Source organism: Microbacterium shaanxiense, from assembly GCF_054779995.1.
The window spans coordinates 837,912-949,745 of sequence record NZ_BAAGXE010000002.1; the positions used below are offsets into that span (position 1 = coordinate 837,912).

At 67.8% G+C, this 111,834-nt stretch carries 111 protein-coding genes (2 of these 111 running past the window's edge); 66 read left to right on the top strand and 45 right to left on the bottom strand.

Features of this window, described 5'->3' with window-relative positions:
- On the bottom strand, positions 1–552 hold the 5' portion of the coding sequence (locus ACYVG2_RS08990) for a CE1 family esterase (RefSeq protein WP_460780645.1). 249 nt of this gene lie to the left of the window's left edge; only the first 552 of its 801 coding nucleotides appear in the window; its start codon is at positions 550–552; its stop codon lies off the left edge, out of view.
- Between the two features lie 67 nt (positions 553–619).
- Here ACYVG2_RS08990 and ACYVG2_RS08995 point away from each other — a divergent pair, with 67 nt between their 5' ends.
- The 3 genes from ACYVG2_RS08995 (at position 620) to ACYVG2_RS09005 (ending at position 3,070) form a co-directional block, all read left to right on the top strand.
- On the top strand, positions 620–1,156 hold the full coding sequence (locus ACYVG2_RS08995; RefSeq protein ID WP_460780646.1) for a TetR/AcrR family transcriptional regulator: 537 nt from the start codon (positions 620–622) through the stop codon (positions 1,154–1,156).
- Positions 1,157–1,260: 104 nt separating this feature from the next.
- Positions 1,261–1,743: a DUF4383 domain-containing protein gene (locus ACYVG2_RS09000; RefSeq protein WP_460780647.1), complete on the top strand. Its 483-nt coding sequence runs from the start codon at positions 1,261–1,263 to the stop codon at positions 1,741–1,743.
- 169 nt (positions 1,744–1,912) lie between these two features.
- The gene (locus ACYVG2_RS09005; RefSeq protein ID WP_460780648.1) at positions 1,913–3,070 is read left to right on the top strand and encodes a Cmx/CmrA family chloramphenicol efflux MFS transporter; all 1,158 of its coding nucleotides are present in this window, start codon (positions 1,913–1,915) and stop codon (positions 3,068–3,070) included.
- On the opposite strand, the gene ACYVG2_RS09010 is transcribed toward ACYVG2_RS09005, so the two are convergent.
- The 3 genes from ACYVG2_RS09010 to ACYVG2_RS09020 are packed head-to-tail and all read right to left on the bottom strand — an operon-like array spanning position 2,987 to position 5,207.
- Positions 2,987–4,054 (bottom strand): glycosyltransferase family 2 protein, encoded by a 1,068-nt coding sequence (locus tag ACYVG2_RS09010; protein WP_460780649.1) that lies wholly within the window; start codon positions 4,052–4,054, stop codon positions 2,987–2,989. The two genes, ACYVG2_RS09005 and ACYVG2_RS09010, sit on opposite strands and share 84 nt — an antisense overlap.
- On the bottom strand, positions 4,054–4,323 hold the full coding sequence (locus ACYVG2_RS09015; protein ID WP_460780650.1) for a CDGSH iron-sulfur domain-containing protein: 270 nt from the start codon (positions 4,321–4,323) through the stop codon (positions 4,054–4,056). Before ACYVG2_RS09015 ends, ACYVG2_RS09010 begins: the two co-directional genes overlap by 1 nt.
- Complete coding sequence (locus tag ACYVG2_RS09020; protein WP_460780771.1) at positions 4,251–5,207, bottom strand: iron-containing redox enzyme family protein; 957 nt, start codon at positions 5,205–5,207, stop codon at positions 4,251–4,253. Before ACYVG2_RS09020 ends, ACYVG2_RS09015 begins: the two co-directional genes overlap by 73 nt.
- A gap of 287 nt (positions 5,208–5,494) precedes the next feature.
- Here ACYVG2_RS09020 and ACYVG2_RS09025 point away from each other — a divergent pair, with 287 nt between their 5' ends.
- The gene (locus ACYVG2_RS09025; protein ID WP_460780651.1) at positions 5,495–6,571 is read left to right on the top strand and encodes a DNA polymerase IV; all 1,077 of its coding nucleotides are present in this window, start codon (positions 5,495–5,497) and stop codon (positions 6,569–6,571) included.
- A 7-nt stretch (positions 6,572–6,578) separates the two neighbouring features.
- Here the strand turns inward: ACYVG2_RS09025 and ACYVG2_RS09030 are convergent, their stop codons facing one another.
- Positions 6,579–7,517, bottom strand: coding sequence for an SDR family oxidoreductase (locus ACYVG2_RS09030; RefSeq protein ID WP_460780652.1), 939 nt, complete (start codon positions 7,515–7,517; stop codon positions 6,579–6,581).
- A 126-nt stretch (positions 7,518–7,643) separates the two neighbouring features.
- On the opposite strand from ACYVG2_RS09030, the gene ACYVG2_RS09035 reads away from it, so the two are divergent.
- Positions 7,644–8,483, top strand: coding sequence for a helix-turn-helix transcriptional regulator (locus ACYVG2_RS09035; RefSeq protein ID WP_460780654.1), 840 nt, complete (start codon positions 7,644–7,646; stop codon positions 8,481–8,483).
- 103 nt (positions 8,484–8,586) lie between these two features.
- Positions 8,587–9,459 (top strand): hypothetical protein, encoded by an 873-nt coding sequence (locus ACYVG2_RS09040; RefSeq protein WP_460780655.1) that lies wholly within the window; start codon positions 8,587–8,589, stop codon positions 9,457–9,459.
- Positions 9,460–9,499: 40 nt separating this feature from the next.
- Here ACYVG2_RS09040 and ACYVG2_RS09045 read toward each other — a convergent pair whose 3' ends face one another.
- Together ACYVG2_RS09045 and ACYVG2_RS09050 are read right to left on the bottom strand one after the other, a co-directional pair.
- Positions 9,500–10,312, bottom strand: coding sequence for an aggregation-promoting factor C-terminal-like domain-containing protein (locus tag ACYVG2_RS09045; RefSeq protein WP_460780772.1), 813 nt, complete (start codon positions 10,310–10,312; stop codon positions 9,500–9,502).
- Positions 10,313–10,460: 148 nt separating this feature from the next.
- Positions 10,461–11,360, bottom strand: coding sequence for a TrmH family RNA methyltransferase (locus tag ACYVG2_RS09050; protein WP_460780656.1), 900 nt, complete (start codon positions 11,358–11,360; stop codon positions 10,461–10,463).
- A 122-nt stretch (positions 11,361–11,482) separates the two neighbouring features.
- On the opposite strand from ACYVG2_RS09050, the gene ACYVG2_RS09055 reads away from it, so the two are divergent.
- The 5 genes from ACYVG2_RS09055 to ACYVG2_RS09075 all read left to right on the top strand — a co-directional run bounded on the left by ACYVG2_RS09055 (position 11,483) and on the right by ACYVG2_RS09075 (position 14,310).
- On the top strand, positions 11,483–11,842 hold the full coding sequence (locus ACYVG2_RS09055; RefSeq protein ID WP_448966372.1) for a PadR family transcriptional regulator: 360 nt from the start codon (positions 11,483–11,485) through the stop codon (positions 11,840–11,842).
- A 2-nt stretch (positions 11,843–11,844) separates the two neighbouring features.
- On the top strand, positions 11,845–12,216 hold the full coding sequence (locus ACYVG2_RS09060) for a DUF1048 domain-containing protein (RefSeq protein ID WP_460780657.1): 372 nt from the start codon (positions 11,845–11,847) through the stop codon (positions 12,214–12,216).
- Positions 12,213–13,004: an ABC transporter ATP-binding protein gene (locus tag ACYVG2_RS09065; protein WP_460780658.1), complete on the top strand. Its 792-nt coding sequence runs from the start codon at positions 12,213–12,215 to the stop codon at positions 13,002–13,004. The genes ACYVG2_RS09060 and ACYVG2_RS09065 overlap by 4 nt, the downstream gene beginning before the upstream one ends.
- Before the next feature lies 1 nt (position 13,005).
- Positions 13,006–13,770 carry an ABC transporter permease gene (locus tag ACYVG2_RS09070; protein ID WP_460780659.1) on the top strand — a complete coding sequence of 255 codons (765 nt, stop codon included), beginning with the start codon at positions 13,006–13,008 and terminating at the stop codon, positions 13,768–13,770.
- Between the two features lie 153 nt (positions 13,771–13,923).
- On the top strand, positions 13,924–14,310 hold the full coding sequence (locus ACYVG2_RS09075; RefSeq protein WP_460780661.1) for a VOC family protein: 387 nt from the start codon (positions 13,924–13,926) through the stop codon (positions 14,308–14,310).
- 21 nt (positions 14,311–14,331) lie between these two features.
- Here the strand turns inward: ACYVG2_RS09075 and ACYVG2_RS09080 are convergent, their stop codons facing one another.
- Both ACYVG2_RS09080 and ACYVG2_RS09085 read right to left on the bottom strand, forming a co-directional pair.
- Positions 14,332–14,766, bottom strand: a complete 435-nt coding sequence (locus ACYVG2_RS09080; RefSeq protein ID WP_460780662.1) for a VOC family protein — start codon at positions 14,764–14,766, stop codon at positions 14,332–14,334.
- A gap of 79 nt (positions 14,767–14,845) precedes the next feature.
- Positions 14,846–16,576: an L-aspartate oxidase gene (locus ACYVG2_RS09085; protein WP_460780664.1), complete on the bottom strand. Its 1,731-nt coding sequence runs from the start codon at positions 16,574–16,576 to the stop codon at positions 14,846–14,848.
- 70 nt (positions 16,577–16,646) lie between these two features.
- Here ACYVG2_RS09085 and ACYVG2_RS09090 point away from each other — a divergent pair, with 70 nt between their 5' ends.
- Both ACYVG2_RS09090 and ACYVG2_RS09095 read left to right on the top strand, forming a co-directional pair.
- On the top strand, positions 16,647–17,612 hold the full coding sequence (locus tag ACYVG2_RS09090; RefSeq protein WP_460780665.1) for a LysR family transcriptional regulator: 966 nt from the start codon (positions 16,647–16,649) through the stop codon (positions 17,610–17,612).
- Positions 17,612–17,746 carry a hypothetical protein gene (locus tag ACYVG2_RS09095; RefSeq protein ID WP_460780666.1) on the top strand — a complete coding sequence of 45 codons (135 nt, stop codon included), beginning with the start codon at positions 17,612–17,614 and terminating at the stop codon, positions 17,744–17,746. The genes ACYVG2_RS09090 and ACYVG2_RS09095 overlap by 1 nt, the downstream gene beginning before the upstream one ends.
- Before the next feature lie 48 nt (positions 17,747–17,794).
- Here ACYVG2_RS09095 and ACYVG2_RS09100 read toward each other — a convergent pair whose 3' ends face one another.
- The 4 genes from ACYVG2_RS09100 to ACYVG2_RS09115 all read right to left on the bottom strand — a co-directional run bounded on the left by ACYVG2_RS09100 (position 17,795) and on the right by ACYVG2_RS09115 (position 20,994).
- Positions 17,795–18,802: an FUSC family protein gene (locus tag ACYVG2_RS09100; protein ID WP_460780667.1), complete on the bottom strand. Its 1,008-nt coding sequence runs from the start codon at positions 18,800–18,802 to the stop codon at positions 17,795–17,797.
- A gap of 4 nt (positions 18,803–18,806) precedes the next feature.
- Complete coding sequence (erm, locus tag ACYVG2_RS09105) at positions 18,807–19,592, bottom strand: 23S ribosomal RNA methyltransferase Erm (protein WP_460780668.1); 786 nt, start codon at positions 19,590–19,592, stop codon at positions 18,807–18,809.
- A 218-nt stretch (positions 19,593–19,810) separates the two neighbouring features.
- Positions 19,811–20,551, bottom strand: a complete 741-nt coding sequence (locus ACYVG2_RS09110) for an SDR family oxidoreductase (protein ID WP_460780669.1) — start codon at positions 20,549–20,551, stop codon at positions 19,811–19,813.
- Positions 20,548–20,994: a hypothetical protein gene (locus ACYVG2_RS09115; protein ID WP_460780670.1), complete on the bottom strand. Its 447-nt coding sequence runs from the start codon at positions 20,992–20,994 to the stop codon at positions 20,548–20,550. Before ACYVG2_RS09115 ends, ACYVG2_RS09110 begins: the two co-directional genes overlap by 4 nt.
- Before the next feature lie 95 nt (positions 20,995–21,089).
- Here ACYVG2_RS09115 and sigJ point away from each other — a divergent pair, with 95 nt between their 5' ends.
- The gene (gene sigJ / locus ACYVG2_RS09120; protein ID WP_460780671.1) at positions 21,090–21,971 is read left to right on the top strand and encodes an RNA polymerase sigma factor SigJ; all 882 of its coding nucleotides are present in this window, start codon (positions 21,090–21,092) and stop codon (positions 21,969–21,971) included.
- A 30-nt stretch (positions 21,972–22,001) separates the two neighbouring features.
- Here the strand turns inward: sigJ and ACYVG2_RS09125 are convergent, their stop codons facing one another.
- From ACYVG2_RS09125 to ACYVG2_RS09145, 5 genes are all read right to left on the bottom strand, one after another.
- The gene (locus tag ACYVG2_RS09125; RefSeq protein WP_460780773.1) at positions 22,002–22,430 is read right to left on the bottom strand and encodes a VOC family protein; all 429 of its coding nucleotides are present in this window, start codon (positions 22,428–22,430) and stop codon (positions 22,002–22,004) included.
- A gap of 40 nt (positions 22,431–22,470) precedes the next feature.
- Positions 22,471–22,962: a methylated-DNA--[protein]-cysteine S-methyltransferase gene (locus ACYVG2_RS09130; RefSeq protein ID WP_460780673.1), complete on the bottom strand. Its 492-nt coding sequence runs from the start codon at positions 22,960–22,962 to the stop codon at positions 22,471–22,473.
- A gap of 46 nt (positions 22,963–23,008) precedes the next feature.
- A complete protein-coding gene (locus tag ACYVG2_RS09135) occupies positions 23,009–23,218 on the bottom strand; it encodes a hypothetical protein (protein WP_460780674.1) in 210 nt (69 codons plus the stop codon).
- Positions 23,219–23,312: 94 nt separating this feature from the next.
- The gene (locus tag ACYVG2_RS09140) at positions 23,313–24,287 is read right to left on the bottom strand and encodes a DNA-3-methyladenine glycosylase family protein (protein WP_460780675.1); all 975 of its coding nucleotides are present in this window, start codon (positions 24,285–24,287) and stop codon (positions 23,313–23,315) included.
- 153 nt (positions 24,288–24,440) lie between these two features.
- Positions 24,441–25,160 (bottom strand): winged helix-turn-helix domain-containing protein, encoded by a 720-nt coding sequence (locus tag ACYVG2_RS09145; RefSeq protein WP_460780676.1) that lies wholly within the window; start codon positions 25,158–25,160, stop codon positions 24,441–24,443.
- A gap of 327 nt (positions 25,161–25,487) precedes the next feature.
- Between ACYVG2_RS09145 and ACYVG2_RS09150 the strand changes: the two genes are divergently transcribed.
- From ACYVG2_RS09150 to ACYVG2_RS09170, 5 genes are all read left to right on the top strand, one after another.
- Entirely contained in the window at positions 25,488–25,796 is a 309-nt protein-coding gene (locus ACYVG2_RS09150) for a GNAT family N-acetyltransferase (RefSeq protein ID WP_460780677.1), read from the top strand.
- A gap of 55 nt (positions 25,797–25,851) precedes the next feature.
- Positions 25,852–26,316 (top strand): DIP1984 family protein, encoded by a 465-nt coding sequence (locus ACYVG2_RS09155; protein WP_460780678.1) that lies wholly within the window; start codon positions 25,852–25,854, stop codon positions 26,314–26,316.
- A 327-nt stretch (positions 26,317–26,643) separates the two neighbouring features.
- Positions 26,644–28,101 (top strand): MFS transporter, encoded by a 1,458-nt coding sequence (locus tag ACYVG2_RS09160; protein ID WP_460780679.1) that lies wholly within the window; start codon positions 26,644–26,646, stop codon positions 28,099–28,101.
- A 99-nt stretch (positions 28,102–28,200) separates the two neighbouring features.
- Positions 28,201–29,355, top strand: a complete 1,155-nt coding sequence (locus tag ACYVG2_RS09165) for an exonuclease SbcCD subunit D (protein WP_460780680.1) — start codon at positions 28,201–28,203, stop codon at positions 29,353–29,355.
- On the top strand, positions 29,355–32,369 hold the full coding sequence (locus ACYVG2_RS09170; RefSeq protein WP_460780681.1) for an AAA family ATPase: 3,015 nt from the start codon (positions 29,355–29,357) through the stop codon (positions 32,367–32,369). Before ACYVG2_RS09165 ends, ACYVG2_RS09170 begins: the two co-directional genes overlap by 1 nt.
- Positions 32,370–32,376: 7 nt before the next feature.
- Here ACYVG2_RS09170 and ACYVG2_RS09175 read toward each other — a convergent pair whose 3' ends face one another.
- Positions 32,377–33,330 carry an aldo/keto reductase gene (locus tag ACYVG2_RS09175; RefSeq protein ID WP_460780682.1) on the bottom strand — a complete coding sequence of 318 codons (954 nt, stop codon included), beginning with the start codon at positions 33,328–33,330 and terminating at the stop codon, positions 32,377–32,379.
- Between the two features lie 101 nt (positions 33,331–33,431).
- On the opposite strand from ACYVG2_RS09175, the gene nadE reads away from it, so the two are divergent.
- The 4 genes from nadE to ACYVG2_RS09195 all read left to right on the top strand — a co-directional run bounded on the left by nadE (position 33,432) and on the right by ACYVG2_RS09195 (position 39,031).
- Positions 33,432–34,250: an ammonia-dependent NAD(+) synthetase gene (gene nadE / locus ACYVG2_RS09180; RefSeq protein ID WP_460780683.1), complete on the top strand. Its 819-nt coding sequence runs from the start codon at positions 33,432–33,434 to the stop codon at positions 34,248–34,250.
- A gap of 53 nt (positions 34,251–34,303) precedes the next feature.
- Complete coding sequence (locus ACYVG2_RS09185) at positions 34,304–37,786, top strand: TM0106 family RecB-like putative nuclease (RefSeq protein ID WP_460780684.1); 3,483 nt, start codon at positions 34,304–34,306, stop codon at positions 37,784–37,786.
- 47 nt (positions 37,787–37,833) lie between these two features.
- Complete coding sequence (locus tag ACYVG2_RS09190) at positions 37,834–38,604, top strand: GNAT family N-acetyltransferase (protein WP_460780685.1); 771 nt, start codon at positions 37,834–37,836, stop codon at positions 38,602–38,604.
- A 64-nt stretch (positions 38,605–38,668) separates the two neighbouring features.
- Positions 38,669–39,031: a VOC family protein gene (locus tag ACYVG2_RS09195; protein WP_460780686.1), complete on the top strand. Its 363-nt coding sequence runs from the start codon at positions 38,669–38,671 to the stop codon at positions 39,029–39,031.
- Positions 39,032–39,049: 18 nt separating this feature from the next.
- Here the strand turns inward: ACYVG2_RS09195 and upp are convergent, their stop codons facing one another.
- On the bottom strand, positions 39,050–39,682 hold the full coding sequence (gene upp / locus ACYVG2_RS09200) for a uracil phosphoribosyltransferase (protein ID WP_426185074.1): 633 nt from the start codon (positions 39,680–39,682) through the stop codon (positions 39,050–39,052).
- Between the two features lie 101 nt (positions 39,683–39,783).
- Here upp and tadA point away from each other — a divergent pair, with 101 nt between their 5' ends.
- Complete coding sequence (gene tadA / locus ACYVG2_RS09205; RefSeq protein ID WP_460780687.1) at positions 39,784–40,239, top strand: tRNA adenosine(34) deaminase TadA; 456 nt, start codon at positions 39,784–39,786, stop codon at positions 40,237–40,239.
- A 35-nt stretch (positions 40,240–40,274) separates the two neighbouring features.
- On the opposite strand, the gene ACYVG2_RS09210 is transcribed toward tadA, so the two are convergent.
- Entirely contained in the window at positions 40,275–41,246 is a 972-nt protein-coding gene (locus ACYVG2_RS09210) for a cation diffusion facilitator family transporter (protein WP_460780688.1), read from the bottom strand.
- 79 nt (positions 41,247–41,325) lie between these two features.
- Here ACYVG2_RS09210 and proC point away from each other — a divergent pair, with 79 nt between their 5' ends.
- Positions 41,326–42,165, top strand: a complete 840-nt coding sequence (gene proC, locus ACYVG2_RS09215) for a pyrroline-5-carboxylate reductase (protein ID WP_460780689.1) — start codon at positions 41,326–41,328, stop codon at positions 42,163–42,165.
- Between the two features lie 16 nt (positions 42,166–42,181).
- On the opposite strand, the gene ACYVG2_RS09220 is transcribed toward proC, so the two are convergent.
- The 7 genes from ACYVG2_RS09220 to ACYVG2_RS09250 all read right to left on the bottom strand — a co-directional run bounded on the left by ACYVG2_RS09220 (position 42,182) and on the right by ACYVG2_RS09250 (position 49,942).
- Entirely contained in the window at positions 42,182–43,216 is a 1,035-nt protein-coding gene (locus ACYVG2_RS09220) for a DUF2804 domain-containing protein (RefSeq protein WP_460780690.1), read from the bottom strand.
- 5 nt (positions 43,217–43,221) lie between these two features.
- Positions 43,222–44,085, bottom strand: a complete 864-nt coding sequence (locus ACYVG2_RS09225; protein ID WP_448966330.1) for a carbohydrate ABC transporter permease — start codon at positions 44,083–44,085, stop codon at positions 43,222–43,224.
- The gene (locus tag ACYVG2_RS09230; RefSeq protein ID WP_460780691.1) at positions 44,082–45,005 is read right to left on the bottom strand and encodes a carbohydrate ABC transporter permease; all 924 of its coding nucleotides are present in this window, start codon (positions 45,003–45,005) and stop codon (positions 44,082–44,084) included. The genes ACYVG2_RS09225 and ACYVG2_RS09230 overlap by 4 nt, the downstream gene beginning before the upstream one ends.
- A 3-nt stretch (positions 45,006–45,008) precedes the next feature.
- Complete coding sequence (locus ACYVG2_RS09235) at positions 45,009–46,382, bottom strand: ABC transporter substrate-binding protein (protein WP_460780692.1); 1,374 nt, start codon at positions 46,380–46,382, stop codon at positions 45,009–45,011.
- Positions 46,383–46,672: 290 nt separating this feature from the next.
- Positions 46,673–47,770, bottom strand: a complete 1,098-nt coding sequence (locus ACYVG2_RS09240) for a LacI family DNA-binding transcriptional regulator (RefSeq protein WP_460780693.1) — start codon at positions 47,768–47,770, stop codon at positions 46,673–46,675.
- 77 nt (positions 47,771–47,847) lie between these two features.
- Complete coding sequence (locus ACYVG2_RS09245; RefSeq protein WP_188437730.1) at positions 47,848–48,519, bottom strand: potassium channel family protein; 672 nt, start codon at positions 48,517–48,519, stop codon at positions 47,848–47,850.
- The gene (locus ACYVG2_RS09250; protein WP_460780694.1) at positions 48,512–49,942 is read right to left on the bottom strand and encodes a TrkH family potassium uptake protein; all 1,431 of its coding nucleotides are present in this window, start codon (positions 49,940–49,942) and stop codon (positions 48,512–48,514) included. Before ACYVG2_RS09250 ends, ACYVG2_RS09245 begins: the two co-directional genes overlap by 8 nt.
- Positions 49,943–50,040: 98 nt before the next feature.
- On the opposite strand from ACYVG2_RS09250, the gene ACYVG2_RS09255 reads away from it, so the two are divergent.
- Positions 50,041–50,457 carry an ArsR/SmtB family transcription factor gene (locus ACYVG2_RS09255; protein WP_448966324.1) on the top strand — a complete coding sequence of 139 codons (417 nt, stop codon included), beginning with the start codon at positions 50,041–50,043 and terminating at the stop codon, positions 50,455–50,457.
- Between the two features lie 33 nt (positions 50,458–50,490).
- On the opposite strand, the gene ACYVG2_RS09260 is transcribed toward ACYVG2_RS09255, so the two are convergent.
- Positions 50,491–51,306, bottom strand: coding sequence for an ABC transporter permease (locus ACYVG2_RS09260; protein ID WP_448966323.1), 816 nt, complete (start codon positions 51,304–51,306; stop codon positions 50,491–50,493).
- Entirely contained in the window at positions 51,303–52,196 is an 894-nt protein-coding gene (locus tag ACYVG2_RS09265; protein WP_460780695.1) for an ATP-binding cassette domain-containing protein, read from the bottom strand. The genes ACYVG2_RS09260 and ACYVG2_RS09265 overlap by 4 nt, the downstream gene beginning before the upstream one ends.
- Positions 52,197–52,297: 101 nt before the next feature.
- On the opposite strand from ACYVG2_RS09265, the gene ACYVG2_RS09270 reads away from it, so the two are divergent.
- From ACYVG2_RS09270 to ACYVG2_RS09310, 9 genes are all read left to right on the top strand, one after another.
- Positions 52,298–53,230: a TetR/AcrR family transcriptional regulator gene (locus tag ACYVG2_RS09270; protein WP_460780696.1), complete on the top strand. Its 933-nt coding sequence runs from the start codon at positions 52,298–52,300 to the stop codon at positions 53,228–53,230.
- A 117-nt stretch (positions 53,231–53,347) separates the two neighbouring features.
- Entirely contained in the window at positions 53,348–53,539 is a 192-nt protein-coding gene (locus tag ACYVG2_RS09275) for a helix-turn-helix domain-containing protein (RefSeq protein WP_448966320.1), read from the top strand.
- A gap of 127 nt (positions 53,540–53,666) precedes the next feature.
- Complete coding sequence (locus ACYVG2_RS09280) at positions 53,667–53,765, top strand: 30S ribosomal protein bS22 (RefSeq protein ID WP_003792170.1); 99 nt, start codon at positions 53,667–53,669, stop codon at positions 53,763–53,765.
- 93 nt (positions 53,766–53,858) lie between these two features.
- The gene (locus ACYVG2_RS09285; RefSeq protein ID WP_366232656.1) at positions 53,859–54,161 is read left to right on the top strand and encodes a rhodanese-like domain-containing protein; all 303 of its coding nucleotides are present in this window, start codon (positions 53,859–53,861) and stop codon (positions 54,159–54,161) included.
- Positions 54,158–54,415: a glutaredoxin family protein gene (locus ACYVG2_RS09290; protein ID WP_366232657.1), complete on the top strand. Its 258-nt coding sequence runs from the start codon at positions 54,158–54,160 to the stop codon at positions 54,413–54,415. The genes ACYVG2_RS09285 and ACYVG2_RS09290 overlap by 4 nt, the downstream gene beginning before the upstream one ends.
- Positions 54,415–54,714, top strand: a complete 300-nt coding sequence (locus ACYVG2_RS09295; RefSeq protein ID WP_460780697.1) for a Dabb family protein — start codon at positions 54,415–54,417, stop codon at positions 54,712–54,714. The genes ACYVG2_RS09290 and ACYVG2_RS09295 overlap by 1 nt, the downstream gene beginning before the upstream one ends.
- Positions 54,715–54,853: 139 nt before the next feature.
- Positions 54,854–55,672 carry a basic amino acid ABC transporter substrate-binding protein gene (locus tag ACYVG2_RS09300; protein WP_460780698.1) on the top strand — a complete coding sequence of 273 codons (819 nt, stop codon included), beginning with the start codon at positions 54,854–54,856 and terminating at the stop codon, positions 55,670–55,672.
- Positions 55,673–55,705: 33 nt separating this feature from the next.
- The gene (locus ACYVG2_RS09305; protein WP_448967247.1) at positions 55,706–56,503 is read left to right on the top strand and encodes an amino acid ABC transporter permease; all 798 of its coding nucleotides are present in this window, start codon (positions 55,706–55,708) and stop codon (positions 56,501–56,503) included.
- Positions 56,500–57,255 carry an amino acid ABC transporter ATP-binding protein gene (locus ACYVG2_RS09310; RefSeq protein WP_460780699.1) on the top strand — a complete coding sequence of 252 codons (756 nt, stop codon included), beginning with the start codon at positions 56,500–56,502 and terminating at the stop codon, positions 57,253–57,255. The genes ACYVG2_RS09305 and ACYVG2_RS09310 overlap by 4 nt, the downstream gene beginning before the upstream one ends.
- Positions 57,256–57,365: 110 nt before the next feature.
- Here the strand turns inward: ACYVG2_RS09310 and ACYVG2_RS09315 are convergent, their stop codons facing one another.
- The 5 genes from ACYVG2_RS09315 to ACYVG2_RS09335 all read right to left on the bottom strand — a co-directional run bounded on the left by ACYVG2_RS09315 (position 57,366) and on the right by ACYVG2_RS09335 (position 61,944).
- Positions 57,366–58,451 (bottom strand): ABC transporter ATP-binding protein, encoded by a 1,086-nt coding sequence (locus tag ACYVG2_RS09315; RefSeq protein WP_460780700.1) that lies wholly within the window; start codon positions 58,449–58,451, stop codon positions 57,366–57,368.
- A complete protein-coding gene (locus ACYVG2_RS09320; protein ID WP_460780702.1) occupies positions 58,448–59,242 on the bottom strand; it encodes an ABC transporter permease in 795 nt (264 codons plus the stop codon). The genes ACYVG2_RS09315 and ACYVG2_RS09320 overlap by 4 nt, the downstream gene beginning before the upstream one ends.
- Positions 59,239–60,183, bottom strand: coding sequence for an ABC transporter permease (locus ACYVG2_RS09325; protein WP_460780703.1), 945 nt, complete (start codon positions 60,181–60,183; stop codon positions 59,239–59,241). Before ACYVG2_RS09325 ends, ACYVG2_RS09320 begins: the two co-directional genes overlap by 4 nt.
- Positions 60,162–61,310, bottom strand: a complete 1,149-nt coding sequence (locus ACYVG2_RS09330; protein ID WP_460780704.1) for an ABC transporter substrate-binding protein — start codon at positions 61,308–61,310, stop codon at positions 60,162–60,164. Before ACYVG2_RS09330 ends, ACYVG2_RS09325 begins: the two co-directional genes overlap by 22 nt.
- 127 nt (positions 61,311–61,437) lie before the next feature.
- The gene (locus ACYVG2_RS09335) at positions 61,438–61,944 is read right to left on the bottom strand and encodes a GNAT family N-acetyltransferase (protein WP_460780705.1); all 507 of its coding nucleotides are present in this window, start codon (positions 61,942–61,944) and stop codon (positions 61,438–61,440) included.
- A gap of 72 nt (positions 61,945–62,016) precedes the next feature.
- Here ACYVG2_RS09335 and ACYVG2_RS09340 point away from each other — a divergent pair, with 72 nt between their 5' ends.
- On the top strand, positions 62,017–62,382 hold the full coding sequence (locus ACYVG2_RS09340; protein ID WP_460780706.1) for a DUF5684 domain-containing protein: 366 nt from the start codon (positions 62,017–62,019) through the stop codon (positions 62,380–62,382).
- A gap of 120 nt (positions 62,383–62,502) precedes the next feature.
- Here the strand turns inward: ACYVG2_RS09340 and aspS are convergent, their stop codons facing one another.
- Positions 62,503–64,284, bottom strand: coding sequence for an aspartate--tRNA ligase (gene aspS / locus ACYVG2_RS09345; protein ID WP_460780708.1), 1,782 nt, complete (start codon positions 64,282–64,284; stop codon positions 62,503–62,505).
- Positions 64,285–64,342: 58 nt separating this feature from the next.
- Here aspS and ACYVG2_RS09350 point away from each other — a divergent pair, with 58 nt between their 5' ends.
- From ACYVG2_RS09350 to ccsB, 7 genes are all read left to right on the top strand, one after another.
- Positions 64,343–64,972: a histidine phosphatase family protein gene (locus ACYVG2_RS09350; RefSeq protein ID WP_448966310.1), complete on the top strand. Its 630-nt coding sequence runs from the start codon at positions 64,343–64,345 to the stop codon at positions 64,970–64,972.
- A gap of 143 nt (positions 64,973–65,115) precedes the next feature.
- Complete coding sequence (locus tag ACYVG2_RS09355) at positions 65,116–66,216, top strand: fatty acid desaturase family protein (protein WP_460780709.1); 1,101 nt, start codon at positions 65,116–65,118, stop codon at positions 66,214–66,216.
- 121 nt (positions 66,217–66,337) lie between these two features.
- A complete protein-coding gene (locus ACYVG2_RS09360) occupies positions 66,338–67,597 on the top strand; it encodes a glycosyltransferase (RefSeq protein ID WP_460780710.1) in 1,260 nt (419 codons plus the stop codon).
- A 9-nt stretch (positions 67,598–67,606) separates the two neighbouring features.
- A complete protein-coding gene (locus tag ACYVG2_RS09365; RefSeq protein WP_460780711.1) occupies positions 67,607–68,257 on the top strand; it encodes a TlpA family protein disulfide reductase in 651 nt (216 codons plus the stop codon).
- The gene (locus ACYVG2_RS09370; RefSeq protein ID WP_460780712.1) at positions 68,254–69,009 is read left to right on the top strand and encodes a cytochrome c biogenesis CcdA family protein; all 756 of its coding nucleotides are present in this window, start codon (positions 68,254–68,256) and stop codon (positions 69,007–69,009) included. The genes ACYVG2_RS09365 and ACYVG2_RS09370 overlap by 4 nt, the downstream gene beginning before the upstream one ends.
- Positions 69,010–69,034: 25 nt before the next feature.
- Positions 69,035–70,714, top strand: coding sequence for a cytochrome c biogenesis protein ResB (gene resB / locus ACYVG2_RS09375; protein WP_460780713.1), 1,680 nt, complete (start codon positions 69,035–69,037; stop codon positions 70,712–70,714).
- A gap of 9 nt (positions 70,715–70,723) precedes the next feature.
- The gene (ccsB, locus tag ACYVG2_RS09380; RefSeq protein WP_460780714.1) at positions 70,724–71,701 is read left to right on the top strand and encodes a c-type cytochrome biogenesis protein CcsB; all 978 of its coding nucleotides are present in this window, start codon (positions 70,724–70,726) and stop codon (positions 71,699–71,701) included.
- Positions 71,702–71,708: 7 nt separating this feature from the next.
- On the opposite strand, the gene ACYVG2_RS09385 is transcribed toward ccsB, so the two are convergent.
- The 3 genes from ACYVG2_RS09385 to ACYVG2_RS09395 all read right to left on the bottom strand — a co-directional run bounded on the left by ACYVG2_RS09385 (position 71,709) and on the right by ACYVG2_RS09395 (position 77,262).
- The gene (locus ACYVG2_RS09385; RefSeq protein ID WP_460780715.1) at positions 71,709–72,296 is read right to left on the bottom strand and encodes a 2'-5' RNA ligase family protein; all 588 of its coding nucleotides are present in this window, start codon (positions 72,294–72,296) and stop codon (positions 71,709–71,711) included.
- Positions 72,297–72,427: 131 nt separating this feature from the next.
- Positions 72,428–74,392: a YhgE/Pip domain-containing protein gene (locus ACYVG2_RS09390; RefSeq protein ID WP_460780716.1), complete on the bottom strand. Its 1,965-nt coding sequence runs from the start codon at positions 74,390–74,392 to the stop codon at positions 72,428–72,430.
- Complete coding sequence (locus tag ACYVG2_RS09395; protein WP_460780717.1) at positions 74,389–77,262, bottom strand: MMPL family transporter; 2,874 nt, start codon at positions 77,260–77,262, stop codon at positions 74,389–74,391. Before ACYVG2_RS09395 ends, ACYVG2_RS09390 begins: the two co-directional genes overlap by 4 nt.
- A gap of 115 nt (positions 77,263–77,377) precedes the next feature.
- Between ACYVG2_RS09395 and ACYVG2_RS09400 the strand changes: the two genes are divergently transcribed.
- Positions 77,378–78,010, top strand: coding sequence for a TetR/AcrR family transcriptional regulator (locus ACYVG2_RS09400; RefSeq protein ID WP_460780718.1), 633 nt, complete (start codon positions 77,378–77,380; stop codon positions 78,008–78,010).
- Positions 78,011–78,017: 7 nt separating this feature from the next.
- On the opposite strand, the gene ACYVG2_RS09405 is transcribed toward ACYVG2_RS09400, so the two are convergent.
- Together ACYVG2_RS09405 and ACYVG2_RS09410 are read right to left on the bottom strand one after the other, a co-directional pair.
- On the bottom strand, positions 78,018–78,995 hold the full coding sequence (locus tag ACYVG2_RS09405) for an o-succinylbenzoate synthase (RefSeq protein WP_460780719.1): 978 nt from the start codon (positions 78,993–78,995) through the stop codon (positions 78,018–78,020).
- 104 nt (positions 78,996–79,099) lie between these two features.
- Positions 79,100–80,116 carry a GNAT family N-acetyltransferase gene (locus tag ACYVG2_RS09410; RefSeq protein WP_460780720.1) on the bottom strand — a complete coding sequence of 339 codons (1,017 nt, stop codon included), beginning with the start codon at positions 80,114–80,116 and terminating at the stop codon, positions 79,100–79,102.
- Between the two features lie 77 nt (positions 80,117–80,193).
- On the opposite strand from ACYVG2_RS09410, the gene ACYVG2_RS09415 reads away from it, so the two are divergent.
- The 10 genes from ACYVG2_RS09415 to ACYVG2_RS09460 all read left to right on the top strand — a co-directional run bounded on the left by ACYVG2_RS09415 (position 80,194) and on the right by ACYVG2_RS09460 (position 89,427).
- On the top strand, positions 80,194–80,526 hold the full coding sequence (locus ACYVG2_RS09415) for a PadR family transcriptional regulator (protein WP_460780721.1): 333 nt from the start codon (positions 80,194–80,196) through the stop codon (positions 80,524–80,526).
- A 1-nt stretch (position 80,527) separates the two neighbouring features.
- Positions 80,528–81,520, top strand: a complete 993-nt coding sequence (locus ACYVG2_RS09420) for a permease prefix domain 1-containing protein (RefSeq protein WP_460780722.1) — start codon at positions 80,528–80,530, stop codon at positions 81,518–81,520.
- Positions 81,521–81,529: 9 nt separating this feature from the next.
- Positions 81,530–82,429, top strand: a complete 900-nt coding sequence (locus tag ACYVG2_RS09425) for a 1,4-dihydroxy-2-naphthoyl-CoA synthase (protein WP_460780723.1) — start codon at positions 81,530–81,532, stop codon at positions 82,427–82,429.
- Positions 82,430–82,444: 15 nt separating this feature from the next.
- A complete protein-coding gene (locus tag ACYVG2_RS09430; RefSeq protein ID WP_460780724.1) occupies positions 82,445–83,602 on the top strand; it encodes an AMP-binding protein in 1,158 nt (385 codons plus the stop codon).
- A 20-nt stretch (positions 83,603–83,622) separates the two neighbouring features.
- Positions 83,623–84,414 carry a class I SAM-dependent methyltransferase gene (locus ACYVG2_RS09435; protein WP_460780725.1) on the top strand — a complete coding sequence of 264 codons (792 nt, stop codon included), beginning with the start codon at positions 83,623–83,625 and terminating at the stop codon, positions 84,412–84,414.
- Between the two features lie 170 nt (positions 84,415–84,584).
- A complete protein-coding gene (locus ACYVG2_RS09440; protein WP_460780726.1) occupies positions 84,585–85,790 on the top strand; it encodes a sensor histidine kinase in 1,206 nt (401 codons plus the stop codon).
- On the top strand, positions 85,787–86,422 hold the full coding sequence (locus ACYVG2_RS09445) for a response regulator (protein WP_448966291.1): 636 nt from the start codon (positions 85,787–85,789) through the stop codon (positions 86,420–86,422). Before ACYVG2_RS09440 ends, ACYVG2_RS09445 begins: the two co-directional genes overlap by 4 nt.
- A gap of 91 nt (positions 86,423–86,513) precedes the next feature.
- Positions 86,514–87,275: an ABC transporter ATP-binding protein gene (locus ACYVG2_RS09450; protein ID WP_460780727.1), complete on the top strand. Its 762-nt coding sequence runs from the start codon at positions 86,514–86,516 to the stop codon at positions 87,273–87,275.
- Positions 87,272–88,729, top strand: a complete 1,458-nt coding sequence (locus ACYVG2_RS09455; protein ID WP_460780728.1) for an ABC transporter permease — start codon at positions 87,272–87,274, stop codon at positions 88,727–88,729. The genes ACYVG2_RS09450 and ACYVG2_RS09455 overlap by 4 nt, the downstream gene beginning before the upstream one ends.
- Positions 88,730–88,764: 35 nt before the next feature.
- Entirely contained in the window at positions 88,765–89,427 is a 663-nt protein-coding gene (locus ACYVG2_RS09460) for a 2-phosphosulfolactate phosphatase (protein ID WP_460780729.1), read from the top strand.
- Between the two features lie 33 nt (positions 89,428–89,460).
- On the opposite strand, the gene ACYVG2_RS09465 is transcribed toward ACYVG2_RS09460, so the two are convergent.
- From ACYVG2_RS09465 to ACYVG2_RS09475, 3 genes are all read right to left on the bottom strand, one after another.
- Positions 89,461–89,955: a SprT-like domain-containing protein gene (locus ACYVG2_RS09465; RefSeq protein ID WP_460780730.1), complete on the bottom strand. Its 495-nt coding sequence runs from the start codon at positions 89,953–89,955 to the stop codon at positions 89,461–89,463.
- Positions 89,956–90,003: 48 nt separating this feature from the next.
- Positions 90,004–90,531 (bottom strand): hypothetical protein, encoded by a 528-nt coding sequence (locus ACYVG2_RS09470; protein ID WP_448966286.1) that lies wholly within the window; start codon positions 90,529–90,531, stop codon positions 90,004–90,006.
- 81 nt (positions 90,532–90,612) lie between these two features.
- Positions 90,613–91,479: a spermidine synthase gene (locus ACYVG2_RS09475; protein WP_460780731.1), complete on the bottom strand. Its 867-nt coding sequence runs from the start codon at positions 91,477–91,479 to the stop codon at positions 90,613–90,615.
- 148 nt (positions 91,480–91,627) lie between these two features.
- On the opposite strand from ACYVG2_RS09475, the gene ACYVG2_RS09480 reads away from it, so the two are divergent.
- The 4 genes from ACYVG2_RS09480 to ACYVG2_RS09495 are packed head-to-tail and all read left to right on the top strand — an operon-like array spanning position 91,628 to position 96,236.
- A complete protein-coding gene (locus tag ACYVG2_RS09480; protein ID WP_448966284.1) occupies positions 91,628–92,914 on the top strand; it encodes a sugar ABC transporter substrate-binding protein in 1,287 nt (428 codons plus the stop codon).
- A gap of 24 nt (positions 92,915–92,938) precedes the next feature.
- Positions 92,939–93,919 carry a carbohydrate ABC transporter permease gene (locus tag ACYVG2_RS09485; RefSeq protein WP_460780732.1) on the top strand — a complete coding sequence of 327 codons (981 nt, stop codon included), beginning with the start codon at positions 92,939–92,941 and terminating at the stop codon, positions 93,917–93,919.
- A complete protein-coding gene (locus ACYVG2_RS09490) occupies positions 93,916–94,752 on the top strand; it encodes a carbohydrate ABC transporter permease (RefSeq protein ID WP_448966282.1) in 837 nt (278 codons plus the stop codon). Before ACYVG2_RS09485 ends, ACYVG2_RS09490 begins: the two co-directional genes overlap by 4 nt.
- Entirely contained in the window at positions 94,749–96,236 is a 1,488-nt protein-coding gene (locus ACYVG2_RS09495; RefSeq protein WP_460780733.1) for a glycoside hydrolase family 3 protein, read from the top strand. Before ACYVG2_RS09490 ends, ACYVG2_RS09495 begins: the two co-directional genes overlap by 4 nt.
- Positions 96,237–96,254: 18 nt before the next feature.
- Here the strand turns inward: ACYVG2_RS09495 and ACYVG2_RS09500 are convergent, their stop codons facing one another.
- Positions 96,255–97,508 (bottom strand): LCP family protein, encoded by a 1,254-nt coding sequence (locus ACYVG2_RS09500; protein WP_460780734.1) that lies wholly within the window; start codon positions 97,506–97,508, stop codon positions 96,255–96,257.
- Positions 97,509–97,689: 181 nt separating this feature from the next.
- Between ACYVG2_RS09500 and ACYVG2_RS09505 the strand changes: the two genes are divergently transcribed.
- The 8 genes from ACYVG2_RS09505 to ACYVG2_RS09540 all read left to right on the top strand — a co-directional run.
- Positions 97,690–99,363: an ABC transporter substrate-binding protein gene (locus ACYVG2_RS09505; protein WP_460780735.1), complete on the top strand. Its 1,674-nt coding sequence runs from the start codon at positions 97,690–97,692 to the stop codon at positions 99,361–99,363.
- Positions 99,364–99,436: 73 nt separating this feature from the next.
- Complete coding sequence (locus tag ACYVG2_RS09510) at positions 99,437–100,441, top strand: ABC transporter permease (protein ID WP_448967245.1); 1,005 nt, start codon at positions 99,437–99,439, stop codon at positions 100,439–100,441.
- A complete protein-coding gene (locus ACYVG2_RS09515; protein WP_460780736.1) occupies positions 100,438–101,388 on the top strand; it encodes an ABC transporter permease in 951 nt (316 codons plus the stop codon). The genes ACYVG2_RS09510 and ACYVG2_RS09515 overlap by 4 nt, the downstream gene beginning before the upstream one ends.
- 1 nt (position 101,389) lies before the next feature.
- Positions 101,390–103,102, top strand: coding sequence for an ABC transporter ATP-binding protein (locus ACYVG2_RS09520; protein WP_460780737.1), 1,713 nt, complete (start codon positions 101,390–101,392; stop codon positions 103,100–103,102).
- A gap of 152 nt (positions 103,103–103,254) precedes the next feature.
- Complete coding sequence (locus ACYVG2_RS09525) at positions 103,255–103,548, top strand: hypothetical protein (RefSeq protein ID WP_460780738.1); 294 nt, start codon at positions 103,255–103,257, stop codon at positions 103,546–103,548.
- Positions 103,549–103,803: 255 nt separating this feature from the next.
- Positions 103,804–107,298, top strand: coding sequence for a DNA-directed RNA polymerase subunit beta (gene rpoB, locus ACYVG2_RS09530; protein WP_448966276.1), 3,495 nt, complete (start codon positions 103,804–103,806; stop codon positions 107,296–107,298).
- 41 nt (positions 107,299–107,339) lie between these two features.
- Positions 107,340–111,215: a DNA-directed RNA polymerase subunit beta' gene (rpoC, locus tag ACYVG2_RS09535; RefSeq protein WP_460780739.1), complete on the top strand. Its 3,876-nt coding sequence runs from the start codon at positions 107,340–107,342 to the stop codon at positions 111,213–111,215.
- 197 nt (positions 111,216–111,412) lie between these two features.
- Positions 111,413–111,834, top strand: partial view of a carbohydrate kinase family protein gene (locus ACYVG2_RS09540; RefSeq protein ID WP_460780740.1) — the beginning only. The gene runs 499 nt beyond the window's last position; the window shows 422 of its 921 coding nt (coding positions 1–422); it begins with the start codon at positions 111,413–111,415; the stop codon falls past the right edge of the window.

Sequence of the window (111,834 nt, forward strand, 5' to 3'; positions counted from 1 at the left end):
CGTGGCGCGCCCGAGCATCCTGGGCATGCCTCCCGCGTAGGGCACGATCGGGTCGGCGGTGCCGTGCACGATGAGCACCGGCACCCGGCCCGGGTCGACATCGGCGAGCAGATAGTCATCGTCGACCGGCAGGCCCGCGGCGATGATCGTCGCCCCGGCGAGCAGTGCCGGGCGTTCACGCAGGATGCGGTGCGTGAGCTGCCCGCCGTTCGAGTATCCGACGGCGATCGTAGGGCGGGCCAAGCGGTCGATGACGGCGCTCACGAAGCCGACGTCATCGATGTCGGCCTTCTGTGCCTTCGACAGCTTCTGCCTGCGCGCATCGTTCCATGCGCGGCCGTAGCCGTTCAGGTAGACGAGGTCGGCCCCGATGCGCTGCGCCAGGGCATCGAGGGTGCGACCGCTGAACCGCTGCATCGTCCGCCCCTGTTGCGATGAGCCGTGCAGCGCGAGCAGTAGAGGAGCGTCCGGCCGAGGTGATGCCGGCGCGACGTGGATGTAACTGCGTCGGGTGCCGTCTACGTCGATGAACTGTCTGCTCTGGTCGGTCATGGTCTCAGACTACCTGCAAAAACGGATAATGTATCCGTTCGGATGAGTCATCCGTTACAGTGGATTCATGCCCGTCCTCCGCCGCGATGCGCATCGAAATCGGGAGCGCATCCTCGACGTCGCGAGAGCGCTCCGCTCCGACAGCGCCACGCTTCACCTCAACGCCGTGGCGCATCACGCAGGCGTCGGGGTGGGAACGGTCTACCGGCACTTCCCCTCGACCGAGGCGTTGAGGGAGGCGCTCGTCGAACAGCGTTTCGTCGAGATGGCGGATGCGGCGAGATCGGCGGCAAGCCGATCCGGGGAACTCGACACCGTGCGCGGGTTCATCGCGGAGTCGTTGCAGGTCTTCAGCGATGACCCGGATTTCGCGGATGCCGTCGTGTCGTCCACTGCCGCTCGGGAAGAGACGCGTGCGCTGCGGACCGACCTCTTCGAAGCGTTCTCGAGCCTGATCACCCGCAACGCCGAGCACTTCAGGACCACGCTGGAGCCGGCGGACGTCATGGTCCTGCTCTGCGGCATCGGGTACGCCGCACGCCTGCGACCAGAGCGCTCTTCGCAATACCTCGATGCGCTGTTCGACGGGATACTCGCCGCATAGGCACCCACTACTCCCGCCGCCCGCACGCGTCAATCCCCTCGTCGACAGTCGCCTCAGCGCGTTAGCTTCACCATCTCCACTCGTGAAGGTGAAGGAGGACGACCATGGACACTCCGAACACAACGCGCGCTGGCGATCCGGTGTCGTACGCAGGTACGGCGACTCAGAAGATCGCTCTCATCGCCGGAATCGTGTTCCTGCTGGTGGGAATCGCCGGGTTCATCCCGGGGCTCACGCACTCGACCGAGCATCTCGCGGGTGCCGGGGCGCACTCGGACGCGCACCTGCTGGGCGTGTTCCAAGTCTCGGTGCTGCACAACATCGTCCATCTCGCCTTCGGGATCGCCGGTGTGATCGTCGCGGCCCGTGCGATGGCATCCCGCATGTACCTGATCTGGGGCGGCATCATCTACTTCGTCGTCTGGCTGTACGGGCTGTTCGCCGTGGGTAACGATCAGCTCAACATCCTGCCGGTCAACGACGCGGACAACTGGCTCCACCTCGGACTCGCGCTCGCCATGGTCCTGCTCGGGATCTTCGTCACGCGCGCTCCGCGACTGCCGACCACCACGGACGGCCGCCGCTGACCGTCGAGGTCGCGCACGGCCGGTCTATAGTGGTCGTCGTGAGTCCTGAAGCATCCAGATGACGCCGCGGGTCGAGCCTTCGCTCCCCGCGTCTCTCGGCGACCACATTTTCACTCTGCGGTGATCGTCGCGCTCTGCGCCGTCGCCGCGCCTTCGTCTGGATGCACCCATGCCTCTGCTCATCTATGTCCTCACCGTCGCGATATTCGCCCAAGGCACCAGCGAGTTCATGCTCGCGGGCCTGCTCATCGAGATCGCTGACGATCTCTCCGTCTCACCCGAGTCCGTCGGCCTGCTGACCTCCGCCTTCGCTGCGGGGATGGTCATCGGTGCGCCGACGATGGCGATGCTCGTATCGCGGCTGCCCGCGCGCACCTCGCTGATCGGCTTCCTCGTCGTCTTCATCGCGTCGCACGTCGCGGGTGGGGCGACGGACTCGTTCTCCGTGCTGCTCGTGACGCGCGTGATCGCGGCGTTCGCCTATGCCGGGTTCCTGGCAGTGGCGCTGTCCACGGCGAGGAACCTCGTCACGGAAGACCGCCTCACGCGCGCGATCGCGGTGATGCTGGCCGGAATCACGCTCGCCACCATCATCGGCGTGCCGGCGGGGGCTGCGCTCGCGCAGCTCGGCGGCTGGCGACTGACCTTCTGGGCGATCTGCCTGCTCTGCGTGCCCGCACTTCTCATCCTCCTCTTCACTCGCGCTTCCATGACGCGTGCGAGCGGGATGCGTCCCCGCATCCGATCGGAGCTGCGTGAACTGCGACGGTGGCCGGTGCTCGGCCCGATACTGCTCGCCGCACTGTTCAATGCGGCGACGTTCGGCGTGTTCACCTTCCTCGGCCTCATCGGCGTCGACGCGGGCATCCCGGCTGCGCTCGTTCCGCTGCTGCTCGCGGCGTTCGGCATCGGCTCCTTCCTCGGAGTGACGGCGACCGGGCGATGGGCCGCCGGCCGAGAGCAGAGATGGATCGGTGTCGGCGGAGCGCTGGTCAGCGTGGGATGGATGCTGATGGCGATCCTCGCCGGTTCTGCCGTGTGGCTGTTCGCACTCTCGCTCATCGTCGGCGCGCTCTCGTTCGCCGTCGGCTCCGCTCTCATCTCGCGCATCGTGAGGGAAGCCGAACACGCACCGCTCCTCGGCGGCTCCTATGCCACTGCAGCGCTCAACGCGGGCGCGTTCATCGGGCCGATCGGGGCCGGCGCAGCGTATGCGATGTGGGGAGGCGCTGGGGTCGCATGGCTAGCGACTGCCGCGGCGTTGTGCGCAGCCGTGCTCGTTCTGCTGTTGCGGGCTCCGGGTCGTGGCACTCGAGTAGTGCGGTGAAGCGGTCGTCTTCCGCTCGACGGCAACAGCCGCCGCCCGACGCCGCAGCACTCGCGCCGAGTTCGCCGCGCGAGTGATCCGACCGTCGGCGTATCGCACGCCGCCGCGGAGCCGGAGCGCGAGGGCGATCCAAGTGGCGACGCCTCGCTCGGCCACCCAGACCGGGACCCACAGGACACTCGACGCAGGGAAGACCGGCCGACCGCCATCGCGCCCGCGGCCGAACTCTGCGAGACAGATCAATGCGAGCGCGAGCGTCACGAGAGCTCCGGGCCGACGCCGCAGAGTGATGACGGCAGGGACTATGGATGCTTCGAGAAGCAGCCGGCCCGGCTGAGCCCAGCTGTCGTAGGCCTGGCGTACGCGTTGTGAGAGGAAGTGCCGGGTGGTCGGCGGCCGCCTGGTGACGAACACGTCGCGCCGATTGCTCACTCTGCCGCCGAACGCCAGCACGGTCCGCTCCAACTCGAGGTTCTCGAAAAGGACGTCGGCATCGTATCCGCCGGTCGCCGTGATCGTCGAGCGCCGCACGCCGAGCGTGCCCGGGTAGTCCGAGCCCACCGCCCGGTTGAGCAGGGAGCGAGCGGTGTCCCACCTGGCGTGCCACGGGAGAGGATCGAAGTGGTTCTGCGGCTTCACCAGATCGGCGTTCGCCAGATCCTCGACCACAGCTACGAGGGCGTCGTAGTCGTAGCGGACGTCGTCATCGGCGATCACGATTGCCTCGTGCCTGGCGATCGCGACCCCCGCGAGTACGCCTCGCACCTTTCCGTTCACCCCCTCGGCCATCGTCACAGGGCGGTGACGCACGAACCTGCGCCATGCGCGTTGATGAACCGCGAACAGTACATCGTCGGATCCGTCTACGACGGTGATGTCGACCCACGCGCTCAAGCGCTCGAGGTACGCGGTCAGGTCCGGGAGCGCGTCATCCGCCGTCCAGCGCAAAGGCAGGATGTATTCGGCTTCCAGGCGCGAACGCATCACTCCTCCGTGCGAAACCCGGCAGCTTTGTGTGTGCCGTCGCAGTACGGCTTGATCGTGGAAAGCCCGCATCGGCAAAGCGCGACGGTGCGACGGTTGCGTACGATCGGCCGGCCATCCGCCGTGACGAGGTCGACATCTCCTCGCAGTAACAGCGGCCCGTCCGGATACGGGGTGATCGTCGCGCGTTCCCGACTCATCGGAACGCACCCGCGCGCAACGATGACGCTCCATCGGCCCACGAATCCAGAAGGTGCATGCCGGCCCATCCGTCGACGGCCAGGCAGGCGGCGGCGCCGAACATGATGTCGGGGAGCAGTTCTGGGCGGTCTTCCGCAAGAGCGCCGGCCAGGTCGTGCCCGGCGATCTGCTCGTGGACCGCGTCCGCTTCGACATGCTCGTCGAAATAATCGGTGACGTCCGGCCCGAGGCCGAGGCGGCGCATGCCGTCCCCGTACAGCCGATTCGGGATCGACGACGTCATCTCGAACGCTGCGAGGTGTCCGACGATCGCGCCGAGAAGTCGCCGGTTGATGCCGAACATCGACATCATGTTGTGCGAGGCGAGGGTGATTGCCGGCACCGCGTCCACGTAGGCGCCATAAGAGTCGTCGAGGTCCGCTCCCCGCATCGCCGCAGCGAAGATCGCGGCGTGCACGCGATCGGCACGTCCGCCACCGTACTCGTCAGCCTGGATCTCGACGAGGGCCGCCTTGGCCCGTCCGTGGAGGCGAGGAATCGCCCAGGAATGCGGATCGGCCTCGTGCAGCGTGTATATCGAGCGCTGGATGAGGAACTCGCGCACCTGTTCGAGAGTCGCCTTCTTCGCGACGTGACGCGAGAGGCTCGGGCCGGTGTCGGCAGCGGTGAGCGAGAACAGCGCACGAGCCACGGCATCGGCGTCGGCCGCCGGCAGATCCGTGGGAGGCACTGCCATGCGGAGGCCGCGTTCGAACGCGCCCTCGAGAATGCGTCGCGTTTCGATCAACTGCGGATCCCATTCGAGATCCGGTGAGAAGGCGGGGACCGATCCGTATGACGACGCATAGAGCGCGAAGAGGCTGAGTTGAATGTCGTCGTCCCGGATGACGTCATCGGTCTCCGCTCCGACTCGACGGGCCAGGTCGCGGTGGTCGGCGTGCTCCGAACCCATGAGGTGATGCAGCACTGCGCTGCTGAGAGGGCCGCGTGCCGTGAAACCGGCGCCGGGGACGATGTTCGATCGTGGTTCGGCGGGGGAGGGAATGGTGAGTGACACTGGCGACTCCGATCCTGAGGATGCGAGTCAGCATCTCGGCAACGAGCCTGATGCGCGAGGGGCTTGACGCCGACGGGACGCGATGTCTATGTGCGCGAGCACGTACGCCGAGCCGATGACGGTCGGGCCGCTGGCACCGCGAGACGGGTGACATCCGGGCCTTCGCGCGCCAGACTCGTGTCATGGCTGCATGGGTGCTGCACGTCGACATGGATCAGTTCATCGCCGCGGTGGAGGTGCTGAGGCGACCCGAACTCGCCGGGCTGCCGGTGGTCGTCGGCGGACGCGGCGACCCGACCGAACGTGCGGTGGTGTCGACGGCATCCTATGAGGCACGTGCGTTCGGCATCGGATCGGGGATGCCGTTGAAGATCGCCGCTCGCAAGGCGCCGCCCGACGCCGTCTTCCTCCCCGTCGACCACGCGGCGTACGAGCAGGCATCGGACGAGGTCATGACGGCCCTGCGCGCGTTGCCGGGCGTCGTGCTCGAGGTCATCGGCTGGGACGAGTGCTTCCTCGGCGTGGAGACGGATGACCCGGAAGCTGTCGCCCGCGACGCCCAGGCGGCCGTGCTGGCGGCCACGGACCTGCACTGCTCCGTGGGCGTCGGCGAAAACAAGATCCGTGCCAAGATCGCGACCGAGTTCGGCAAGCCCGGAGGTGTCTTCCGCCTCACCGAGGCGAACTGGTTCGAGGTGATGGGTGAGAAGCCCACGCGCGATCTGTGGGGCATCGGCCCGAAGGTGCAGAAGCGCCTCGCCGCCCACGGTATCGGCACGGTGCGCGAGCTGGCCGACTCCGATCCCGAGGAGCTCATCCGCGAGTTCGGCCCGAAGATGGGCGTCTGGTATCACGGACTCGGCTCAGGGAACGGCCCCAGCGTCGTCGACGACACCCCGTGGGTGGCCCGCAGCCACAGCCGAGAGACGACGTATCAGCAGAACCTCACGACGTCGGGCGAGATCCTCGCGGCTGTGCGCGAACTCGCCGGCCACGCGTTCGACGACTGCGCGGCCGAGGGCCGTCCGGTGATCCGCGTGCATCTGAAGGTGCGATACGCCCCGTTCGAGACGAAGACGTTCGGCCGCAAGCTTCCGGATGCGACGACCGACCGCGAGACCGTGATGTCGGCTGCGGCGGCGCTCGCTGCGACACTCGACGCCGATCGCGAGGTGCGACTGCTGGGCGTCAGAGCCGAGATGGCCATGCCCGCGAACGGCGACGACGTCGAGCGCACACCGGTGCGCGGAAGGATCTGACGCGCGGCTACGAGAACGTGACGCCGGTCAGCTTCTCGGACACCTGCCAGATGCGTCGTGCATCCTCCTCGCTGCGCAGCCGCGAGAACACCTTCTGCTCGGCGGGACCTCCTCCGAGATGGCCGATCCCTCGAGGCGCGTAGAGGCGGCCGGCGACGGCATCCGGAGATGTCGCCGCGTAGAGCGCGGGGAGGGCCGCGGTCTCCGGCGTACCGGCGACGATTCCTCGTTTCGAGGCCCAGCGGATCACACGCACACCGACAGTGTCCTCGCTGCGTCCGATCTCGTCGCGGGCGGAGAGCAGGCTCGTCGGGGCGATTCCCGGATGCGACAGGTTGCTCGTGATACCCCAGTCCTGGGCGCGGCTGCGGCGATCGAGTTCGAGTCCGAAGAGTCCGAAAGCGATCTTCGAATGACTGTACGCGCGCATGCCGTCGTAGGAGCTCTCCCAGTTGACGTCTGCCCAGTTGATCGAGCCCTGGTTCGCGGCGACGCTGAGCTGCGAGGTGACGCGCGCGCGGCCGGCCCGCAGGAGCGGCAGCAGATGGGACACGAGTGCGAAGTGCCCGAGATGGTTCGTCCCGAACTGCAGCTCGAAGCCGTCCCGCGTCGTCTGCCGCATGGGCGGCGTCATGACACCGGCGTTGTTGATGAGCAGATGGACCGGGCGGCCGTCGCGCACCATGTCGTCGCCGAACTGCGCGATGGATTCGAGCGATGAAAGATCCAGCGGCAGGATCGATATCCGTGTATCGGGAGCCTTCTCGAGGATGCGGTCGACCGCCGCCTCCGCCTTGCGCATGTTTCGCACGGGGAGGACGAGTTCGGCGCCGGCCAGCGCGAGGCGCGTGACGATGCGCAGTCCGATGCCGTCGCTCCCGCCGGTGACGACCGCGCGGCGCCCGTCGAGCGGTGGGAGGGTGATGTCGATGTTCCTGCGTGCCATGTGGAGTGCTCCTTCGTTGTGCTTCCACTCTCCGGGGCGCGCCGATTCGCATCCAGGACTCGTCGATCAGTGGATGCGGAGTCGCACGGATGCCAGGATCGACGAAGACGAGGGGAGGACATGCACGTGATCGACAGAGCCGGTCTGGCCGAGTTCCTCCGTCGGCGTCGTGACGTGCTGCAGCCGGAGGACGTGGGTCTTCCGCGCGGGCAGCGCAGACGCACGGACGGGCTCCGAAGGGAGGAAGTGGCGGCGCTGTGCCACATGTCCTCCGATTATTACGCGCGGCTCGAGCGGGGCAGCGGCCCGTTGCCGTCCGAGCAGATGATCGCCTCGATCGCGCAGGGGCTGCATCTCTCGATCGATGAACGCGACCACCTCTTCCGCCTCGCCGGCCATCGGCCGCCACCGCGAGGTGCGTCGACCGATCACATCAGCCCCGGCATGCTGCGGATCTTCGACCGGCTGCACGACACTCCTGCCGAGATCGTGACCGAGCTGGGTGAGACGCTGCGCCAGACGCCCCTCGGTGTCGCGCTCACGGGAGACCTGACCCGCCTGTCGGGGCCGGAGCGCAGCATCGGGTTCCGCTGGTTCTCCGATCCTCGTTCGCGCGAGCTCTACGATCCGACCGAGCACGAGTTCCTCGCGCGACTGTGGGCGTCCGGCCTGCGACAGGTCGCGTCGGTGCGCGGGCCGGGATCGCGTGCAGCGCATCTCGCAGAGCTCCTTCTCGAGAGCAGCGAAGAGTTCCGAGCGGTCTGGGACCTTCAGGAGATCGGCGTGCGTCCCAGGGATACGAAGCGCTTCATCCATCCGGAAGTGGGCGCGCTCGACCTCGCCTGTCAGAACCTGGTCGATCCCGCGAGCTCGCACGTGCTGCTGGTCTACACGGCCTCGCCGGGCACCCCCAGTCACGAGAAGCTGAGACTGCTCAGCGTGCTGGCGCCGAGCGCGGTGCGCTGACGGGTAGATGTGCCCATTCGCTCGCCGCGCGGGTCTGTGTAGCATCGACAGGAAATCCGCGCCGCCGTGCACGAGTGCGGAGGTGCCGTGGAAGAGGAGGACGATGACGCTGCCGCCACCCTCCGACGACGCCTGGGTCGATCCGCGCATTCCCGCGCCGCCGGTCGCCGAGGCACCGCCGATTCCCGTGACCGCACGCGAGCCGCGCAATGGCCCGGTCCTGGGGCTCGCGATCGCGTGCGCGGCATTGCTGATCACGACGATCGGGTTCGGCGGCGCGGCGGCATGGCTGTGGCTCGATCGGTCGGCGGTCGCGGCACCGGAGCCGACGCCCACACCCACTGCCACCGCGGCGGCTGACGGTGAGACCCAGACCGTGCAGGGCATCGAGGTGTCCGCGGTCTCCGATCTCGAGTTCGGGTCGTTCGCGATGACGCAGATCCTGCCCGACGACTACGTCGGCATCTACGCGGCCGTGACCAACCACGATTCCGATCAGGCCGCCGAGCTCTACTTCGATGTCACCGCGTATGCAGAGGACGGCAGCATCCTCGATCGCGGCCCGACGAGCGTGTACATCCTGCCCGGTCAGGTGTCGATGTTCCAGGGCGTGTTCTCGTCCGACATCAGCGATGCGGCCTCGATCCGGATCGAGCAGACCATGGGCGAGTTCGTCGACCCGATCATGACGGGCGAGGTGACGACCGACACGATGCTCGGCGGGGAGGGCTTCGTGGAGGCCACGCTCACCTCGACTCTCAGCCAGGTTCCCGAGTATCCCGAGGTGTACATCGCCGGATACGTCGACGGAGAGTTGTTCGGAGTCTGCTCCGACATGCCGGACATCCCCTCGAACGCGAGCTTCACCGCCGGGTGCTACCTGGAGGCCGCGTCGGCCGAATCTCCGGAGGAGTTCAGGGACTTCCCGAAGGATGCCGAGTTCGAGGCGTACCTGGCGCTCGACATCCCGTGGTGACCACCATCGGGGAGGCCACCACGAGGATGCCGCTCGGGGATCAGTACCAGTTCACCGACTGCGAGTGACCCCACGCCGCGCACGGGCTGCCGTACGCGCGCTGGATGTAGTCCAGGCCCCAGCGGATCTGCGTGGTCGCGTTGGTCGCCCAGTCGGCGCCGAAGCTGGCCATCTTGTCGCCGGGCAGCGACTGCGGGATGCCGGTGGCGCCGCCGTCCTGGTTGTAGGCCTGGTAGTTCCAGCCCGATTCCTTCTCCCACAGGAGGTTGAGGCATTCGAACTCACCGCCGCCCCAGCCGTACTGCTCCGAGGCGATGGCCGCTGCGGTCGCCCTGGCTCCGTCAGGGGTGTTGGCGCTGGCGAGGGCGGCGGCCGCGGCCTCGGCGGCAGCGGCCTGCTTGGCGGCTTCGGCCGCAGCCGCGGCTGCAGACTGCCGTTCGCGCAGTGCGGCCGCCTGCGCGCTCACCGACGCGATCTCGGTGCCGGCCTTCACGCGCACGACGGGCAGCTCCAGCGAGGTGAGGGAGTCGACGTCGTCGAGATCGTCCATGGCCTGCAGCAGGCCGGACGTGTCGACCGCGGTGGTCGCCTCACCGAGGTCGAGGCCACTCGCCTCGGCCGCGGAGACCGCGGATGCCGCGTCGGTCAGAGCCGCGCGTCCGGCGACGACGGCCTCGGCTGCGGCGGCCTTCTCGATTCCTGAGGCCTTGGCGTCGACGACTGAGGACTGCGCGGTCATGGCGGCGACGGCAGGGGCGGCGACGGCGATCCCGGTGGCGGCGAGCACGCCGATGGCGAGCGAGATGCCGAATCGACGGCGGCGGGCAGGGGAGTGCGAGGTGGTCTTGAGCATCACGAACGTAACGATCCTTAGGGTATCCGGGCCGCTTCGGGGCGGCATGCGCGCCCATCGGGTCGGACACGCAAAGTAACGATTCTGCATCAGTGGTTCTGTGCAGAACCTCCGCGTCCCCTGGATGCGAGGTGTGAGCCCGCCCTCGTCAGTCGGCCGGACGACCGGCGGTCCGCCGCTGCCTCGTGGCCTCGTAGAGGATGGCGGCGGTCGCGTTCGCGGCGTTCAATGACGACGCGTGGCCCGTCATCGGGATGCGCGTCAGCACGTCGCACGCGTCCTTCCAGGCCGCCGACATGCCGGAGTGCTCGTTCCCCGTCACCAGCAGCGTGGGCCTCGTGAGGTCGACGTCCCACACGTCGAGCGTGCCGTCCTCATCCGTCCCGACGATCTGGATGTCGACGCCGTCGGCGCGCAGGCACTCGATCCATTCGAGTGCGGGATGGATGCTGGGGAGCCGGACCGTCGGCGTCATGATCGCCGATCCGGTCGACGCCCGCAGCGCGCGCGGGTCGTAGGGGTCGGCTGCGTGTCCGGTCACGATCACTCCATGGCCGCCCAGCGCATCGACCGATCGCACGATCGAGCCGATGTTGCCGGGTGAGGCCGGGCGATCCAGGGCGACATAGAGCGCGTCGTCCGCGACCGGCAGACGGGAGAGATCGTCGGAGGGAATGGCGACGATCAGCAGCAGCTCCGGAGGCTCCTCGTCCTTCTCGCCGAGTTCGACCATCAACTCGGGTGCGACCAGCCATGACGCGGCGCCGGAGGCCTGCACGGCGGCGATCGTCTCGGACGCCCATGCGGAACGCCCGTTCGCGTGAGTGATGAGTATCGCTCGTACTTCGAGATCGGACTCCAGCGCGAGCCTGATCGGACGCACGCCCTGCACGATCATCTCTCCTGCGCGGTTGCGCTTGGTGCGGTTGCCGAGAAGCGTCTCCCAGTACTGGAACGTGGCGTTGCGAGTAGAGACCGCCTTGGTGCTCGACGCCTGCGCGGTTCTCGAGACCGGCTTTCTGCGGTGCTGGCGGGGTTGCTGCGGCATGGATTCGAGCGTACCCGGACGCTTCCGAGAAATTTCAGTACTCACTGTTGCTAACTACCGGTACTTAGTGTTACCGTCTACTGGTAGTCAACATCACTGAGTAGAGGAAGGGAAGTGATCCGATGGGCAATCAGATGACCGAGATGCTCAAGGGCACGCTCGAGGGCATCGTTCTCGCGATCCTGTCCGTCCAGCCGGCGTACGGGTACGAGATCACGGCGAGGCTTCGCGACGAGGGTTTCGCAGAGATCGCCGAGGGCACCGTGTACGCGCTGCTCGTCAGGATCGAGCAGCGAGGTCTCGTGGACGTGGAGAAGGTCCCGTCCGAGAAGGGCCCGCCCCGCAAGGTCTACTCCATCAACGCGCAGGGACGAGAGCAGCTCGTCGAGTTCTGGGGGACGTGGAGTTTCCTCGCAGAACGCATCGAACATCTCCGCAGCACAGACACCGTCACCGACAGCACGACCATCGAAGGGAACTGATCATGGCAAGCAAGTGGATCGAAGTGGTCACCGGATCGCTCGAGCAGAAGAAGCAGTACAAGCAGGACAAGGCCCGCATGGACGCTCTTCCGGAGCCGTACCGCACCGCCGCCACGGCGATGAACCGGTACTTCATGTACTACGGCGGCATCACCAGCGGCGACACTCTCGCGCAGATGTTCACGGATCTCGTCGACCTCTGGGAGCGAGCGGCCGTCGACGGCACTCCCGTCAAGGACATCGTCGGAGACGACCCGGTGGACTTCACCGAGACCTTCGCCAAGTCCTACCAGGGCAAGGAATGGATCGACAAGGAGCGCGCCCGCCTCAACAAGGCGTTCGACCAGGCGATCGGAAAGGAGACCCGCTCATGACCACCGCAGCCATTCAGGTGCGCGGCATCCGCAAATCCTTCAAGGACCTCGAGGTGCTGCACGGCGTCGACTTCGACGTCGCATCGGGCAGCATCTTCGCCCTCCTCGGTTCGAACGGCGCGGGCAAGACCACGCTGGTGAAGATCCTCTCCACCCTGCTGAAGGCGGATGCCGGCACGGCGGTCGTCCACGGATTCGATGTCGCCGCGTCGCCGAACGACATCCGTGAGTCGATCAGTCTGACCGGTCAGTTCGCCGCCGTGGACGAGGTGCTCACCGGACGGGAGAACCTCATCCTCGTCGCGAAACTGCGGCACATGAAGGACCCGGGCGGGATCGCCGACGACATGCTGGCTCGTTTCTCGTTGACGGATGCCGGCGGACGCAAGGCCGCCACGTACTCCGGCGGCATGCGTCGGCGGCTCGACATCGCGATGAGCCTGATCGGCAACCCGCCGATCATCTTCCTCGACGAGCCGACGACCGGTCTCGACCCGCAGGCGCGGATCGAGGTCTGGGACACCGTACGGGGCCTGGCGAAGAGCGGCACCACCGTGCTCCTGACGACGCAGTACCTCGATGAGGCGGAGCAGCTGGCCGACCGCATCGCGATCCTGCACAAGGGCACCATCATCCAGAACGGCACACTCGCCGAACTCAAGCAGCTTCTCCCGTCGGCGAAGGTCGAATACGTCGAGAAGCAGCCTTCGCTCGAGGATGTCTTCCTCGCGCTCGTCGGTGAGACGGGCGAAGCAGAGGCCTCAGCATCCACAGGAAAGGAGCTCTGACATGACCTCTCACGTTCTCAGCGACACCCGGGTCCTCACCGGCCGGTCGCTCACGCACATCCTCCGCAGCCCAGACACGATCATCACCACGGCGGTCACCCCGATCGCCCTGATGCTGCTGTTCGTCTACGTGCTCGGCGGGGCGATCAACACCGGCACCGACGAGTCGTATGTCAACTACATGCTCCCCGGCATCCTGCTGATCACGATCGCATCCGGCATCGCGTACACCGCGTACCGGCTGTTCCTCGACATGCAGGGCGGCATCTTCGAGCGATTCCAGTCGATGCCCATCGCTCGTTCGAGCGTGCTGTGGGCGCATGTGCTCACATCGCTGGTGTCCAACATGATCTCCGTCGTGATCGTCATCGGCGTCGCATTGCTCATGGGGTTCCGCACCGGAGCATCCTTCGGCGCCTGGCTCGCGGTTGCCGGCATCCTCATCCTGTTCACGCTCGCCCTGACCTGGCTCGCAGTGATCGCGGGGTTGTCGGCGAAGACGGTCGACGGGGCGAGCGCGTTCAGCTACCCGCTGATCTTCCTCCCGTTCATCAGCTCGGCGTTCGTGCCGACCACCTCGATGCCAGGGCCTGTCGCCTGGTTCGCGGAGCACCAGCCGGTCACCTCGATCGTGAACAGCATCCGCTCGCTGTTCGCGGAGGAGCCGGTGGGCTCCGGCATCTGGGTCGCTCTCGCGTGGCTCGTCGGCATCCTCGTGGTCGCCTACGGCTTCTCCATCGCGATCTACCGCAAGAAGATCAGCTGATCGCCCGCCCGGGCCCGTTCAGGTCGCAGTTCCTGTCGCTTTCGCACGCTGAGAGCGACACGAACTGCGACCTGAACTGCGTGCAGCCCGTGGACAGCGGGCCGGTGCAGTGCAAGTGTTGACGTTACTGACGGTGATCCAGAAGGAGCAGAGATGTTCGAGAACTCCGATGCATTCAGCGGCATGTCCTCCGATGACATCGAGGCATCCCGGCGCTTCTACGAAAGCGTTCTCGGCCTCGAAGTCAGGGACGAGGGCATGGGCGGGCTGATCTCCGTGCAACTGCCGAAGGGCGGTGCGGTGCTGATCTATCCGAAGGACGACCACGAGCCCGCGACCTTCACCATCCTCAACTTCCCCGTCGCCGACATCGACGCGGTCGTCGACGAGCTCGTCTCCAAGGGCGTGAGCCTGGAGCGGTACGAGGGGATGGGCCAGGACGATAAGGGCATCGTGCGCGGCAAGGCCGCCGGGCGCGGACCGGACATCGCCTGGTTCAAGGACCCGGCGGGCAACATCCTCTCGGTCCTGTCCGACTGACGTGACCCGCCGCTGATCGGCTCACTCGGACGACGACGCGAACGAGTCTTCGATCGCGACCATCCACGAGATGCCGAAGCGGTCGACGAGCATGCCGAACTCGCCGCCCCACGGGGCTTCACCCAGCGGTATCGTGGCTGTCCCGCCGGCGACGAGACCGTCCCATGCGCGGTGCAGGTAGTCGGTGTCCACTGAGCCGCCGCTGAGCGAAACCGAGATTCCCTGCGGCGTCTCGTACTCCATGCCGGTGGGGGTGTCCGACGCCATGAGCACGAGCCCGCCCGGAGCGTTCAGTTGCGCGTGCATCACGAGGTTCTCCTCGCCTGCGGCGGTCCCGCTGTCGGGCATGTCACCGAACGTGCTGACGGCGAGATCTCCGCCGAGGACGCCTTGGTAGAACTCCATCGCCTCACGGGCGGAGTCGCGGAAGGACAGGTAAGGGTTGAGGTTCGGCACGATCGCTCCTTCATATGAATGCGTGGATGCAACCAGTGTGCGTCGCGTGCCGCCGATACTCAATGCTTCTCGGCGCCGGTCACTCCACGAGCTTGCCCTCGGACGACACGTCGCGCATCAGGTCCTGGATCTCGGCGGGTACCGGGGGGATCTCCTCGCGCGTCACGCCGGTCGCCGGCGACCAGACCAGGTTCACCTGCAACGTCGGATCCTCGTCCGGGAAGTCGCTGCGGTTGTGGGCTCCTCGGGTCTCGCGGCGCTCCAGTGCTGCTTCGAGCGTGGCGCGCGCAGCGACAGCCGAGCCCTTGAGGTCGAAGGCGTGCGCGAGGTCCTGGAACCCCGCGATGTCGGGATGGATGCCGACGTCCTCCATCCGGCCCTCGATCAGATCGATGTCGGCGAGGCCGGCGCGCAACCCTTCCGCGGAGCGCACCACACCGGCGTGCTCGGTCATGGTGTTGCGGATCGCGCGCTGCAGCGCGCGCACGTTCTCCCGTCCGTCCGACGCCAGCAGGTCATCGATCTCGGCCCGCGCCTGGGCGATGGCCTCGGGCGATCTCCGCTGTGCATCCAGAGATGAGGCGTGCGCGATCGCCGCCTGACCGACGATGCGCCCGTACACGAGCAGCTCGATCAGGGAGTTGCCGCCGAGGCGGTTCGCGCCGTGCAATCCGCTCGACGCCTCGCCGATCGCGTAGAGCCCGTCGACGTCGGTGCCGTGATCTTCAGGGCGCACCCACACGCCGCCCATCGAGTAGTGCGCGGTCGGGGCGATCTCGATCGGGTCGGTCGTGATGTCGAGCATCTGCAGCTCCATCATCGTCTGGTACACGCGGGGCAGCCGGGTCATGATCGTCTCGCGGGGGAGGTGCGAGACGTCGAGCCACACGCCGCCGTTCTCGGTGCCGCGACCCTCCTTGATCTCGGTGTACGCGGCCAGTGCGACGCGGTCGCGGGTGGAGAGCTCCATCCGTTCGGGGTCGTACTTCGCCATGAAGCGCTCGCCGAGGGCGTTGCGCAGGATGCCGCCCTCGCCGCGGGCGGCCTCCGAGATGAGGGTGCCCGCCGCGCTCTCGGGCTCGATGATCCCGGACGGATGGAACTGCACGAGTTCCGGATCGCGCAGGCGCGCGCCGGCGTCGACGGCCAGCCGGAACGCGTCGCCGGTGTTCTCGTCGCGTCGTGACGAGGTGCGGCGCCAGATGCGCGTGTGCCCTCCCGCGGCGAGGATCACGGCATCCGCGTGGATGAGGTAGCGCGTGCCGTCGCTCTGATCGAAGCCGTATGCACCGAACACGACGTTGTCCTTCACGAGGATGCGCGTGATGTAGATGCCGTCGAGGATGGGCACGTCGAGCTGCTCGGCCCGCCGCACGAGGGTGCGCTGGATCTCGAGCCCGGTGTAGTCGCCCGCGAAGGCCGTGCGACGGAAGGTGTGCGCGCCGAAGAAGCGCTGAGAGATGCGCCCGTCGTCCTCGCGCGCGAAATCCATGCCCCATCGTTCGAGGTCTCCGATGCCGCGCTCCGCGCCCCGCGTCACGACCTCGACGGTGTGCGGGTTCGCGAGCAGGTAGCTCTCCTTGATCGTGTCGGCGGCGTGCTGCTGCCAGGTGTCGTCGGCGTCCATCGTCGCGAGGGCGGCGTTGATGCCGCCGGCTGCGAGCGCGGTGTGCGCGTCGCCGCGAGGGCGTTTACCGACAGCCAGCACGTCCACGCCGCGTTCTGCCACCTCGATCGCGGCCCTCAGGCCGGATCCGCCGGTACCGATGACGAGGACGGTGGTGGAGATCTGTCGTTCGCGAGTGCTCATGCGTCCACGCTAAGAACTTCTGGTCGATAACTCCAATGCATAGTTTCACTTGTCCTGATAGCGTGAAAGCATGAACCTGGAGCAGTTGCGCGGCTTCGTCGAAGTCGCCGATCTCGGACACTTCACACAGGCCGCGGCGAAGCTGCACCTCGCGCAGCCGTCACTGAGCCGCCAGATCTCGTCGCTCGAGGTCGAGCTGGGCGCCGAGCTCTTCCATCGTGCTCGTGGCAATATCACGCTCACCGATGCGGGTGAGACGCTGCTCCCTCGTGCGCGGCGGATGCTGGCGGATGCTGACACCATCCGCGCGGAGATGGGGGAGCTCGCGGGGCTCCAGCGGGGGCGCGTGCGCCTGGGCGCGACGCCGACCCTCTGCATCAGCCTCGTCGCCGAGGCGATGGCCGCATTCCATTCCGCGCATCCAGGTGTCGAGCTGCTGCTCACGGAGGCGGGGTCGAACGTCCTGATCGAGCAGCTCGCCGCTGGCACCGTCGACATGGCGCTCATCACGCTGTCGGACGCGCTCCCGGTGTCGGGCTCGGCGCTGGTGCGCACTCCGCTGCTCACGGAGGAACTGGTGGTGGTGTCGTCCGCCGAGCATGCGCCGGTCGCGGAGGAGGGGATCGATCTCGAGGCTCTCTCACGCCTGCCGCTCGTGTTCTTCGCCGAGAGTTACGATCTGCGTGCGGTGACGGATTCCGCGTTCCGCGCGGCCGGCCTCGCACCTCTCCCAGTGGTCGAGGGGGCGGAGATGGATGCCGTACTGCGCTTCGTGGAGCGGGGCCTCGGCGTGGCCGTGGTGCCGGCGATGGTGCTGCTCGACAGGCCCACTCTGCGCTCTGTGCGGCTGATCGAGCCGAGGCTGATCCGCACGATCGGCCTCGCGCACCGCTCGGACGTCAATCCCACTCGTGCCGCCTCCGCGATGCGCCGCGTCATCGCCGCCACGGCACGCGAGCTCGTCGAGCGCGATCCCGCGACGATGGCGCTGGTCGCCGGGACGCCGGGCGGTGGCTCCGGAGCAACAGGCCGATGATGACGCGATCATCGGCCGGGCCGTCGCGCATACTGCTGCCCGCTGTACTGGTGATGCTCTTCGTGCTGTCGCCGCTGCGATTCGCGCCGCCGCCGCCCGCGGCCGGTATCGAGTCGGCGGTGTCCAGCAGATGACCGAGGAGGCGTTGCTGATCGAGTTCGCCGTCGGGTGACGGCATCCGCTCAAGCGGGCTTGTCCGCCCGAGGGTGCAGAACACCGGATGCTGCGCCCAGCGCCGCACCGACGAGGGTGTCGATGACCCGTTCCACTGCGACGTCCATGGATCCGATCTCGCCGGTCGCCGCGCCGGTGAGGAGCAGTACGAGCGGCGTGATGAACACCAGCGCGAGGGCGTAGTTGCGGATCACCACCAGCTCGATCGTGAACTGCAGTGCGCCGAGCAGCAGCGCCAGCCACAGCCCCGACGGGTGCAGCAGCGCCAGCAGCGCATACGCGCCGACGCCGATGACGGTGCCCAGCATCCGGTGCAGCCCGCGTTGGAACGCCGCCCTGCGGGCTGCTGCCACGCCGATCACGGCGACCGCCGCGCCGACGATCCAGTAGCTGCGGCCGGGATCCACGATCGTGGCGAGCAGCACCCCGAGCACCGAGACGATGACGACGCGCAGCAGCAGCATCCGCGCGTCGGCATCCAGCGCCGGCCCGGGGAGCAGCTCGCGCAGCGGCCGCGCTCGTCTCGCTCGCACCCGCGGCAGCAGCAGAGGTGTGAGCGCGACCAGGTAGGAGAAGGCGACGCCTGCGGCGAAGGCCGCGACGTACACGAGCGGGGCGACAGGGGCCGTGGCGATCACATGCGCGGACAATCCGAACACCAGCACGAAGAACAACGGACCGGGCGGGCCCAGTCGGAACCCGAACGCCAGTGCCGCGCTGATGACGGCGACGACGATGACGCCGACGCTGACCAGCCACGCGTCGTGGGCGACGAGCACGCCGAGCGCGGCACTGACGATCAGCCCGGCGCCGACGAACGGCAGTACTCTGGCGCGTTCGACCACGGGCGAGAATCCTGCGAACAGCACGGTGAAGGCGCCGGAGGCGGCGATGAACCCGAGGACGGGTTGTCCGAGCATCGTCATGAGGGTGATGGGCACGGCGAATGCGAGCGCGGCCTGAAGCCCCAGCTGCCATCGAGGTCCTGGTGACGGGCCGAAGGCGAAGAGACTCACATCTCTATTGTCCTCCCGACGCTCGGCTGCCCCCATCGAGGAGCCGCCACAGTCGCGCCCATTGCTCGGAAGTGAGGTCCCGTGGCAGTGCTGTGCGCGTGATCCCCGCCGAGCTCAGCGCCCGATCGACGTTTGTCGGGGGATGCCGGTCACCACGGAGAATCTGCCGGATGCCGTTGCCGCGGCTTCGGAACACCGCGCCGACGAAGCGTTCGAACCGCCGTCGATCACGATAAGGCAGAAGCGGCGCCGCACGGCGTTCGATCGAGAGGATGCCGCCGTCGACCGCCGGCATGGGGCGGAAGTGCCGGGCGGGAACACGCTCGTGCAGCCGGAACTCGTACCAGGGCCCGGCCTGTGCGGTCATCATGGTCGCGCCTCCCACACCGGCGCGCTTGCGCGCGACCTCCCACTGCGTGAGCAGGATCGCGTGCTGCCATTGCGTGGCCGACAGCAGGCGGCGCAGCAGGGGCGTCGTCAGATGGAAGGGGAGGTTTCCGACGATCACCGGTCGATCCAACGGCTCGAGCATGGCATCGGCGTGATGGATGCTCGCGCCGTCGATGCCGGCGCGCAGCCGATCGACGCGCCGCGCGTCGATGTCGATCGCGCGCAGATCCCGCCCCAACCGAGACAGGTGCCGGGTCAAGGCGCCGTCACCGGCGCCGATCTCGAGGATCGCACCCTCGGTGGCGGCGGTGAGAGCAGTGAGTCGTTGGAGAGTCGGACGGTGGGTGAGGAAGTTCTGGCCGAGTTCGTGTCGGCCACCGGTATGGGATCGAGGTCGCAAGGTGCGCTCCAGTCGTGAGGAAGGAGCACCCGGCGGCGGGCGTGCGAGGGCACAGCGAACGCGCCTCCGGGTGCAGGACATCCGGAACGACGACGCGCAGTGGCGTTATCCGACCATCAGCGCGCCGTCAGGCGCGGCGGTCGCGGAACGTGAAGCAGCGCGCGTCGAACGACGCGCAAGCGTTTATCAAACCCATGACCGACAGTCTATGGGGCGCTTCAGCGCGCCGCCAGCCACTGCTGGAAGGTCGGCCCGACGAGCAGCGCATCGGTTGCGGGCAGCGCGAAACCCGCGCGCATCCCCTTCATCTGCGCGGTGGGGAGGTTGACGGACGGGATCCACCCGCGGTGTCCTGTCTTGCGTGCGAAGTCCTTGATCATCGCGTCGAGCGCCTCTTCGCGCGGACCGGCGATGTCCTGCGCGCGACCCTGCGGATCTCCGGACGCGAGGGCGGCGAGACGTACACCGACGTCGCGTGCGGCGATCGGCTGCGTGCGCGCCCGCGGCGCGATGTGCAGCGGGCCGACCTTCGCGCGCTCGAAGATCTGGCCGGCGAACTCGTGGAACTGCGTGGCGCGCTGGATCGTCCAGGGCACCCGTGACGTCTCGAGCACTTTCTCCTGAGCGACCTTGCCCGCGTAGTAGTCGTGAGGCATCCGATCTATCCCGACGATCGACAGCAGGATGATGTGTCCGACGCGGGCGTCCTCCGCGGCATTGATGAGGTTGCCGCTCGCGGTGGTGAAGAACTCGATCGAATCCTCTGCGCTCATGGTCGTCACGTTCGACGTGTCGATCACGGCGTCGACACCAGTGAGCGCCGCTGCCAGCCCCTTTCCGCTGAGGAGGTCGACTCCCCGCGAGCGAGCGAGCACCACGGCCTCATGCCCGCCGTTTCGCACCGCCTCGACCGTCGGTCCTCCGACGACACCTGTTCCTCCTGCGACGGCGATCCTCATCGTGCGTCCTCCTTCATGTTCTCGATCCTCTCCGCACGCGAACGCGCCCCCGTGGGGCCGGGAAGCATCAGCACGATCCCCAGCAGAAGGCTCCCCCCGAGCCCGATGATGTTGCCGATCACGTCGATGAGCGGCATCCCGCCGAACTGCATCGCGTGGTAGATCAGGTGCGGCAGCCCGAACACCGTCCATGCGACGCCGACGACGCGGCCGGGTTCAGGCCGTCGTGCGAACGCGGCAGCGATGCTCGCAGCGGCGAGTGCAAGGTACAGCGCACCGACGTCTCGGATCAGATGCTCGTTGTACGGTCCGTCGACGGCGATCCACACCCGACCGAGTCCGGGGAATGCGGAATAGAAGGTCGCGGGCCATAGCGCCGCCCACAGCCCCACGAAGATGCCGACGGCTGCGGTCGTGCCCAGCAGGATGCGTCTGAGGGTCATGCTCATACCCTTTCGACGACACGGCAGATCGAAATGTGAGGCGCACGTCACATTTCTGCTCGTCACATCGTCGACTCTGAGGAAGGATGTGACGGATGGACGAGGTCGACGAACTGGAGCAGGAGCGGCGCAGGCTGCTCGCTCTCGCGTACCGCATGCTCGGCACGGTCGCCGATGCGGAGGACGCCGTGCAGGAGACGTACGTCCGTTGGTACCGGCAGTCGGATGCCGATCGCGCGCTGATCGAGAATCCCGCCGCCTGGCTCACCCGTGTCGCGAGCCGCATCTGCCTCGACATGCTGGGATCCGCCCGCGCCCGCCGAGAGCGCTACGTCGGGGAGTGGTTGCCAGAGCCTCTTCCTGGCGGGTCCGCCATCGCAGCCGCCGTACCCGTCGATCCGCTGGAGTATGTGACCCTGGACGAGTCCGTCAGCGTCGCTCTGATGGTCGTGCTCGAATCGCTCACGCCTGCCGAGCGCGTCGCGTTCGTGCTGCACGACGTGTTCGCCATGCCGTTCACCGAGATCGCCGAGACGGTGGGAAGGACTCCGGATGCCACCCGCCAGCTCGCTTCCCAGGCGCGTCGGCGCATCAGGGAGCGCCGTGCCGGTGCCGCGTCCAGAGAACAGCACGACGCGGTCGCCCGTGCCTTCGCCGCAGCGACGACGACAGGGGAGCTCTCCGCGCTGATCGCCGTTCTGGATCCGAACGTGGTGCTGCGCTCAGACGGCGGCGGGAAGGTCTCTGCCGCCATCCGCCCCGTCATCGGCGCGGATCGCGTCGCGCGGTTCCTGCTCGGCCTCCCGCGCCTGAAGCCCACAGCGATCACCGAGCCGACGCTCACCCCCGAGGGGCTGGCGTTCCTCGTCACGATCGACGGGCGCGCCGATTCGGTCATCTCCGTAGACGTGACGGGTGACCGGATCACAGACGTCTACATCGTCCGCAATCCTGACAAGCTCACCCTCTGGCGCTGAGCCCGCTCGACCGCGCCCGCCTACCGCGGATCAGTCGGCGGCCGGCTCCCGCGGCGGATTGTGCATGAACTCGATCCGGATGCCGCTGTCGTCCTCCACGAACGATGCGTAGTACCGCTCGCTGAATCGCGGATAGAGCTTCGGATCGCGAACGGCCGTCCACCCTGCTGCCAGCGCTGTCGCGTGCAGCTGATCGACCTCGTCCCGAGTGCCGACGGCGAACGCGAGGTGCTGCCATCCGACGCGGCCATGCCGGTGCGGCCCCGCCTCGGACTCGCGGGCGGGGAACAGGATCAGTTCGGGTTCGTCATCTCGCTGCCACGACACGGAGCCGTCCGCATCGACCCTGGTGAATCCCAGACCGACCATCACCGGATCGAACTGCGAGATGGCGCGGGGGAGGTCGTCGATAGTGATTCCGAGATGATCGAGCACGAGCATCTGCCCAGTCTCATCCATCACCGCGAGAACACGCGAGAGGATGGCGGCCGAGTCTCGCTCAGAACAGTGCCGTAGGTAGCGCGCCCTCGAACTCGAGCAGCCAGCGCTTGGTCACAAGGCCCTGGCCGCTGTCGCCGCCGGAGTAACCGCCCAGCCCGTCGCTGGCGACGACGCGGTGGCAGGGAACGATGATCGGCACGGGGTTCGCACCCATGACTGCTCCGACACCGCGGGCGGGGATGCTGGTGCCGCTCCTCGCCGCGAGCTCGCCGTACGTGACCGACTCGCCGTGATCGACCGTCTCCGCCAACGCGGTCAGCACCGCATGCGTGACGTCGGTCTGGCGCCCGAGGTCGAAGGGGACATCGAAACGGGTCAGCCGGCCATCGAAGTAGGCGTGCAATTGCCGCAGTGCCTCGACCAGAACCGGATCGTCCGCGGATCCGCTCTCCGGTGGCGGTGCAGACAGCCACGCCACCCGTGTGATGGAGTCGCCGTCGCTGAAGACGGTGAGCCGCCCGACGGGCGTGTCCAGTGTTCCTGCTGACATGCGCTCGACTGTAGCCCGGGAGGCCGACATCCCGTGCGCGCTCGGTTCAGAGCTCGATGCCGTGGGATTCGTCGTTCACGCCGGCGTTGCCGCCCTTGCGCGATTCGACCGCGATGAGCCACACGAGTGAGACCACAGCGGCGAGCAGCAGGCCGAGCCACACGTTCTGCAGGATCAGGCCGATCACGATTCCCAGCACGACGAGGACGACCGTGCCGCCGAGCCAACTCCACCGCTGCTTCTTCGTCGCCGCCATGCCCTCAGCATAGGGTCGCGCCGGTTCAGGTCGCAGTTCTCGTCGCTTCGCCGGGTTCACGGCGACAGGAATTGCGACCTGAACGTGTTGCGTGTCAGCGGCGGCGGTGATCCTCGGGCGCCAGCCGCGGGCCACGGCGGGGTTCGAGCAGCCCGCTGGCGAGGATGAGACGGATGACCCGATGGCGGTTGCCCGCCCATGGGGCGAGGAGTTCCAGCATCCCGTCATCGTCCACGCGTGAGCCGGTGAGCGCGTAGCCGACCTGGTGTGCGAGATGGTAGTCGCCGACGCTCACGGCATCCGGGTCTCCGAGGGCGCGGATGCGCGTCTCCGACGACGTCCATGCGCCGATACCCGGAAGGCTGGTGAGGATGCGGTCGCGCTCCGCGCCGCTCCGGGCCGAGAGCACGACGTCGCTGATGCGCTGTCCGCGCTCGGCGGCACGAACGATGGCGCGCGACTGCGGAGGCTCGACGCCGGCACGGTGCCAGGCCCAGGAGGGGATCAGGCGCCAGCCCTCGATCGTCGGCGGCGCGAACATCGGACGCGGAGTCGGGCCCGGTGCGCGTTCACCGAAGCGCGTGATCAGGGTGCGCCAGGCGCCGAAGGCCTGGAACGACGTCACCTTCTGCTCGATCACTGAGCTCGCGAGCGCATCGAAGACGAGATCGGTGCGGGTCAGACGTGTGCCGGCGGTGCGGCGAGCGACATCGGCGAGATGCGGATGGCCCGCCGCGACGAGACTCGAGACGTCGAAGCCGCTCGCGTCGTCGTCGGCGCCGCAGAGTGAGGGCAACTGCGCGAGCGCCCATTCGGCACCTGCGCCCCACGCCGTCGCGTGAATCCCTTCGGTGCTCTGCCGCAGTGCCAGGGTCGCGACGCCCTCGGGCGTGCGGCTCGCGCGCCACAGCGTCATGCCGTCGACGAGCATGGTCGGATCCTTCGGCCCGCGCATGAGCACGCCGACCGTGCGGAACAGATTCAGCGGGTGCGCAGGGCGGTACGCGGCGGTGTGAGGCGGGTCGATCGGGGCGTGTGCTGCGGCTGCGGCATCAGCGATCGACGTCATGCGAACACCCTACGTCCGGCGCCTGACACCGCGGTGTTCACAACTCCTCACAGATCGCCGTCTCCACGACGGAACGGCGTCATCCGTGCGGATCCTCTCTGTTTCTTGAGGAGTCATGAACCGGCGAGGCAGCGAAGAGGTGCCGGCGCTGCCTCAGAAGCGGTCGGGCGAAGGCGTGCCGTGGCCGTAGCGGATCACGACGTCAGCGTGGCGGTCGAAGCGGTAGCCGACGCCGCGGACGGTGCGCACGATGTCCTCGTAGCGGCCGAGCTTGGCGCGCAGACGACGCACGTGCACGTCGATCGTGCGCTCGCCGGGGGTCTCGTCGTCGGGCGACTGCCACAGCGCTCCGACCAGTTCGGTGCGCTCGATCGTGCGTCCCTCGCGGAGCACGAGGTACTGCAGCAGCTCGAACTCCTTGTACGTGAACGCGGCCGAGTCGCCGTCGATCAGCACACGCTTGCGGGAGATGTCGACGGTGACGCCGTAGTCCTCGTCCTGCTCTTCCTCCTCGGCGGCCTTGGTGCGCGCGATCGCACCGGGCTCCTGCAGGGCGAGACGAACGACGTCGAGGTCGCGGCCGCCCGAGCCGTGCGGGGCGAGGGCGACGGTGGCGTGGGTCTCCGCGCCTGGGGCGAGCTCGGCGAGGGTGCGGCGCAGGGCGTCGACGAGCAGCGGCAGGCTCACACCGGCTTCGGCGGCCTTGATCTCGTCGAGTCCGACGTAGAGGGCGAAGCCGCGCGGCGAGCGCGTCGCGGGAAGATCGGCGGGAGCGGGCGATGCGGCGGCGGGTGCCGGCTCGACGAGCGGCGGAACAGCACGCAGATGAGGGGCACGAGCGGCAGAACGCTCAAGGGTGGCGATGTTCGACATGATGATGGGTTCCTTGCGAAGGGTGAGCCGATACGGCTCGGATGTGTTGCGTGAATGACCTGGAGGGCCGGGAGCGAGCACGCAGGTGGGTGCTCGGGGCTCCTTCTTCGCAGATCGCGAATACGGGGAGCGTGGCGGGGTGGCTGGGGTCAGCTACACATTCGGCAACACATGCCAACGCAGCCGGGCATCATCATCCCGGCAGTCCTGTTCGCCTCCTGGGCGGACGAGGGACGCGCGTTGGTGGTCATGGGTGGATTATTACTGAGAATGTCGGGTCGTGTCAAAACGTAACCTTGTGTCCGCGGGCGGGCTTACCGTGGAATGATGACTGGTTCGCACATCGTCGACGGCTTCATCCTCACCGATGAGAAGGATGCTTCGCGATACACACTCACCCGCGACGGGGTCCTCGTGAGCGCCCTCGACTACCGCGACGACGGCACGACGATCGCCCTGACCAGAGCCTTCACGATCCCGACTTTCCGCGGTAACGGGCATGCTGCGCGAGTCGTCGAGGGTGCCGTGGCCGACATCGAGGATCGCGGCGACCGCAAGGTCGATCCCGTGTGCTGGTATGTGGCGGAATGGTTCGAGCAGAATCCCGAGCACGCGGGACTTCTGCGTCGTCGCTGATCCGCGGAGTGTGACGCACTGTTACACACGCGTCATGTCCTGCAAGTATGGGGACATGAAACTCGCTGAGGCCCTGACGGCCCGAGCAGACCTGCAACGCCGCATCGAACAGATGCGTGCACGCATCACAGCCAATGCCCGGTATCAGGAGGGCGAGGAGCCGGCCGAGGACGCCGCGGCGCTGCTGGGCGAAGCGGAGTCCGCGCTCGCACAGCTGCGCGATCTCATCCGCCGGATCAACGCGACCAACGCCCGCCTCGCGCTGGGGGCAGAGGGCACGATGACCGACGCGCTCGCAGCGCGCGACGTGCTGCGCCTGCAGCACTCCCTGCTGGCGGATGCTGCAGCCGCAGCATCCGGAACCAACACGGGGATGCGGCAGATGCGATCCGAGCTGCGGCAGATCGCCGCCCTGCCCGTCGCAGAACTGCGTGGCGCGGCCGACGGTGTCGCGCAGGAGCTGCGCGAACTCGACAATCGGATCCAGCAGGCGAACTGGACGCACGACCTGGAGGAGTAGAGCGGAAGTCGGTAGCCACGACGAGGCGGGCACAAGCCCTGCCGGAGGGTCAAATCCGGCTCTGCAGGGCGGAGGGCAGCCCAGATCTCGCATCGCGCAGCCCCGTACGCCGTACAGGTGAAAGTGCATCTCGCACACTGCATGACCGCGTGCCGATCGTCATGGTGAGGGTGGGTCAGGGGACCTTCCGGCTCTTACACACGGGTTCGCATCCGATAAGATGGAGCTCTGCTCAGCACCGTTCGCTGAGGCGGTCAGCGCTCAGAACGGGAGCTGGTCCGAGGCTTGAAACCTCCGGCATCCTCACCAGACACCGGAGGTTTTTCCATGTCTTCATCCCTGCGCGCCCATCCGAAAGTGAAGTGGTGGGCGCTCGCGGTCATCTCCCTGACGCAACTGGTCGTCGTGCTCGACGGCACGATCGTGAACATCGCGCTTCCGCAGGCGCAGGCCGCTCTCGATCTGACCGACGGTCAGCGACAGTGGGTCGTCACGGCCTATGCCCTGGCGTTCGGTGCGCTGCTCCTGCTGGGCGGCCGCGTCTCGGACTACTGGGGCCGCAAACGCACCTTCGTCGTCGGCATGGTCGGGTTCGGCCTCGCATCGCTGTTCGGCGGACTCGCCCAGACGGGGGCGGAGCTGATCCTCGCTCGCGGGCTGCAGGGCGTCTTCGCCGCGTTGCTCGCGCCTGCGGCTCTCGCGCTGCTCACGGTCACGTTCCCGTCCGGGCGTGAGCGCAACACCGCGTTCGCCGTCTTCGGTGTGGTCGCAGGCACGGGCGCAGCCGTCGGACTCCTGCTCGGCGGTGTGCTCACCGAGTTCGCCGACTGGCGCTGGTGCCTGCTCGTCAACCTGTTCTTCGTGGCTGTCGGGCTCGTCGGGGGTGCGCTGACGCTCACCGAGAGCAGGGCCGCCGGAGACGGTGGACGCTTCGACGTCTGGGGAGCGATCACGGTCACTCTCGGACTCGGCTCGCTGGTCTACGGCTTCAGCCTGGCCGAGTACGGCTGGGGCGATCCGCTCACCATCGCATTCCTCGCCATCGGCGTTGTGCTGCTCGCGCTCTTCGTGTGGGTCGAATCGAAGGCGGCAGCACCTCTTCTACCTCTTCTGCCGCTGCGCGTCGTCGCGGACAGGGTGCGCGGCGGAGCCTTCCTCATCCAGGCCGTCGCCGGAGCCACCATGATCGGCGCCACGGTGTATCTGACCTTCCACCTGCAGTTCGTGCTCGGAATGGGCGCGTTCATGGCGGGCATCGCCACGCTGCCGCTGCCGATCGCCACCATGCTGGTCGCACCGATCGCGACCAGGCTGCTCGCGATCATCGGTCCGCGCCCGATGCTCATCGGAGGGCCGTTGATCAGCGCGGTCGGACTCTTCTACCTGTCAGGCATCACGCCGAACGGCGACTACTTCGTCCAGATCGCCCCGGCGCTGCTCGTGCTCGGTGTGGGGATGGGCTTCGTCTTCATCCCGCTGCAGAACGTCGCTCTCACCGGCGTCGTCCCGCATGACGCGGGTGTCGCGTCGGCGGTCGCGAATTCGGCGATGCAGATCGGCGGTTCCATCGGGCTCTCGGTGTTCACCGCCGTCTACGCCGCGTCCGTCGGCGGTCACGCGCAGGCGGACGTCTCGATGGGTGCGCTGACGGACGCGTACGGCTGGACGTTCATCGCGGCGTCGATCTTCCTGCTCGCGGCCGCACTCGTCGGACTGCTCATGGTGCGCGGCACCAAGGACGAGCTGCTGCCGCAGCAGGGCGAGGCCGTCCCGGCAGCGCACTGACGGACATGCCGTGGCATCGCCGGCCGGTTCCCGAGCCTGTCGACGGATGCCACGGCACGCCTCGGCGCGAATGTCCGAGGCCGTCCGTACGGTGTGAATATGCGAATCCTGCACACCTCCGACTGGCACATCGGCCGCACATTCCATGGCAACTCGACCATGGATGCGCTGGCCGAGGTTCTGGGCGCGCTGGTCGAGCAGGTTCGTGACAATGCGGTGGATGTCGTGCTCGTCGCCGGCGACGTGTTCGATTCCTCGACTCCGGCAGGTCCCGCGTACACGCTGCTGGGAGACGCCCTCGTCGGCCTCCACGACGCAGGCGCCAAGGTCATCGTCACGAGTGGCAACCACGATTCCGCAGCACGACTGGGTTTCCAGGCGCGTCTGCTGCGCGACGGCATCCACGTCGTCACCGATCCTCTGGCGGTCGGCACGCCGATCACGATCTCCGATTCGGACGGCCCGGTGCATTTCTACGGCATCCCGTATCTCGAGCCTGCGATCGTGCGTCAGCACTGGCCAGATGCCCTGCTGCGCACCCAGGCGCAGACCATGGCGCACGCCATGGGTCTCGTCCGCGCCGGTACCGACGCTCACGACGGGCGCTCCGTGGCGATCGCGCACTGCTTCGCGGCCGGGGTGGATGCCACGGCGGGGCTCGAGCGCGAAGTGCGTCAAGGCGGGCTCGACGTGGTGCCGCTCGATGTCTTCGACGGCCCCGACTACATCGCGCTCGGTCATATCCACGGGCGGCAGCAGCTCAGCGAACGCGTCCGCTACGCAGGGGCGCCGTTGCACTACAGCTTCGGTGAGCAGCACAAGGAGCGCGGCTCCTGGCTGGTCGACCTCGACGCGTCCGGTCTCGCCGCCGTCCAGTGGCTCGCACTGCCGGTGCCGCGGCGACTCGTGACGCTCACGGGCACCCTCGATGAGATCCTCTCCGCGGCGAACGTCGAGGCGCACGCCGACGCCTGGGTGTGCGCGATCTACACCGACGCACTGCCCCAGGCCGAGCCGATGCGCCGGCTCAAGGAGAGCTTCCCGCATTGCGCGATGGTGCAGCACACGCCGACCGGCGGTGCCGAGCGCGCGCAGCGCTCCTACGCCGAACGCCTCAAGTCGGCGGTCACCGACACCGAGCGCATCGAGGCCTTCCTCGAGCACGTGCGCGCCGGTCAGGGCCCTGGCGAACGAGAGAGCGAGCTCATCCGAGAAGTCCTCGACGACCGCGTGGCCGCCGAGGCCCTCGTCTAGTGCGTCTCCACCGTCTCGAGATCGAGGGGTTCGGTCCGTTCCTCGATCGCCAGGTCGTCGACTTCGACGGCTTCGCCGACGACGGCATCTTCCTCATCGCGGGTCGAACGGGGGCGGGCAAGTCGAGCATTCTGGATGCGGTCTGCTTCGGCCTGTACGGGGGAGTGCCGAGGTACGAGAGCGGCGACAAACGCCTGCGCAGCGATTACTGCGCTCCCGAAGACCTCAGCGAGGTGGTCGTCGAGTTCAGCACCACAGCCGGCCGGTTCCGGGTGACGCGATCACCGGAGTATCAGCGGCCGGCCAAGCGCGGCGGCGGGCTCACTAAGCAGCCGTCCGCCGTGGCGCTCGACGAATGGATCGACGACGCCTGGGTCGGCAGGGCCGCGCGCGCGGTCGACGTCGGGAACGAGCTCGATGAGATCCTGCAGCTGAGCAGAGAGCAGTTCCTGCAGGTGATCCTGCTCGCGCAGAACAGGTTCGCCCGGTTCCTGCTCGCCGACAGCAAAGAGCGTCAAGCGCTGCTGCGTCGACTGTTCGGCACCGAGCGCTTCGAAGACGTGCAATCGCGGTTCGACGAGCGACGCCGCGCCGCCGAGAACGCGCTCGCAGGGCGGCTCGCCACTGTCACGGCGCGCGTCGAAGAGGCGGAGCGCGTGGTCACGGCCGCGTCGCTGTGGGGCGATCGCGCGGGCGGCGAGGACGCTGCGTCTACCGCGTCCGGCCCAACGAGCACCGAAGCCAGACTCGAGGCTCTGCGGCTCGCGCTCACTCGCGCCGAGTACCAGGCCGAGCGACGTGTCGCCGAGCAGGAAGATGCGGAGAAGACCCTCACCGCGGCGGATGCTGCGCTCGTCGCCGCTCGCGACGAGCAGAAGGCGCAACGGGAGCGCGATCGCGCACGCGCGGCGCTCGAGGCGCTCGATGACGATGAACCGCAGGTCGCCGAGGCCCGCCGCGCACTCGAGCGCGCACGCGCTGCCGAGGCGCTGCGAGCAACCATCACGGCCACGACCCGTGCGGAGACCGCGCGCTCGGTCGCGGCTGCGGCCGAGGAGACGGCGCGATCGGCATGGGAGGCGTCCGGCACCGGTCGTGCGGAGATCATGGCGGAAGCCGATGCCGTCGCCGCGCTCGAGGCCTGGGCCGCGGACCGCACCCGTGAGAGCGGAGGCTGGGCACGAGCCGCCGAGCTGGAAGCCGCGGCGCCGGCGTTGGCGGCAGAGCTGGATTCTGCCGAGAAGCAGGTCGCCGCAGCCACCGAGCGCATAGACGCGGGAGAGGCCGAGCGCTCAGCCCTGCCGACCGTGCTCGCCGAGCTGACGGCTGAGCGCGATGAGATCCGTCGGCGCGCAGATCGCGTCGACGATCTGGCCCGGTCACACGATGCCGCGAAGGCGAGGCGAGATGCCGCAGTCGAGGGCGAACGGCTCAGCCACGAACTCGATGCCGCAGAACGACGCCTCTCCGACGCCACCACGTTGCTCGCTGCCGCTCAGAGCGAACTCGCCGAGTTGCGCAGGCGACGCCTTGACGGCTTCGCCGGAGAGCTCGCGACAGCACTCGTCGACGGCGAGCCCTGCGCGGTGTGCGGCTCGACGTCGCATCCGGCCCCGGCCGTGCACACCGATCCCGTCTCGTCCGACGACATCGAGTCGGCGGAGACGGCGCGGGATGCTGCGGCCCGAGCCGAACGCGATGCAGCGGAACGCGTGGCCTCCGTGCGGACATCGCTCGCGGCCGCGGGTGCACGGGCGGAGGAGCGCACCGTCGAGTCCGCAGGGGCGGAGGTCGATGCGGCGTCGGCGGCTCACGCAGCGGCCGTCTCAGCCGTCGATATGCTGGCAGCAGTCGAATCGCGGCTTTCGGAGGCGAACGCCCGTGCCGCGCAGCTCGATGAGGAACGCACGGGCTCCGTCGCGGCGCTGGCCACGGCTCGCGAGTCCTATGCCCTGGTCGCTCAACGCAACCGCGAGGCGCAGTCGCTGATCGCCGATGCCAGGGGCGCGTTCGAGACCGTCGCGCAGCGGGTGGCCGACACGGCGGCGCAGATCAGCGCGGCCCGAACGCTCGCGGCGGCGATCGCCGAGCACGCCCGACGCACAGCGGCGCTGTCGGAGGCGACGGCAGAACAGGAAGCGGCTCTCGCAGCCTCAGACTTCGACGATGCCGGTGGCGTCGAGCAGGCGCTGCTCTCCTCGGCAGAGCAGGCAGCACTGGATTCGCGCATCACCGCCCACTCGGTGCAACGCGCCAAGGAGAAGGCGACGCTGCTCGAACTCGAGCTGCGCACCCTCCCGGAAGAGCCCATCGATCTGACTCCGGTAGAACAGTCGGCGGCCGATGCTCGGGCGGTGTGGAAAGCGGCCGTCGATGCGCGCGGCCGTGCGCAGAGCACGGCCACGCAACTGGCGGAGCTCATCGAGTCCGCGGCATCCGCGCACGCGCGCAGCGCCGACGAGCAGTCCGAGTACGAGATCGTTCGCGGCCTCGCAGACACGATCGCCGGTCGTGCAGGCAACACTCACAAGATGACTCTCGAGACGTTCGTGCTCGCGGCTGAGCTCGAGGAGATCGTCCAGGCCGCCAATCGTCGGCTCAGTGACATGTCGACCGGTCGGTATCAACTGCAGCACTCCGACGCTCTCGCGGCACGGGGCGCGGCATCCGGTCTCGGCATCGTGGTCTTCGACGCCTTCACAGGCCAGACGCGACCTGCGCAGTCGCTCTCGGGAGGCGAGACGTTCCTCAGCTCCCTCGCGCTCGCTCTGGGCCTCGCCGAGGTGGTGACCGCGCGGGCGGGCGGTATCCAGCTCGACACCCTGTTCATCGACGAGGGGTTCGGATCACTCGACGCGGACACCCTCGACGTGGCGATGCGCACGCTCGACGAGTTGCGCTCCGGCGGGCGCACGGTCGGCATCATCAGCCACGTCGAGTCGATGCAGGAACAGATCCCCGCTCAGCTCGTGGTCGAGCAGACCGAGAGCGGACCCAGCCGCATCCGTACCTGAGCGGAGCTCAGGCGTTCGCGGGGCTCCATGCCGAGACATCGTCGAGCGCACGCAGATCCTCGGCCGACAGCTCCAACCGCGTGCTGGCGAGCAGATCGGCGACCTGCTCGACCCGTGACGCGCTCGCGATCGGTGCCGCGACGGTCGGCTGCGACCGTAGCCACGCCAGCGAAACCGACGTGATGGATGCATCGTGCGCCGCGCCGATGCGCTCGAGCTCGTCGATGATGCGCAGTCCATGAGGGGTGGCGTACTTCGCGGCGCCGCCGGCGCGTGCCGAATCGACGGCGGACGCGTCCGTCGAGCGGTACTTCCCGGTGAGGAATCCGCTCGCGAGCGCGTAGTACGGCACGAGGCTCAGCCCGAACTCCTCGGCGAGCGGGATGATGCTCTCTTCGACGTCGTTGCGGTGCACGAGGTTGTAGTGCGGTTGCACTGCCACGGGGACGGCGGTTCCGGCATCCTGCGCGAGCGAGATCCACGACCGGATGCGATCGGCGGAGTAGTTCGAGACGGCGGTGTGGCGCACCAGCCCGTCGGTGACGAGCTGGCCGAACGCCGCGACGGTCTCCTCGAGGGGAGTCTCGGCGTCGTCGAAGTGCGCGTAGTACAGGTCGATCGTGTCCACGCCGAGCCGCGTCAGAGAGGCCTCCGCCGCGGCGCGGATGTTCTTGGCGGAGAGGCCCTTGAACTGCGGGTGGGAGCTGACCTTCGTCGCGATGGTGATGTCGCGGGGCCGGCGTGAGGCGAGCCACTCCCCGATGATCGTCTCGCTCTCGCCACCGCTGTTACCCGGGACCCAGGCGCTGTATCCGTCGGCGGTGTCGATGAAGTTCCCGCCGCCTGCGGTGAATGCGTCGAGGATCTCGAACGAGGCGTCGCGGTCGGCGGTCCAGCCGAACACGTTGCCGCCGAGGGCGAGGGGGAGCACGTCGAGGTCGCTTCTGCCGAGGAGAGTCATGAGGTCTGCTTTCTGTCGTCTGACCGAGTCAAGCGCCTCGGTGCCGGACATATTCCCGACATGTCACGACGGCGTAACAGTCAAGGGGGATACTGGGACGCATGACGCTTCAGCAGGAGATCGCTCAGACACTCGGGGTGCAGGCCGAGATCGACCCGGCCGTCGAGATCGAACGGCGCGTGCAGTTCCTCATCGACTACCTCACCAAGGCCGGCGCGAAGGGCTTCGTGCTCGGAATCTCCGGAGGGCAGGACTCGACTCTCGCGGGTCGGCTGGCGCAACTCGCCGTCGAACGCGTGCGATCCGGCGGCGGTGACGCGACGTTCATCGCCGTGCGCCTGCCCTACAAGGTGCAGGGCGACGCCGATGACGCGACTGCGGCGCTCGGCTTCATCGCACCCGATCGCACCGTCGAGGTGAACATCCAGAACGGTGTCGACGGCGTGGAGAAGGACATCGAGCAGGCGGCCGGCGCCGACATCTCCGACTTCAACCGCGGCAACATCAAGGCACGCATCCGCATGGTGACGCAGTACGCGCTGGCCGGGCACGACGGGCGTCTGGTGATCGGAACCGACCATGCCGCCGAGGCCGTCACCGGCTTCTTCACGAAGTTCGGCGACGGCGGTGCCGACATCCTGCCGCTCGCCGGCCTCACCAAGCGGCAGGGCAAGGCGCTGCTGCGCGCGCTCGAAGCCCCGGAACGGCTCTGGACGAAGGTGCCGACCGCCGACCTTCTCGACGACCAGCCCGGTCGCGCCGATGAGGACGAGCTGGGTCTCACCTACGAGCAGATCGACGACTATCTCGAGGGCAAGCCGGTGGATGCCGACGCCGCGGCCCGGCTGGAGGGGAAGTACCTCGCCAGTCAGCACAAGCGCCACCTCCCCGTCGGCCCCTCCGACGACTGGTGGCGCTGAGCCGACCGCCTCGCCGGGACCGCGCTGTCTGATGCCCCGGCTACTCTCGAAGCATGCGGATCGACACCCAGGCGCAGCGCGTCATCTTCAGCGCGAGCGACCTGAAGGCGGCCGCCGAGTGCGAGTTCGCCTGGTCCCGCGCGATCGATGCGAAGCTCGGCAGAGTGCCGGCTGTCGTCGAGCCGGAAGACGCCACGCTCGCCCGCGCGGCGAAGCTCGGTGATCTGCACGAGGTGAAGGTGCTCGAGGCGTACCGCGAGCGTTTCGGTGCGGATGCCGTGCATGAGGTCGCCAAGGTGTCGTCCGCCGATGCGTCTTCGCTCGCGGAGGCGGTCGCGGAGACCGGCGCCGCACTGCGCTCCGACGCGAAGGTGCTGTTCCAGGCGGCGTTCTCGACCGAGGAGTTCGTCGGTTTCGCCGACTTCCTGCTCCGCGAAGACGACGGGTCGTGGCGGGTGCAGGACTCCAAGCTCGCTCGCACCGCGCGCGTCACGGCTCTCATGCAGCTGGCAGCATATGTCGATCAGCTCGATGCGCTGGGTATCCCGCGGTCGGATCGCGTCGACCTCATCCTCGGCGACGGAAGCATCAGCACGCATGCCGTCGACGACCTGCTGCCGCTGTTCCACGTGCGCAGGGCCCGCCTGCGCGCATTGATCGCCGACCGTGACGTCGGGGCAGGGGCGGCCGGCGCTGCGCTCGCCTGGGGTGATGACCGCGGAGACCTGGAGATCGTCGCGTGCGGGCGCTGCGCCACGTGCACCGAGCAGGTCGACGCGCATCGCGATCTGCTCATGGTGGCGCGCATGCGTCCTGTGCAGCGCGCCCGTCTGCGGGCCGGCGGCATCGAGACGATCGACGAGCTCGCCGCGGCCGTCACTGCACCCGTCGGCATGAACGTCGACACCTTCGAGTCGCTTCGCGCCCAGGCGCGGCTGCAGCTGCGTGCCGACGCCGACGACACGCCGACGTTCGACGTCCACCACCCCGGAGCGATCCACACGCTGCCCCGTCCGAGTCGCGGCGACATCTTCTTCGACTTCGAGGGCGACCCGCTCTACACCGAACCTGCCGCCGACGGCCGCGCGCAGTGGGGGATCGACTACCTGTTCGGCTGGGTCGACAACGACGACCAGTACACGCCGCTGTGGGCGCACACCTTCGCCGATGAGAGGATCGCGCTCGAGAAGTTCCTCGACTTCGTCGACGCCCGGCGCGCGGCTCATCCCGACATGCACATCTACCACTACGCGCCGTACGAGACCTCGCATCTCGTCGCGATGGCCGCGCGCTACGGCGTCCGCGAATCCGACGTCGACAGGCTGCTGCGCGAGGGCGTGTTCGTCGACCTCTACCCCCTCGTGCTGCGCACGGTGCGGGTGGGGTCGCGCTCGTACTCGATCAAGAAGCTCGAGCCGCTGTACATGGGCGAAGAGGTGCGCACCAGCGACGTGCAGAAGGGCGACGACTCGATCGTGCAGTACGTGGCCGCCCGCGCGCTCGCCGAAGCGGGGGAGAGCGCCGAGGCCGAGTCGGTCCTCGACGACCTGGCCGACTACAACCGCTACGACTGCGTGTCCACCCGCCGGCTGCGCAATTGGCTGATCGAGATCGCGAGGCAGAAGGGCGTCAGCCCCGCACCGCCCGACGATTCCGAAGAACTCGTGTACGAGCCGTCCCACCGGTCGGTGGCCCTGCTCGCCGATGCCGAACGAGACGTCGACGCCGGTGGCGACGGCGAGGTGCACCGCGTCGCCGCCGCGGCGATCGACTACTACCCGCGAGAGGCCAAGAGCTTCTGGGTGGGGCACTTCCAGCGGCTGCGCGAGCCGGTGTCGATGTGGGATCAGACCCGTGACGTCGTGCGCGTCGATGCGGGTCAGAGCACTCTGCGCCGCGAGTGGAGCGTGGAGGAGGGCCGTCGTGTCTCCTCGCGCGAGATCGAGATCCGAGGCGAGATATCGCCGGGGACCACCCTCGGCGCGGGAGCGAACCCTTTCGTGCTGTACCCGTTCCCCGCACCGTTTGACATCGAGGCCCCGTCGAGGGCCGTGCACGTCGCACGCGCGGTAACGATCATCGAGGTGCTCGACGACGGGTACGTCATCGCCGAGACCGCCGTGGGCGGACAGACCTGGGACGAGTTCCCTGTCGCCCTCACCCCCGCTGCTCCGCCGCGGGTCGTGTCGTTGCAGGGAGCGATCGACGAATGGGCGGATGCCGTGCACGAAGCGGCTCCCTCCTTCCCGGCGGATGCGGCGACCGACATCCTGCGGCGCATCCCGCCGCGCACGCGGTCGGGCGCCGGCCTGCCCGCCGTGGCCGGGGCCGCAGCCGGCGTCGACAGGATCGATGCCATCGTGCGGGGGGTGCTCGAGCTCGACCACAGTTATCTCGCAGTGCAGGGCCCTCCTGGCACGGGCAAGACCTACACCGGATCGCGGGTCATCGCCCGTCTCGTGAACGAGCACGGCTACCGCGTCGGCGTCGTCGCGCAGTCGCACGCGATCATCGAGACGCTGCTCGAACGCATCGTCGCAGACGGCGTCCCGCCCGGGCAGGTCGGCAAGGCGCCCAAGGACAAGGACGGCGATCCGACGTACACCGCGATCCCCAAGACGGGGATGGGGTCGTTCCTCGCCGAGCACCAGGGGCAGGGCGTCGTCGTCGGCGGTACGGCATGGGACTTCAGCAACACGGCCCGCGTCGAGCGGCACGGCCTCGACCTGCTCGTGATCGATGAGGCAGGGCAGTTCTCGCTGGCCTCGACGATCGCCGTCGCGGCAGGCGCGAAGAGCCTGCTGCTGCTCGGCGACCCGCAGCAGCTGCCGCAGGTGAGTCAGGGTGCGCACCCCGAGCCGGTCGACACCTCGGCGCTCGGCTGGGTGATGGACGGCGACGCGGTGATCCGTCCCGAGTACGGCTACTTCCTCGATCGCAGCTGGCGGATGCATCCGTCCGTCGCGGCTCCGGTCTCACGGCTCTCCTACGCCGGCAAACTCGCGTCGGCACCGGGGACCGACCGACGCGCGGTCTCAGGGATCGAGCCGGGGCTCCACGTCATCGCGCTGCGTCATCGCCGCAACGCGACGCAGTCACCCGAGGAAGCCGCCGAAGTCGTACGCATCGTGCGCGATCTGCTCGGGCGCGAGGTCGCCGAGGCGGATGCCGCGCCCCGGCCTCTCACTGAGGCGGACATCATCGTCGTCGCGCCCTACAACGCGCAGAAGCAGCTCGTGATCGACGCCCTGGCCGCCGCGGGACTGACCGGTGTGCCGGTGGGCACGGTCGACAACTTCCAGGGCAAGGAGGCCGTCGTCTCGATCACCACGCTCGCCGCATCCAGCGGCAGAGACGCACCGCGCGGACCGGAGTTCCTGCTGCTGCAGAACCGTCTGAACGTCGCGATCTCGCGCGCCCAGGTCGCGGCATACCTGATCCATTCGCCGGCGCTGCTCGACGATCTGCCCCGCACGCCGGAGGGGGTCGCGCGGATGAGCGCCTTCGCCCGCCTGGTGGGCGCCGACCGGCTGTGATGAGGACCGCGAACGTGACCGACCCAGTAGGCGACCGAGGAAGAACGATGCACACGATCGACGACATCCTGCATGCATCCGCCGGATGGGTGTGGTTCCCGCGCGACAGCGAGCAGCAGAAGGAGCATCTGCAGCTGGTGCGCTATCCACAGCGGTTCGGTGGCGGCGTGCGCGGTTCTCAGGTGCAGTCCGACGCTGATCCCTTCGCCGTGCTCGAGCACGCCGTCGCCCGCACCAGAGCCTGGAGCGAGGCGCAGCTCACATTCTGGACCAACGCGTCGGACCGGCCCGATCTCGAGGACGAGCTGCGCCGTCGCGGCGCGGAGCACGTCGACACGGTCACCGTCTTCGCCGCGGCGATCGACGAACTCGAGATCGTCGTGCCGGACGACGCGACGGCCGAGATCGTCCGGACTCTCGAGCAGGTGCGCGAGGTCGACGGCATCAACGTGCCGGTGTGGAAGCAGTCACCGCTCGACGAGGAGGGGCTGCGGACCGAGCATGATGAGGTCGAGGCGGCGCGTTCCTCGGGAGAGGGCGTCCGGGTGCTGGGCCGTCTCGATGGCGAAGCAGTGAGCACCGGTGGCTGCACGATCGTCGACGGTTTCGCACGGCTGTGGGGTGCCGCCACGCTGGAGCGGGCACGTGGTCGCGGTGCGTACCGGGCCGTCCTGAAGGAGAGGTTGCGAGCGAGCGCTGAGCTCGGTGCGACGAAAGCACTCGTGAAGGGGCGTATCGCGACGTCCGCACCGATCCTGGAGCGGATCGGGTTCAGGAACTTCGGCGACGAGCGCGCCTACCGACTCGACCTCTCGTAGAGGACGCGTGACAACGGATCCGTCGAGCGCGGACCGTGTCACTGCCTGCTGTTACGTTGTCGCCATGACACCGCAACCGATTCATCATTCGCTCAACTACGTCGAGTTGACCGTGACCGACCTCGCTGCGGCGAAGTCCTTCTACACGGACGCGTTCGGCTGGCGTTTCGTCGACTACGGCCCCGAGTACGCCGGCATCGCCGCGGATGATGGTGAGGAGGCCGGTGGCCTTCTGCTCGCGTCCGAGGCGCGTCCGAACGGTGGGCCGCTCGTACTGCTCTACTCCGCCGACCTCGATGCCACAGCGGACGCGGTGGTCAGCGCCGGCGGCACCATCCTGCAGGAGGCGTATGCCTTTCCCGGAGGGCGGCGATTTCATTTCGCCGACCCCAGCGGAAACGAGCTCGGGGTGTGGTCGTCGCAGTGACGGCGGGCGCGCCGTGACTCAGACCGTGCCGTACAGGCGGTCCCCGGCGTCTCCGAGCCCCGGCACGATGTAGCCCTTCTCGTTGAGCCGCTCGTCGAGCGCGCCGAGCACGAGGGTCACATCGCGGTCGCCGACCATCTTCTCGATAGCCTCGACGCCCTCAGGGGTGCCGAGCAGGCAGATCGCCGTGACGTCCTGCGCGCCGCGCTTGAAGAGGAACTCGATCGCGGCACCGAGCGATCCGCCCGTGGCGAGCATCGGGTCGATCGCGAAGCACTGGCGGTCGCTGAGGTCATCGGGAAGGCGCTCGGCGTAGGTCGTCGGTTCGAACGTCGTCTCGTCGCGCACCATGCCGAGGAACCCGACTTCAGCCGTGGGCAGGAGCTTGACCATCCCCTCCAGCATTCCGAGACCGGCGCGCAGGATCGGGACGACGATCGGGCGCGGCTCGGAGATCTTCACCCCCATGGTCGTGGTGACGGGGGTCGTGATCTCGACCGGACTCACCTTGACGTTGCGCGTCGCCTCGTACGCGAGCAGCGTCACGAGCTCCTCCGTCAACTGGCGGAACACCGGCGACGGGGTGCGCACATCGCGCAGCACCGAGAGCTTGTGAGTGATGAGAGGGTGGTCGGCGACGTGAACACGCATGTGTACAGAGTAATGCGCCGAGGGTGCTCGCAACGATGCGGACTGTCAGCCTCGCGTGGCGCAGTGGTGAGGCGGGACGGATGCCGCAATATGCTCGGATCATGCGTGAGGCCGATGACGACGGGATGAGGCGCGCTCTTGCGCTCGCCGCCGAGGCTTCTGCGGCGGGTGAGGTGCCGGTAGGGGCGGTCGTGCTCGACGCGGCCGGACGCATCGTCGCCGTGGGCCGCAACACCCGCGAAGAGACCCATGACCCGACCGGGCATGCGGAGATCGTCGCGTTGCGGCAGGCCGCGGCATCCGTCGGATCCTGGAATCTCGAAGGTCACACTCTCGTCGTCACGCTCGAGCCGTGCGTGATGTGCGCGGGGGCCATCCTGCAGGCGCGGATCGGCCGGGTGGTGTTCGGCGCGTGGGACGACAAGGCGGGGGCGGCGGGTTCCATGTACGACGTCTTGCGCGATCGCAGGCTGCCCTACCGCGCCGAGGTCATCGGCGGTGTGGCGCAGGAGGAGGCGATGACGCTGCTCCGCGATTTCTTCGAACAGCGCCGCTGAGCCTACTGGCCGCCTGGGGGCGCGCCGCGCGGATGTCAGTCCGAGGACTTCAGCACGAACACATCTGTCGGCGGCGTCGGATCGATCGCCGGGCGGTAGACGTCGGGCTCGATGTAGATCACCCTGGCGATGGGCACGACCTCGCGGATCTGCTTCTCGATCTCGTCGATGTCCGCGGCCGCCTCGCGCACGGTCTTGTCCGAGGTGAGCGCGATCTTCGCGGCGACGAGCAGCTCGTCAGGGCCGAGGTACAGGGTCTTCAAGTGGATGAGCTTCTCCACGTCGGGGCCGGAGTTGATCGCGTCCACGATCAGGTCGATGTCGGCCTGGTTGGCGCCCTCGCCGACCAGCAGACTCTTGGTCTCGATGCCGAGGATCACGGCGATCAGCACGAGCAGCATGCCGATCGCAAGGGTGCCGAGTGCGTCGAACACGCTGTTCCCGGTGATGACGGTGAGCCCTACGCCGAGCAGGGCGAACGTGAGGCCGGTGAGCGCGCCGATGTCCTCCAGCAGCACGACGGGCAGCTCCGGCGCTTTCGAATGACGCACGAACGACACCCACGACTGGCCCTTGCCGCGCACGAGGTTGCTCTCCTTGACCGCGGTGCGCAGCGAGAACGACTCCAGCCCGATCGCGATGACGAGCACCACGAGCGGCAGCCACCACCACACCGGGTCGAGCGCGTGCGGGTGGGTCAGCTTGTCCACGCCCTCGTAGATCGCGAACAGGCCGCCGACCGAGAACAGGATGATCGAGACGACGAACGCGTACACGTAGCGCTCGCGACCGTATCCGAACGGATGCTCGCGGTCGGCCGACCGTCTGGCCTTGCGCCCGCCGAGCATGAGCAGCAGCTGATTGCCGGAGTCCGCGACCGAGTGGATCGCCTCCGCGAGCATCGATGCGGAGCCGGACAGGATCCATGCCACGAACTTCGCGATCGCGATGCCCAGGTTCGCCAGGAACGCCGCGACGATCGCCTTGCTGCCACCGGATGCACTCATGGGCCGAGTCTAGTTCGGCCGCACGTGATCCACATGAGCTCCCTCGGCGCTTCCGGACGCCGCGAAATAGGATGTCGACATGGCTGATTCACTCCCGTCCCTCGCGTTCCTCGGTGCCGGTTCGATGGGCGGTGCGATCCTCCATGGTGTGGTCGCATCGGGCATCGACGTCGAAGGCGGAATCGTCGCCACCAACCGCACGTCAGAGAAGGCATCTGCGCTCGCGGGTCTCGATGGGGTCACCTCGATCGCGCTGGATGCGCAGCCTGCGGGGAACACGGATGCTGCGGCGTCAGCCGGCATCGTGATCGTCGGTGTGAAGCCGGCGATGGTCCCCCGCCTCCTCCGCGAGATCGCGCCCGTTCTGCGTGCCGATGCCGTCGTGGTCAGCGTCGCCGCCGGGGTGACGTTGGCGACTTTCGCCGACGGCCTCGGACCGGATGCGCGGGTGATCCGTGCCATGCCGAACACTCCGGCCACCGTGGGCAAGGCCGTCACCGGGCTCGCCGCCGGGGCCGCGGCCTCCGCCGATGACCTCGCCGCGGTGCGTCGTCTGTTCGAACTCGTCGGCGCCGTCGTCGAGGTCCCAGAGGAGCAGATCGACGCCCTCGGCACGATCTCCGGTTCCGGCCCCGCCTATGTCTTCCTGCTCATCGAGGAGCTGACGAAGGCCGCGGTCGACAAGGGGTTCGACGAGACGGATGCCCGTCTGATGGTCGAGCAGACCTTCATCGGCGCCACCGCGCTTCTCGAAGCATCCGGTGAGGACCCTGCCGAACTCAGGCGGCGAGTCACGAGCCCCAAGGGCACGACCGAGCGCGCCATCGCCGTGCTGCAGGATGCGCATCTCGACCGGGTGTTCACCGCGGCGACCGACGCCGCGCTCGCACGATCGAGGGAGCTCGCGGCAGGAGCCTGACCGCGACCGGCGCCGATCACCAGCGTCGTTCGACCTCTTCGACATGTCCTGGAACATCGGCGAACCTGACCACTGAGCCGTCCTCGAGCGTCACCTCGCCCGAGTACGTGCCGTAGCAGGTGTCGCCGCGGCTGAGGATGATCCATCGATTGAACATGTGCCGAACGTGACGTTCGGGAGTGAAGCGCATGCTCACGCGCGGCCCGGTGATGCTCCACGGCGCCAGCCAGTCATCCGTGTCGTACTGCCAGTCGAGGTGATCGCTGACCTTGTGCAGCCGGCCGTCGATGCGAAGCCAGTTCTCGGTCGAGGGGGTCGCATCCGTCCACTTGCCGCCGAGCTGCAGGCCGAGGGTGCGCCCCTGATCGTCCTCGCCTCGGCCCGACCCCCAGTTCCAGAACGTTCGATACGGCCAGCGTCCGCGTCCCCGATCGTGCACTGCCGCGGACGAGCGGCGTTCCACCCGGTGCTCGACGCCGTCGACGATCACGGTTCCTTCGGCGGTGAGGTCGTTGTCCTTCTTCGTGTACTGGAACAGGCGGTCGGTCCACGGGACCAGCACGCCCATGGACTCGTGATCGGGCTCCGCGTGCACCGTGAGATCCACCGAGATCCGCGGTGACTCGGCGTGCAGATGCGTGCCGCGCCCCTGCGGGGTGAGCCTGACGACGACGTCCCGGCGGCGCGCCTGCATCGGGAGACTGTTGCCAGGATCGCGCATGCCGGCGTGTCCAGGCAGCCACGTGTTCCCACCTTGACGGATCTCCGACGTGCCCTCCCTGTCCCAGTACGAGACCGAGACGTTCGCCCGATAGTCGTGGTGGGAGATGTTGAGGGTGATGATCGCGGTCGGCGTGGTGACGGCCCAGTACTCGAAGCGCTTGTTCCTGCCCCATCCGCGCAGGTTGGTGCGGTGGAGCGGCGAGCGCGTCCAGCCCACTGCCTCCGGGTTCAGCCGACCGGACGGCAGACACAGATCCACCGGTTCGGTGATCTCGCGTTCGATGATGCTCTCTCCGCCGCGCAGCACCGGCCGCAATGGAAGTCTCACTGATGTCATCCCTTCGTCGCGCCCTCTGCGAGGCCGCGGATCAACCATTTCTGTACGAGCAGCGCGAGGATCACGACGGGGATGACGGTGATCATCCCCGCCGCGGCGAGAGCGCCCCAGTTGGCGCCGTTCTCGGTGTCGCCCGCCATCCCTGCGATCGCCACGGGGAACGTGGTCGCGTTGCGGTTCGTCAGCACCAGCGCGAACAGGAGCTCCTCCCACGCGAGGATGATGCTGAAGATGAAGGTCGACAGCAGGCCAGGGAGCGAGATCGGGAGGATGATGCGGAAGAACGCCCCCATCCGCGAGCATCCGTCGAGCATCGCCGACTCTTCGAGCTCTTTCGGCAGGGCGAGGAAGAAGCCGCGCATCAGCCACATCACGTAGGGGACGATGAACGAGCAGTACGCGATGATCAGGGTGATGTGCGTATCGGTGATGCCCAGCGATCGCGCGACGAGGAACATCGGCACGGCGAGGGCGATCGGCGGTACTCCGCGCGAGGCGAGGATCAGTGCACCGATGACGCCGGCGCCGCGGATGCGGAGACGGGAGAGCGCGTAGCCGGCCATCGCCCCGGCGATCAGCGACAGCACGGACGCGCCGACCGCGACGATCACGGTGTTGAGCATCTGCCCTGCGAAACCACCGCGGGTGAGCACGTCGACGTACTGCGCGATGGTCGGCTCGAAGATGAAGCTCGGTGGCGAGGAGAAGATGTCGCGCTGCTGCTTGAACGAGGTCAGCAGCATCCAGACGAGCGGCAGCAGGAACAGGAGGCACACGATCACGCCGGACCAGACGCGCGTGCGATGCGCTGTGGCGGTGCGGCGCCGGTGCGAGGTCGCGGGTGGGTTCAGAGCGGTCACAGCCGGTCCTCCAATTTCTTACTGCCCCACAGGAACACGAAGGTGAGCACCATGGTGATGACGAGCACGATGATCGCCATGGCCGAAGAGGTGCTGAACTCGAGCAGCTGGAAGGCCTGGCGGTAGATGTAGAGATTGACGACGTTCGTGGCCTGACCCGGCCCGCCGTTGGTCGTGGCGACGACCACGTCGAACATCTTCACGGCACCCAACCACCGCACGACGAAGGTCGCCGCGATGATGGGCGCGAGCATGGGCAGGCTGATCGACCTCAGCGTCTGCCACCAGTTCGCACCGTCGACGGAGGCCGCTTCGAACACGTCCTTCGGCAGGGCGAGCATGGCGGCTGCGGCGATCAGCACCACGAACGGCACCGAACGCCACGTGTCGATGATGACGATGCTGATCATCGCCATGCCGGCGTCGCCGAACCAGTCGATGGGCTGGACTCCGAAGAGTCCGAGGAACCACGTCACGACTCCCCAGAGAGGATCGAGCATGATCTTCCAGATCCCGCCCGAGACCACGGGGGCGACGACCATCGGGATGAGGAAGAGGGCGCGGACGACGCCGCGCCCTCTCCACTCGGCGTTCAGCAGGAACGCGATCCCGAAGCCGAGCACGATCTGGAGGGGGAGGGCGAGCACCAGGTAGATGCCGGTGACGACGAGCGAGTTGAGGAAGTTGTCGTCGCTGAGCGCGGCCTCGTAGTTGCCAGTGCCCGCCCATTCCGATGGAGCGAAGGTGGCGAGGTCGAAGTCGGAGAAGCTGATCTGGAGGGTGTAGAACAGCGGGTAGGCCAGCACGGCCACCAGGAGGACGATCGCGGGGACCATGAACGTCCACCGGCTGATCACATCCTTCACGACCGCGCCGCGCCTCGTGCGCGACCGGTTCGGCGTCAACGATTCGACCGACATGACCTACTTCTCCAGCAGTTCCTCGATCTCGGAGGCCGCTCTCTCGAGCGCCTCCTCTGCGGTGCGATCGCCCTGCACGGCCGCGCTCGTCTCATTGGCGAGGATCTCCTGGACCGCATTCGAGTCGGGAGAGCGCGGGCGCCACATCTCGCCCTCGGCGGCGACGTCGAAACCGCTCTGGATCGCTGTGTAGACCGGGGCGAGCCACGGCTCGGCGGGCTCCGAAGCCAGCGTCGACTTGCGTGCGGGGAATGATCCCAGGTTCGCGGACGACCACAGCTCGCCCTCCTTCGAGCTCATCCACTGCAGCAACGCCCATGCAGCCTCGGGGTTGTCGCTGTTCTTGAACACCGAACCGCTCCAGACACCTCGATGCGCGCTCGCGCCCTCGGACCCCGCCGGCATCGTCTGGATGCCGACCTGATCGGGCGTCAGCGTCGTCACTGTGGAGTCGACGGCGGCGCTCCGGTAAGCGCTGCCCCAGGTGAAGAGGGTGGCGATCTTGCCCTGGCGGAAAGCATCGAGCGGCTCGTTGTAGTTGTATGTCGACGCACCCGGGGGTGCGTACTCGAGCAGGTCGATCTGCGTCTGCAGCGCGGCCGCGCCCTCCTCGGTGTCGAACGCCGGTTTCATGTCCTCGTCGAAGAGCGCGCCGCCGTTCGAGTTGAACACCGTCTGCCAGAAAGGCGGGGAGAGCACGCCGCGCACCCAGGTGAGACCGACGGCCCACGAATCCACAGTGCCGTCGCCGTCGGTGTCCTGCACGAGCTCGGGGGCCTGCTGCATGTACTGGTCCCACGTGAGCTCGGGCGTGGGCTCGGGCAGGCCGGCCTTCGCATAGAGATCCTTGTTGTAGAGCATCACGAGAAGATTCGAGCGAAGCGGCACGCCGTACTGGCCGCCGTTCCATTCGCTGGAGGCGAGCGGCGCGGCGTTGAAGTCTTCCCAGTCGTAGCCGTCCTCCGTCCACTGCGCGGCGTCCGACTTCAGATCGAGCAGGACACCGGCTTCGGCGAGCTGAGGGGTCCAGGGATCGTCGAGCGTGATGAGGTCGTAGTCCGGGCTGGGGCTCGTGCCGTCGAGCATTCCCTTGGCCAGCAGGCTGTCGTACGGGGTCGAGTCGATGGTCACATCGATGTACGGGTATGCCTTGTTGAATTCCGGTACGAGCTGTGTCTGCCATGTCTCGGCGAACGCGTCGTTGGACATCATCGTGATCTCGACGTGTTCATCGGCGGTGCCGAGTCCTCCGCCGTCGATGGGGGCATCGGATGCGCTTCCTCCGCTGCAGGCGGTGAGCGTGATCGCGAAGGCGCTGACCGACGCTATCGCGATCACGGCCTTGCGGTGGGGGCGTAGAGCACTGCGGTGGGACATCTGAGTCGTCTCCTCGTCATTGAATAGAGCGTCGGCTTCGCCGGGAAGGCGTCGTCGGCGAAGCGTGTCGTCCACTGGCGTTCGCGATCGGGGTGCGGTGGCGTCAGGCGTTCGACAATCTGAATAAACCAGATATCCAGGCGTATTGCAACGTGGAAACAAATATCTCTCCGTCGCGCTGGGAAAACGTGCAGTGCGAGCGCTCCCAGCGTGCAGATGGCCCTTCCGGCCGCATGTTTCCACGTTGCACGAATGTGCGGATCTGCTCGGCGTTCACCGCTGAGCGGCGGTCACACGCCGTCGCTGACGATTCCCGTGGTGGATTCGCGCACGATCAGGCGATGCCCGGCGACGTCCCCGACGGGGGTCGCGGAAGGATCGCCGATCCTGCGCAGAAGTGCCCGAACGCCCAGTTCTGCGATGGCTTCGAGATTGGGGGAGACCGTGGTGAGGGTGGGCATGGAGAATGCGGATTCGGGGATGTCGTCCCAGCCGACTATCGCCACGTCCTCCGGCACGCGGATGCCGTGCTGGCGGAATGCGTAGAGGATCCCGATCGCCAGAAGATCCGTCGCGCACACGATCGCATCGAAGTCCGCGATGCGCCCGATCAGGGACTCTCCGACGACGTGACCCTCCTGTCGCCAGTAGTCGCCCTCGGCCTCGATCGGTGCGGAGGGGGCGCGATCCCGGCCCGCATCGATGACGAGGTCCTGGTCCACATCCAGGCCAGCGGATTCGAGCGCTAGTCGATAGCCGGCGAAGCGCAGATCACCGGTTCCGAGCGTGTCCTGCGGGAAGTAGCCCACGAAGCCGATGCGCCTGCGCCCGAGCGACAGCAGGTGCTCCGTGGCCTCGCGACTCGAGCCGACGTTGTCGACGACGACGTTGTCGACCGCATCGTGCAGCGTGTGCTCGCCGAGAAGCACCAGCGGCGTCGAATCGCGTTCATCCAGGAGCTCGTCGATGGGGAGGGACAGCGGGCTGAAGATGATCCCGTCCGTGCGGATGCTGCCGTAGCCGCGGGCCACGCGACGTTCGCGGTCCGACTGGCCGAGCGTCTCATCGACCATCACGTCGTATCCCTCACGACGGGCCGCGGCGACGACGGCATGGGCGAGGTTCGCGAAGTAGGGGTGCGCGAGCGACGGGATCGCGAGGGTCAGGAGATTGCTGCGCCCGCTTCGAAGCTGGCGCGCGGCCGCCTGCGGGCGATAGCCGAGCTCGGCGATGGCCGCTTCGACCTTCGCCTTCGTCTCAGGGCGCAGATACTTGTGACCGTGGATCACATTCGACACCGTGCGCCACGACACCTGTGCACGAGCGGCGACATCCTTGATCGTGGGTGGACGTTCGCCACGTGAAGCCGGGCTCGAGGTGTCGTCCATCCGGCAATTCTAGGCAGGTGGCACCGGCAGACGAATCCCGCGCGATCGGATCGGCGCGGTGCTGCCGTGGCTCGCGCTCAGCGGTCGAGGCTGGCGAACCGCTCGATGTCGCTGTTGGTGCCGGACACGATGATGAGGTCGTGGTTGGTGACGACCGTGTTCGCCTCCGCGTAGCGGAACGGCTTGCCGGGACTTTTGACCCCGACGACCGTGACCTTGTACTTCGAGCGCACACCGGACTCGTTCAGGCCGACGCCTCTGATGAACTTCGGCGGGTACATCTTGGCCAGCACGAAGTCGTCGTCGAAGCGGATGAAGTCCAGCATCCGGCCGCTCACGAGGTGAGCGACGCGCTCGCCGGCTTCGCGCTCGGGGTAGATGACGTGGTTCGCGCCGACGCGGGCGAGGATCTTGCCGTGCGACTGGGAGACGGCCTTCGCCCAGATCTGCGGCACCTTGAGGTCGACGAGGTTCGCGGTGATCAGCACGGATGCTTCGATGAGCGAACCGACCGCGACGACGGCGACCTGGAAGTCCTGCGCGCCGATCTGCTTGAGCGCATCGATGTTGCGGGCGTCGCCCTGCACCGTGTGCGTGACGCGATCCGACCACTTCTGCACGAGCTCGAGGTTCTCGTCCATCGCGAGCACTTCGCGATCGAGACGGTCGAGCTCGCCGGCGCACGCGGCGCCGAATCGGCCGAGCCCGATCACGAGTACGGGGGCGTCGCCCCGGAGGACTTCAACCAACGATCGGCCTTTCCACGGGCAGCGAGTAGAGCTGCGAACGCGATGTCGCGGCGACCGCCGCGGCGAGAGTCACTGTACCAATTCGTCCCATGAAGATGGTGGCGGCCATCACGTACACCGCGGAGTCCGGCAGCTCGGCGGTGAGACCGGACGAGAGTCCGACGGTGCCGAACGCCGATATGACGTCGAAGAGCACATCGCTGATGGGCGCCTTCGTGATCTGAGCGATGACGATGGTCGACAGCGCGACGATCGTCGCGCCCCACGCGACGACGGACAGCGCGACGCGCTGCACGTCGCTGGGGATCCGGCGACCGAACGCCTCGACGGACTGGCGACCGCGTGCCTCCGACCACACGGCGATCGCGAGCACGGCGAGAGTGGTGACCTTGATGCCTCCTGCCGTGGACGCCGATCCGCCGCCGACGAACATCAGCATGGACGCGGCGAGCATGGAGGAGCCGTTGAGATCCGAGATCTCGATGACACTGAACCCGCCGGAGCGTGTCATGGCGGAGAGGAAGAACGCCTGGAACGTCGTGTCGCCGGCATCCATCGAGCCGAACGTGCGCGGGTTGTTGTACTCGAGGATGAGGAAGACGGCCGCGCCGAGGACGAACAGGATCGCGGTGGTGATGAGCGTGAGCTTGCTGTGCAGCGACCAGCGCTTCACGTGCCAGTGATGCTTGGCCAGTGTGTAGATGACCGGGAAGCCGATGCTGCCGAGGAAGACGCTGATCATGAGGACCGTCAGCACGAAGTAGTCGTCGGCGAACTCCGCGACGCCACCGGCATTCGGCGTGAAGCCCGTGTTCGTGAAGGACATGGCCGCGTAGTACGGGGCCTCCCACAGGGCGGCGAGCGGGGGGATGCCTGCCATCACGAGCCCGGGGTAGAGCAGCAGAGCGACGACGAGCTCGATGAGCAGCAGCGAGAACGCGACCGTCTTCAGCAGCTGCCCGACCTCTCCGAGGCGCACGGTCTGGCCCTCGTTGACCACGCCGCCGTGCGCGCGCAACGGGTTGCTGTCTCCCGCGGCGAGCAGCTTGGCGCGCAGCCCGAGCTTCTTCGAGATGACCAGTCCGAGCACGGAGGCGAGCGTGAGCACGCCCATGCCACCGATGTTCACGCCGAGGAAGATGACCACGTGTCCGAACGGCGACCAGTGCGCGGCCATGTCCACTGTCGCGAGGCCCGTGACGCAGATCGTCGAGACTGCGGTGAACAGCGCGTCGCTGATCGGCGTCCTGGTGCCGCTCGCCGACGCGATCGGCAGTGCGAGCAGTGCGGTGAACAACAGGATCAGGGCCGCGAAGATGAGGATCGCGAAGCGGGACGGCGACGACGTGATGATGTGGCGGGCGAATCGCCAGAAATCGCGTGCGCGCGTGCGCGGGGATGTCGATGACCCGATACTCGACATCGCCGCCCTCCCTGGGAGCATTCCGTGTTCGTCCGCCGGAGACATTCCGACGAGCCTTCGTCATGGTACTCCGCGCGTGGGACGACTACCCTGATCTCATGACCGACATCTTCGACGTGATCGCAGACGGCACGAGGCGAGACATCCTCCAGCTCCTCCTGCGACGGGCGGCAGACGGGGATGCCGGGACCAGCGTCTCGCAGATCGTCAGCGAGCTCGGCATCAGCCAGCCCACGGTCTCGAAGCATCTGAAGGTGCTGCGCGAGGCCGAGCTGGTCAGCGTTCGCGAAGACGGCCAGCGCCGGCTGTACAGCATCGAGGTCGAGCCGCTCGAGGTCGTCGACGACTGGCTCGTGCCGTTCCTGGTGGACGCGTTCGGCGACGACGCCCCCGGCGTCGACGTGTCGTTCGTGCCGCTGCCCGACGGCGCCGCGCACGCGGCCGAGGTGTTCGGCCGCGCCGCGGCATCCGCGAAGCACGTCGTGACCACCGCGTTCAAACGGCGAGGCGCCTGAGCACGTTCCGCGTGATGCCGGGCAGGCGATGCGTCATCGGCGTCCGGCCTTCCTGCGGAACAGCCATGCTCCCCAGGCCGTCGCGACCGCGAGGATGACGAGGCACCACCCGACGGCCCACCATGGTTCGGCCTCCAGTGGAGCGTTCATCAGCAGGCCGCGGATGGTCTCGACGATGGGCGTGATCGGGAGTCCGGAGGCGACCGGCTGGAGCCAGTCGGGCATGCTGGTGATCGGCACGAACGCGCTGGAGAGGTACGGCAGGAACAGCAGGATGAATCCGTAGCCGTTGGCACCTTCGGGCGAACCGGCCGCGAGCCCGATCGCGGCGAACAGATACGTGATCGCAAGGATGTACAGCGCGATCAGCGCCGCCAGCCCGATCCATTCCGCGAAGTTCGCGGTGGGACGGAACCCGACCAGCACGCCGACGCCGATGACGATCGCGGTGGCGACGAGGTTGCGCAGCAGGCTGGCCACGACATGTCCGGTGAGGACCGCCCCGGCGCGCAGGGGCATGGTGCGGAACCTGTCGATGATCCCGGTGCGCATGTCATTGGCGACGTACACCGCGGTCGACGAGGCACCGAAACCCGCACAGGTGAGGATGATGCCGGGGACGACGTAGTCGACGTATGCACCGCTGGGATCGATGGCGCCGCCGAACACCCAGGTGAACATCAGCATGAGCATCACCGGAAGCAGCACGGCCATGAGCAGCGATTCGCCGTCGCGCAGCGAGTGCCGAAGACTCCGGCCGACGAACACGGCTTCGGCCTGGATGCCGCGCAGGCGCGGTCGGGCGGACGGAGGAGCGGATGCCGCGGCTGCGGCGAGTGCGGTGGTCATGCGTTCTCCTTCAAGGATCGTGCGTCGGATGAGGTGAGGGCGAGGAAGACGTCGTCGAGCGTCGGACGTCGCAGGGAGACGATGCCGGCGGCGCCCTGCTCGTCGAGCAGGTCGAGCGCTCTTCTCAGATCGCTGACGGTGCCGTCGGTCGCGATCTGCCTCAGCAGTTCGCCGTTCTCGTCGTGGAGTTCGACGGTGTCGCCGCCCACGCGCGCCTTCAGCTCGGCGGCCGTTCCGAGAGCGGCGATGCGGCCGTCGTGCAGCACGGCGATGCGATCGGCCAGCTGGTCGGCCTCTTCGAGGTACTGCGTCGTGAGGAACACGGTCGTGCCCGCGTTCGCGAGCGTGCGGATCATGTCCCAGAGGTCTCGACGACTGCGGGTGTCGAGACCGGTCGTCGGCTCGTCGAGGAAGAGCACTTCCGGGGTCACGACGAAGCTCAGAGCCAGGTCGAGACGGCGTCGCATCCCGCCGGAGAAGGTGCGGACCAGGCGGGACGCGGCATCCGTCAGTCCGAACTGCGCGATGAGCTCGGCGGCGCGTCGGCGGGCTTCGGTGCGGCCGAGACCGGCCAGGCGCGCGAACATCACGACGTTCTCGGTCGCGTTGAGGGCGTCGTCCACCGCGGCGGACTGGCCGGTGAGGCTGATCCTGCGCTGCACCTGGACCGCCTCGGTCGCGACGTCGAAGCCGCTCACGGTGACGGTGCCGGCGTCGGCGTGCACGAGCGTGGTGAGGATGTTGATGATCGTGGTCTTTCCGGCGCCGTTCGGGCCGAGGAGGGCGAACACCTCTCCGGGTGCGACGGTGATGTCGAGTGAGTCGAGTACGAGCTGCTTCCCGAACCTCTTCTCCAGGCCGCGCACTTCGATGGCTGGTCTTGTCGTCATCAGTGATCCTTTCTGTGTAGGGGGCAAACTGTGTATGTCGCATACTGCTGCGTATGACCATAACACACTGTTTATTCAATAAACAGAAGTAGGATGGCGGCATGAGTGACGTCGAGCCACCGGAGCTGCCGCGAGGGATTGCACTCGCCTGGGGTGTGGCGGCGAATCCGCAGCGTGGCCCCAAGCGCGAGATGAGCGTCGAGAAGATCGTCGACGCGGCGGTGGAGTTGGCCGATGCCGAGGGCATCGGTGCCGTGTCCATGGCGGCGGTGGCGGCCAGGCTCGGCTTCACGCCGATGTCGCTGTACCGGTACGTCACCGCGAAGGACGATCTGCTGCTGCTCATGCAGGAGCAGGCGACGGGCCTGCCCCCGGAGGAGTATCGCGCTCAGGACGGGTGGCGGGCGAAGCTCCGCACGCTGTTCGAGGCGCAGGTGGTCGTCTACCTCAGCCATCCGTGGATGCTGTCGTTGCCGATCACCGGATCGCCGATCACGCCCAACAGCTCTGCGTGGATCGACGCCGGTCTCGACGCGCTGGGTGACACGCCGCTCACCGACGCCGAACGGCTCGCGGTCGCACTGTCGGTCACGGGGGAGGCCCGCTGGTACGGGATCGTGTCGGCCGGCTACACCGAGCAGTCGCGTACGAGCGGATTGTCCGCGACGGAGGTCTCGGCGCAGGAGGCTGCACTGTTCGACCGGGTGATCACGGCGGAGGAGTATCCTGCGCTTCGCCGGGCGATCGATGCGGGAGTCTTCACTGCCGAAGACGATCCGTTCCGATTCGCCATGGAGCGCATCTTCGACGGCGTCGAGGCGTACATCGCCGGGTTGGATCGCGGCGGAGCGCACGCGCCGGATGTCGAATGGATCGGCGTCGAGTCCGCCGAGGTCGCCGGAGACAAGAAGCTCAGGGAAGCACGCAAGGAAGTCCGTACTGCGGAGAAGGCGCTCCGCGACGCGCGGAAGATCGAGCGGATCGTGCTGCGCGATGCCCATGATCGCGTCGCCAAGGCGCGACGGCGCGACTGAGCGGTGCCTGCGCGCACTGACGATGCACAGGAATCCCACAGGTCACATCGGCCACACGGGTTTACATGCGTCGCACGTTCGCCATAGAGTGTGCTTCAGCAGAAAGGGGTACAGGGGATGCCCGAAGTTCCAGACGTCCGGTTCCTTACGGTTGCCGAAGTCGCCGAGATCATGCGCGTGTCGAAGATGACCGTCTATCGCCTCGTGCACTCCGGCGAGCTGCCCGCGATCCGGTTCGGTCGCAGTTACCGCGTGCCGGAGTCGGCGGTGAGCGACGCTTTGCAGCGGCCCATCGCTGACGTCGGCTGACCCCGTCCGCCTGGGTGACCGGCGAGTGCCTGCTGGTTTGCTAGACTGACCCGAGGCATTTTTTCCGTGCCCGTACCCGGGCGTCCGACTTCGTGCGACGCCCAGCCACTGACGTAGTGAGGTTTCCGTGGGTTCTGTCATCAAGAAGCGCCGCAAGCGCATGGCGAAGAAGAAGCATCGTAAGCTGCTTCGCAAGACTCGCCACCAGCGCCGCAACAAGAAGTAAGCGGCCTAGACACGAGCGCCTGTCTTCGGACGGGCGCTTTGTGTCTGTGCCCTCGGCACCTCCGGATCAGGCCTCGAGTCCCAGGGAGAATCCATGAAGTCGATCACCATCGCCGAACTCGCCTCCCGCGAGAGCACGCCGCTCATCGACGTGCGCGAGAAGGACGAGTTCGCGGCCGGGCACGTGCCCGGTGCCGTGAACATCCCGATGTCCGAACTGGGCGGTCGCCTGGATGAGCTTCCCTCCGGGTCGTTCGACGTCATCTGCCAGGCCGGTGGCCGCTCGGCGAGAGTCGTGCAGGCGCTCGAAGCGCAGGGCCACGACGCCACGAACGTCGAGGGCGGCACCGGCGAGTGGATCGCCACCGGGCATCCGGTCGAGGTTCCGTCGGCGTGACGACGGTCACCGTCATCGGCAGGGCAGGGTGTCATCTCTGCCCGACGGCGCTCGAGATCGTAGAGACGGTCGTCGCCGAACTGCCGGATGAGATCGGCGACCGCATCGAGATCGTCGAGCGCTCGATCGAGGACGACCCCGCCCTGTATGAACTGTGGTGGGAGAAGATCCCCGTCGTGCTCATCGACGACGAACTGCACGCGCACTGGCGGGTCTCCGCCGATCGGCTGCGCCGGAAACTGGAGGAGATCTGATGCTCAGGCATGTCGTCACCTGGAAGCTCGCGAGCGAGGACCCCGTCGAACGGGCGGAGCAGGCCGCCGAGGTCGCTCGTCGCCTGAACGCGCTGGACGGCGTCGTGCCGCAACTGCGCTCGATCTCGGCGGGCGCCAACTCGGTGTATCCGGACGCGAACTGGGACGTGACGCTCATCGCTGATTTCGACTCGGTCGAGGCGCTGGAGCAGTATCAGGTGCATCCAGCGCATGAAGAGGTCGTCGCCTTCGTCCGATCCGTCGTCTCCTCCCGGGTCGCGGTCGATTTCGAGGTCTGACGGTTCGAGCTCGGGCGACGCGTCTGCGGAGTGAAACGCAAACGTAATCTCCCGAGCCCGTACTTGCGGACGCCCCCGTGTCAAGATGATGTGCATACCTGTTCGTGGGCGTGTTCGCCCCAGTCTCCCTGGAGCGGTCATGCCCCGTCGTCGTAATCTCACCTTCGGTATCGCGCTCGCCGCGACCGCCGCACTCGCTCTGTCCGGCTGCGCCACCGGTGGAGGCGACGCGGGCGGCGGCGAGACGCCTGCGGGTGACGACTACGGTCTCACCGAAGCCGGAACGCTGACGGTCTGCTCCGACATCCCTTACGCGCCCTTCGAGTTCGAAGGCGGCGACAACGGCACCGGCTACACCGGTTTCGACATCGACCTGCTCGACGCGATCGCGAAGAAGCTCGACCTCAAGCTGTCTGTGCAGGACGTCGGCTTCGACGCCCTGCAGTCCGGCACCACGCTCGCTGCGGGCACGTGCGACATCGGAGCATCCGCCATGACCATCACGGAAGAGCGCGAGGCGAACCTCGACTTCTCCGACCCGTACTACGACTCGCTGCAGTCGCTCCTGGTGCGCACCGACTCCGGCATCGAGTCGATCGACGACCTGTCGGGCCGCAACGTGGGCGTGCAGCAGGGCACCACCGGTGAGACCTATGCCTCGGAGAACGCCGAGGGAGCCGAGCTCGTGCAGTACCCCTCCGACGGCGAGCTGTGGCCCGCGATGCAGGCCGGGCAGATCGACGCGATCCTCCAGGACCAGCCGGTGAACCTCGAGCACGAGAAGGCCGACTCCGCGTACAAGATCGTCGAGGAGTACAACACCGACGAGCAGTACGGATTCGCCTTCGCCAAGGGCGAGAAGGAAGAACTGCGCGAGGCGATCAACGGAGCGCTGCAGGAGCTTCGCGACAGCGGCGACTACCAGACGATCTACGACAACTACTTCACCGCAGAGTAGTCGGCAGGGCGAGCAGGACAGGGGTCCTTGACGATGGCGTTGAGGCGCACGACCAAGAGCAAGCTCTACCGATACATCGTCTACGCGGTGCTGATCGCAGTCGTCGTCTGGCTGGCCGTCAGCACCGACTGGGCCCGGATCGCGACGCTGTACTTCAATCCGGAGATCGCGGCGAAGATGCTCCCGGGCATCATCACGACCGCACTCGTGAACACGCTGTGGTTCACGGCGGTGGCCTTCGTCGGAGGCCTGCTGCTCGGTATCGTGCTGGCATTGCTCAAACTGTCGAGCATCGGGCCTTTCCGGTGGATCGCCACGGCGTGGATCGAGCTGTTCCGCGGGCTCCCCGCGATTCTGACGATCTTCGCCATCGCGTTCATCCTGCCGATCGGGTTGGGCGTGCCCGGAACCAAGCTCGGCGGTCCGGTGGTTCTCGGGCTGATCGGTCTCATCCTGGTCGCCTCCGCCTATATGGCCGAGACGATCCGTGCCGGAATCCAGGCCGTGCCGAAGGGGCAGACGGAAGCCGCCCGTTCGCTGGGCATGTCTCCGATGAAGACGACCTTCTGGATCGTGGTGCCGCAGGGCTTCCGCATCATCATCCCGCCGCTGACGAACGAGTTCGTACTGCTGCTGAAGGACACCTCGCTGCTGTTCGTGGCCGGCACCTTCATCTGGTCGAAGGAGCTCACCAACTTCGCCCGCGACGCGAGTACCCAGAATGCGAACGGAACACCGCTGATCATGGCGGCGATCCTGTACCTGATCGTGACGATCCCGCTCACGCGCTTCAGCGCGTGGCTGGAACGACGGATGGCGAGGCAGCGATGACCACCGACCTGATCGATGTCCACGCTCCGGCGATCGACATCCAGGGGCTCGTCAAGAGCTTCGGCGACAACGAGGTGCTCAAGGGCATCGACTTGACCGTCGCGGCGGGCGAGGTCGTGTGCGTGATCGGGCCGTCCGGGTCAGGGAAATCGACCCTGTTGCGCTCGGTGAACCTGCTCGAAGAGCCCACGGGCGGGAAGGTGCTGGTCGAGGGGATCGACATCACCGATCCCGACATCGACATCGATCGGGTGCGCACCCGCATCGGCATGGTGTTCCAGAGCTTCAACCTGTTCCCGCACCTCGATGTCATGGGCAACCTGATGATCGCCCAGCAGCGCGTGAAGAAGCGCTCGAAGGCCGAGGCGGAGCGGGTCGCGCGCGAGATGCTCGGCAGAGTGGGACTCAGCGAGAAGGCAGATGCCTACCCGGGGCACCTGTCGGGCGGTCAGCAGCAGCGCGTCGCGATCGCGAGGGCGCTGTGCATGAACCCCGACATGATGCTCTTCGACGAGCCGACTTCCGCACTCGATCCCGAGCTGGTCGGCGAGGTGCTGCAGGTGATGCGCACGCTGGCCGACGAGGGCATGACGATGCTCGTCGTGACCCACGAGATGGGCTTCGCACGCGAAGTCGGGTCCCGTCTGATCTTCATGGACGGCGGAGTGATCGTCGAAGAGGGAGACCCGCGCGAGGTGCTCGCGAACCCGCAGCATCCGCGCACGCAGGACTTCCTCGCCCGCGTGCTCTGACACCTACGGGCGCCACGCCGTCTGCTACCGCTACACAGCTCGGCATACGCTGCATCGATCGGTGCCGCGGATGCCGAGAAGTGTCGCGCGTGGCGAGTCCCCTCGAGGGCTCAGTGCTGTGCTGCGCGCACCGCGACGGCGACGGGGTCGACCGCCAGGTGCACGCGGTCGCCGAACGCCGGATGCTGGTGGGCATCGTGCTGCACGTGCACCAGTTCGCCGGCATCCGTCTTCACGAGCGTCCTGCGCATGCTGCCGAGGAACGTGCTCTCCTCCACGACACCGCTGACAGCGGCATCCGTCTCGCCGGCGAACCGAAGGTTCTCCGGCCGGAGGAGCAACTCGACCCGGCCCTGGGCCGGAGTGCTGGTGGGCAGCTCGCGACCCCAGACCGTCACGCGATCACCCGCGGCGACGCCGGAGACGACGCTGGAGAGTCCGACGAACGCGGCCACGTGCGCGGTCGCGGGTCGCAGGTAGAGCCCCTCAGGGGTGTCGATCTGGTCGATGCGGCCGGCATCCATCACGGCGATCCGATCCGACACCGCCAGCGCCTCCTCCTGGTCGTGGGTCACGAACACCGTCGTGATACCGAGGCGCAGCTGGATGCGGCGGATCTCGTCACGCAGTTGCACCCGCACCTTGGCATCGAGCGCCGACAGCGGCTCGTCGAGCAGCAGCACGCGCGGCTCGGTGACGAGTGCGCGCGCGAGCGCGACGCGCTGCTGCTGACCGCCGGAGAGCTGGTGCGGATAGCGATCGGCGAACCCCTCGAGCCCGACGAGCGCCAACGCGTCGAGTGCGCGCCGCGCCGCCGCAGCCTTGCCGACGCCACGTCGTCGCAGCCCGAACGCGGTGTTGTCCTCGACACGCAGGTGCGGGAACAGCGAGTACGACTGGAAGACCATGCCGATGTCGCGCTTGTTCGTGGGGGTGCGAGAGACGTCCTGCCCGCCGAGCAGCACGGCGCCGGCGTCTGCGCTCTCCAGCCCGGCGAGCACGCGCAGCGCGGTGGTCTTGCCGCATCCGGAGGGCCCGAGCAGCGAGACGAACTCGCCGGGTGCGATGTCGAGATCGACACCGTGCAGCACCCGGTTCGCGCCGTAGCTCTTCTCGATGCCCTGGAACTGCACGCGCGTGCCCTCACCCGCCTCCGCGAGCAGCAGGTTGTCGGCGGTGGCGGGAAGAGCGGTCATGGGCGGGCCTTTCGGTCGCCGCGGGCGGCGCGGCCGATGATGAGCAGCAGGACGAAGCAGAACAGCAGTGCGAGCAGAGTGAAGATCGCCGGCGCGTAGGCGTCCTGCTTCCCCACGACGACCATCGCGGTCTGGAACACCTGGCGGTTGAGCAGCGACGCGATCGTGAACTCGCCGAGCACGACCGCGATGGAGATGAGGGAGGCGGCGAGCAGCCCCTGACGGATGTTCGGAGCGAGCACCTTCACGACCACGACCGGCCAGCTCGCGCCGAGAGATCGTGCCGCTTCGGACAGCGTGCGAAGGTCGGCGGCGTCGATGGACGCCTGGATGGAGCGGAACGCGAACGGCAGCACGGTGATGCCGTACGCGAAGGCCAGCGTCCAGGTGCCGGTTCCCAGTGTGCGCCCGATCTGCAGGTAGATCGGCGCGAGCCCGACGACGAGCACGATCGCAGGGATCGAGATCGGCAGCAGCACCGCGAACTCGAAGATCGGCTTCAGCTTCGGGAACCGCAGGTTCACCAGGATCATGGTCGGCGCGAGCAGAAGCAGCACGATCAGCACCGTGATGAGAGCGAGGACGAGCGAGTTGCCCAGGCCCGTCCAGATGGGCTTGATCGCCGCGGATGCCGCCGGATCGAACAGCGCGGCCCAGCGCTCGAACGACAGCCCGCCGTCGGTGCCGCGCAGGGTGTAGAGCAGCGTCGAGACGAGCGGGATCACGAAGAACGCGCCAACGAGCACCCCGATGATCCAGCGGGTCACTGGCGAAGGTCCGAGCCGGTTCATGACTGCCACCTCGCTGCCCGGCGCTGCACCAGCGAGTACAGCGCCATCACGATGCCGACCACGACGATCATGCCCAGCGCCAGTGCGCCGGCGAGGTTCTCGCGGCCGAGCACGGTCTCGCTGGTGAGGGCGGCGCGGATCTGCAGCGGAACGATCTGCGAGCCCTGGCTGGCGAGAGCAGCCGCGGTCGCGTACGACGAGAACGCGTTCGCGAACAGCAGCAGCAGGCTCGCGAGGAACGAGGGCGCGAGCACGGGGACGCCGATGCGCAACCAGAAGCTCGCGCGGGTGCCGCCGAGCGTGAGGTTCGCCTCTGTCCACTGCGGCTTGAGCGCCGCGAGGGCCGGCATGAACGTGATCACCATGAGCGGCACCTGGAAGTAGATGTACGGCATGATGAGGCCCGGCACCTCGTAGAGCCACATGCCGTCCTCGTAGATGTTCATCCCGAACACGTCCTGCAGCAGCAGCGTCATGACGCCCTGCGCACCGACCGTGGCGATGAACGCGAAGGCCAGCATCACGCCGCCGAACTGGGCGAGCACGCCGGCGGCGGCATCCACGCTGGAGCGCACCGCGCCCTGCGGATTCAGGCCGAGCAGGGCGTAGCAGACCAGCGCGCCGGCGACCGCGCCGACGATGGCCGTCAGCAACGAGAGACCCGCCGAGTTCGCGAAGGTGTTCAGCACGACGGGGTCGGCGAGGGCCGTGACATTCGTCCAAGTGAACGCGCCGTCGTCGGTGAAGAAGCCGGAGCCGACGGCGAGGATCGTCGGGACGGCGAGGAAGAGCAGCACGTAGGCGGCGAAGGGGACCAGCCCCAACCACGCCGCGGACATACCGGATCGCCGGACCGTGCGAGCCGGTTCGGCGATCGAGGGGGCGGATGCCGCGGCATCCGCCCCCAGAAGCGCAGTGGTCACTGGACCGCCGCTGCCCACTTCTCGCCGAGCAGCGTGCCGGCGTTCGTCGACTGCTCCTCGGTCGGGACGACGGTCTCGGACGGAACCTCGGGCAGGGCCGCAGCGAGGTCGGCGTCGATCGTGCCGGCCTCGGTCATGGCCTCCATGCGGGCCGGACGTGCGCCGCCCTTGAGCCACAGGTTCTGCACGTCGTCGCTGTAGAGGAACTCCTGCCACAGGCGCGCCGCGGCGGGGTTCGGAGCATCCTTGTTGATGGCCTGGTTGTAGTAGCCGGCGTAGCCGACGCCGTCGAGCACCGCGACCTTCCAGTTCTCGTTGTCGGCACCGGCTGCGGCGTTCAGGTAGTCCCAGTCGAAGACGACGGGCGTCTCACCGCTGGTGATCGTGGCGGGGGTCACGTCGACCTTGAGGAAGTTGCCCGCCTTCTGCAGCTCGCCGAAGAAGTCGATCCCTGGCTGGAAGTCGTCGAGCGTGCCGTCTGACTGCACGGCCGCGAGGCCGACCGCGGCGAACGCGGCGCCTGCCTGGGTCGGATCGCCGTTGATCGCCACAGCGCCCTTGTAGTCGGCGCCGAGCAGGTCGTCGAGCGAGCCGGGCTCGTCGAACTTCGAGGAGTCGTAGCCGATCGACATGTACCCGCCGTAGTCGCCGACGAACAGTCCGCTCGGCTCCTTGAGCGCGTCGGGGATCTCGTCCCAGGTCTGCACCTGGTACGGCGCGAACTGGTCTGTGCTGGAGAGCGCGACGGCGAGGCCGAGGTCGAAGACGTCGGGGGCCGTGTCGAGGCCCTCGTTGGTCTCCGCCGCGGTGATCTCTTCAGCGCTGGAGATGTCGGGCGACTGCTCGTTGATCGTGATCTCGGGGTACCGCTCGGCGAACAGGTCGAGGATCTCGCCGTAGTTCGCCCAGTCGCGGGGGAGGGCGATGACGTTCAACTGGCCCTCGGCCTTCGCCGCGGCCTCGAGGTCTTCGAACGAGCCGAAGTCTTCAAGCGAGGCTGCGGTCGCGGCATCCGCTGCGCCACCGGCGTCACCGGCGCCGTCGCCGGTCGCGGTGTCCGCCGCGCATGAGGTGAGCGCGAGAGCCGCTGTCGCAGCCAGGGCGATGCCGGCGACGAGTCGCGTACGGCGGGGGATGGTTGCCATGAGGGTCCTCTCGGTGCCCGGCCACGGGTAGGCCGGATTCGGGGTTGCGAGAGGAAACTATTGGGCGCGGGTGACGCACGAACGCGCCGCCGGTGAACGGAACGTGTCCGATCTGTGACCGGTGGACTCAGACCGCGTACTTGAAGCCGACGTGCGAGCCCGTGTACCCGAGGCGCTCGTAGAAGCGGTGCGCGTCGGTGCGGGCGGCATCCGAGGTGAGCTGCACCATCGCCGCGCCGAGGGCGGGGGCTGCGGCATCCGCCACCCAGCGCATCACCGCCGATCCGATCCCCGAGGAGCGCAGATCGCTGCGCACCCTGACGGCCTCGACGAGCAGCCGGCGTGCGCCGCGGCGCGCCATTCCAGGGATCGAGGTGAGCTGGAGGGTGCCGACGACGTCGCCCTCGAGTTCGACGACGAGAAGGTCGTTCGACGGATCTGCGAGCACCTCGACGAGTGCCGCCTCGTACGCCGGTCGATCCTCAGCGGATGCCACGTCGCCGCGCGCCGCGCTGATCGGGTCGTCTGCGAGCAGGGCGATCAGAGCATCCGCGTCGGCCGCAGTCGCCCTGCGCAGCACTGCGGCGCCGGTGCGGGAGTCGAAGGGGTGGGGCAGAGTCAGCGCGTCGAGCATGCTCTCATCTTCTCAGGCCACCGCCTCCGTGACGCTTGACAACGACTCGACGCCACCGCCAAGGTGAGAGCCATGGATTCGAATCTTCTGTCCGAGCAGATCTTCTCGACGAGCTCCATCGTCCTCAGCATCATCTACTACGTCATCTATGCGATCACGATGTGGAAGGTGTTCGTCAAGGCGGGCTATCCCGGCATCCTTGCGCTGATCCCGATCGTGAACTGGGTGTTCCTGGTGAAGATCGCGGGCATGTCGGGGTGGTTCGCGCTGCTGTATCTGATCCCGATCGTGAACATCATCTTCGCGATCGTCGTCGCCATCAAAGAGGGGCGCAACTTCGGCAAGGGCGGAGTCTTCTCGTTCTTCCTGCTCTGGTTGTTCCCGTTCATCGGGCACCTCATCATCGGCTTCGGCTCGGCGCAGTACCGGAAGGTCTGATACTCGCGTCGGCGGTTGCTCTCCGCCGACGCCCCCTGTGATCGACGACGCCCCCTGCCGTGAACGCAAATGGCAGGGGGCGTCGGTGCGGAGAGGGGGCCTCGGCGTCAGCGGACGGGATCAGGCCTCGTCGTCCTCCGGGACGAAGTCGACGCCGGCCTCGGCGCGCTGCGCGTCGGTGATCGGCGCAGGTGCGGCGGTCAGCGGGTCGAAGCCGTTGCCGGTCTTCGGGAAGGCGATGACCTCGCGGATCGACTCGGTCTTGGTGAGGTGCTGCAGCACGCGATCCATGCCGAGAGCGATTCCGCCGTGCGGCGGGGCGCCGAACTTGAACGCATCGAGCAGGAAGCCGAACTGCTCGTCGGCGACCTCATCGGTGATGCCCATGACCTCGAACACGCGCTTCTGCACGTCTTCGCGGTGGATGCGGATCGATCCGCCACCGAGCTCGGACCCGTTGCACACGATGTCGTACGCGTAGGCGAGCGCCGAAGCCGGGTCGGTGTCGAAGGTGTCGGCGAACTCGGGCTTGGGGCCGGTGAACGCGTGGTGCACAGCGGTCCAGCTGCCTGCGCCGACGGCGACGTCACCGGATGCCACGGCATCCGCCGCCGGCTCGAACATCGGCGCATCGACCACCCACGTGAACGCGAACACGTCGGGGTCGAGCAGGCCGAGGCGGCGTCCGATCTCGACGCGCGCGGCGCCGAGCAGCGCTCGGCTGTCCTTCGCGGATCCGGCGGCGAAGAACACGCAGTCGCCCGCCGCGGCACCGACGAGATCGGCGAGGCCGGCCTTCTCGGCATCCGAGAGGTTCTTGGCGACGGGGCCGCCCAGCGAGCCGTCTTCGTTGAAGAGCACGTATGCGAGACCGCGGGCGCCGCGCTGCTTCGCCCAGTCCTGCCAGGCATCGAGCTGCTTGCGCGGCTGCGATGCGCCGCCGGGCATGAGCACGGCGCCGACGTAGTCGGACTGGAAGACGCGGAACGTCGTGTCCTTGAAGTACTCGGTCGCCTCGACGAGCTCGAGACCGAAGCGCAGGTCGGGCTTGTCAGAGCCGTACTTCGCCATCGCGTCGGCGTACGTGATGCGCGGCAGCGGCGTCTGCACCTCGACGCCGATGGTCGCCCACATCGCGGGGATGAGGTCCTCCATCAGGGCGATGACGTCTTCCTGGTCGACGAAGCTCATCTCGATGTCGAGCTGCGTGAACTCCGGCTGCCGGTCGGCGCGGAAGTCCTCGTCGCGGTAGCAGCGGGCCATCTGGTAGTACTTCTCGACGCCGCCGACCATGAGCAGCTGCTTGAACAGCTGCGGGCTCTGCGGCAGGGCGTACCAGCTGCCGGGGTGCAGGCGTGCGGGCACGACGAAGTCGCGGGCGCCCTCCGGAGTCGACTTCGTCAGGGTCGGGGTCTCGACCTCGAGGAAGTCACGGGCGTGCAGCACATCGCGGATCGCCTTGTTCACGTCGGAGCGCAGGCGAAGAGCGGATGCCGATGACGGGCGCCGCAGATCGAGATAACGGTGCTTGAACCGCACGTCCTCGCCGATCGTGTCGGCGTCACCGAGCCCCGTGGACACCTGGAAGGGGAGGGGAGCGGACTCGTTGAGCACCTCGACCTCGGTCGCGATGACCTCGATCTCGCCCGTGGGCAGGTTCGGGTTCTCGTTGCCCGCAGGACGCGCTGACACCGTTCCCGTCACCTTCAGCACGAACTCGCTGCGCAACGGGTGCGCCGTCTCCTCATCGCGGATGACGACCTGCGCGATGCCTGAGGAATCGCGCAGATCGATGAACGCGACGCCTCCGTGATCACGACGACGATCGACCCAACCCGAGAGGGTGACGGTCTGACCGATGTGCTCGGCTCGCAGGGAGCCGGTCGTGTGTGTGCGAAGCATCCCACCATTCTAGGCGGGTGCTCGCGGGCATCAGAGGCGGCCTCCCTAGACTGGGGCCATGCCCGCCGAACGTCTCCATCTGGTCCGCCACGGCGAAGTGCACAATCCGGGCCGCGTGCTCTACGGACGGCTCCCGCATTACCGGCTCAGCGACGACGGGCGGCGGATGGCGAAGGACGCCGCGGAGTACATCGCCGGCCTCGACCGGCCGGTCACCTCGTTGCGCTGCTCTCCGCTGGAGCGCACCAGAGAGTCCGCCGAGCCGTTCACCGAGCTCTTCGGCCTTGACCCGGTGATCGATGAGCGCGTGATCGAACCCACCAACGTCTTCGAGGGCACGCGCATGAGCCGCTCGCTGCGCGATCCCCGCAACTGGTGGCATCTGCGACGGCCGTCGTTGCCGAGCTGGGGCGAGCCGTACGTCTCGGTCGCGGCCCGGATGGAAGACGCACTGCACAGCGTCTGGCGCGACACCGTCGACGGGGACGCCGTGATCGTCTCCCACCAGGCGCCCATCTGGATCACGCACCTGCACTTCGCGGGACTGCCGCTGCGGCATGACCCGCGCACACGGCGGTGCGCGCTTTCGAGCGTCACGTCGTTCGAGCGCGTCGGCGACGTCTGGCGCGAGGTGGCGTACGCCGAACCCGCATCGACGAGCGATGCCGTCGACGTCGGCGCCGTCTGACCTGGGGCCCCTACCAGGGTGGGAGACGACTCGATACTCCCGTGTGATGCGGCGGCCGAGGCCGCGACCCTAATCTCCTGACACGGCCGGACGCACCGGCCGCCGGATCGCGCATCCAGACTCGCGCGTCCAGAGGAGAACTCATGACCATGGTCGCCGACTCGCAGCTCGGTCCCGTTCGTCAGACCTATGCGCGCAAGGGCGATTTCCCGCCGGTCGCACGCGCCTACACGCAGATCTCGCAGCGCGTGCGCGAGGCGGGACTGCTGCGGCGCACACCGTGGTTCTATCTTCTGCTGGGCGCGGCTCTGGCTGCGGTCTTCGCAGGGCTCGTCGTCGGCTTCGTCCTGCTCGGCGACAGCGGATTCCAGCTGCTGATCGCCGCCGCGCTGGGCGTCCTCGCGACTCAGGTCGCGTTCCTCGCCCACGAGGCAGCGCACCGCACGATCCTGGAGACGGGGCCGGCCAACGACAGACTCGCCCGCGTGCTCGCCGGGCTCGTCGGCCTGAGCTACTCCTGGTGGGATTCCAAGCACAGCCGTCACCACGCGAACCCGAACCGCGTCGAGCACGACCCGGACATCGAGGTCGACACGATCTCGTTCCTCGACGCGGATGCCGCACAGGCCAGAGGCCTTCGCCGCTGGATCACTCGTCGGCAGGGCTGGCTGTTCTTCCCGCTGCTGACGCTCGAAGGCATCAACCTTCACTACCTCAGCCTGCGCCACCTCGTCTCCCGTGGCCAGGTGAACAATCGCGTGCCGGAGCTGACCTTCCTCCTGATCAGGCACGCCGTAGTCCTCGGCGTCCTGTTCTGGATGCTGCCTGTCGGGCTCGCGTTCGCTTTCATCGGCGTGCAGCTGGCGGTTTTCGGCGTCTACATGGGCGCGTCGTTCGCGCCCAATCACAAGGGGATGCCGGTGGTCGCACCCGAGGCGAGGCTCGACTTCTTCACCAAGCAGGTGCGCACCTCGAGGAACATCTCCGGCGGTCGGTGGGTGACGTGGTTCATGGGCGGGCTCAACCACCAGGTCGAGCACCACCTGTTCCCCTCGATGCCTCGTCCGCATCTCGCCGCTGCGCGCAAGATCGTCAGGGAGCACTGCGTGAGCAACGGCGTCCCCTACACCGAGACGACCCTGGTGCGCTCCTACGGGATCGTGATCGCGTACCTCAACCGGGTCGGACTCGCAGCGAGGGACCCGTTCGAATGCCCGGCGGTCGCACAGTACCGGCGGGCCTGAAGCCTGCATCCTGAGTACCCCGGAAACCGTGAGGAAACGGCACCTCCGATGGACGCGAAATCACCCGCGGTCATCCTAATGTCGAGTCAAGAAGTCGAACACTATGAAAAGGACGTGGACGATGACCGGTACGGCATCACACGAGCATTCGACGGAATCGCTGAGGGTCCTCATCGCGACCGACACGTTTCCCCCGGACATCAACGGTGCGGCGAGGTTCGCCCGCGACCACGCCGTGCGCCTGGCCCGCCGTGGCCACGACGTGCATGTGATCGCGCCGTCGGCCACGTTCTCCGGGCATTCAGGGGTCACGATGATCGATGACCAGCTGATCCGGACGCATCGACTGCGCAGCGTGAAATGGCCGGCGCACGAGTGGCTGCGGGTCGCGCCGCCCTGGGAGGTGCGTCGGCGCGTCGGCCGCATCCTCGAAGAGATCCGACCCGATGTCGTGCACGTCCAGTCGTTCATCGGCATCGGGCGCGGCGTGGCCTACGAAGCGCATGCGCGCGGGATCCCGATCGTGGCGACGAACCACGTGATGCCGGACAACCTCGCCTCCGTCGGTGGGCTGCCGTCGCGCATCGTGCCGGTCGTGACGAGGCGCGGCTGGAACCTCGCGGCCGCCGTGTACTCGCGTGCCGACATCGTCACCAGTCCCACCCCGATCGCCGCCGAGTACCTGGAGCGCAGCATCGGACTCGCCTCTGTCACACCGATCTCGTGCGGCGTCGATCTGCAGCGGTTCACGCCGAAGCAGGCGAAGCCGGTCCGGCCAGGGATCCTCTTCGTCGGGCGACTCGACCCCGAGAAGAACCTTCCGACGCTGCTGAGAGCGATCGCGTTGATCGACCAGGACGTCGATGCGCATCTCGACATCGTCGGCGGGGGCTCGGAGCGATCAGCGCTGGAACTGCTCGCCGCGCAGCTCGGGGTCGCGGATCGTGTGCGTTTCCACGGGCGCGTGACGGATGAGGAACTCGCGGAGCTGCACCATGAGGCGACGGTCTTCGTCATGCCGTCACCGGCTGAACTGCAGAGCATCGCGACTCTTGAGGCGCTCGCGTCGGGAACTCCCGTCGTGGTCGCCGATGCGATGGCCCTCCCGCACCTCGTCCACAACGGCGTCGAGGGATACCTCGTCGCGACGTACGACGCCCAGGATTTCGCCAGGCGGATCGCGAGCATCCTGACCCTGCCGGAGGACGAGTACGAGGCGATGAGCGCGCACGCCGTGCGGCGCGCGGCACAGCACGACGCGACCACGATCGTGCGTCGTTATGAGGATCTCTACCGGGGTGCGGGCACCCGCCGCTCGGCGCGCACAGAGTACAGCTCCGCGCGCACGGAGTACAGGGGCCGCATAGATTCCCGCGTCTAGACTGAGAGCGTGCCACTCGCCTCGACGATTCGACCGATTCGCAGCGGCCGCTCCTCACGCACCCGACGCTCCGCCCGGGTAGCAGGAGCCGCGCTCGCCGCGCTGTTCGCCGTCGCTCTGACGGCCTGTGCGCCGGACCCCGTCGCACAGCAGTACCTCTCCGGTGACGGCAAGGGCTACATCTCGGCCGACGGCGCGGTAGTGGAGATCGCGCCAGAGGATCGAGGGGAGCCGATCGTGTTCGGCGGCGTGACGGAAGACGGCGAGGAGTTCAGCAGCGAGGACATCGCCGGCGACGTCACCGTCGTGAACTTCTGGTACGCGGGCTGCGCCCCGTGCCGGGCGGAGGCGAAGGATCTCGAATCCGTCTGGCAGTCGAACGCGGAAGAGGACGTCTCTTTCATCGGCATCAACATCTACGACCAGGCCGACACGGCCAAGGCCTTCGCCAAGACGTACGGTGTGACCTACCCGAGCGTCCTCGACGTCGACAGCGGCGAGGCCAAGCTCGCGTTCGCCAGCGACGCTCCGCTGCAGGGGACGCCGTCGACGCTCGTGCTGGACAAGCAGGGGCGCGTCGCCGCTCGCATCGTCGGCCAGCTCGACGGCCCGTCGATCCTCTCCACGCTCGTCAAGGACGCGCTCGCGGAGAGCGCGTGAACACACAGGAGCTGATCGGCTCAGGAGCGCTCTGGCTCGCGATCCCGATCGCGATGCTCGCGGGGCTCGTCTCCTTCCTCTCTCCGTGCGTGCTTCCGCTCGTGCCCGGCTACCTCGGATTCCTCGGGGGAGCAGTGGCGCCGCGTTCGTCGAACGGGGCGGCCGTGCAGACCGGTCGAGGACGCCTCGTGCTCGGCGTGCTGCTGTTCATCCTGGGCTTCGCCGTGGTGTTCGTCGCATACACGGCCCTCAGCGGTACGGTCGGCGTCTTCCTGCTGCAGTGGGGCGACATCATCACCCGGGTCCTTGGCGTCGTGGTCATCCTCATGGGGCTCGTGTTCCTCGGACTGTTCGGGTTCATGCAGCGCGAGTTCCGTTTCCAGGTGGATTCCAAGGCCGGCATCATCGGTGCCCCGCTGCTCGGGATCGCGCTCGGCATCGGCTGGGCGCCGTGCATGGGTCCGACGCTGGCGGCCATCGTCGCGCTGTCGATCAACGTCGGCGATCCGGTCCGTGCCGGCTTCCTCGGTCTTGCGTACAGCCTCGGCCTCGGCATCCCGTTCCTGCTCGTCGCTCTCGGCTTCGGCTGGGCGACCAGGGCGGTCGGATTCCTGCGCCGCCACATCCGGGTCGTGAACATCATCGGCGGCGTGATGCTGATCCTGCTCGGCGTGCTCATGGTCACCGGGATCTGGACCGGCATCATGTCGCGTCTCGGGGCGGTGATGGGCAGTGTCATCCTCCCGCTCTGATTCCCGCGCCGACCAGAAGGATGCCGTGACGTCTTCCGACCCGCTCCGTCCGTCCGATCACATCGACGGCGACGACTCCGCCATCACGCAGCCCCGTCTCGGGTTCGTGGGATGGCTGCGGTGGGGCTGGCGACAGCTGACCTCGATGCGCACGGCGATCATCCTGCTGCTCGTGCTGGCGATCGCGGCGATCCCCGGCTCGATCTTCCCTCAGCGCATGGCCGACCCGAACGGCGTCACGCAGTGGGAGAGCGACAACCCCGACCTGTTCCCCGTGCTCGACGCGATGAGCATGTTCGACGTCTACCTGTCGCCGTGGTTCTCCGCGATCTACCTGCTGCTGTTCATCTCGCTGGTGGGCTGCGTGATCCCACGCATCAAGCATCACCTCAAGGCGCTGCGCGCGCGTCCCCCGCGCACTCCCGCACGACTGGGCCGTCTCGAGGATCACCGCGAGGTGACAAGGGAGGCGGCGGATGCCGACGCCGAAGCCGCCCGATCGATCGACGTCGCCCAGAAGCAGCTCAAGGCGCTCGGGTACCGCGTCGAGCGCTACGACAACGGCCGCACGTACTCGGTCTCGGCCGAGCGCGGGTACTGGCGCGAAACAGGGAACCTCGTCTTCCACCTCGCGCTCGTCGGCGTGCTGCTGGTGGTGGGCATCGGCGGGAGCTTCGCGTACACAGGGCAGCGCGTGGTCGTGGAGGGCCAGACCTTCGTCAACACGCTGCTCGACTACGAGTCGATGAACCGCGGTCGCTTCGTCAGCGACGACGCGCTGAGCCCGTACGCGATGACGCTGGACTCGTTCGACGTCACGTACCAGGAGTACGGATCCGCGGCATCCGGTCAGGCCGGGGACTTCTCGGCCAACGTCTCGGTGCGCGAGAACGGCGAGACGCGCAAGGAATCCGTGCGCGTGAACCATCCGCTCGGCGTCGCGGGCGACAAGATCTACCTGCTCGGCAACGGTTACGCTCCCACGATCACCGTGCGCAACTCCGACGGCGACGTCGTCTACAACAACTCGGTGCCGTTCCTGCCGCAGGACACGAACCTGACCTCGCTCGGCGTCATCAAGGTGACCGACGGCATGCCGGAGCAGCTCGGGATCGCGGCCTTCTTCTACCCGAGCGCAGCGCGACTCGAGACGGGCGCGTTCGCGTCCGCGCACGGCGACCTCCTCGCCCCGCTTCTCACGCTGGACGTGTACGAGGGCGACCTCGGCATCGATGAGGGCACGCCGCGCTCCGTCTACGTGCTCGACACGGAAGAGCTCACGAAGCTCACGGGGCGCACCACCGATGTCGACTCGATCGAGCTGGCGCCGGGGGAGACCGCTGATCTGCCGAACGGCCTCGGGACGATCACCTTCGAAGACGAATCACCTGCGGGAGCGACCGACTACACCGAGTCGGTGAAGCGTTTCGTTTCGCTTCAGATCCATCATGACGACTCGGCGGTGTGGGTGCTCGTGTTCGCGCTGCTCGCGCTCGCCGGGCTGATGCTCGCGCTGTTCGTTCCCCGCAGGCGCATGTGGGTCAAGGCGACGTCCTCCGACGGCGCGGTCGACCTCGAGTACGCCGGACTCGCCCGCGGCGAGGACCCGACCCTGGGCGCGGCCGTCGACGACCTCGCTGCCGGACACGCGCGGCTGCTCGATGCGCCCGGCCGCTCCCGCACCACTGAGAAGCCCCGAAAGTAGACTGGCACCATGCCCGACCTCGATTCCCTCTCGATCCTGTTCGTCTGGACGGCGATCGCGATCTACGCCGCAGCCTTCGTCGCGTACGCGTTCGATCTCGCACGTCGGTCGGAGGTCACCGCTGATGCGCGCCTCGCGCGCGAGACGGCATTGGTGGGTGCGGGGGGCGCCGATGCGTCCGGTGCGGCACAGGATGCGGCATCCGCCGAACCCGCCAAGCCGCGTTATGTGATGGCGCGCATCGGCACGACACTGACGGGCCTGGCCTTCGTGTTCCATCTGGCGGCCACGGTCCTGCGCGGCATCGCCGCCGAGCGCGTACCGTGGGCGAACTTGTACGAGTTCGCGATGATCGGCACGCTGCTGGTCGTGCTCGTGTACCTGGTGGTGCTCACTCGCATCGATCTGCGCTTCCTCGGCACCTTCATCACCGGCCTCATCGTCGTGCTGATGGGCGCGGCAGCGGTGAGCTTCTACGTCGGCGTCGTGCCTCTGATGGATCCGCTCAAGAGCGTGTGGCTCGTGATCCACGTGTTCGTCGCCTCGCTCGGCACCGCGTTCTTCGCCCTGACGGCAGCGCTGTCGATCCTGCAGTTGATGCAGCACCGCCGCGAGCGGCGCATCGCCGAAGAGGTCGAGAAGCCCGGGCCCCGATTCCTTGCGACGCTGCCGGGGTCGGAACGCCTGGAAGGGCTCGCGTTCCGCTTCGCGATCGTCGGCTTCATCCTCTGGACGTTCACTCTGATCGCCGGCTCGATCTGGGCGCAGGACGCGTGGGGCCGTTATTGGGGCTTCGACGTCAAGGAGACCTGGACCTTCATCATCTGGGTGCTCTACGCGGGATACATTCACGCCCGTGCGACTCGCGGCTGGCGCGGGAGCCGCTCGGCGTGGCTGTCGATCATCGGCTTCACCGCGGTGATCTTCAACTTCACGATCGTCAACGTGTTCTTCAAGGGATTGCACGCATACTCCGGCCTGAGTTGAGCAGGGCTCACCCGAGCGGGAGCACCTCGTGGTGCTCGACACCGCCTGTGTACCAGACGAACTCCGCTTCGCTGACGACCTCGGTGGGGCGCTGGTCGTACTCGCGCGTCACCGAACGTGCGAGAGCGGACCATGCGTCCGCCCCGAGCGTCCTCGCGTAGACGACGGAGAGATGGAAGGTCCAGTCGTCGACGGGCCGCTCATCGAGGCGGCGGAAGTCGGTGCCGGTGAGAGCGTCCGTGAGCGTCGCGTAGGCCGAGACGACGGATGCCGTGCGCGCGAGCCGCGCGATCACGATCTGCCACGGCGCGGGAAAGGTGTCGATCGCGTCGGTCGTGATCTCGATCGGATGCTGCGCAGCAGCCCATGCGCGGACGACGGCGCGCAGGTCCTCCAGGCGCTCCGGCTCGTAGAGCCCGCGGAGCGTGACGTGCCCCGTGTGCGGGTGCGTGGTTCCGGCGGGGAGGGTCGGGCGCACAGCATCCTGAACCGCCCGGTAGTCGGCGGCGACCGCCGCGGTCGGGCGCAGGACCAGGTATTGCTGCCCTTCCAGAGACGCGAGCTGCTGGGGATCGTTCATGAACGGACGGCGCATCCACCGATGCTAGGGCCCCGCCTCCGTCGAGGCGCCTCCATCTCACGTATGTGACGTCGAAAGGAGGAAAACGCCTGTCACACACGAGGATGACCGGCGTTTTCCTCCTTTCGAGGCGCGAAGCGCGGGTGTCAGGCCGGGGCGAGCACGGCCTTCGCGGAGGTCGTGCGGCGCACGGCGACGATCAGCGTCGTCGCGATGAGCGAGAGCACTCCCCAGACGACGAGGGCTGCCACTGCACTGCCGTTCGCCGCGATCAGACCGCTGAAGGCCGGAGCCGTCGGCAGTGCCTGACCGATCGAGGCCAGCCAGCCGGGAACCGTCGAGATCAGCCCCGTGGCGACGGCGACGACTCCGATCAGTGCGCTGACCCAGCGTCCGATTCCACCGAACAGTGCGACGAGGGCCTGGTTCACTGCGGCGAACGCGATTCCCGCCATGACCGCGGTGCCCGCGAAGGCCCACCATGCCGCAGCGTCGTATGCCGCCACGAACTGCACGATGAGCGCGACGAGCACGCCCTGTCCTGCGCCGATCGCGGCTGCGGGCGCGAATGCGCGCAGTGCGAGTCCCGCCGACGAGCGTCGCGACGTCAGCGTGCGCGCGGTGTGCGCCCGCATGACGATGAACGATGCCAGGCCGCCGAACCACAGCACGACAGCCGCGAGCAGCGGAATCGCCGTCGGACCGAAGATCGTGTTCATCGACGAGTTCGACGACACGGGGTCGGCGATGACGGATGCGAGCGACGACGACTCCTGATCGTCGAACGAGGGGAGCGACTCGGATGCTGTCTTGAGCCCGCCCGCGAGGTCACCGGTTCCGGTGGCGAGCTTGTCCACGCCCGACGCCAGCTCGGCTGCACCGTCGCTGAGCTGCGTCGCACCGTCGCTCAGCGCCACGGCGCCTGTGCTCAGGGAGTTCGCGCCGGCCGCGGACTGGTCCGTGCCATCCGCAAGCTGATAGAGGCCGTCAGCGAGGGAGAGCGCGCCGTCGCCGGCGGTGCGCAGCTGTGAAGTGAGCGTTGCGGAAGCTTCGGTGTTGAAAGCTCCGAGGCCTGAAGCTGTGACTTCGGCCGTCTGCGCTGCGATGGCGGCGCCCCCCTGCAGCTCCGGCATCGAATCGATCGTCGTTCGAAGACCCACGCATAGCGGATCGCTCGTCTCGCGGCCCTCGCACGCCGCCCAAAGTTCATTGAGGCCGCCAGCGAGTTTGTCGACGCCGCTCTTCACCTGGGCGGTTGCGCTCTGCGTCCCGTTCACGCCCTGGAAAAGTTCACCAGGAACGAGCCCGTTCTGCTCCAGCGCCGCCGCCCCTGACGTCAGCCCCGCGCCCAGCTCGCTCGCACCGTTCGCTGCGTCCCGCGTGCCGGACGAGATCGTGCCGAGACCGCCGGCGAGCTCTGACGCCCCCGTGCCCAGCTGCGACGCACCGTCGGCGAGCTGCGTCGCACCCTCGGGAAGCGCAGCCGCGCCGTCCGCGGCGCTGCGCGCACCGGTCGCCAGTTCCTGCGCACCTGTCGCTGCTTCGCCGATCTGGTCGCCGATCGTCGTGAATCCGACCAGCACGTTCTCCATGGTCGCCTCAGACAGCATCGTTCCCATGGTGGATGTCGCGACGGACGCGATCTGCTGCGTGATGAGGTCATCGGCGACGAGTCCGTCATCCGGCGTCGTGACCTTGATCGTCGCCTGCTCGGCGGTGCCGCCGCCGTCCGAGATCGCCTGACCCGAAGACGTGGCCGCGGCGGAGAACTCGGCGGGGATCGTGATGACCGCCTGGTAGCTGCCGTCGGCGAGCCCTTCTGCGGCATCGTCCTCGTTGGAGATGACCCAGGTGAGGTTCGAGTCGAGCTCGTCCGAGCCCTCGACGAGGCCCGACGCCAACTGGCGTCCGAGCGGCGTGTACTGGTCATCGATCGTGACCGGCTCGTCGAGGTTCACGATGGCGGCGGTCATGGTGTCCAGCCGCTCGGTCGGATTCTGCAGCGCCGCGACGAGGATGCCGCCCACAGCTGCCGGCAGCAGCAGGATGCCGAGGATCGTCAGCCACGTGATGGGTTTGCGCGAGCGGGCGCGCTCGATCGAGAGAGTCATGCGTTCACCTCGGTGGAGTCGGATGTGTGTCGAGGCCCCCTCGTATCGTCGACGCCCCCGCTGGGACGCGCGTCGGGGAGGGGGCGTCGATCACCAGAGGGGGCGTCGACGGAAGGGCGGAGATCGACGACGGATGCGTCTGGCCACGCGGCCTCGGCGAGGATCGTGCGGGCGAGTGCGGGGTCGGATGCCGTCGCGAACACGGCGAGCCGGCTCGAGGTGCCGGCATCCGCCCTCGCCGCCGCCGCAGCCGCAGCATCCTGCAGCATCGCGGTCGCCTGATCGCGCTGGCCGCCGGTGAAACGGTCGATGCCGTCGATCACGACGAGAGTGGGCGCTCCGCGAAGTGCCTCGCGGAGGTCGATCAGCGCGGCATCCGCATCATCGACCAGCACGCAGCCGACGTGATTGCGCACCCACGCCGCCCGGCCGGGAAGCAGGTGCCCTGCGACGCGCAGCCTTCCCGCATCCGGGGCGAGCCTGCCGGCGATCGCCAGCGCGAGCGCACGGCGCACCCGGCTGTCGCGACCGGTGGCGATGAGGGCCTCGCCGGCGGCGACACGCAGCGTGACGTCTTCCAGGATCGGCGCATCCGCGCTCAGCACGAGGTCGTCCGCCGCGACGATCGAGTCGTCGCCAGGCCAGGCGAGAAGGTGCCGTTCGCGTTCGACCGCCTCGCCCTCGATGTCGACGCTGGGCAGGATCCTCTCCAGCCAGGCGGGGATCTGCCATGCGCGCTCGCCGAGGATCGCCATGAGTGCGGGGATCAGCGTCATGCGCACCAGGAACGCATCGATCGCGATGCCGGCCGCGAGCCCCAGTGCGATCGGCTTGAGCGATGAATCGCCCTCGGGCACGAACGCCACGAACACCGCGAACATGATGAGTCCGGCAGCGGTGACGACCTTCGCCGAACCGCTGAATCCGCTGCGCACGGCGCGCAGCGCGGCCGCGCGTCGATCGGCGCGGGACGGCGACTTCGAGTCAGGGTCGTGCACGTAGTCCTCGCGCATGCGCGACACCAGGAACACCTGGTAGTCCATCGCGAGCCCGAACAGCACGCCCATGAGGATGATCGGCATGAAGCTGATGATCGGGCCGACCTTCGCGACGTGCAGCACGTCGGCGAACCAGCCCCACTCGAACACGGCCCCGACGACACCGAACGCCGCGACGATCGACAGCAGGTAGCCGAGGGCAGCGGTGATCGGCACCCAGAGCGAGCGGAACACGATCGTCAACAGGATGAGCGACAGGCCGATCACGAAGACGCCGAAGGGCAGCAGGGCGTTTCCGAGCTGGTCGGAGATGTCGATGGCGACAGCGGTGAAACCGGTCACCTTCACGTCGATGCCGAACTCGTCGAGCCACTCGTCGTGATGCGAGCGCAGTTCTCGGACCAGATCGCTGGTCGCGGGGTCGTCCGGCGCGGTCTCGGGGATCACCTGCACGATCCCGGTGTCGGCGGTCTCGTTCGGAGTGGCGAGCGCGACCTCCTTCACGCCGTCGATCTCGGCGACGGCATCCCCGAGGTCTTCCATGAGCGTGAGCGGATCGGTGGAGGTGACGATGGTTCCCGTCAGCACGAGAGGGCCGTTGAAGCCAGGGCCGAACTCGTCCCCGACGAGATCGTAGCTCTGCCGAGCCTCGTCATCGGCGGCGAGCACGCCGGCGTTGGGCAGTGCGAGATTGAGGCTCAGCGCGGGAACGGCCACGATGCCGAGGCCGATCACGACCGCGAGCGAGGTGAGGATCGGATGCTTCGTCACGCCGCCGACCCAGCGCTCGCTGAATCCTCGGCGGGGCTTCGCTTCCTTGCCCTTTTTGGGGGCCTTGACCTTCTTCGGGCGGCCCACGATGCGCCCCTTCAGGAAGCCGAGTACAGCGGGCGTCAGCGTCACGGCGATCGCCACGGCGACGGCGACCGCGACGGATGCGGCGATGCCCATGGTCGTCAGGAACGGGATGCCGGCGAAGCCGAGCCCGATCAGGGCGATCAGTACCGTGATGCCGGCGAACACGACGGCGGAGCCCGCAGTGCCGACGGCGCGTGCGGCCGATTCCTCCGGGTCGACGCCGTCGCGCACCTGGTCCTGATGCCTGGCCATGATGAACAGCGCATAGTCGATGCCGACCGCGAGCCCGAGCATCAGCGCGAGCAGCGGCGTGGTCGATGACACCGACGCGAACGCCGTGGCGGCGAAGATGCCGGCCATCGAGATGCCGACGCCGAGCATGGCGGTGAGCAGGGGGAGCCCGGCGACGACGAACGACCGGAACGTGACGATGAGCACGAGCAGGGCGATGACCACGCCGACGGCTTCCGTGAGGGTCACTCCCGGGATCGAGATGGCGAACAGATCTCCGCCGAGCTTGGTCTGCGAACCATCGGGCAGCTCGCCGGCGAGCGTGTCGACCGAGGCGGTCAGTGCATCCTTCGTCTCCGCCGAGACGTCGGTGGCCTGACCGTCGAACTGCAGCTGGACGATCGCCGCGGTCTCGTCCTCGTTGATCATCCCCTCGATCATCTCGTCGTAGGGAGAGGTCACGGCGAGGACGCCGTCGAGGTCGCTCAACTCGTCCACAGCATCCGCGATCGGCTCGCGATACTCGTCATCCGTGATCGAATCGCCGTCCGCGGCGACCACGATGAACTGCGCATTCGTGCCGCTGACCTGCGGGAACGAGCGCGAGAGCTGCTCGAGGCCGTCCTGCGACTCGGTACCGGGGATGCTGAAGGAGTTGTCGGTGCCCTGATTGAGCACGAGCGCACCGCCGCCGGCGACGCCGAGGATGATGAGCCAGGCGACGAGCACGCGCCACGGATGACGGAACGACCAGCGTCCGAGTGACGACAGGAGAGTGGACACAGATTCCTCCGGGACGGCGGACGGGAGAATGGATACAGTGATGTATCCGATACACATGTGTATCCTACGGTGAGTCGGACGTGCGAAACTGTGCGCAGGATGTGAAAGTGAGACCATGACGATCCCCGTGACGAAGCGGCGTGAGAGCACGCGAGCGCGATTGATGGATGCTGCCGCGCAGGTGTTCGCCGAGGTCGGGCTCGAGGGCGCCAGCGTCGAGGCGATCTGCGAACGCGCCGGGTTCACGCGCGGCGCCTTCTACTCGAACTTCGACTCCAAGGACGAGCTGTTCCTCGAGCTCGCCTCGACCGTCGCGGAGCAGCGTCTGGCCTCGGTGCGCGGGCGCATCGAGGAGTTCGTCGCCGCCGGGGTGCTCAACGGCGACGCCGACCCCATCGAGCTGGTTCAGAAGGTCATGGACTCCGGCCTGGACGACCGTCTGAGCGTGCTCATGATGAGTGAGATCCGCATCCGTGCGCTGCGTGACGAGGTCTTCGGGAAGGCCTACCTCGCGCAGGATCGGGCGATGACCGCGAGCATCGAGGAGATCGTCCAGGGCATCGTCGACTCGGGCCTGTTCGCACTGCGGATCGATGTGCCCACAGCGGCGCAGATGCTCATGGTCCAGTGGGAGGGATGCATGGCGCGCGCGGCGGTGTCCGGATGGGACGGCGAGAAGCTGCACCGCGCCGGTGCCGAGGCGCTCGGCCAGCTGGTGGACCTGCTCATCGCGCCCGCCGCAGGCTGAGTCGGCGCTACTCCCGGGCGAGCAGCGCGTGGCAGCGCTCGAGGCGCTCGAGCCACCAGTCGCGACGCTCGGCGGATGCTGCCAGCCGGTCGAGCCGCGATGCATCGGGCGTGACGCGTCCGACGGGGATCGCGCCGTCGGACGGTGAGAGGTCGGCGACGTCCTCGACGAACAGTGCGCCGGTTCCCAGGCCGCAGTCGTAGTCGAGGTGGGGGAGCGCGGCCGCGAGCGCGGCGCCCTGCGACAGCCCCACGGCGGTGTCGAGCGCGCTGGAGATCACGGCGGGAAGCCCCGCAGCGACGACGATCTGCAGCGCGCGGGTCAGGCCGCCGAGCGGCTGCGCCTTGATCACGATGAGGTCGGCTGCGCCCGCACGCGCGACGGCCAGCGGATCGTCGGCTTTGCGGATGCTCTCGTCGGCGGCGATCGGGATGCCCATGTACTTCACGCGCGTGCGCAGCTCGGCGAGCTCGTCGACCGTGGCGCACGGCTGCTCGGCGTACTCGAGGTCGAACTCGGCGAGGGCGTGGATCGCGTGCTCGGCCTCGTCGACGTTCCATGCGCCGTTCGCGTCGATGCGCACGCGCCCCTCCGGCCCCAGCGCGTCGCGCACCGCACGTACTCTGGCGACGTCGTCGTTCAACGACTGTCCGGGTTCGGCGACCTTGACCTTCGCCGTCCGGCATCCGGAGAATCGTGCCAGCACGGCGGCGACGTCGGCGGCGGCGACGGCGGGCACCGTGGCGTTCACGCCGATCGACTGCCGCAGCGGTGCGGGCTGAGTGTTCCAGGCGGAGTCGATCGCCGATGCGAGCCAGACGGATGCCTCGGCATCCGCGTATTCGATGAACGGCGAGAACTCGGCCCAGCCCTGCGGGCCCTCGAAGAGCAGAGCTTCACGAGTGGTCACGCCGCGGAAGCGCGTCGTCATGGGGAGGGCGACCACGCGGGCCGTGTCGAGCAGCTCTGCGAGCGACGGGTTCATGTCCCCATCATGCCCTTGTGGGCCTCATCGGGCCGCGTGCCGTGCCGAATCTGGGCGCGCGTGTGATCCCGGGGCCGTCCCGTGCCGACGGTGCGGGCGAGGGCTCAGGCGAGCCGCTTCTGCAGTTCGCCCATGAGCTCGGACGGGGTGAAGCCCAGACGGCGGTTGATCGCCAGCATGTGCTCATTGACGCCGGCATTGTACGTGTAGACCGCCCGCACGTCCGAAGCGTGCTCCTGCAGCATCCGCAGGTTCGCGAGCTTCACAGCCATGCCGAGACGGTTGCCCCGGGCCTCGCGCCGCACGAACGTGCCCCACTGGTACGCGTTCCCGTCATCGCCCGAAACAACCAGCTGCGTGTACGCGACGACGCTGCCGCTGCCGTCGCATGCGACAGTTCCGAAGCTGCGTCTGTTCTGCCGCGCGATCAGCGCCTCGCTCCTGCGGATCTCCTCGATGTCGGCCGTGGCCTGCTCGAGGTCGAGATCGCCGACCGGGGCCTCCGTCTCGACGGCGGCCTCCAGCTCCGCCCATCCGCCCACGACGGCCTGGGGAACGCTGCCGATCCACGACCGCAGGGAGAATCCCGCAGACCGGGCGGATGCTTCGGCGCTGAGCGCATCGAGATGAGAGGGCGGGATCGGCAACCGCAGGCGGCTCTGCACGTCACCGAGCGCCAGTGCGTAGCCGTGGCGTCGCGCGAACTCCCGTCCAGGAACGCCGGAGCCGTCGTCGCCGGCGCTGCACGGCCACGACGCGTTCGACTTCATCACGGTGCGCCCTGCGTCCTGCGCCTCGGCCTCGAGCGCGACGAGCACGGCCGTGCCTATGCCCTGGCGGCGCAGCCCGGGTGCGACATGCACGCCGAGCGTCGCCACTCGGGTGTTGTCGCGCAGCGGCAGCGCGAGGCGTCCGCCCGCGACGATGTCGCCGCCTATGCGGGCGAGGTAGGCACGGCGGTCGATCGACTCGGTGTCCTGCTGCAGCTCGTGCCTGGACTCGTCTCGCGTCCACACCGCCGTGCCGGCGCCGCGGTCAGCGCGTTCGGCGGCGGCGTAGATGTCCCACCACAGGTCCACCGCCGCTGCGTCGAACGGGTCGATGCGGATGAGTTCGAGCATGCTGCAACCGTAACCCGACCGAAGTTCCAACAATGGCTGTTTGACAATAGTGTGTGACACACAGTAATGTGATCGTCATGAACGAGACGCTTGACACGCACCTGCAGGAACTGCGGCGCGGCACCGTGGTGCTGGCCTGTCTGCAGCTGCTGCGCACCCCGGGTTACGGCTACGGCCTGCTCGAGGAGCTCGAGCGCCGCGGCTTCGCCGCCGACGCCAACACGCTGTACCCACTGCTTCGCCGGCTGGAGAAGCAGGAGTACCTCACCAGCGAGTGGAACACCGACGAGGCACGGCCTCGCAAGTTCTACCGCACCTCGGAAGCCGGCATCCGGCTCGCCGACACTCTCACTCAGGACTGGCTCGCGCTCACCGCAGCGATCGCCACACTCACCGACCAGGAGAACTGACATGACTGCGACAACACTCACCGAGCGGTACATCGCCGCGACCGTCAAGAGCATCACGCCCACGGCCCAGGACGACGTCCGCGCCGAGCTCGCGGCATCCATCGACGACGCGATCGAGGCTCGTCTCGACCAGGGCGAGCCCAGGGAATCCGCCGAGCGCGCCGTGCTGACCGAGCTCGGTGACCCTGGCATCCTCGCCGCGAGCTACGCCGACCGTCCGCTGCACCTGATCGGCCCGCGCTACTACCTCACCTGGTGGCGGCTGCTCAAGCTGCTGCTGTGGATCGTCCCGCCGTTCGCGGCCTTCGGCGTGGCACTGGCCCAGGTTCTCGCCGGTGCGACGGTCGGAGAGGTGATCGGCCAGGTCGTCGCCGTCACGATCAGCGTCGTCGTGCACCTCGTCTTCTGGACCACCCTCGTGTTCTTCGTGCTGGAGCGCACCGGTGCAGATACCGGTGTGCGGTGGGATGTCGACCAGCTGCCGGAACCGACGGTCAACGGCGTCGGGCGCGCCGACCTCATCGCCTCACTCGGATTCCTCGTGATCGGCGTCGGTGCGATCTTCTGGGACCGCTTCCTCGGGTTCTTCCCGACCGGAGGCGACCCCATCCCGGTGCTGAACCCCGGCCTGTGGCCGTGGGGCATCACGATCCTGTTCGCGCTCATCGTCGCCGAGGTGCTGCTGGCCGTCGCGATCTATGCGCACGGACGCTGGAACACGCTGTTCGCGTGGATCAACACCGCGCTCGCCGTGGCGTTCGCGGTCTGGTCTCTGACGCTGCTGGTGCGGGGCGAGCTGGTCAACCCCGCATTCCTCGACTTCGTGGTCACCGCCGGCGGTGAAGGCTTCGCGCAGGGCGACGCCGGAGCGGCGGAGCAGGGCGGCGTGTTCCGCATCCTCGCCGTCCTCACGGGGTTCTGCCTGATCGCGTTCCCCGTGTGGGACATCGTCGACGGGTGGCTCAAGACTCACCGCGCTCGCCGCCAGGCATAGGCTGGGGCCATGGTCTCCGAGCTCTTCGATCCCGCCGAATGGGTGCTCGCGCCCGGTGCTGAGGACTACACCGACATCACCGCGCATGTCACGCACGACGGCGGCGTCGCCCGCATCGCCTTCGATCGTCCTGAGGTGCGCAACGCCTTCCGTCCGCACACCGTGGACGAGTTGTACCGGGCGCTCGACATCGCCAGGCAGGACCCGAGGATCGGCGCCGTGCTGCTCACCGGCAACGGGCCGAGCGCGAAGGACGGCGGGTGGGCGTTCTGCTCCGGCGGTGACCAGCGCATCCGCGGGCGTGACGGCTACAAGTACTCGGACGACGAGAAGACCGTCGCCGATCCTGCGCGAGCCGGTCGCCTGCACATCCTCGAGGTGCAGCGCCTGATCCGCTTCATGCCCAAGGTCGTCATCGCCGTCGTCCCTGGCTGGGCGGCAGGGGGCGGGCACTCGCTGCACGTGGTGTGCGATCTCACGGTGGCGAGTGCGGAGCACGGGAGGTTCAAGCAGACGGATGCCGACGTCGGCAGCTTCGATGCCGGTTACGGCTCGGCGTACATGGCCCGCCAGACCGGGCAGAAGTTCGCGCGTGAGGTGTTCTTCCTCGCCGAGGAGTACTCCGCACAGCGTGCATACGAGATGGGCGCGGTGAACCGGGTCGTTCCCCATGCGGAGCTCGAGCGCGAAGCGCTGAAGATGGCCCGCACGGTGCTGACGAAGTCGCCGACCGCCATTCGGATGCTCAAGTTCGCGTTCAACGCGGTCGATGACGGTCTGGTGGGCCAGCAGGTGTTCGCGGGCGAGGCCACGCGTCTCGCCTACGGTACCGATGAGGCCGTCGAGGGCCGCGACTCCTTCCTCGAGAAGCGCGACCCCGACTGGACGTCGTTCCCCTGGCACTTCTGACGTGGAGGCGCACCGATGACACACCTCATCGCCACGCAGGCCGAGGATGCGGCCCGACTGCAACAGGACCTCGCCCGCGCACTCGACGGCGGCCCCGCACTGGCGCTGGGGATGCTGGCCCTCGGATCGTCGGATGATGAGCCGGAGGTCGTCGAAGACGGCACGGCGGTGGTGATCGGCACGTCCGGATCGAGCGGCATCCCGAAGCGGGTCGTGCTCAGCGCCGAGGCGCTGAGGGCCGGTGCGGAGGCCACTGCGGGCCGGATCGGCTCTGGGAGCTGGATGCTCGCGCTCCCGGCCGGGTATGTGGCGGGGCTGCAGGTGCTGGCGCGCTCGATCCTCGCAGGCACCACTCCGGTCGTGCTCGACGGGGCCTTCTCGCCCCGCAGCTTCATGGATGCGACGCAGCAGATGGTGCGCGGCGGCGAGCCGCTGTTCACGTCGCTCGTACCCGCACAGGTCGCGACCCTGCTGGACGCGTCGATCGAGGACACCGGGGTGCTCGCGGCGCTCCGTGCGTACTCGGCGATCCTCGTCGGCGGCCAGGCGCTGCCCGATCCGGTGCGCGAGCGTGCCGCGGAACTCGGCGTACGGCTGGTGCGCACTTACGGCTCGACGGAGACGAGCGGCGGATGCGTGTACGACGGTGCGCCGCTCGAGACGGTGGCGGTGAAAGTCGTCGACGGCGAGCTGCGCATCGCCGGCCCCATGCTCGCGGACGGCTACCTCGGGGATCCGGTGCTCACCGAGACCACGTTCGTGCGCGACGAGCACGGCATCCGCTGGTATCGCACGGGTGATCTCGGCGTCGTGGAGGACGGCATCGTGCGGGTTCACGGGCGCGCCGACAACGTGATCGTGTCGGGAGGCGTCAACATCTCCCTCGACAGGGTCGAGCGCATCGTGCGCAGCATCCCAGGGCTCACCGGCGCGGTCGTCGTCGGCGTCGACGATGACCGATGGGGCGAGGCATCCGTGATCGTCGCGGAGCGGGGCGAGGCGCTCAGGCGCAGCGAATCCGAGCAGCTCGCGCACGCGCGCGGCGTCGTCGCGGAACAGCTGGGCAAGCCCGCCCGCCCGGCACGCATGATCATCGTCGACGAGATCGCGACGCTGAGTTCGGGCAAACCCGACCGCGAAGCGATCCGACGTCTGGCCGCCGAGCTGCGCTGAGGATCCACGAGAGGAAGAGCATGGCCGTCTACACCCACGGGCATCACGAGTCGGTGCTGCGTTCGCACAGCAATCGCACCATCGCGAACTCGGCGGAGTACCTGCGTCCGCATCTGCTGCCCGATACGAGGCTCCTCGACGTCGGTGCAGGGCCGGGCACCATCACGGTGGATTTCGCACAGCATGTCGGCCACGTCACGGCGACCGAGATCGGCGAGGCCGAGCTCGCGCTGTCGCAGCGGCTGGCGGCAGGGCAGGGCGTCTCGAACATCGACTTCTCGGTCGAGGATGCGCACGCGCTGAGCTTCGCCGACCACACCTTCGACATCGTGCACACCCATCAGGTTCTGCAGCATGTCGCCGATCCGGTGCAGGCGCTGCGCGAGATGCGCCGCGTCACGAAGCCGGGCGGGCTGGTCGCCGCGCGCGACGCCGACTATGCCGGGTTCATCTGGTTCCCGCTGGCACCCGAGCTCGACGCGTGGCTCGACCTGTACCGCCGTGCCGCGCTGGCGAACGGCGGGGAGCCGGATGCCGGGCGCCGTCTGCTCTCGTGGGCACGGGCCGCGGGGTTCGAAGACGTCACGGCGAGTGCATCCACGTGGTGCTACGCGACTGCCGAGGAGCGCGCATGGTGGGGCGGCATGTGGGCCGACCGGATCGTCGAGTCCGCACTCGCACGCCAGCTCGTGAACGACGGCTTCGCGACGACTGCCGACCTGCGGCGCATCAGCGCGGCGTGGCGCACGTGGGCGGATGCCGCCGACGGGTGGTACCTCGTGCCGCACGGCGAGATCCTCGCGCGCGCCTGAGCGGGATCCGAGTTTCACGCGGCGGAGGATGTTGCGGACGTCGGAGGTTCTCGGCCGATTCCTCCGACGGGCGTCACACACTCCGCTGTGCGTGACACCGGTCCGCGGTCGAGCCCCGGATACATCGCTGGACGGATGCCGGCGACCGGTGCCTCGCGTACCGTGAGATGGTGATCCGTCCGCTGTCCCGCACCTCGCTCGTCCTCGACATCGTCGGGGCGTTCGTGATGTTCGCGTTGCTCACGCCGACGTCGTTGGTGTTCTACGCGCCGGGGAACCTCAGCACCACGGTTCCGGAGGCCGTGGGCGTCGCCGGCCTCGTCATCGCCGCGGTGCTGCAGTGCGGCGCGGTGGCGATCGGGCGACTCGCACCGGGGATCGCGCTGGCGGTCGCCTGGGTCGGCGCGGTCGTGCAGATGGCGGTCGGTCTCGGGCCGCTCCCGATCAACGTCGCGATTCTCGGCGTGCTGTACGCGACGGCCGCATGGGGCACGACACGGGTGTTCTGGGCCGGACTGGTCTCCTCGTTCGTCGGCGGCGTCATCGCCGCGGCCTACATCGCCCTCAGCAACGAGCAGTTCTTCGCCGCGGGACTCTCCAGCACCGTCGCCACCTTCGTGATGATCGCGTTCATGAGCATCCTCGCGCTCGGTTCGCCGTGGCTGGGCGGATTCGGGTGGCGCATGGTGCTGCGCTGGCGCGTCAGCCGCGAAGCGCAGACACGCGCCGAGGTGGCAGCTGCCGAGGAGCAGGAGCGCGTGCGCATCGCCCGCGACATGCATGACGTCGTCGCGCACTCTCTGGCGGTGATCGTGGCGCAGTCCGACGGGGCGCGCTATGCGGCGGCAGCGGACCCGAAGATCGCGACCGAGGCGCTGGGTACGATCTCGCAGACCGCGCGCGCGGCGCTGTCGGACGTGCGGATGCTGCTCACCCAGCTGCGGCACCGCCAGGGCGACGGCCCGCAGCCCACGATCGCCGACCTCGAGCAGCTTTTCGCGCAGGTGCGGCAGGCGGGCGTCGAACCGCGTGTGACCGTCGATCCCATGCCGCCGGGCGAGCCGCCAGGTGCGATCCAGCTCGCGGTCTACCGCATCCTGCAGGAGGCGCTGACCAACACCATCCGGCACGGTGCCGGAGGCGCCGTCGACATCCAACTGGCGTGGCTGCCGGATCGCGTCGAGATCGACGTGCGCAACGCGGTCGATTCGGCCGCGGCGGTCGGAGCTGCGAGCGGGCACGGCCTGGTGGGCATGCGCGAGCGCGCACAGCTCGTCGGCGGCAGACTCACGGCCGAGCGTGCGGGCGGGGAGTTCGTGGTTCATGGGACACTGCCCATCGGAGAATCGCCGCACGGATCGGAGGAGCACGCATGATCCGCGTCCTGCTGGTCGACGATCAGGCGCTCTTCCGCGCCGGGATCCGGATGCTGGTCTCCTCCCAGCCCGACATGGAGGTCGTCGCCGAGGCCGGGGACGGGCAGGAGGCGCTCGCCGCAGTCGCACGGGTGAGCCCGGACGTGGTGCTCATGGACATCAGGATGCCGGTGATGGACGGGCTGACCGCCACGGCCGAGATACTGAAGTCGCCGGATGCGCCGAAGGTCGTGATGCTGACGACCTTCGACCTGGATGAGGCGGCCGCTCGTGCCATCAGGCAGGGCGCGAGCGGGTTCCTGCTGAAGGATGCCGAACCGGAGTTCCTGCTCGCCGCGATCCGCACCGTGCACTCCGGGTCCAACGTGATCGCGGCATCCGCCACTCGTGAGCTCTTCGCGCACTTCACCGAGGCCGCGAAGCCGGTGCCCGCGGCCTACGCGTCGCTGACCGATCGGGAGCGGGAGATCTTCGCGCTCGCCGCACGTGGTCTGTCGAACTCCGAGATCGCCGGGCGGGAGTTCCTCAGCGAGGCGACGGTGAAGACGCACATCAGTCGCATCCTCACCAAGCTCGCGTTGCGCGATCGGGTGCAGCTCGTGGTCTTCGCCTTCGAGCACGGACTGAACTGACCCCGCGCTCTCCGGGATCATCCTTGAGATGTATGCGGATGATGCGCACGGGCGATGCGCAGCGGCATCCGCTCTTCATAGCGTCGTAGGTATGGAGATCACGACCACAGACCTCGGGCTCGCAGCCCGTGTGCAGCACCTCACGAAGTCCTACGGCAGGGGCGGGAGCGCCGTCACGGCTCTCGACGACATCAGCGTCGGCATCCGCCGCGGGCAGTTCACCGCGATCATGGGTCCGAGCGGCTCTGGCAAGTCGACGCTCATGCACATCATGGCCGGCCTCGACGCCCCGACCGAGGGGCGCGCATGGATCGGCGACACCGAGATCACCGGACTCGGCGACCTCGACCTCACGATCCTGCGGCGACGCCGGGTCGGTTTCATCTTCCAGGCCTTCAACCTCGTGCCGACGCTCGACGCGATCGGCAACATCCTGCTGCCGTTCGAGCTCGACGGTCGCAGGCCCAGCGCGATCGAACGCGCACGGATCGACGGACTCGTCGAGACACTAGGCCTCGGCGCCCGCCTGAGGCACCGTCCGCACGAACTCTCCGGTGGGCAGCAGCAGCGCGTCGCGATCGCGCGTGCGCTCGCCACCGCGCCGGATCTGGTGTTCGCTGACGAGCCGACCGGCAACCTCGACTCCGCGAGCGGACGCGAGGTGCTGCAGCTGCTGTCGAACGCGAGCCGCGAGCACGGCCAGTCCATCGCCATGGTCACGCACGACGCGATCGCCGCCAGCCATGCCGACCGGGTGCTGTACCTCGGTGACGGACGCATCGTGGCCGATCACCCGCGCCAGAGCGCGGAGCAGATCGCCGCATACATGCTGGCCGCGGAGGTGGCGGCGTGAGCGCCGTGGCGACCGTCGTCTCCGACACCACGAGGACAGGACCGCGCCTCACCTGGCTGCGGGACCGGGGGATGGGGGCGAGCGTGCTCGTCGCCGCGCTCTCGTCCGCCCTCGGTGTGGTGCTGGTCGAGACGACCGCGTACATCGGCGCGATGTTGAAGGCCGACCCGTACATCGGTGACAGCGGAACGCTGGCCGTCGTGGTCGCCCTGCTCTCCGTGCTGCTAATCGGGGTCGCGCTGTACGTCGGCGCGATCGTCACCGCCAACACCTTCTCGACGATCATCGCTGGACGCACGCGCCGCATCGCGCTGGTGCGGCTGATCGGCGGCAGCGCCCGTTCCCAGCGGGTGGAGGTCGCGAACCAGGGACTTGTCGTCGGCGCGCTCGGCGCACTCATCGGCCTGGTCGTCGGCTTCGCGATGGTCTGGATCGGATCGGTCGTCGCCGACAGGATGCTGGGGGCACTGCCGTCGTTCACCCTGATGCAGCCGGCGATACTCATCCCGGCGCTCGGGGTGGCACTGACGACGTGGGCCGCAGCCTGGGTCGGATCGCGGCGCGTGCTCGCGGTGACTCCGCTGCAGGCGATCGGAGGCTCAGTGGAGCGCTCGCACGACGATGCCGCCCGTCGTCCGGCCAGGCACGTCGGAGCGCTGCTGCTGCTCATCGTCGGCGCGGCGCTGCTGGCGTTCGGCGTGCTCATCGGACTGGTCACGCCGCTGGGAGTGGTCGTGGCGTTCTTCGGTGGGCTGTTCTCGTTCACCGGGATCTCGCTGGGCTCCGTGCTCGTGATGCCGCCGCTGCTGCGACTGGTCGGAAAGCTGTTCGGAAGGTCGGCGACCGCCCGTCTCGCGGCCGAGAACGCGCTGCGGTACCCCGAACGCTCCAGTCGCATGGCGATCGGGGTCGTCATGGGTGTGACACTGGTGACGATGTTCGCCGTCGCGCTGGAGTCGGTCAAGGTGCTGCTGGCGAAGGCCGCGGGCGGAGAGCTCGATTCGGAGTTCTCGCTCATCATGGACAGCTTCGCCGCCATCATGATGGTGCTCGTCGGCGTCTCGGCCGTGATCGCCGCTGTCGGCCTGGTCAACCTGCTCACGATCGGAGTGGTGCAGCGGCGGCGCGAGCTCGGACTGCTGCGTGCGATCGGGCTGTCGAACGGCCAGGTGCGGCGGATGATCCTGCTCGAGGCGCTGCACATCACGATCACGGCGACGGTGACAGGGCTCGTGCTCGGCGTCGCGTACGGCTGGATCGCCGCGCAGTCGCTGCTCGGTTCGGTGCGGATGCCGCCGAACTTCGACACCGCAGGGCTCGTGTCGCCGGCAGTGCCGTGGATCCCCGTGGTGGTGATCATCGGCGCGACCGCGGTGCTGACGCTGGTGGCCGCTGCGACGCCCACAAGGCTCGCGACCCGCGTGGCCCCGGTCGAGGCGCTGGCCGTCGACTGACCCGCTTCTCCCGGCGGGTCTCGTAGGCTTGGGGGATGCCGCAGCCGTTCGATCAGTCCACGTACCAGGTCCGCTTCGAGTGGGGTACGGCCGGACTGCGGCGTCTCGCGCCGGCCGACGTGGTCGTGGTCGTCGACGTGCTGCGATTCTCGTCGACGGTGACGGATGCCGTGGCATCCGGCCGCGCGGTCGCACTCACGGATGCTGCGGGCTGGTCGCGCAACGGCGCAGCGGTCGCCGCAGCGGCCGCAGCAGGGGAGGCGACCGTGCTCCTCGGCTCGCTGCGCAATGCGTCGGCGGTGGCGAAGACGGTGCTCGAGCTGCAGAACCGTCGGCAGCAGCGCACCTCGGTGGCGGTGATCGCGGCCGGCGAGCTGACGGATGACGGCGAGTTCCGCTTCGCCGTCGAGGACCAGCTCGGGGCGGGCACGATCATCGCGGCGCTGAGCGATCTCGGCGCGGATCACACGTCGCCGGAGGCCGCGGCCGTCTGCGAATCAGCGCGCGGGCTGCGCCGGGCCATGCGCCATCTGCTCACGGCATCCGGCTCGGGCAAGGAGATCGCGGACGGCGTCGCCGCGACCGCGCGGATCGAAGGTGCGGGTCTCGTCCCGACCGGGACTGCGGCCGCCGCAGAGGTCGACGCGACCGACGCGGTGCCCGTGCTCAGCGACGGCGAGTTCGTCGCGTTCGTGTGACTCGGTAGTCGTGCGCGGCTCGCGGGGTCGCAGCTACTGGGGGCGCGGCATCTGGGCGGCCAGCTTCACCTCGGCCGTGATCTCGCGACGGGTCCACGTGAACTCGAACCGTGGGTCGAAGGTGCGCGAGCACTTGACGCACGACGTCGCCCTGCCCGGCCTGCGATGCCGGTACGTCACGTGGCCGGCGGGGCAGGTGCCGATCCACGGCGCCAGCTCTTCGGCCGTCTCACCGTGATGCGTCGTGCCGCCGACGTACCCGATGTCGCGGGCGATCAGCTTCCACTTCGCGCCGTGCGCCGCACGATGGCCGGCCAGCGCATGCGCCACCTCGTGAAGGAGCACCTGATGAATCTCATCGTCGTCGAATCGTGCGGCCAGGTACCGTGACACGGTGATCCGCTTGGCGCGGAAATCGCACTGCCCGGCACGACGCTTGGCGTGGTCGAAGCCGAACGACCACGAGTCGTCGAGGTGCAACCGGATAAGTGCGTCTCCCCAGATGCGCACACGGTCAAGTTCCGCCATGCGCCTAGGCTAAATCATCCCGCCGACATCAGGGGCGCGCGACGTGATTCAGCTGCTGACGAGCTGCCCGCTGCGGCGCTTCTCCGCGGCCTCGATCGCCAGCAGTGCGACCTCGAGCTCGGCATCCGCTGCGCCGGCCTCCCTGCGCAGGAAGAGGGCCTGCTTGAAGCTCGTTCGCGCCTCGTCGAAGTCGCCGGCGTCGTACGCGTTCTTGCCGTGGTGCTGGTGCGCGAACGCCGCGATCGACGCCCACCCCTGTCCTTCGGCCTCGGATGCGCAGGTCGCGAGCTCCTGCTCGGCGGCGGCGTGCGCACCGCGGTACTGCAGGATCGTCGCGTGCAGCACGCGTGCGCGCAGCACGTCCTTGCGGGTGCCGGCCATCCGTGCGACACGCACCGACTCGTCGGCGAGCGCCAGCGCGTCATCGAGCTGACCGAGCACCTTCAGCAGCCACACCCGCTCCAGCAGTGCAGGCAGGCTGCGCTGCGACTCGATCTCGACCAGCCGTTCTGCGCATTCGACCTGATCGACCAGCTCACGAAGAGTCTCTGGATCGTAACCCTTGATGTAACCCATGTGCTCTCCCTCCGCGGCGCCTCGCTCCAGTCTGCCTGTCGGATCTGCGGACGAGCTCGCGGCACGCCCCGGAGTGCGATTTCAGCGCAGGAAGATCGACGCATCCGGTTTCGGAGACGCCACGGCATCCGCATCCGTGACGACGCGCGCCCCCTTCGCGAAGGCTGCGACCTCGGCGTCCTGGGCGATCTTCGCCGGATGCGGGCCGGCTGCCAGCATCCGTGGCAGCCATTCGGTGGGCAGTGGAGAGGGCGATGCCGCGATCACCAGATTCCCGAACCGGCGGCCCTTGAGCACCTGCGTGTCGGCGAGCAGCGCCACCTCGGGGAGCACAGCGGCGATCGTGGCGACCTGGCGCCTCGCGAAGACGAGGCCCGGCCCGTCGGCGACGTTCACGAGCAGGACGCCGGTGGGTGCGAGGAGCTCCGACAGTTCGCGGTAGAACTCGACGCTGGTCAGATGCGCCGGGGTCTGCGCGCCCGAGTACACGTCGGAGACGACGAGGTCGCAGGCGCCGGTGAGCGCGGGTGGCAGCTTCTTCGCACCAGCGCGCGCGTCGCCGATCCGGATGCGGATCGACGCACCGCGAGGCAGCGGCAGGTGCTCGCGGACGAGTGCCGCGAGCGGTGCCTCCCATTCGATCACCTGTTGACGCGATCCCGGCCTTGTCGCCTCGATGTATCGGGGGACGGTCAGCGCACCCGCGCCGAGATGCACGGCGGTCAGCGGAGCGCCGGGGGAGGTCAGCTGGTCGATCACTGCGCCCATGCGCACGACGTACTCGAAGTGCAGATGCGTCGGGTCATCGAGATCGACGTGGGACTGGGGCGTGTCGTCGACGATCAGTTCGAAGCCGGTGGTGAACTCCGACGGCGAGATCACCGCGATACCGCCGTGATCGAGTCGCGCCCGCGGGTGCTCGGTGTCCTTCGCGCGCGTCCGTCCCATGTCATCGACCCTATGCGCCTGGTGCGTGTTACAGGTGTATGACGATCCCTCGCAGGAGTTGCAGGTATTTTGTTAGTGATGAATACTTTTTCCTGATCGGCATGCAACCGTTGCGCGCCGAGGCACTTTCAATGAGGAGATTCACCAGATGAAGAAGCGCATTCTTCCCATCGTGGCGCTGGGCGTCACGGCATCGCTGGGCCTCGTCGCGTGTTCCGGCGACGCGGGTAACGGCTCGGCCGACGGTGAGGACCAGACCCTCAGCGTCTGGATCATGCAGGGCACGAACCCTGACTCCACCGCGTTCCTCGACGAGGTCTCCACCGCCTTCAAGGAGGAGACCGGCGCGACCGTCGAGTTCGAAGAGGTGCAGTGGGCCGACGCGCACGACCGCTTCGTCACCTCGATCGCCGGTGGCACGACCCCCGACATCGCCGAGACCGGCACCACCTGGACCGCGGAGTTCGCCGACGCCGGCGCCCTGGTCCCGCTCGACGAGTACGTCGACGCCGAAGACGGCCTCCGCGATGACCTGGTCGAGGGCCTCGAGGTCGCCGGCACCTACGACGAAGAGCTCTACGGCATGCCGTGGTACGCCGGCGTCCGCTCGCTCGTCTACCGCGCCGACATCTTCGAGGAGCTCGGACTCGAGGCTCCGAAGACCTGGGACGACATCGTCGCCGCAGGCGAGGCCATCAAGGCCGCGCACCCCGAGATGCTCGCATTCCCGGTCGCCGGGGACTCCGAGTTCTTCGTCTACCCGTGGGTCTGGGGCGCCGGCGGCGAGATCGCCACGCTCGACGGCGACACCTGGACGAGCGAGCTCGACAGCGAGAAGTCGCAGGCGGGCATCCAGTTCTACACCGACCTGGCCACGAAGCACGGCTTCTCCTCCGCAGGCGCGACCACCTGGAAGGAGACCGACATCCGTGACGCGTTCACCCAGGGCAACGTCGCGATGATGCTCTCCGGTTCGTGGACGCCCAACGCGCTCATCGAGACCAACCCCGACCTCGAGGGCAAGCTCGGCGCAGCCGTCATCCCCGGCGAGGACGGCGACATCGCTCCGTCCGTGCTGGGCGGATCGCACCTGTCGGTCTTCAACACCACGAAGAACGCCGACCTCGCGTGGGAGTTCGTCCAGTTCATGACCACGGGCGAGTTCGCCGAGAAGTGGGCAGAGCAGACCGGGTACTTCCCCGGTGTCGCCTCGGCCATGGAAGAGGCACTCGCCTCGACCGACCCGCTGGTCGCTCCGTTCGCCGAGCAGATGGTCGACGGCGGCGCATCCGTGCCGGTGACCCCGAACTTCGGCGCCGTCCAGGCGAAGAAGACCACCAACGCGATGATCCAGTCGATCCTCAGCGGGCAGAAGGACGTCGCCACCGCGACGAAGGATGCCGCAGCCGAGATGACCGAACTGCTCAACCAGTAACAACCAGTTAGGCAATACCTCTCCATGTCGACGGTGCACGCACCGCTGCCGACACCCACGGAGGCGGGGAACACCCCCGCCTCCGTGGCCGGCGGCCGCCGATCAAATCGGTTCCTCTCCATCGCCAAGGCACGCCCTTGGCTGCTCCTCGCCCCCGGGCTCGCGATCCTCGCCGGGCTCATGCTGTGGCCGCTGGTGCAGGTATTCATCTACTCGCTCCAGGACTACGGCCTGCGGGAGATCAACACCGGGGAATCGAACTTCATCGGCTTCGACAACTACGTCGAGGCGCTCACCAACCCGACCCTCTGGACGGTCGTCCTCCCGAACACCGTCGGCTTCGCCGCCGTCGCGGTGTTCGCCACGGTCACGGTCGGCACCCTCGTGGCGCTTCTGCTGCAGCGACTGGGCACGACCTGGCGCGTGATCGTCTCCAGCTGCATCATGATCGCGTGGGCGATGCCCGCCGTCACCGGCACGTATGTCTGGACGTTCATCTTCGACGCCGACCGCGGCGTCTTCAACGACATGCTGCAGGGTCTCGGGCTGATCGACGGCTCGGTCAACTGGTTCACCAACCAGTGGTCGTTCTACGCGATCGTGCTGCTGAACGTCGTGCACCACGGGTTCCCGTTCGTGGCGATCACGGTGCTCGCCGGTCTGCTCGGCGTCTCCAAGGAGATGCTCGAAGCGGCGGCCCTCGACGGCGCCGGCGCCTGGCGCCGCTTCTGGAGCATCGTCTTCCCGACTCTGCGCCCCGTCTTCTCGGTCGTGATCATCCTGTCGACCATCTGGGACTTCAAGGTGTTCGCGCAGGTCTACCTGATGCCGGGCGGCTCCGGATCGAACCGCTCCGTGCTCAACCTCGGTGTCTGGTCGTACGTCGAGTCGTTCGGTCAGAACCGCTACGGATTCGGCGCCGCGCTCGCCGTGCTGCTCACACTCGCGCTGATCGGAATCACGATCGTGTACATCCGCTCGCTCATGAAGGAGGACGAACTGTGAACCCGAACGACAAGTCCGTCCTGTCGAAGGTCGGCATCGGCGTCGGGGTCGCCGCGGTGCTGATCTTCACGCTCTTCCCGGTGTACTGGATGGTCTCCAGCGCCTTCGACAAGAACGCCTCCAGCGGTGGGCGCTCGTTCTTCCCTGAAGAGCTCACCTTCGACCACTTCGCGTTCGTCTTCACCGAGGGCGGGTTCGGCGTGTTCCTGCGCAACTCAGCGATCGTCGCACTCGTGACGGTGCTCGTGAGTGCGCTCGTCTGCCTGCTCGCCGCCGTCGCGGTGGCGCGCTTCAAGTTCAAGTTCCGCACGACGATCCTCATGATGATCCTCGTGGTGCAGATGGTGCCGCTCGAGGCGCTCGTGATCCCGCTGTTCCTGCAGGTGAAGAGCCTGGGGCTGCTCAACAGCATCATCGGCCTGATGATCGTGTACGTCGCGCTCTCGCTGGCGTTCGGCATCTGGATGCTGCGCGGCTTCGTCGCAGCCGTCCCTGTCGAGCTCGAGGAGGCCGCGTACATCGACGGCGCGAGCTGGTGGCGCATGTTCCGCTCGGTGCTGCTGCCGCTGGTGATGCCGGGCCTCGTCGCCACCAGCATCTTCAGCTTCATCACGGCGTGGAACGAGTTCATCTTCGCCATGACGATGCTCGGCGGTGCGAGTGATCAGTACACGGTCGCGATCGGTCTGAAGTCGTTCTTCGGCCTGCACTCCAACGACTGGGGAAGCATCATGGCCGCCTCGACGATCATCACGATCCCCGTCATGATCTTCTTCGTCATCGTGCAGCGCCGGCTCGCGAGCGGCATGGTCGCCGGAGCGGTGAAGGGATGACGGACGACCTCACCCGTCTCGCCAACAGCGTGCTGTGGCCGGGGTTCTTCGGAACGACGGCACCGGAGTGGCTGCGCGCGGCTCTCGAGGACGACCTCGCGGGTGTCGTGTACTTCGGCCAGAACATCTCGGTCGACCTTGCAGCGCTGAGCGCGGAGATCCACGCGGCGAACCCGCAGGCACTGATCGGCATCGACGAGGAGGGCGGCAGCGTCACCCGGCTCGAGGTCGGCACAGGGTCGACGCTCCCCGGAGCCGCGCAGCTCGGCGTCGTCGACGACCTCGCCGCGAGCAGGGCGACCGGCATCGAACTCGCCCGCAGGGCGCGTGCGGTCGGTATCGACGTCGTGCTCGGACCGGTCGCTGATGTGAACACCGACCCGCGCAATCCGGTGATCGGCGTGCGCGCATTCGGCGCGGATGCCGCACTCGTCTCCCGCCACGTCGCAGCGACCGTCGAGGGGCTGCAGGACGGGGGAGTGGCCGCGTGCGTCAAGCACTTCCCCGGCCACGGCGACACCCATCTCGACTCGCACCACGCGCTGCCGGTGATCACCCTGGACCCCGCCGAGATCGAGGACGTGCACCTCGAGCCGTTCCGTTCGGCGATCGCAGCGGGCGCCGACTCGATCATGACGGCGCACATCGTCGTCCCCGCGTGGGGTGAGCGGCCGGCCACGCTGAACCCGACCGTGCTCGGCCGTCTGCGCGAGCTCGGCTTCGAGGGCGTCATCATCACCGATGCGCTCGACATGGCCGCCGTCCGCGAGTCGGTCGGGATCGGCGGAGGAGCCGTGCAGGCGCTGGCCGCAGGGGCCGATCTGCTGTGCATCGGCAACCCGACCAACCCCGGTGCCGCCGCTCTGCCCGATCAGGACGAGCGCGACTATCTCACCGCGCGTGAGGCGATCGTCGCGGCGCTCCGCGACGGCACTCTTCCGCGAGAACGCGTCGAGCAGGCGCGCGATCGCGTTCGTGCCCTGGCGGCGAAGCTCGCCGTCGGCGTGCCGGATGCCGCGGACGAGACCCCCTACGACGGTGCGGCGATCGTACGGCGTGCCCTGCGTGTCACGGGCGCGATCGACGTGCAGGCGGATGCCACGGCATCCGCTGTGTCCCTCATCGACGCGCGCCGGCGTTCGACGCTCGCGGTCGACAGCGCGGCGTCGTACGTCGCCGACGGTCTCGCCGGCGACGGCTTCCGCGTGCGGCTGGATGTCGACCGTGCGACGGATGAGGAGCGGGATGCGGCGCTGGACGCGGCGCTGGCGGCCGAAGGGCGCCTCGTGCTGCTGGTCGACCGGCCAGACGTCGCCGACGCCCAGCGGGCGCTCATCGACGACGCTGCCGACCGCGATCCGGGCGCCGTCGTGGTGAATGTGGGCCTGCCGGCCCGGCATCCGTTGCCGCTTCCTGTCGTCGAGGTCGCTGCGGCGAGCCGTGTCGGCGCCGAGGCTGCTCGCGCGCTGCTGCTCGGTCGCTGACGCGCTCCTGCCGAACGCTCAGTTCAGGTTGCCCGCGGAGCAGGTGTCCTGCCCGACGTTCGTGCCGCTCACCTCGGGAGGAAGCGTCGCGCGGTCGTCGGGTGCCGGACTCTCCTCTGGGGCGGGGGTGTCCTCCGGCGCGGGCTCCGTCGGGGGAGTGACCTCCTCCACACCGCCGTTGGGACTGGCCCCACCGGTGAGCTCCAGCGACTGGTTCGCGGCGAGTGCATCCCACAGCGCGGCGGCGGATTCGTAGTCAGGCACGACCTTGTCCTCGTCGTACGGGGCGGTGAAGCTCGGGTACTGCACGAACACGAAGTCGTCGAACGGCACGTCCTTGATCGCGAGGGCGAGCTGCCCGAGCCTCAGCGGATTCGAAAGAGATTCGCTCGGCACGATGTTCTCCGCCACCGTGCTCGCCAGGCGCAGCACCTTCGAAGGATCGCTGAGCACTTCGTCGCTCAGGATCTTCCTGGCCAGGCGCGACATGTACTGCTGCTGGTTCGAGATGCGCGCGAGGTCGCTCTCGTCGCCCACGCCGTGCCTGGTGCGCAGGAACTGCAGCGCTTCGAGGCCCTTCACGTTGCGGATACCGGCCGGCCAGTCGATGCCGGTCTGGGTGTCGCTGATCCCCGGTTCGCCGATGCACACCTCGACGCCGCCGATCGCGTCGGTCATCTGGATCACGCCGTCGAAGCTCAGTTTGGCGGCGAAGCCGATCGGCACGCCGGTGAGCTCCGTGATCGTCTGCGCCACGCACGAGAGCCCCGCATGGCCGTACACGCTGTTGAGCGACTGGGTTCCCTGCGCCGACGCGACCGACCCGTCCTCGAGCTCGCACTCCGGGACCTCGACCATGAGGTCGCGGGGAAACGACACGACCGTCACCTTTCGCGGCGACTCCGACACGTGCACGAGCAGGTTCGCGTCGTTCAGGATGCCCTCGTCGCTCTCCTCGCAGCGTTCGCCGAGCCAGCGATCGGAGATCGGGCCGCATTCGTCGGTCCCGAGCACGAGCACATCGAAGGCGCCGGGGAACTCGCCGAGCGCCGGCGGTGCGATGTCCGGTGCCCCTTCGAGACCGACGGAATCCGCCGTCGCACGCGTCGCGAGATCGATCGCGATGAATGCGCCGACACCGATCGTCGCCACGAGGACGGTGCTGAGCGCTGCGCCGAGCAGCTTCACGCCGGTCGATGTCCTGCTCGGCGACGGCAGCGTCGCGTGGCGGGCGACCGTCGAGCGGTGGAGCGCGTCGGGCAGCTTCTTCATCCGGTGTCCTCCGATCCTGCCTGACGCTAACACGTAGCCGTTACTCAGCTGATACCGGATCGCAACACGGATGCGTTTGGATTCCAGGAGCGTGCTGGGTAACGTCATTGCATCACCGTGTTACGGAGCGATGACGCCCCGGCACGCGCAAGGAAGCGCCCCAACAGGGAAGGTACACAGCATGCACCACACATCCATGCGTCGGCGAGGGCTCATCGCCGTCACCGGCACCGCGATCGCAGCGATGCTGCTCGCGGGCTGCGTCGCCAGCGATCGCGGCGACGACTCAGGAGAGCCGGAGGGCGACGTCGACAGTACGTTCGTGTTCGCGGCCTCCTCCGACCCGGCCAGCCTCGACCCGGCTTTCGCTCAGGACGGCGAGAGCTTCCGCGTCTCGCGTCAGATCTTCGAGGGTCTCGTCGGCACCGAGCCAGGTACAGCCGATCCCGCTCCGCTGCTGGCGGAGTCGTGGGAGTCGGCCGAGGACGGCATGTCGCACACCTTCACACTGAAGGAGGACGTCACCTTCCACGACGGCACACCGTTCAACGCGGAGGCCGTCTGCGTGAACTTCGACCGCTGGTTCAACTGGACCGGTCTCGCCGCTTCCGAGGCGTTCGGCTACTACTACAGCAAGCTGTTCCACGGCTACGCCTCCAACGCCGCCGACGCGGTCTACAAGTCCTGCACCCCCGACGGCGACTACAGTGTCACGGTCGAGCTCAACAAGCCGTTCGCCGGCTTCATCCCCGCACTGTCCCTGCCGGCGTTCGCGATGCAGAGTCCGGCAGCGATGCAGGAGTTCGCGGCCGACGAGGTCGGCGGTTCCGCTGAGGCGCCCGCGCTGTCCGAGTACGCCATGGGGCACCCGGTCGGCACCGGCCCCTTCCAGTTCGAGGAGTGGGCGCCCGGCGAGCAGGTCACGCTGACGTCCTACCCCGAGTACTGGGGTGAGAAGGGACAGATCGAGGAGATCATCTTCCGCACGATCGACGACCCGACCGCGCGCCGCCAGTCTCTCGAGGCCGGCGACATCGACGGCTACGACCTGGTCGGCCCCGCCGACACGGCGGCCCTCGAGGAAGACGGCTTCACGATGGTGTCGCGTCCTCCGTTCACGATCCTGTACCTGGCGTTCAACCAGCAGATTCCCGAGCTGCAGGACCCGAAGGTGCGCGAGGCGCTCTCCTACGCGATCGACAAGGACGCGCTGATCAGCCAGGTGCTGCCCGAGGGCACCGAGAAGGCGACGCAGTTCATGCCGGACAGCGTCAACGGCTACAACGAGGACGTCACGACCTACGAGTACGACGTCGACAAGGCGAAGTCGCTGCTGGCGGAAGCCGGCTACGACGAGGCCAACCCGTTGAAGCTGACCTTCAACTACCCGGTCAACGTCTCGCGTCCGTACATGCCGGACCCCGAGCAGATCTTCACGGTGCTGTCCTCGCAGCTGGCAGAGGCCGGCGTCGAGACCACTCCGGTCTCGGAGGAGTGGGTCGAGTACCTCGACCGCACCACCGGAACCGCAGATCACGGCATCCACCTGCTCGGCTGGACCGGCGACTACAACGACACCGACAACTTCGTCGGCGTCTTCTTCGGCGCCCAGAGCTCGGAGTGGGGCTTCGACAACCCCGAGCTGTTCAACGCCCTGGCCGAGGCGCGCGGTGTGCCTGACCTCGAGGAGCAGACCGGCCTCTACCAGGACATCAACGAGATGGTCGCCGAGTTCATCCCCGGCGTCCCGCTCGCGCATCCCGCTCCCACCCTGGCCTTCGACCCCCGGGTCGAGAGCTACCCTGCCAGCCCGGTGAACGACGAGGTCTTCACGGACATCGTCCTCACGAAGTAAGGGTTCACGCAGCGGCACTCCACCCCCCGCGTGGGGTGGAGTGCCGCTGCACCTGAAAAGCTGGGAGTACTTCTTGCTGCGCACCATCGGCAGGCGACTGCTGTTCCTCATCCCCACTCTGTTCGGCCTGAGCATCCTGCTCTTCGCCTGGGTCAGGGCCCTCCCCGGCGGGCCGGCCGTGGCGCTGCTCGGGGAGAAGGCCACCCCCGAGGCGATCGAACGGGTCAACAAGCTCTACGGATTCGACCGTCCTCTCATCGAGCAGTACTTCGTCTGGATCGGACGACTGCTGCAGGGCGACTTCGGCACATCGATCCAGACCAACCGCCCCGTGCTGGAGGAGTTCTTCCGGCGCTTCCCCGCGACGATCGAGCTGTCGATCGCGGCGCTCATCATCGCGGTCGGCGTCGGGATCCCCCTGGGCTACTGGGCCGCACGTCGGCACGGGAAGTTCAGCGATCACTCCGCCGTCGTGCTGAGCCTGGTCGGCATCACGATCCCGGTGTTCTTCCTGGCGTTCATCCTGAAGTACATCTTCGCGGTGCAGCTGGGCTGGCTTCCGGCTGACGGCAGGCAGAGCCCGCGCATCGACGCCACCCATCCCACCGGGTTCTACGTGTGGGACGGCATCATCACCGGCGAGTTCGATGCGTCCTGGGACGCGATCCTGCACCTCATCCTCCCGGCGCTCGCGCTCGGCACGATCCCGCTCGCGATCATCGTGCGCATCACGAGGGCCAGCGTCCTCGAGGTGCAGAACGCGGACTACGTGCGCACCGGTCGCGCGAAGGGTGTGGCCAACTCGACGCTGCGCGGGAGGTTCATCCTGCGCAACGCCCTGCTCCCCGTTGTCACCACGATCGGTCTGCAGACCGGTCTGCTGATCTCCGGAGCGGTGCTCACAGAGACCGTGTTCGCCTATCCGGGAATCGGATCATTCCTCGCCAGGGCGATCTTCACGCGTGACTTCCCCGTGCTGCAGGGATTCATCATCTTCATCGCGATCGCGTACGCGCTGATCAACCTGGCGGTGGATGTGTCCTACAGCCTGATCGACCCGAGAGTGAGGGTCCAATGAGCATTCCCCTTCCCCCCGCGCAGGGCGGCGAGATCATCGACACGGTCTCGCTCGCCCAGACCGAGCTGAAGGACGCCGGCGGCGGCTTCTGGCGCGACGTCTTCCGGCGTCTGCGACACAGCCCGACGGCGTGGACCGGTGCGGTGATCGTGCTGCTGTTCCTCCTCGTCGCCGCCCTGGCGCCGATCCTGGCGCCGTACCCCGAGACGGCGCTGCCCGGTGCGAAGTTCATCACGCCGACGCACATTCCTGGCCCCGGTGAGCTCCCGGAGTTCCCGCTCGGCCTCGACCGCTTCGGCGGGGACGTGCTCTCCAAGCTCATCTGGGGTGCGCAGGCCTCGCTCATGGTCGGCATCATCTCCACCGCGATGGGCCTGGTCGGCGGCATGATCCTCGGACTCATCGCCGGCACGTTCGGCGGCTGGGTCGACACGATCATCATGCGCATCGTCGACATCATCCTCTCGGTGCCGAACCTGCTCCTGGCGGTCTCGATCGCGGCGATCCTCGGCCAGACCCCGTACGCGGTGATGATCGCGATCGGTGCGTCGCAGGTGCCGATCTTCGCGCGCCTGCTCCGTGCATCCATGCTGCAGCAGCGCTCGAGCGACTACGTGCTCTCGGCGCAGACGCTCGGCCTTGGGCGCGGACGCATCACGATGTCGCACGTGCTGCCGAACGCGATCGGCCCCGTCATCGTGCAGGGCACGCTGACGCTCGCCACCGCGGTCATCGACGCGGCAGCGCTGTCGTTCCTCGGTCTCGGCGGCGGACGCCCGGAGACGGCCGAATGGGGGCGGATGCTGACCTACGCGCAGAGCGAGCTCGCGATCGCGCCGTGGCTGGCGTTCTTCCCCGGTATCTGCATCGCGGTCACCGCTCTCGGGTTCACGCTGTTCGGTGAATCGCTGCGGGAGTCGATGGACCCGAGGACGAGGGCGCGCTGACATGGCCACAGACACCACCAAGGAACAGGGCAAGGAACCACAGGGCATGAGCACTCCGCTGCTGTCGGTCGAGGGCCTCGCCGTCGACTTCAACACGACCGACGGGGTCGTGCACGCCGTCGAGGGCGTGGACCTCGAGATCTCCGAGGGCGAGACCGTCGCGATCGTGGGGGAGTCCGGCTCCGGAAAGTCCACGACGGCGATGGCCATCATCGGGCTGCTCGCCGGCGGCGGACGCATCGCCGCGGGCAGCATCCGTCTCGACGGCCGTGAGATCTCGAAGGCTCCCGAGAACGAGATGCGCGCGATCCGCGGACGCCACATCGGCCTCGTGCCGCAGGATCCGATGTCGAACCTCAATCCGGTCGCGAAGGTCGGCACGCAGGTCGCGGAGACGCTGCTCGCGCACGGCCTGGCCAATCGGCAGAACGTCTCGGCGAAGGTCGTCGAGGCGCTCGAGGCTGCGGGTCTCCCAGACGCCGCGAAGCGCGCCAAGCAGTACCCGCACGAGTTCTCCGGCGGTATGCGCCAGCGTGCACTGATCGCGATCGGTCTCGCCTGCAAGCCCAGGCTGCTGATCGCGGACGAGCCGACCAGCGCGCTGGATGTCACGGTGCAACAGACGATCCTCGATCAGATCGGCACGATGACCCGCGAGCTCGGCACCGCCGTGCTGCTGATCACGCACGACCTGGGGCTGGCCGCCGAACGCGCCGAACGCGTGATCGTGATGCATCGCGGCAAGGTCGTCGAGCAGGGCGCCGCCAAGCAGATCCTCGAGGATCCGCAGCATCCGTACACGCAGTCGCTGGTCAAGGCCGCGCCGTCGGTCGCGGTCGCACGCCTGCGGCCTGAGGCGTTCGGCGGCGCGACGCCCGACGGCACCGTGCGTGCTGAGCGCGAGCAGCCGGCCGAGACCGCGGTCAAGACCGACAACATCGTCGAGTTCGAGAACCTCACGAAGGTGTACCCGGTGCGCGGACGGGGCGAGGACTTCGTCGCCGTCAACGATGTGTCGCTCGTGATCCCGCGCGGGGAGACCGTCGCGATCGTGGGCGAGTCCGGCTCCGGCAAGACGACAACGGCGCGGATGCTGCTGAAGGTGATCGAGCCGACGAGCGGACTGATCAGGTTCGAGGGCAAGGACGTCTCCACCCTCAGCCGTGCCGAGACCCGGGACTTCCGTCAGCGGGTGCAGCCGATCTTCCAGGACCCGTACTCGAGCCTGAACCCGATGTTCACGATCGAGCGGCTGATCGCCGAGCCGCTGGAGTTCTACCGACGCGGCAGCGGCGCCGATCGGCGCAAGCGCGTGCGGCAGCTGCTCGACGACGTCGCGCTGCCGCAGTCGATGCTGCGGCGCTATCCGTCGGAGCTCTCCGGCGGACAGCGCCAGCGCGTCGCGATCGCGCGGGCGCTCGCGCTCTCGCCGGATCTCATCGTGTGCGACGAGCCGGTCTCGGCGCTCGACGTGCTGGTGCAGGACCAGATCCTGCGCCTGCTCGGCGACCTGCAGCGCGAGTACGGGCTCAGCTACCTCTTCATCTCGCATGACCTCGCCGTCGTGCGCCTGATCAGCGACTACGTCTGCGTGATGAAGGACGGCGCTCTCGTGGAGGCGGCGACGAGCGAGGAGATCTTCACGAATCCGCGCGATGCGTACACCCGCCGCCTGCTGGCGTCGATCCCTGGTAACGAGCTCAACATCGCCTGACCGTTCCGGCCTCGAGGGGCGCGGCAGAACCTCTTGTGCGGGCGTGACGGCGGGTCTACCGTTCGAGCTGTGCGGCGACGGTGCCGCACCGTGCCGCTGGGGACGGCGGCTGGTTCCTCTGGGGTTGGGAAGCGGATATGAAGAAGACAGTGATGACTGCTGCGCTCGCGCTGATGCTCGTGCTCGGCGGCGGAAGCGCGGCGATGGCCGGCGAGTACGACGGTCAGGGCGGTGATGTGCGCGGCGGCGACAACGCGCACTCGGCGTGCCACTTCTCGGGACGCGATCTGCCCGATGACGTCGAAGGCAATCCGCCCGGGTTCGACGACGACATGATCACCGGTGGCCATGTGCAGAGTTACGGACAGATCGTGCGGGCCGGCGGCAAGGGCATGGCGCCGAGTCCGGGAATGGCCTGCCGCGGCAACGCGGAGGGCGAGGAGTAGAGCACACGCCCCGATCGGCATCGCCTCCCTCCGCAGAGGATGCGGGCGATGCCGTTCAGGGCCTTTTACCGCAGCATCCGGAATTGGTCAAGGATTCCGCTTGCCATGTCGTGAAATCGGACGTATAGTTGTTCTTTGCGCCTCGGTTCTCCCTGCCCTCATATGGTGGTCGGCAGATGTTGAGCATACGAGTGCGCACTCCACCTGACGACAAAGGAATCGAGAAGCCCTGCGGGGCTCACGGAGGTTATTCCCTTGGCTGCTGCTCGCAACGCATCCACATCCACCACCAACAAGAACGGACGCGGAGCTTCCCGTCTTTCGTTCGCCAAGATCTCCGACACGCTGACGGTCCCTGACCTTCTCGCGCTGCAGACGGAGTCCTTCGACTGGCTCGTCGGCAACGACACCTGGAAGGCTCGTGTCGCAGAGGGCAAGAAGGCCGGTCGCAAGGATCTCAACGAGTTCAGCGGTCTGGAGGAGATCTTCGAGGAGATCTCTCCGATCGAGGACCTCAGCGAGACGATGCAGCTGAGCTTCACCAACCCGTACCTCGAGCCGGAGAAGTACTCGATCGACGAGTGCAAGGAGCGCGGCAAGACCTACGCCGCCCCGCTCTACGTCGAGGCCGAGTTCATGAACCACCAGACCGGTGAGATCAAGACTCAGACCGTCTTCATGGGTGACTTCCCGCTGCAGACCAGCCGCGGAACCTTCATCATCAACGGCACCGAGCGCGTCGTCGTGTCGCAGCTCGTGCGCTCGCCGGGTGTCTACTTCGACAAGACCCCCGACAAGACCTCCGACAAGGACATCGTCTCGGCGCGCGTCATCCCGAGCCGCGGTGCATGGCTCGAGTTCGAGATCGACAAGCGCGACCAGGTCGGCGTGCGCATCGACCGCAAGCGCAAGCAGTCCGTCACGGTCTTCCTCAAGGCGCTGGGCATGACCAGCGAGGAGATCCTCGTCGAGTTCGCCGGGTACCCCTCCATCGAGGAGACCCTCGCGAAGGACACGATCCTCACCAAGGAAGACGCGCTGCGCGACATCTACCGCAAGCTCCGTCCGGGCGAGCAGGTCGCCGCCGAGGCCGCACGCGCGCTGCTGGACAACTTCTACTTCAACGCGAAGCGCTACGACCTCGCGAAGGTCGGTCGTTACAAGATCAACCAGAAGCTGGGCCTGAACCAGCCGCTGGACTCGTCGGTGCTGACCGTCGAGGACATCGTCGCGACCATCAAGTACCTCGTGCGTCTGCACCGCGGCGACGAGACCTTCGAGGGTCTCCGCGGCGGCAAGAAGGCCGAGATCCGCATGTCGACCGACGACATCGACAACTTCGGCAACCGCCGTATCCGCGCCGTCGGCGAGCTCATCCAGAACCAGGTCCGCACGGGCCTGTCCCGCATGGAGCGCGTCGTCCGCGAGCGCATGACCACGCAGGACATCGAGGCGATCACGCCGCAGACCCTGATCAACGTGCGCCCCGTCGTCGCCGCGATCAAGGAGTTCTTCGGAACGTCGCAGCTGTCGCAGTTCATGGACCAGAACAACCCGCTCGCGGGTCTGACCCACAAGCGCCGCCTCTCGGCGCTCGGCCCTGGTGGTCTGTCTCGTGACCGTGCAGGCGTCGAGGTCCGTGACGTTCACCCGTCGCACTACGGCCGCATGTGCCCGATCGAGACCCCTGAAGGACCGAACATCGGTCTGATCGGCTCGCTCGCGACCTTCGCGCGCATCAACTCCTTCGGTTTCATCGAGACCCCGTACCGTCGCGTCGTCAACGGCCAGGTCACGGATGACATCGACTACCTGACCGCCTCCGAGGAGAACGACTTCATCGTCGCTCAGGCCAACGCGCCGCTCAAGGCAGACGGTCACTTCCGCGAAGAGCGCGTCCTGGCCCGCCGCCCCGGTGGCGAGGTCGACGTGTTCGCGCCGGAGGAGATCGGCTACATGGACGTCTCGCCGCGCCAGATGGTGTCGGTCGCGACCTCGCTCGTGCCGTTCCTCGAGCACGATGACGCTCAGCGCGCGCTCATGGGCGCCAACATGCAGCGTCAGGCTGTGCCGCTGCTGCGCAGCGACTCCCCGCTGGTCGGAACCGGTATGGAGGGCTACGCGGCCATCGACGCCGGCGATGTCATCAGCGCCGACAAGGCCGGTGTCGTCACCGAGGTCTCCGCCGACCGCGTCGTGCTCCAGCTCGACGAGGGCGGCACCAAGGAGTACTACCTCCGCAAGTTCGACCGCTCGAACCAGGGAACCTCTTACAACCAGAAGGTTCTCGTGTCGGCAGGCGAGCGCGTCGAGGTCAACGAGGTCATCGCCGACGGTCCTGCGACCCAGAACGGTGAGCTCGCCCTCGGTAAGAACCTGCTCGTCGCGTTCATGACCTGGGAAGGCTACAACTTCGAGGATGCGATCATCCTCAGCCAGGACCTGGTGAAGGACGACACGCTCTCCTCGATCCACATCGAGGAGTACGAGGTCGACTCCCGCGACACGAAGCTCGGCAAGGAGGAGATCACCCGTGACCTCCCCAACGTCAGCCCCGAGCTGCTGAAGGATCTCGACGAGCGCGGCATCATCCGCATCGGCGCCGAGGTCCGCCCCGGCGACATCCTCGTCGGCAAGGTCACGCCGAAGGGTGAGACCGAGCTGTCGGCCGAGGAGCGCCTGCTCCGCGCGATCTTCAATGAGAAGAGCCGCGAGGTCCGTGACACCTCCCTGAAGGTGCCCCACGGTGAGCAGGGCACGATCATCGCGGTCAAGGAGTTCAACGCCGAAGACGGCGATGACGAGCTCGGCTCCGGCGTCAACCGCCGCGTCGTGGTCTACATCGCCCAGAAGCGCAAGATCACCGAGGGCGACAAGCTCGCCGGTCGTCACGGCAACAAGGGTGTCATCGCCAAGATCCTGCCGATCGAGGACATGCCGTTCCTTCCGGACGGCACCCCGGTCGACATCGTCCTGAACCCGCTCGGAATCCCCGGTCGAATGAACTTCGGCCAGGTGCTGGAGACCCACCTCGGGTGGATCGCCAAGCAGGGCTGGAAGGTCGAGGGCAACCCCGAGTGGGCTGCGCACCTGCCGAAGGACGCCTTCGAGGCGGCTCCAGGCACCAAGGTCGCGACCCCGGTGTTCGACGGTGCGGAAGAGCAGGAGATCGCCGGTCTTCTCGACTCGACGCTGCCGACGCGCGACGGTGACCGCCTGATCGACTCGACCGGTAAGACGCAGCTGTTCGACGGCCGCTCCGGTGAGCCGTTCCCTGCGCCGATCTCGGTGGGCTACATGTACATCCTGAAGCTGCACCACCTGGTCGACGACAAGATCCACGCGCGTTCGACGGGTCCGTACTCGATGATCACCCAGCAGCCGCTCGGTGGTAAGGCGCAGTTCGGTGGACAGCGCTTCGGTGAGATGGAGGTGTGGGCCCTCGAGGCCTACGGCGCCGCGTACGCCCTCCAGGAGCTCCTCACGATCAAGTCCGACGACATCCTCGGCCGCGTCAAGGTGTACGAGGCGATCGTCAAGGGCGAGAACATCCAGGAGCCCGGCATCCCCGAGTCCTTCAAGGTGCTCATGAAGGAGATGCAGTCGCTCTGCCTGAACGTCGAGGTCCTCTCGGCAGACGGCACGGCGGTCAACCTCCGCGACACCGACGACGAGGCATTCCGCGCAGCGGAGGAGCTCGGTATCAACATCTCCAGCCGATTCGAGTCCGCCTCGATCGACGAGATCTGATCCGGCCGATAACGAATTCTTATTGAGACACAGGAGAACTAGTGCTCGAGTCAAACACCTTCGATGAGCTTCGCATCGGCCTGGCCACCGCTGACGACATCCGCGGATGGTCATACGGTGAGGTCAAGAAGCCTGAAACCATCAACTACCGCACGCTCAAGCCCGAGAAGGACGGCCTCTTCGGAGAGCAGATCTTCGGACCGTCCCGCGACTGGGAGTGCGCATGCGGTAAGTACAAGCGCGTCCGCTTCAAGGGCATCGTGTGCGAGCGCTGCGGCGTGGAGGTCACCAAGAGCTCCGTCCGTCGCGAGCGCATGGGCCACATCGAGCTCGCCGCGCCCGTCACCCACATCTGGTACTTCAAGGGCGTCCCGTCGCGCCTCGGATACCTGCTGGACATGGCACCGAAGGACCTGGAGAAGGTCATCTACTTCGCGGCGTACATGGTCATCTCGGTCGACGAGGATGCTCGTCACCGCGACCTTGCCACGCAGGAGAACAACATCCGCCTCGAGCTGAAGACGCTCGGTGACCGCCGCGACGCGAAGATCGCTGAGCGCCTGTCGCGTCTGGAGGAGGAGCTCGCAGCCCTTGAGGCCGAGGGCGCCAAGGCCGACGCGAAGAAGAAGGTCAAGGATGCCGCCGAGAAGGAGATGACTCTCCTTCGCAAGGGCCACGACGAGCAGATCGCCAAGCTCGAGCGCGTGTGGGAAGACTTCCGCACGCTCCAGGTCGGCGCTCTTCGTCCGGAGGACGACGTCTTCCACGAGCTGCAGGACCGCTTCGGTCAGTACTTCGAGGCCCACATGGGTGCGGAGTCGATCCAGCGTCGCCTTGCAGCCTTCGACCTGAAGGCTGAGGCCGAGAGCCTGCACCTTCAGATCTCCGAGGGCAAGGGACAGCGCAAGATCCGTGCGATCAAGCGTCTGAAGGTCGTCAACTCGTTCCTGGAGACCGGCATGAGCCCGGCATCCATGGTCCTCGACGTCGTCCCGGTGATCCCGCCGGAGCTGCGCCCGATGGTGCAGCTCGACGGTGGCCGCTTCGCGACCAGCGACCTGAACGACCTGTACCGCCGCGTGATCAACCGCAACAACCGTCTTCGTCGTCTGATCGACCTCGGTGCTCCCGAGATCATCGTCAACAACGAGAAGCGCATGCTGCAGGAGGCCGTCGACGCACTGTTCGACAACGGTCGCCGTGGTCGCCCCGTCACCGGTACCGGCAACCGCGCCCTGAAGTCCCTCAGCGACATGCTGAAGGGCAAGCAGGGTCGTTTCCGTCAGAACCTGCTCGGAAAGCGCGTCGACTACTCCGGCCGTTCGGTCATCGTCGTCGGCCCGCAGCTGCAGCTGCACCAGTGCGGTCTGCCCAAGCAGATGGCTCTGGAGCTCTTCAAGCCGTTCGTGATCAAGCGCCTGATCGACCTCGGTCACTCGCAGAACATCAAGGCCGCGAAGCGCGCCGTCGAGCGCACCCGTCCCGAGGTCTGGGACGTGCTCGAGGAGATCATCCGCGAGCGTCCGGTGCTGCTCAACCGTGCACCGACCCTGCACCGCCTGGGCATCCAGGCCTTCGAGCCTCAGCTCGTCGAGGGCAAGGCTATCCAGCTGCACCCGCTCGTCTGCGCGGCGTTCAACGCCGACTTCGACGGTGACCAGATGGCTGTGCACCTGCCGCTGTCGGTCGAGGCTCAGGCCGAGGCCCGCGTGCTGATGCTCGCATCGAACAACATCCTGAAGCCGTCCGACGGCCGTCCGGTCACCCTGCCTTCGCAGGACATGATCATCGGCCTCCACCACCTCACCGTGGTCAAGGACGGCGCGAAGGGCGAGGGCCGTGCATTCGGCTCCGTCTCCGAGGCGATCCTCGCCAAGGACGAGGGAACCCTCGACCTGCAGGCGAAGGTCCGCATCCGCATCCCTGGTCTGACCTTCCTCGAAGGACAGGCGCCTGAGGGCTACGAGCGCCACGGACTCGTCGACGCCTCGCTGGGTCAGGCGATCTTCAACGCCACGCTCCCGAAGGGCTACCCGTTCGTGCGCGAGCCTGCCGACAAGGGCAAGCTGTCGCAGATCGTCAACAAGCTGGCCGAGGAGTACCCCAAGGTCGAGACGGCGGCGACGCTGGACCGCATCAAGGATGCCGGCTTCTACTGGGCCACCCGTTCGGGTGTGACCGTCGCGCTGAGCGACGTGCTCACTCCTCCGAACAAGAAGGAGATCGTCGCCAAGCACGAGAAGCTGGCTGCGAAGGTCCAGTCCCAGTACGAGAAGGGTCTCACCACCGACGCCGAGCGTCGTCAGGAGCTCATCAAGATCTGGACCGAGGCAACCGACGAGGTTCAGGTCGCGATGCGCGAGAACTTCCCTGAGGACAACACCATCAACCGCATGGTGTCCTCCGGTGCTCGTGGTAACTGGCTGCAGATCCGCAACATCGCGGGTATGCGTGGTCTGGTGAACAACCCCAAGGGTGAGATCATCCCCCGTCCGATCATCTCCTCGTACCGCGAGGGTCTGTCGGTGGCGGAGTACTTCATCGCGACGCACGGTACCCGTAAGGGCCTGGCCGACACCGCTCTGCGTACCGCCGACTCGGGTTACCTGACCCGTCGTCTGGTGGACGTCTCGCAGGACGTCATCATCCGCGAAGAGGACTGCGGCACGTCGAAGGGCCTCGAGCTCCCGATCGCCGCTCCGAACTCGCAGGGCGAGCTCGTGCGCGACGCGAACGTCGAGAACTCGGTGTTCGCCCGCACGCTGGCCGCTGACGTGATCGACAGCAAGGGCGAGGTTCTCGCCTCTGCCGGCGACGACGTCGGAGACGTCCTGATCGACAAGCTCGTCGAGCTCGGTGTCGACACCATCAAGGTGCGCTCCGTGCTGACCTGCGACTCGGCTGTCGGCGTCTGCGCGCAGTGCTATGGCCGTTCGCTGGCGACGGGTAAGACCGTCGACATCGGCGAGGCCGTCGGCATCATCGCGGCGCAGTCGATCGGTGAGCCCGGTACCCAGCTGACGATGCGTACGTTCCACACCGGTGGTTCGGCATCGGCGGACGACATCACCCAGGGTCTGCCCCGTGTGCAGGAGCTCTTCGAGGCTCGTACGCCGAAGGGCGCATCGCCGATCGCCGAGGCCGATGGCCGCATCACGATCGACGAGACCGACAAGGCCAAGAAGGTCATCCTCACGCCCGACAACGGCGATGAGGAGGTCATCTACCCGGTGCTGAAGCGTGCGACGCTTCTCGTCGAGGACGGCCAGCACGTCACGGTCGGTCAGCCGATCCTGGTGGGCACGCTCGACCCCAAGGAGGTCATGCGTGTCATGGGTGCTCGCGAGGTGCAGCGTTACCTCGTCGGCGGCGTCCAGGGCGTGTACCGCTCGCAGGGTGTGCCGATCCACGACAAGCACATCGAGGTCATCGTCCGTCAGATGCTCCGCAAGGTCACCGTCGTCGATCACGCCGACACGACCCTGCTCCCGGGTGAGATGGTCGACCTCAAGCGCTACCAGGCGATCAACCGCGAGGCTGTCGCCGAGGGCAAGCGTCCGGCATCCGGTCGTTCGGAGCTGATGGGTATCACGAAGGCGTCGCTTGCGACCGAGTCGTGGCTGTCGGCTGCGTCGTTCCAGGAGACGACCCGCGTGCTCACCGAGGCTGCCATGCAGGGCAAGCGCGACCCGCTGGTCGGTCTCAAGGAGAACGTCATCATCGGTAAGCTCATCCCCGCCGGAACGGGCCTCGCGAAGTATCGCGACGTCACGGTCGAGGCGACGGAGGAAGCCAAGAGCGAGCGCTACCCGAACCGGATCTTCGCATCCGACGGTGCGTACGCCGAGGGCGACTTCGGTTACGTCGACTTCGACGCGTTCTCGACGGACGACGTGACGCCCGGTACGTACAACTGAGCGTTCTGATCCACTGAAGAAGGCCCCAGGGTTCGCCCTGGGGCCTTCTTCGTGTCTGGGGTGTGGGATCTCGCGAGTTGCCGTGCCGCCCAAGCGATGGCGGAAGACTTTCGCGGCTTCCGACGCATCCGGACCCGCGAAAGTCTTCTGACGAGGCCTGGGCGGAGCGGATGCTGATCATGGGCCAGAATTGATGGATGCAGCATCGCACCTCGAGCGCCGTCGTGATCGGCGACGCCCTCATCGACGAGATCCACGACGCCGGCGGCGTGCGCGAGCTGGTCGGCGGTGCGGCGTTGAACGTCGCCGTCGGCCTCCGGCGGCTCGGCGTGCCGACGACGCTCATCGCGATGGTCGGCGACGACGTGGCAGGCGCCCATATCCGCGAGTACCTCGCCGACCACGATGTGCGCCTGGTCGCCAGCGATGCGCCGCTCGGGTCTTCACGCGCGGTCGTGCAGCGTGACGCGCGCGGCGAGCCCACCTACGTCTTCAACGAGGCGGCTCAGCGGCGCAGCATCCGCTACGGCGACGAAGCCCGCGCGGTGCTCGCCGACGCCGATCTGGCCGTGATCAGCTGCTTCCCCTTCGACGTGCCGGCCGAAGTGGATGCTGTCGC

Bases quoted from the DNA above. Each gene is read 5' to 3' on its own strand.
- ACYVG2_RS08995 (WP_460780646.1), top strand. From the start codon at position 620: ATGCCCGTCCTCCGCCGCGATGCGCATCGAAATCGGGAGCGCATCCTC.
- ACYVG2_RS09000 (WP_460780647.1), top strand. From the start codon at position 1,261: ATGGACACTCCGAACACAACGCGCGCTGGCGATCCGGTGTCGTACGCA.
- ACYVG2_RS09005 (WP_460780648.1), top strand. From the start codon at position 1,913: ATGCCTCTGCTCATCTATGTCCTCACCGTCGCGATATTCGCCCAAGGC.
- ACYVG2_RS09010 (WP_460780649.1), bottom strand. From the start codon at position 4,054: ATGCGTTCGCGCCTGGAAGCCGAATACATCCTGCCTTTGCGCTGGACG.
- ACYVG2_RS09015 (WP_460780650.1), bottom strand. From the start codon at position 4,323: ATGGGCCGGCATGCACCTTCTGGATTCGTGGGCCGATGGAGCGTCATC.
- ACYVG2_RS09020 (WP_460780771.1), bottom strand. From the start codon at position 5,207: ATGGGTTCGGAGCACGCCGACCACCGCGACCTGGCCCGTCGAGTCGGA.
- ACYVG2_RS09025 (WP_460780651.1), top strand. From the start codon at position 5,495: ATGGCTGCATGGGTGCTGCACGTCGACATGGATCAGTTCATCGCCGCG.
- ACYVG2_RS09030 (WP_460780652.1), bottom strand. From the start codon at position 7,517: ATGGCACGCAGGAACATCGACATCACCCTCCCACCGCTCGACGGGCGC.
- ACYVG2_RS09040 (WP_460780655.1), top strand. From the start codon at position 8,587: ATGACGCTGCCGCCACCCTCCGACGACGCCTGGGTCGATCCGCGCATT.
- ACYVG2_RS09045 (WP_460780772.1), bottom strand. From the start codon at position 10,312: ATGCTCAAGACCACCTCGCACTCCCCTGCCCGCCGCCGTCGATTCGGC.
- ACYVG2_RS09050 (WP_460780656.1), bottom strand. From the start codon at position 11,360: ATGCCGCAGCAACCCCGCCAGCACCGCAGAAAGCCGGTCTCGAGAACC.
- ACYVG2_RS09055 (WP_448966372.1), top strand. From the start codon at position 11,483: ATGGGCAATCAGATGACCGAGATGCTCAAGGGCACGCTCGAGGGCATC.
- ACYVG2_RS09060 (WP_460780657.1), top strand. From the start codon at position 11,845: ATGGCAAGCAAGTGGATCGAAGTGGTCACCGGATCGCTCGAGCAGAAG.
- ACYVG2_RS09065 (WP_460780658.1), top strand. From the start codon at position 12,213: ATGACCACCGCAGCCATTCAGGTGCGCGGCATCCGCAAATCCTTCAAG.
- ACYVG2_RS09070 (WP_460780659.1), top strand. From the start codon at position 13,006: ATGACCTCTCACGTTCTCAGCGACACCCGGGTCCTCACCGGCCGGTCG.
- ACYVG2_RS09075 (WP_460780661.1), top strand. From the start codon at position 13,924: ATGTTCGAGAACTCCGATGCATTCAGCGGCATGTCCTCCGATGACATC.
- ACYVG2_RS09085 (WP_460780664.1), bottom strand. From the start codon at position 16,576: ATGAGCACTCGCGAACGACAGATCTCCACCACCGTCCTCGTCATCGGT.
- ACYVG2_RS09090 (WP_460780665.1), top strand. From the start codon at position 16,647: ATGAACCTGGAGCAGTTGCGCGGCTTCGTCGAAGTCGCCGATCTCGGA.
- ACYVG2_RS09095 (WP_460780666.1), top strand. From the start codon at position 17,612: ATGACGCGATCATCGGCCGGGCCGTCGCGCATACTGCTGCCCGCTGTA.
- ACYVG2_RS09110 (WP_460780669.1), bottom strand. From the start codon at position 20,551: ATGAGGATCGCCGTCGCAGGAGGAACAGGTGTCGTCGGAGGACCGACG.
- ACYVG2_RS09115 (WP_460780670.1), bottom strand. From the start codon at position 20,994: ATGACCCTCAGACGCATCCTGCTGGGCACGACCGCAGCCGTCGGCATC.
- sigJ (WP_460780671.1), top strand. From the start codon at position 21,090: ATGGACGAGGTCGACGAACTGGAGCAGGAGCGGCGCAGGCTGCTCGCT.
- ACYVG2_RS09125 (WP_460780773.1), bottom strand. From the start codon at position 22,430: ATGGATGAGACTGGGCAGATGCTCGTGCTCGATCATCTCGGAATCACT.
- ACYVG2_RS09130 (WP_460780673.1), bottom strand. From the start codon at position 22,962: ATGTCAGCAGGAACACTGGACACGCCCGTCGGGCGGCTCACCGTCTTC.
- ACYVG2_RS09135 (WP_460780674.1), bottom strand. From the start codon at position 23,218: ATGGCGGCGACGAAGAAGCAGCGGTGGAGTTGGCTCGGCGGCACGGTC.
- ACYVG2_RS09140 (WP_460780675.1), bottom strand. From the start codon at position 24,287: ATGACGTCGATCGCTGATGCCGCAGCCGCAGCACACGCCCCGATCGAC.
- ACYVG2_RS09145 (WP_460780676.1), bottom strand. From the start codon at position 25,160: ATGTCGAACATCGCCACCCTTGAGCGTTCTGCCGCTCGTGCCCCTCAT.
- ACYVG2_RS09150 (WP_460780677.1), top strand. From the start codon at position 25,488: ATGACTGGTTCGCACATCGTCGACGGCTTCATCCTCACCGATGAGAAG.
- ACYVG2_RS09155 (WP_460780678.1), top strand. From the start codon at position 25,852: ATGAAACTCGCTGAGGCCCTGACGGCCCGAGCAGACCTGCAACGCCGC.
- ACYVG2_RS09160 (WP_460780679.1), top strand. From the start codon at position 26,644: ATGTCTTCATCCCTGCGCGCCCATCCGAAAGTGAAGTGGTGGGCGCTC.
- ACYVG2_RS09165 (WP_460780680.1), top strand. From the start codon at position 28,201: ATGCGAATCCTGCACACCTCCGACTGGCACATCGGCCGCACATTCCAT.
- ACYVG2_RS09175 (WP_460780682.1), bottom strand. From the start codon at position 33,330: ATGACTCTCCTCGGCAGAAGCGACCTCGACGTGCTCCCCCTCGCCCTC.
- nadE (WP_460780683.1), top strand. From the start codon at position 33,432: ATGACGCTTCAGCAGGAGATCGCTCAGACACTCGGGGTGCAGGCCGAG.
- ACYVG2_RS09185 (WP_460780684.1), top strand. From the start codon at position 34,304: ATGCGGATCGACACCCAGGCGCAGCGCGTCATCTTCAGCGCGAGCGAC.
- ACYVG2_RS09190 (WP_460780685.1), top strand. From the start codon at position 37,834: ATGCACACGATCGACGACATCCTGCATGCATCCGCCGGATGGGTGTGG.
- ACYVG2_RS09195 (WP_460780686.1), top strand. From the start codon at position 38,669: ATGACACCGCAACCGATTCATCATTCGCTCAACTACGTCGAGTTGACC.
- upp (WP_426185074.1), bottom strand. From the start codon at position 39,682: ATGCGTGTTCACGTCGCCGACCACCCTCTCATCACTCACAAGCTCTCG.
- tadA (WP_460780687.1), top strand. From the start codon at position 39,784: ATGCGTGAGGCCGATGACGACGGGATGAGGCGCGCTCTTGCGCTCGCC.
- ACYVG2_RS09210 (WP_460780688.1), bottom strand. From the start codon at position 41,246: ATGAGTGCATCCGGTGGCAGCAAGGCGATCGTCGCGGCGTTCCTGGCG.
- proC (WP_460780689.1), top strand. From the start codon at position 41,326: ATGGCTGATTCACTCCCGTCCCTCGCGTTCCTCGGTGCCGGTTCGATG.
- ACYVG2_RS09230 (WP_460780691.1), bottom strand. From the start codon at position 45,005: ATGTCGGTCGAATCGTTGACGCCGAACCGGTCGCGCACGAGGCGCGGC.
- ACYVG2_RS09235 (WP_460780692.1), bottom strand. From the start codon at position 46,382: ATGTCCCACCGCAGTGCTCTACGCCCCCACCGCAAGGCCGTGATCGCG.
- ACYVG2_RS09240 (WP_460780693.1), bottom strand. From the start codon at position 47,770: ATGGACGACACCTCGAGCCCGGCTTCACGTGGCGAACGTCCACCCACG.
- ACYVG2_RS09250 (WP_460780694.1), bottom strand. From the start codon at position 49,942: ATGTCGAGTATCGGGTCATCGACATCCCCGCGCACGCGCGCACGCGAT.
- ACYVG2_RS09255 (WP_448966324.1), top strand. From the start codon at position 50,041: ATGACCGACATCTTCGACGTGATCGCAGACGGCACGAGGCGAGACATC.
- ACYVG2_RS09260 (WP_448966323.1), bottom strand. From the start codon at position 51,306: ATGACCACCGCACTCGCCGCAGCCGCGGCATCCGCTCCTCCGTCCGCC.
- ACYVG2_RS09265 (WP_460780695.1), bottom strand. From the start codon at position 52,196: ATGACGACAAGACCAGCCATCGAAGTGCGCGGCCTGGAGAAGAGGTTC.
- ACYVG2_RS09270 (WP_460780696.1), top strand. From the start codon at position 52,298: ATGAGTGACGTCGAGCCACCGGAGCTGCCGCGAGGGATTGCACTCGCC.
- ACYVG2_RS09275 (WP_448966320.1), top strand. From the start codon at position 53,348: ATGCCCGAAGTTCCAGACGTCCGGTTCCTTACGGTTGCCGAAGTCGCC.
- ACYVG2_RS09285 (WP_366232656.1), top strand. From the start codon at position 53,859: ATGAAGTCGATCACCATCGCCGAACTCGCCTCCCGCGAGAGCACGCCG.
- ACYVG2_RS09295 (WP_460780697.1), top strand. From the start codon at position 54,415: ATGCTCAGGCATGTCGTCACCTGGAAGCTCGCGAGCGAGGACCCCGTC.
- ACYVG2_RS09300 (WP_460780698.1), top strand. From the start codon at position 54,854: ATGCCCCGTCGTCGTAATCTCACCTTCGGTATCGCGCTCGCCGCGACC.
- ACYVG2_RS09305 (WP_448967247.1), top strand. From the start codon at position 55,706: ATGGCGTTGAGGCGCACGACCAAGAGCAAGCTCTACCGATACATCGTC.
- ACYVG2_RS09310 (WP_460780699.1), top strand. From the start codon at position 56,500: ATGACCACCGACCTGATCGATGTCCACGCTCCGGCGATCGACATCCAG.
- ACYVG2_RS09315 (WP_460780700.1), bottom strand. From the start codon at position 58,451: ATGACCGCTCTTCCCGCCACCGCCGACAACCTGCTGCTCGCGGAGGCG.
- ACYVG2_RS09320 (WP_460780702.1), bottom strand. From the start codon at position 59,242: ATGAACCGGCTCGGACCTTCGCCAGTGACCCGCTGGATCATCGGGGTG.
- ACYVG2_RS09330 (WP_460780704.1), bottom strand. From the start codon at position 61,310: ATGGCAACCATCCCCCGCCGTACGCGACTCGTCGCCGGCATCGCCCTG.
- ACYVG2_RS09335 (WP_460780705.1), bottom strand. From the start codon at position 61,944: ATGCTCGACGCGCTGACTCTGCCCCACCCCTTCGACTCCCGCACCGGC.
- ACYVG2_RS09340 (WP_460780706.1), top strand. From the start codon at position 62,017: ATGGATTCGAATCTTCTGTCCGAGCAGATCTTCTCGACGAGCTCCATC.
- aspS (WP_460780708.1), bottom strand. From the start codon at position 64,284: ATGCTTCGCACACACACGACCGGCTCCCTGCGAGCCGAGCACATCGGT.
- ACYVG2_RS09350 (WP_448966310.1), top strand. From the start codon at position 64,343: ATGCCCGCCGAACGTCTCCATCTGGTCCGCCACGGCGAAGTGCACAAT.
- ACYVG2_RS09355 (WP_460780709.1), top strand. From the start codon at position 65,116: ATGACCATGGTCGCCGACTCGCAGCTCGGTCCCGTTCGTCAGACCTAT.
- ACYVG2_RS09360 (WP_460780710.1), top strand. From the start codon at position 66,338: ATGACCGGTACGGCATCACACGAGCATTCGACGGAATCGCTGAGGGTC.
- ccsB (WP_460780714.1), top strand. From the start codon at position 70,724: ATGCCCGACCTCGATTCCCTCTCGATCCTGTTCGTCTGGACGGCGATC.
- ACYVG2_RS09385 (WP_460780715.1), bottom strand. From the start codon at position 72,296: ATGCGCCGTCCGTTCATGAACGATCCCCAGCAGCTCGCGTCTCTGGAA.
- ACYVG2_RS09390 (WP_460780716.1), bottom strand. From the start codon at position 74,392: ATGACTCTCTCGATCGAGCGCGCCCGCTCGCGCAAACCCATCACGTGG.
- ACYVG2_RS09400 (WP_460780718.1), top strand. From the start codon at position 77,378: ATGACGATCCCCGTGACGAAGCGGCGTGAGAGCACGCGAGCGCGATTG.
- ACYVG2_RS09405 (WP_460780719.1), bottom strand. From the start codon at position 78,995: ATGAACCCGTCGCTCGCAGAGCTGCTCGACACGGCCCGCGTGGTCGCC.
- ACYVG2_RS09410 (WP_460780720.1), bottom strand. From the start codon at position 80,116: ATGCTCGAACTCATCCGCATCGACCCGTTCGACGCAGCGGCGGTGGAC.
- ACYVG2_RS09415 (WP_460780721.1), top strand. From the start codon at position 80,194: ATGAACGAGACGCTTGACACGCACCTGCAGGAACTGCGGCGCGGCACC.
- ACYVG2_RS09420 (WP_460780722.1), top strand. From the start codon at position 80,528: ATGACTGCGACAACACTCACCGAGCGGTACATCGCCGCGACCGTCAAG.
- ACYVG2_RS09425 (WP_460780723.1), top strand. From the start codon at position 81,530: ATGGTCTCCGAGCTCTTCGATCCCGCCGAATGGGTGCTCGCGCCCGGT.
- ACYVG2_RS09430 (WP_460780724.1), top strand. From the start codon at position 82,445: ATGACACACCTCATCGCCACGCAGGCCGAGGATGCGGCCCGACTGCAA.
- ACYVG2_RS09435 (WP_460780725.1), top strand. From the start codon at position 83,623: ATGGCCGTCTACACCCACGGGCATCACGAGTCGGTGCTGCGTTCGCAC.
- ACYVG2_RS09445 (WP_448966291.1), top strand. From the start codon at position 85,787: ATGATCCGCGTCCTGCTGGTCGACGATCAGGCGCTCTTCCGCGCCGGG.
- ACYVG2_RS09450 (WP_460780727.1), top strand. From the start codon at position 86,514: ATGGAGATCACGACCACAGACCTCGGGCTCGCAGCCCGTGTGCAGCAC.
- ACYVG2_RS09460 (WP_460780729.1), top strand. From the start codon at position 88,765: ATGCCGCAGCCGTTCGATCAGTCCACGTACCAGGTCCGCTTCGAGTGG.
- ACYVG2_RS09465 (WP_460780730.1), bottom strand. From the start codon at position 89,955: ATGGCGGAACTTGACCGTGTGCGCATCTGGGGAGACGCACTTATCCGG.
- ACYVG2_RS09470 (WP_448966286.1), bottom strand. From the start codon at position 90,531: ATGGGTTACATCAAGGGTTACGATCCAGAGACTCTTCGTGAGCTGGTC.
- ACYVG2_RS09475 (WP_460780731.1), bottom strand. From the start codon at position 91,479: ATGGGACGGACGCGCGCGAAGGACACCGAGCACCCGCGGGCGCGACTC.
- ACYVG2_RS09480 (WP_448966284.1), top strand. From the start codon at position 91,628: ATGAAGAAGCGCATTCTTCCCATCGTGGCGCTGGGCGTCACGGCATCG.
- ACYVG2_RS09485 (WP_460780732.1), top strand. From the start codon at position 92,939: ATGTCGACGGTGCACGCACCGCTGCCGACACCCACGGAGGCGGGGAAC.
- ACYVG2_RS09495 (WP_460780733.1), top strand. From the start codon at position 94,749: ATGACGGACGACCTCACCCGTCTCGCCAACAGCGTGCTGTGGCCGGGG.
- ACYVG2_RS09500 (WP_460780734.1), bottom strand. From the start codon at position 97,508: ATGAAGAAGCTGCCCGACGCGCTCCACCGCTCGACGGTCGCCCGCCAC.
- ACYVG2_RS09505 (WP_460780735.1), top strand. From the start codon at position 97,690: ATGCACCACACATCCATGCGTCGGCGAGGGCTCATCGCCGTCACCGGC.
- ACYVG2_RS09515 (WP_460780736.1), top strand. From the start codon at position 100,438: ATGAGCATTCCCCTTCCCCCCGCGCAGGGCGGCGAGATCATCGACACG.
- ACYVG2_RS09520 (WP_460780737.1), top strand. From the start codon at position 101,390: ATGGCCACAGACACCACCAAGGAACAGGGCAAGGAACCACAGGGCATG.
- ACYVG2_RS09525 (WP_460780738.1), top strand. From the start codon at position 103,255: ATGACTGCTGCGCTCGCGCTGATGCTCGTGCTCGGCGGCGGAAGCGCG.